At 47.4% G+C, this 115,343-nt stretch carries 92 protein-coding genes (2 of these 92 cut by a window edge); 29 read left to right on the top strand and 63 right to left on the bottom strand.

The features are described 5' to 3' along the window. A protein-coding gene (locus ACXAH1_RS04140) for a M23 family metallopeptidase (RefSeq protein WP_475194066.1) crosses the window boundary here: on the bottom strand, positions 1-819 show its 5' portion. 198 nt of this gene lie to the left of the window's left edge; only the first 819 of its 1,017 coding nucleotides appear in the window; its start codon is at positions 817-819; its stop codon lies off the left edge, out of view. Between the two features lie 171 nt (positions 820-990). On the opposite strand from ACXAH1_RS04140, the gene ACXAH1_RS04135 reads away from it, so the two are divergent. After that, the gene (locus ACXAH1_RS04135; RefSeq protein WP_253045382.1) at positions 991-1,761 is read left to right on the top strand and encodes a helix-turn-helix domain-containing protein; all 771 of its coding nucleotides are present in this window, start codon (positions 991-993) and stop codon (positions 1,759-1,761) included. An 11-nt stretch (positions 1,762-1,772) separates the two neighbouring features. On the opposite strand, the gene astB is transcribed toward ACXAH1_RS04135, so the two are convergent. The 3 genes from astB to ACXAH1_RS04120 all read right to left on the bottom strand — a co-directional run bounded on the left by astB (position 1,773) and on the right by ACXAH1_RS04120 (position 5,481). Next, positions 1,773-3,110: an N-succinylarginine dihydrolase gene (gene astB / locus ACXAH1_RS04130; RefSeq protein ID WP_475194064.1), complete on the bottom strand. Its 1,338-nt coding sequence runs from the start codon at positions 3,108-3,110 to the stop codon at positions 1,773-1,775. Between the two features lie 337 nt (positions 3,111-3,447). Beyond that, a complete protein-coding gene (locus ACXAH1_RS04125; protein WP_475194062.1) occupies positions 3,448-4,413 on the bottom strand; it encodes a calcium/sodium antiporter in 966 nt (321 codons plus the stop codon). Positions 4,414-4,494: 81 nt separating this feature from the next. Next, complete coding sequence (locus tag ACXAH1_RS04120; RefSeq protein WP_475194061.1) at positions 4,495-5,481, bottom strand: zinc-dependent alcohol dehydrogenase family protein; 987 nt, start codon at positions 5,479-5,481, stop codon at positions 4,495-4,497. Positions 5,482-5,579: 98 nt separating this feature from the next. Here ACXAH1_RS04120 and ACXAH1_RS04115 point away from each other — a divergent pair, with 98 nt between their 5' ends. The 3 genes from ACXAH1_RS04115 to ACXAH1_RS04105 all read left to right on the top strand — a co-directional run bounded on the left by ACXAH1_RS04115 (position 5,580) and on the right by ACXAH1_RS04105 (position 7,405). Continuing rightward, positions 5,580-6,473 carry a LysR family transcriptional regulator gene (locus tag ACXAH1_RS04115; protein WP_475194058.1) on the top strand — a complete coding sequence of 298 codons (894 nt, stop codon included), beginning with the start codon at positions 5,580-5,582 and terminating at the stop codon, positions 6,471-6,473. A gap of 63 nt (positions 6,474-6,536) precedes the next feature. Beyond that, on the top strand, positions 6,537-7,046 hold the full coding sequence (locus ACXAH1_RS04110; RefSeq protein ID WP_475194056.1) for an RNA polymerase sigma factor: 510 nt from the start codon (positions 6,537-6,539) through the stop codon (positions 7,044-7,046). Positions 7,047-7,051: 5 nt separating this feature from the next. Next, the gene (locus ACXAH1_RS04105; protein WP_475194054.1) at positions 7,052-7,405 is read left to right on the top strand and encodes a DUF6768 family protein; all 354 of its coding nucleotides are present in this window, start codon (positions 7,052-7,054) and stop codon (positions 7,403-7,405) included. A gap of 15 nt (positions 7,406-7,420) precedes the next feature. Here ACXAH1_RS04105 and ACXAH1_RS04100 read toward each other — a convergent pair whose 3' ends face one another. The 6 genes from ACXAH1_RS04100 to ACXAH1_RS04075 form a co-directional block, all read right to left on the bottom strand. Beyond that, a complete protein-coding gene (locus ACXAH1_RS04100; RefSeq protein WP_475194052.1) occupies positions 7,421-7,789 on the bottom strand; it encodes a hypothetical protein in 369 nt (122 codons plus the stop codon). Positions 7,790-7,818: 29 nt separating this feature from the next. Beyond that, positions 7,819-8,469: a flavin reductase family protein gene (locus ACXAH1_RS04095; RefSeq protein WP_475194050.1), complete on the bottom strand. Its 651-nt coding sequence runs from the start codon at positions 8,467-8,469 to the stop codon at positions 7,819-7,821. Positions 8,470-8,532: 63 nt separating this feature from the next. Further along, positions 8,533-10,095, bottom strand: coding sequence for a cryptochrome/photolyase family protein (locus ACXAH1_RS04090; RefSeq protein WP_475194048.1), 1,563 nt, complete (start codon positions 10,093-10,095; stop codon positions 8,533-8,535). Continuing rightward, a complete protein-coding gene (locus ACXAH1_RS04085; protein ID WP_475194046.1) occupies positions 10,088-10,240 on the bottom strand; it encodes a DUF2256 domain-containing protein in 153 nt (50 codons plus the stop codon). The genes ACXAH1_RS04090 and ACXAH1_RS04085 overlap by 8 nt, the downstream gene beginning before the upstream one ends. Before the next feature lie 15 nt (positions 10,241-10,255). Further along, positions 10,256-11,707: a cryptochrome/deoxyribodipyrimidine photo-lyase family protein gene (locus ACXAH1_RS04080; protein WP_475194044.1), complete on the bottom strand. Its 1,452-nt coding sequence runs from the start codon at positions 11,705-11,707 to the stop codon at positions 10,256-10,258. Beyond that, positions 11,704-13,068: a DASH family cryptochrome gene (locus tag ACXAH1_RS04075; protein WP_475194042.1), complete on the bottom strand. Its 1,365-nt coding sequence runs from the start codon at positions 13,066-13,068 to the stop codon at positions 11,704-11,706. Before ACXAH1_RS04075 ends, ACXAH1_RS04080 begins: the two co-directional genes overlap by 4 nt. 161 nt (positions 13,069-13,229) lie before the next feature. On the opposite strand from ACXAH1_RS04075, the gene ACXAH1_RS04070 reads away from it, so the two are divergent. Next, entirely contained in the window at positions 13,230-14,069 is an 840-nt protein-coding gene (locus ACXAH1_RS04070; RefSeq protein WP_475194039.1) for an alpha/beta fold hydrolase, read from the top strand. A gap of 78 nt (positions 14,070-14,147) precedes the next feature. On the opposite strand, the gene ACXAH1_RS04065 is transcribed toward ACXAH1_RS04070, so the two are convergent. Beyond that, the gene (locus ACXAH1_RS04065; RefSeq protein WP_475194038.1) at positions 14,148-14,588 is read right to left on the bottom strand and encodes a hypothetical protein; all 441 of its coding nucleotides are present in this window, start codon (positions 14,586-14,588) and stop codon (positions 14,148-14,150) included. Between the two features lie 117 nt (positions 14,589-14,705). Between ACXAH1_RS04065 and ACXAH1_RS04060 the strand changes: the two genes are divergently transcribed. Next, complete coding sequence (locus ACXAH1_RS04060; RefSeq protein ID WP_475194037.1) at positions 14,706-15,920, top strand: endonuclease/exonuclease/phosphatase family protein; 1,215 nt, start codon at positions 14,706-14,708, stop codon at positions 15,918-15,920. 104 nt (positions 15,921-16,024) lie between these two features. Here ACXAH1_RS04060 and ACXAH1_RS04055 read toward each other — a convergent pair whose 3' ends face one another. Continuing rightward, positions 16,025-16,510 carry a hypothetical protein gene (locus ACXAH1_RS04055; RefSeq protein WP_475194034.1) on the bottom strand — a complete coding sequence of 162 codons (486 nt, stop codon included), beginning with the start codon at positions 16,508-16,510 and terminating at the stop codon, positions 16,025-16,027. A gap of 1,012 nt (positions 16,511-17,522) precedes the next feature. Here ACXAH1_RS04055 and ACXAH1_RS04050 point away from each other — a divergent pair. From ACXAH1_RS04050 to ACXAH1_RS04030, 5 genes are all read left to right on the top strand, one after another. Next, positions 17,523-17,654 carry a hypothetical protein gene (locus tag ACXAH1_RS04050; protein ID WP_268795156.1) on the top strand — a complete coding sequence of 44 codons (132 nt, stop codon included), beginning with the start codon at positions 17,523-17,525 and terminating at the stop codon, positions 17,652-17,654. 13 nt (positions 17,655-17,667) lie between these two features. Further along, the gene (locus ACXAH1_RS04045) at positions 17,668-17,814 is read left to right on the top strand and encodes a hypothetical protein (protein ID WP_475194031.1); all 147 of its coding nucleotides are present in this window, start codon (positions 17,668-17,670) and stop codon (positions 17,812-17,814) included. A 15-nt stretch (positions 17,815-17,829) separates the two neighbouring features. Then, the gene (locus tag ACXAH1_RS04040) at positions 17,830-17,964 is read left to right on the top strand and encodes a hypothetical protein (protein WP_475194030.1); all 135 of its coding nucleotides are present in this window, start codon (positions 17,830-17,832) and stop codon (positions 17,962-17,964) included. 425 nt (positions 17,965-18,389) lie between these two features. Beyond that, on the top strand, positions 18,390-19,160 hold the full coding sequence (locus ACXAH1_RS04035; RefSeq protein ID WP_475194028.1) for a HEAT repeat domain-containing protein: 771 nt from the start codon (positions 18,390-18,392) through the stop codon (positions 19,158-19,160). A gap of 4 nt (positions 19,161-19,164) precedes the next feature. Continuing rightward, positions 19,165-19,842 (top strand): hypothetical protein, encoded by a 678-nt coding sequence (locus tag ACXAH1_RS04030; protein ID WP_475194026.1) that lies wholly within the window; start codon positions 19,165-19,167, stop codon positions 19,840-19,842. Positions 19,843-19,972: 130 nt separating this feature from the next. On the opposite strand, the gene ACXAH1_RS04025 is transcribed toward ACXAH1_RS04030, so the two are convergent. From ACXAH1_RS04025 to ACXAH1_RS03995, 7 genes are all read right to left on the bottom strand, one after another. After that, positions 19,973-20,815, bottom strand: coding sequence for a S1 family peptidase (locus ACXAH1_RS04025; protein WP_475194025.1), 843 nt, complete (start codon positions 20,813-20,815; stop codon positions 19,973-19,975). 118 nt (positions 20,816-20,933) lie between these two features. Continuing rightward, the gene (locus ACXAH1_RS04020; protein ID WP_475194022.1) at positions 20,934-21,548 is read right to left on the bottom strand and encodes a DsbA family protein; all 615 of its coding nucleotides are present in this window, start codon (positions 21,546-21,548) and stop codon (positions 20,934-20,936) included. 145 nt (positions 21,549-21,693) lie between these two features. After that, the gene (locus tag ACXAH1_RS04015) at positions 21,694-22,215 is read right to left on the bottom strand and encodes a hypothetical protein (RefSeq protein WP_475194021.1); all 522 of its coding nucleotides are present in this window, start codon (positions 22,213-22,215) and stop codon (positions 21,694-21,696) included. 201 nt (positions 22,216-22,416) lie between these two features. Further along, the gene (locus ACXAH1_RS04010) at positions 22,417-23,415 is read right to left on the bottom strand and encodes a hypothetical protein (RefSeq protein WP_475194020.1); all 999 of its coding nucleotides are present in this window, start codon (positions 23,413-23,415) and stop codon (positions 22,417-22,419) included. Between the two features lie 85 nt (positions 23,416-23,500). Then, entirely contained in the window at positions 23,501-24,391 is an 891-nt protein-coding gene (locus ACXAH1_RS04005) for an NAD-dependent epimerase/dehydratase family protein (protein WP_475194018.1), read from the bottom strand. A gap of 11 nt (positions 24,392-24,402) precedes the next feature. After that, positions 24,403-24,954, bottom strand: a complete 552-nt coding sequence (locus tag ACXAH1_RS04000; protein WP_475194017.1) for a nucleoside/nucleotide kinase family protein — start codon at positions 24,952-24,954, stop codon at positions 24,403-24,405. Positions 24,955-25,067: 113 nt separating this feature from the next. Then, complete coding sequence (locus ACXAH1_RS03995) at positions 25,068-26,264, bottom strand: serine hydrolase domain-containing protein (protein ID WP_475194015.1); 1,197 nt, start codon at positions 26,262-26,264, stop codon at positions 25,068-25,070. 398 nt (positions 26,265-26,662) lie between these two features. On the opposite strand from ACXAH1_RS03995, the gene ACXAH1_RS03990 reads away from it, so the two are divergent. Beyond that, positions 26,663-27,343 carry a substrate-binding periplasmic protein gene (locus tag ACXAH1_RS03990; protein WP_475194014.1) on the top strand — a complete coding sequence of 227 codons (681 nt, stop codon included), beginning with the start codon at positions 26,663-26,665 and terminating at the stop codon, positions 27,341-27,343. Between the two features lie 75 nt (positions 27,344-27,418). Here the strand turns inward: ACXAH1_RS03990 and ACXAH1_RS03985 are convergent, their stop codons facing one another. The 3 genes from ACXAH1_RS03985 to ACXAH1_RS03975 all read right to left on the bottom strand — a co-directional run bounded on the left by ACXAH1_RS03985 (position 27,419) and on the right by ACXAH1_RS03975 (position 32,259). Then, positions 27,419-28,264: a hypothetical protein gene (locus tag ACXAH1_RS03985; protein WP_475194012.1), complete on the bottom strand. Its 846-nt coding sequence runs from the start codon at positions 28,262-28,264 to the stop codon at positions 27,419-27,421. Positions 28,265-28,496: 232 nt separating this feature from the next. Next, the gene (locus tag ACXAH1_RS03980) at positions 28,497-30,893 is read right to left on the bottom strand and encodes a TonB-dependent receptor domain-containing protein (RefSeq protein ID WP_475194010.1); all 2,397 of its coding nucleotides are present in this window, start codon (positions 30,891-30,893) and stop codon (positions 28,497-28,499) included. Between the two features lie 166 nt (positions 30,894-31,059). After that, entirely contained in the window at positions 31,060-32,259 is a 1,200-nt protein-coding gene (locus tag ACXAH1_RS03975; RefSeq protein WP_475194009.1) for an MFS transporter, read from the bottom strand. A gap of 161 nt (positions 32,260-32,420) precedes the next feature. Between ACXAH1_RS03975 and gtfA the strand changes: the two genes are divergently transcribed. Beyond that, entirely contained in the window at positions 32,421-33,887 is a 1,467-nt protein-coding gene (gtfA, locus tag ACXAH1_RS03970; RefSeq protein WP_475194006.1) for a sucrose phosphorylase, read from the top strand. Between the two features lie 27 nt (positions 33,888-33,914). On the opposite strand, the gene ACXAH1_RS03965 is transcribed toward gtfA, so the two are convergent. Next, positions 33,915-34,958, bottom strand: coding sequence for a LacI family DNA-binding transcriptional regulator (locus ACXAH1_RS03965; RefSeq protein ID WP_475194004.1), 1,044 nt, complete (start codon positions 34,956-34,958; stop codon positions 33,915-33,917). A 293-nt stretch (positions 34,959-35,251) separates the two neighbouring features. Continuing rightward, positions 35,252-36,118, bottom strand: a complete 867-nt coding sequence (locus ACXAH1_RS03960; protein WP_475194003.1) for a LysR family transcriptional regulator — start codon at positions 36,116-36,118, stop codon at positions 35,252-35,254. A gap of 125 nt (positions 36,119-36,243) precedes the next feature. On the opposite strand from ACXAH1_RS03960, the gene ACXAH1_RS03955 reads away from it, so the two are divergent. Then, on the top strand, positions 36,244-36,618 hold the full coding sequence (locus tag ACXAH1_RS03955; RefSeq protein WP_475194001.1) for a nuclear transport factor 2 family protein: 375 nt from the start codon (positions 36,244-36,246) through the stop codon (positions 36,616-36,618). Positions 36,619-36,641: 23 nt separating this feature from the next. Here the strand turns inward: ACXAH1_RS03955 and ACXAH1_RS03950 are convergent, their stop codons facing one another. The 6 genes from ACXAH1_RS03950 to ACXAH1_RS03925 all read right to left on the bottom strand — a co-directional run bounded on the left by ACXAH1_RS03950 (position 36,642) and on the right by ACXAH1_RS03925 (position 47,802). Beyond that, positions 36,642-37,025, bottom strand: a complete 384-nt coding sequence (locus ACXAH1_RS03950; protein WP_475194448.1) for a DUF805 domain-containing protein — start codon at positions 37,023-37,025, stop codon at positions 36,642-36,644. Between the two features lie 424 nt (positions 37,026-37,449). Further along, entirely contained in the window at positions 37,450-39,843 is a 2,394-nt protein-coding gene (locus ACXAH1_RS03945; protein ID WP_475194000.1) for a glycoside hydrolase family 15 protein, read from the bottom strand. Positions 39,844-39,862: 19 nt separating this feature from the next. Continuing rightward, on the bottom strand, positions 39,863-41,353 hold the full coding sequence (locus tag ACXAH1_RS03940) for an MFS transporter (protein ID WP_475193999.1): 1,491 nt from the start codon (positions 41,351-41,353) through the stop codon (positions 39,863-39,865). Between the two features lies 1 nt (position 41,354). Continuing rightward, positions 41,355-43,211, bottom strand: coding sequence for an alpha-amylase family protein (locus ACXAH1_RS03935; protein ID WP_475194447.1), 1,857 nt, complete (start codon positions 43,209-43,211; stop codon positions 41,355-41,357). 160 nt (positions 43,212-43,371) lie between these two features. Then, positions 43,372-44,880 carry a tryptophan halogenase family protein gene (locus ACXAH1_RS03930; protein WP_475193996.1) on the bottom strand — a complete coding sequence of 503 codons (1,509 nt, stop codon included), beginning with the start codon at positions 44,878-44,880 and terminating at the stop codon, positions 43,372-43,374. 66 nt (positions 44,881-44,946) lie between these two features. Beyond that, positions 44,947-47,802, bottom strand: coding sequence for a TonB-dependent receptor (locus ACXAH1_RS03925; protein ID WP_475193994.1), 2,856 nt, complete (start codon positions 47,800-47,802; stop codon positions 44,947-44,949). Positions 47,803-48,533: 731 nt separating this feature from the next. On the opposite strand from ACXAH1_RS03925, the gene ACXAH1_RS03920 reads away from it, so the two are divergent. After that, positions 48,534-50,156 (top strand): alpha-glucosidase family protein, encoded by a 1,623-nt coding sequence (locus ACXAH1_RS03920; protein WP_475193993.1) that lies wholly within the window; start codon positions 48,534-48,536, stop codon positions 50,154-50,156. Between the two features lie 57 nt (positions 50,157-50,213). On the opposite strand, the gene ACXAH1_RS03915 is transcribed toward ACXAH1_RS03920, so the two are convergent. The 7 genes from ACXAH1_RS03915 to ACXAH1_RS03885 all read right to left on the bottom strand — a co-directional run bounded on the left by ACXAH1_RS03915 (position 50,214) and on the right by ACXAH1_RS03885 (position 58,918). Beyond that, positions 50,214-51,776 carry an EAL domain-containing protein gene (locus ACXAH1_RS03915; RefSeq protein ID WP_475193991.1) on the bottom strand — a complete coding sequence of 521 codons (1,563 nt, stop codon included), beginning with the start codon at positions 51,774-51,776 and terminating at the stop codon, positions 50,214-50,216. Between the two features lie 188 nt (positions 51,777-51,964). Then, entirely contained in the window at positions 51,965-52,264 is a 300-nt protein-coding gene (gene ihfA, locus ACXAH1_RS03910; RefSeq protein WP_010384797.1) for an integration host factor subunit alpha, read from the bottom strand. A 2-nt stretch (positions 52,265-52,266) separates the two neighbouring features. Beyond that, complete coding sequence (gene pheT / locus ACXAH1_RS03905; protein WP_475193987.1) at positions 52,267-54,654, bottom strand: phenylalanine--tRNA ligase subunit beta; 2,388 nt, start codon at positions 54,652-54,654, stop codon at positions 52,267-52,269. 13 nt (positions 54,655-54,667) lie between these two features. Then, positions 54,668-55,648 carry a phenylalanine--tRNA ligase subunit alpha gene (gene pheS / locus ACXAH1_RS03900; protein ID WP_046004550.1) on the bottom strand — a complete coding sequence of 327 codons (981 nt, stop codon included), beginning with the start codon at positions 55,646-55,648 and terminating at the stop codon, positions 54,668-54,670. A gap of 192 nt (positions 55,649-55,840) precedes the next feature. Next, complete coding sequence (gene hda, locus ACXAH1_RS03895) at positions 55,841-56,545, bottom strand: DnaA inactivator Hda (RefSeq protein WP_475193986.1); 705 nt, start codon at positions 56,543-56,545, stop codon at positions 55,841-55,843. A gap of 1 nt (position 56,546) precedes the next feature. Continuing rightward, entirely contained in the window at positions 56,547-57,602 is a 1,056-nt protein-coding gene (locus ACXAH1_RS03890; RefSeq protein WP_171045670.1) for a DUF2066 domain-containing protein, read from the bottom strand. A gap of 107 nt (positions 57,603-57,709) precedes the next feature. Then, the gene (locus tag ACXAH1_RS03885; RefSeq protein ID WP_475193982.1) at positions 57,710-58,918 is read right to left on the bottom strand and encodes a diguanylate cyclase; all 1,209 of its coding nucleotides are present in this window, start codon (positions 58,916-58,918) and stop codon (positions 57,710-57,712) included. Between the two features lie 212 nt (positions 58,919-59,130). Between ACXAH1_RS03885 and ACXAH1_RS03880 the strand changes: the two genes are divergently transcribed. The 4 genes from ACXAH1_RS03880 (at position 59,131) to ACXAH1_RS03865 (ending at position 63,793) form a co-directional block, all read left to right on the top strand. After that, the gene (locus tag ACXAH1_RS03880) at positions 59,131-60,600 is read left to right on the top strand and encodes an ethylbenzene dehydrogenase-related protein (protein WP_475193979.1); all 1,470 of its coding nucleotides are present in this window, start codon (positions 59,131-59,133) and stop codon (positions 60,598-60,600) included. After that, on the top strand, positions 60,597-61,295 hold the full coding sequence (locus ACXAH1_RS03875; RefSeq protein ID WP_475193978.1) for an Lcl C-terminal domain-containing protein: 699 nt from the start codon (positions 60,597-60,599) through the stop codon (positions 61,293-61,295). The genes ACXAH1_RS03880 and ACXAH1_RS03875 overlap by 4 nt, the downstream gene beginning before the upstream one ends. Positions 61,296-61,298: 3 nt before the next feature. Next, on the top strand, positions 61,299-63,257 hold the full coding sequence (locus ACXAH1_RS03870; RefSeq protein ID WP_475193977.1) for a pre-peptidase C-terminal domain-containing protein: 1,959 nt from the start codon (positions 61,299-61,301) through the stop codon (positions 63,255-63,257). Between the two features lie 95 nt (positions 63,258-63,352). Further along, positions 63,353-63,793, top strand: coding sequence for a VOC family protein (locus tag ACXAH1_RS03865; RefSeq protein ID WP_475193975.1), 441 nt, complete (start codon positions 63,353-63,355; stop codon positions 63,791-63,793). 68 nt (positions 63,794-63,861) lie between these two features. Here the strand turns inward: ACXAH1_RS03865 and ACXAH1_RS03860 are convergent, their stop codons facing one another. From ACXAH1_RS03860 to ACXAH1_RS03850, 3 genes are all read right to left on the bottom strand, one after another. After that, positions 63,862-64,560, bottom strand: a complete 699-nt coding sequence (locus tag ACXAH1_RS03860) for a substrate-binding periplasmic protein (RefSeq protein WP_475193974.1) — start codon at positions 64,558-64,560, stop codon at positions 63,862-63,864. A 170-nt stretch (positions 64,561-64,730) separates the two neighbouring features. After that, positions 64,731-67,508: a collagenase gene (locus tag ACXAH1_RS03855; protein WP_475193973.1), complete on the bottom strand. Its 2,778-nt coding sequence runs from the start codon at positions 67,506-67,508 to the stop codon at positions 64,731-64,733. Positions 67,509-68,149: 641 nt separating this feature from the next. Beyond that, positions 68,150-68,446 (bottom strand): hypothetical protein, encoded by a 297-nt coding sequence (locus tag ACXAH1_RS03850; RefSeq protein WP_475193971.1) that lies wholly within the window; start codon positions 68,444-68,446, stop codon positions 68,150-68,152. A 496-nt stretch (positions 68,447-68,942) separates the two neighbouring features. Here ACXAH1_RS03850 and ACXAH1_RS03845 point away from each other — a divergent pair, with 496 nt between their 5' ends. Further along, entirely contained in the window at positions 68,943-69,224 is a 282-nt protein-coding gene (locus ACXAH1_RS03845; RefSeq protein ID WP_475193970.1) for a DUF7710 domain-containing protein, read from the top strand. 128 nt (positions 69,225-69,352) lie between these two features. Then, on the top strand, positions 69,353-69,673 hold the full coding sequence (locus ACXAH1_RS03840; protein WP_475193966.1) for a hypothetical protein: 321 nt from the start codon (positions 69,353-69,355) through the stop codon (positions 69,671-69,673). A 135-nt stretch (positions 69,674-69,808) separates the two neighbouring features. Here ACXAH1_RS03840 and ACXAH1_RS03835 read toward each other — a convergent pair whose 3' ends face one another. From ACXAH1_RS03835 to dapB, 8 genes are all read right to left on the bottom strand, one after another. Next, complete coding sequence (locus tag ACXAH1_RS03835) at positions 69,809-71,881, bottom strand: ATP-binding protein (RefSeq protein ID WP_475193965.1); 2,073 nt, start codon at positions 71,879-71,881, stop codon at positions 69,809-69,811. Then, complete coding sequence (locus ACXAH1_RS03830; RefSeq protein WP_475193963.1) at positions 71,878-73,356, bottom strand: SIR2 family protein; 1,479 nt, start codon at positions 73,354-73,356, stop codon at positions 71,878-71,880. The genes ACXAH1_RS03835 and ACXAH1_RS03830 overlap by 4 nt, the downstream gene beginning before the upstream one ends. Before the next feature lie 307 nt (positions 73,357-73,663). Further along, the gene (locus ACXAH1_RS03825) at positions 73,664-73,915 is read right to left on the bottom strand and encodes an HP1242/YdcH family protein (protein ID WP_046003101.1); all 252 of its coding nucleotides are present in this window, start codon (positions 73,913-73,915) and stop codon (positions 73,664-73,666) included. Positions 73,916-73,928: 13 nt separating this feature from the next. Then, on the bottom strand, positions 73,929-74,243 hold the full coding sequence (locus ACXAH1_RS03820) for a TraR/DksA family transcriptional regulator (RefSeq protein WP_475193960.1): 315 nt from the start codon (positions 74,241-74,243) through the stop codon (positions 73,929-73,931). Positions 74,244-74,373: 130 nt separating this feature from the next. Beyond that, a complete protein-coding gene (greA, locus tag ACXAH1_RS03815; RefSeq protein ID WP_046003103.1) occupies positions 74,374-74,850 on the bottom strand; it encodes a transcription elongation factor GreA in 477 nt (158 codons plus the stop codon). Between the two features lie 45 nt (positions 74,851-74,895). Further along, positions 74,896-78,114 carry a carbamoyl-phosphate synthase large subunit gene (gene carB, locus ACXAH1_RS03810; RefSeq protein ID WP_475193957.1) on the bottom strand — a complete coding sequence of 1,073 codons (3,219 nt, stop codon included), beginning with the start codon at positions 78,112-78,114 and terminating at the stop codon, positions 74,896-74,898. 17 nt (positions 78,115-78,131) lie between these two features. Then, entirely contained in the window at positions 78,132-79,268 is a 1,137-nt protein-coding gene (gene carA, locus ACXAH1_RS03805) for a glutamine-hydrolyzing carbamoyl-phosphate synthase small subunit (RefSeq protein ID WP_475193956.1), read from the bottom strand. Between the two features lie 206 nt (positions 79,269-79,474). Beyond that, positions 79,475-80,278, bottom strand: coding sequence for a 4-hydroxy-tetrahydrodipicolinate reductase (gene dapB / locus ACXAH1_RS03800; RefSeq protein WP_475193953.1), 804 nt, complete (start codon positions 80,276-80,278; stop codon positions 79,475-79,477). A gap of 444 nt (positions 80,279-80,722) precedes the next feature. Between dapB and ACXAH1_RS03795 the strand changes: the two genes are divergently transcribed. The 6 genes from ACXAH1_RS03795 to ACXAH1_RS03770 all read left to right on the top strand — a co-directional run bounded on the left by ACXAH1_RS03795 (position 80,723) and on the right by ACXAH1_RS03770 (position 85,101). Further along, complete coding sequence (locus tag ACXAH1_RS03795) at positions 80,723-82,036, top strand: Na+/H+ antiporter NhaC family protein (protein WP_475193950.1); 1,314 nt, start codon at positions 80,723-80,725, stop codon at positions 82,034-82,036. Positions 82,037-82,169: 133 nt separating this feature from the next. Then, a complete protein-coding gene (locus ACXAH1_RS03790) occupies positions 82,170-82,955 on the top strand; it encodes a nucleoside-binding protein (RefSeq protein ID WP_475193948.1) in 786 nt (261 codons plus the stop codon). Positions 82,956-83,100: 145 nt separating this feature from the next. Continuing rightward, positions 83,101-83,601, top strand: a complete 501-nt coding sequence (locus ACXAH1_RS03785) for a DUF2867 domain-containing protein (protein WP_475193944.1) — start codon at positions 83,101-83,103, stop codon at positions 83,599-83,601. Beyond that, positions 83,598-84,137, top strand: coding sequence for a TetR/AcrR family transcriptional regulator (locus tag ACXAH1_RS03780; RefSeq protein WP_475193943.1), 540 nt, complete (start codon positions 83,598-83,600; stop codon positions 84,135-84,137). The genes ACXAH1_RS03785 and ACXAH1_RS03780 overlap by 4 nt, the downstream gene beginning before the upstream one ends. After that, entirely contained in the window at positions 84,134-84,526 is a 393-nt protein-coding gene (locus tag ACXAH1_RS03775) for a DUF6463 family protein (RefSeq protein WP_475193941.1), read from the top strand. The genes ACXAH1_RS03780 and ACXAH1_RS03775 overlap by 4 nt, the downstream gene beginning before the upstream one ends. Positions 84,527-84,627: 101 nt before the next feature. Beyond that, positions 84,628-85,101, top strand: coding sequence for a hypothetical protein (locus tag ACXAH1_RS03770; protein WP_475193939.1), 474 nt, complete (start codon positions 84,628-84,630; stop codon positions 85,099-85,101). A 15-nt stretch (positions 85,102-85,116) separates the two neighbouring features. Here the strand turns inward: ACXAH1_RS03770 and ACXAH1_RS03765 are convergent, their stop codons facing one another. From ACXAH1_RS03765 to ACXAH1_RS03755, 3 genes are all read right to left on the bottom strand, one after another. Continuing rightward, positions 85,117-85,527 (bottom strand): MAPEG family protein, encoded by a 411-nt coding sequence (locus ACXAH1_RS03765; protein ID WP_475193937.1) that lies wholly within the window; start codon positions 85,525-85,527, stop codon positions 85,117-85,119. An 83-nt stretch (positions 85,528-85,610) separates the two neighbouring features. After that, positions 85,611-88,415 carry a tetratricopeptide repeat protein gene (locus ACXAH1_RS03760; RefSeq protein ID WP_475193936.1) on the bottom strand — a complete coding sequence of 935 codons (2,805 nt, stop codon included), beginning with the start codon at positions 88,413-88,415 and terminating at the stop codon, positions 85,611-85,613. A gap of 260 nt (positions 88,416-88,675) precedes the next feature. After that, positions 88,676-90,298, bottom strand: coding sequence for a methyl-accepting chemotaxis protein (locus tag ACXAH1_RS03755; RefSeq protein WP_475193932.1), 1,623 nt, complete (start codon positions 90,296-90,298; stop codon positions 88,676-88,678). Between the two features lie 206 nt (positions 90,299-90,504). Here ACXAH1_RS03755 and ACXAH1_RS03750 point away from each other — a divergent pair, with 206 nt between their 5' ends. Both ACXAH1_RS03750 and ACXAH1_RS03745 read left to right on the top strand, forming a co-directional pair. Further along, complete coding sequence (locus tag ACXAH1_RS03750) at positions 90,505-91,578, top strand: porin (RefSeq protein WP_138546130.1); 1,074 nt, start codon at positions 90,505-90,507, stop codon at positions 91,576-91,578. Between the two features lie 10 nt (positions 91,579-91,588). After that, positions 91,589-91,996 (top strand): type 2 periplasmic-binding domain-containing protein, encoded by a 408-nt coding sequence (locus tag ACXAH1_RS03745; RefSeq protein ID WP_138546131.1) that lies wholly within the window; start codon positions 91,589-91,591, stop codon positions 91,994-91,996. Between the two features lie 210 nt (positions 91,997-92,206). Here ACXAH1_RS03745 and ACXAH1_RS03740 read toward each other — a convergent pair whose 3' ends face one another. From ACXAH1_RS03740 to ACXAH1_RS03685, 12 genes are all read right to left on the bottom strand, one after another. Further along, positions 92,207-92,917, bottom strand: a complete 711-nt coding sequence (locus ACXAH1_RS03740) for a hypothetical protein (protein ID WP_475193929.1) — start codon at positions 92,915-92,917, stop codon at positions 92,207-92,209. Between the two features lie 177 nt (positions 92,918-93,094). Then, the gene (locus tag ACXAH1_RS03735) at positions 93,095-95,851 is read right to left on the bottom strand and encodes an Ig-like domain-containing protein (RefSeq protein WP_475193926.1); all 2,757 of its coding nucleotides are present in this window, start codon (positions 95,849-95,851) and stop codon (positions 93,095-93,097) included. Positions 95,852-95,937: 86 nt separating this feature from the next. After that, positions 95,938-98,580 (bottom strand): glycosyl hydrolase family 18 protein, encoded by a 2,643-nt coding sequence (locus tag ACXAH1_RS03730; RefSeq protein WP_475193924.1) that lies wholly within the window; start codon positions 98,578-98,580, stop codon positions 95,938-95,940. A gap of 19 nt (positions 98,581-98,599) precedes the next feature. Next, positions 98,600-100,189, bottom strand: a complete 1,590-nt coding sequence (locus ACXAH1_RS03725; protein ID WP_475193922.1) for a lytic polysaccharide monooxygenase — start codon at positions 100,187-100,189, stop codon at positions 98,600-98,602. A gap of 48 nt (positions 100,190-100,237) precedes the next feature. Beyond that, complete coding sequence (locus ACXAH1_RS03720; RefSeq protein ID WP_475193921.1) at positions 100,238-103,399, bottom strand: glycosyl hydrolase family 18 protein; 3,162 nt, start codon at positions 103,397-103,399, stop codon at positions 100,238-100,240. A 651-nt stretch (positions 103,400-104,050) separates the two neighbouring features. Further along, positions 104,051-105,772 carry a DUF3466 family protein gene (locus ACXAH1_RS03715; RefSeq protein WP_475193917.1) on the bottom strand — a complete coding sequence of 574 codons (1,722 nt, stop codon included), beginning with the start codon at positions 105,770-105,772 and terminating at the stop codon, positions 104,051-104,053. A gap of 11 nt (positions 105,773-105,783) precedes the next feature. After that, on the bottom strand, positions 105,784-107,697 hold the full coding sequence (uup, locus tag ACXAH1_RS03710) for an ATP-binding cassette ATPase Uup (protein WP_253045605.1): 1,914 nt from the start codon (positions 107,695-107,697) through the stop codon (positions 105,784-105,786). A 1-nt stretch (position 107,698) separates the two neighbouring features. Continuing rightward, complete coding sequence (locus ACXAH1_RS03705) at positions 107,699-107,929, bottom strand: glutaredoxin family protein (RefSeq protein WP_475193911.1); 231 nt, start codon at positions 107,927-107,929, stop codon at positions 107,699-107,701. Further along, complete coding sequence (gene rlmKL, locus ACXAH1_RS03700; RefSeq protein ID WP_475193908.1) at positions 107,922-110,033, bottom strand: bifunctional 23S rRNA (guanine(2069)-N(7))-methyltransferase RlmK/23S rRNA (guanine(2445)-N(2))-methyltransferase RlmL; 2,112 nt, start codon at positions 110,031-110,033, stop codon at positions 107,922-107,924. Before rlmKL ends, ACXAH1_RS03705 begins: the two co-directional genes overlap by 8 nt. Before the next feature lie 100 nt (positions 110,034-110,133). After that, a complete protein-coding gene (locus ACXAH1_RS03695) occupies positions 110,134-110,661 on the bottom strand; it encodes a cell division protein ZapC domain-containing protein (RefSeq protein ID WP_253045610.1) in 528 nt (175 codons plus the stop codon). A gap of 246 nt (positions 110,662-110,907) precedes the next feature. After that, positions 110,908-111,918, bottom strand: a complete 1,011-nt coding sequence (pyrD, locus tag ACXAH1_RS03690; RefSeq protein WP_475193906.1) for a quinone-dependent dihydroorotate dehydrogenase — start codon at positions 111,916-111,918, stop codon at positions 110,908-110,910. A 254-nt stretch (positions 111,919-112,172) separates the two neighbouring features. Then, positions 112,173-115,343, bottom strand: partial view of an NAD-glutamate dehydrogenase gene (locus ACXAH1_RS03685; RefSeq protein ID WP_475193902.1) — the 3' portion only. 1,668 nt of this gene lie beyond the right edge of the window; only the last 3,171 of its 4,839 coding nucleotides appear in the window; its start codon lies beyond the right edge, outside the window; it ends in the stop codon at positions 112,173-112,175.

The following is a 115,343-nucleotide window of genomic DNA, read 5'->3' as shown; positions in this document are numbered from 1 at the left end:
CACTCTGTCACCGACTTTCACTGGGACAGACCCTTTGTTCAGATGAGCATAGAAACCGTATTCACCAGGTGCATGTTTAACAACAACATGATTACCGGCAAAATGGCGGCACAGGAAGTCGATCATGCCCAATCCTACCAAAGGCGCCTGAGCCTCCTTGTCGAATACAGCCACTACCTCACCGTCAGCCGCCGCTAAAATAGGCTGATTAAAACAAAAATAATCGCTCACATTCAGGCCCTTGGAGGTATGGCGAGAATAATTGTGATCGACCATCACAAAGTCCAGAGCGAACCTCTGCGAGAGCACTCCCCATGAGTGCGATGTCAAAGGTGTATTACCACCATTGTAAACCAACCAGCGACCTTCAAATGGTAATTGATAACGTACTTTGTTTTGATATCCGGCCATGTCATTTCGCCCTGCCGAGACCCGTCTTGCAACCGACCTCTGGCAAACAACTAGCTTAGCCTGTTGAAAGGCCAGCAAAGGGTTTAGGAATGTCAGCGCCAAGGATGGGAGTGCGGTAAACATCATGCCGTAACGCCCCAGATAACGATGAATACCCGGACGCGGCCAGTTTAAACCTGGGTGAGGTTCATTGCCTGGTTGACTGATAAGATACTTTTTTACTAGGCAGGCACAGATAAAATGCGATGAAAAATAAACAGTCAGCTTTGCAATAACAGGCAGTCTGACTCCCCATATCCATTGGCATATGAGCTGCGACCCGAGCGTTACGCCAACTGCAATAACTAGTGGAAGCAACCAGGTAAATGCAAATTTTTTTTGTGGACTGTGTGCCGTTTCTTTGGGCATGTCTGCTCCGGTTCGTGTTATCAAGTGTGTTTGTCGATGTGCCATCACTGTATACACGTGTCACTAAGGGTACAACTGCCTGATAATGACAAATCACCAAGAACAACATTTTGATACTCTAATATCCATTTTATGATACCTTACGACGAAAATAGTGAATGAGCAGATAAAGTGTCCAACGATCTCAACAAGCAGATAATCAGGCGATGCCTCGATGCGATTAAAGTCCAGTTAAAAGCCAGACAACTTACCTATCAGGATATTGCTGCATTGTTTGACGTGTCTGAAAACACCATCAAGCGAATGCTCAATCAGGATGACATTAGTTTAGACAGGCTGTTAACGCTGGCACAGTTGTGCGGATTAGATACGGCTGAGCTGCTTAGTAAGAGTCAACAACACAGATCAGCGCACACCTATTTTTCTGCGCGTCAAGATCAGGCATTTGCAGAAAACCCGCACCTGTTAAGTTATTTTTCACGGTTGTTTTACCAGCAACATAGCGTGGAGAAAATTGCCTGCGAATGTGGTCTGAGCGACCTTTCCAGCTACCGATATTTACGCGCGCTGGAGGATATTGAGCTGCTGGAATTAAAACCCCAGAACAGGTTCAGGTTTTTGGTGAGCCCACCTTTGGGGTTCGCGCCGGACAGCATGGTAGTCAAACAGTCAGCCTGTAAGCACATGGAACAAACGCTGGAAGCCGTAATGGCCCCACACAAAACACCTCAGCATCATGTTGTGATCAAGCCTTTGAAAATGCCACCCATACTGCATGATAAAATGTGGCAAGAGTTACAACACACCCTAAGCAAATATGCTCAGGTCGCAGAGCTGGCCTTTGCCGAATACAGTGAGCAGCCCACTATTCAGGTCACACTGGTAACACATCCACTCAACACGGACGTATTCAATGAGGCGCCGATCATTTCGCTTGATTAACGCCTCACGACTTACGCCTGTTGAAATGAGTAAACTGACCGCAAATTCAGGATAGTCGTTAACTCATCCAGTGCCGTCTGACACTCTGTCATTAAACTTGGGTCTGCAAGATCGGCTTCGCTCAACCTGTCGCGGTAGTGTGTGTTTATCCAGTCACGCAATTGATCATATAAGCGCTGGTTGAGTAAACACGACTGATTCACAGCACTGAGTTCTTGCTCAGACAAGGTTACTCTCAGGCGTAAGCATGCCGGCCCGCCGCCATTTTGCATGCTTTGTTTAAGATCCATATAAATCACTTCGCTTACCGGGTTGCTGGCCTGACACAACGCAGATAAATACTGCTCCACTTTGCCTACCATCTGACATTCTCCCGGCGCAATCACGGCCATACCACCGGACGGCAAGCTGACCAGCTGGCTGTTAAACACGTAACTCTTAACCGCTTCTTCAACACTGATATCGGCATTTTTTACCTCAATCAGGTGAAGCGGTCGGTCGCCCTGATAGCCCGCTTTGATCTGCTCAATCACGCTTTGCTGCTGATAAAACGCCTGCTCATGGAATAAAAAGACATTTTCATTGCCAATGGCAATCACGTCATTGTGAAATACGCCCTGATCTATCACCTCAGGGTTTTGCTGAATAAATAAAGTATGCTGCGGGTCCAGCTGGTGGCTGCGCGCAACCGCCTCGGATGCCTGGCGCGTCTGGCGTGCAGGAAATAATTGCGGCTTAACCTGAGTATGGGCGTCTTCGCCATAAACAAACAACGCAAAACCCTGATGTCCGTAACTGTCTGCCAGACGCGTGTAGTTTGCCGCGCCTTCGTCGCCATACAATGGGTGCTGTGGCAGTGCATCATGATGACTGAAAAAGTCAGGATTACTGAACATGGCTTTGAGGATCTGACTGGTCTGAGGCGCTTCAATGGCCCTGTGTAGCTTGTTATTCAGATTGGCAGGCGTGATGTGTAGTTTTCCGTCTGCCGAATCGCAGCTCGGTGATACCGTCGCCGCGTTTGCTGTCCACATTGAAGAAGCTGAGTAGCATGCCTTAAGCAGTTGAGGCTGAACTTTTGCTGCTTTGCTTATCATCGCACTGTCTGAGCCCGTGAAACCACAAGCTCTGAGCGTGATTAAATCCGGTCGGGCATTAGGTGCAACTACACCCTGATGCAGGCCCAGTTGAACCAGGTGCCACATTTTCTCGAGCCCCTGAAGTGCCGCCTGTTTTGGGTTCGAGATTTTGTTGGCATTTGATTTGGACGCCACATTACCATACGACAGCCCGGCGTAATTGTGCGTTGGGCCGACCAGGCCATCAAAATTTACTTCGTAATAGTTCATATTGCCCCCTTTTGGTGCAAGTTGCGCGGTATGGGATCCTCAAATGCACCAGATTGGTTATTGTTCTTGTCGATGATCTGCCTTACCTTCTCGGAACATTTACCTATATTCAATCATTTCAATAGGTTAGTAATTTCACTGTTAGTAAGACTTAGAAAATTCACCTATCACAGTGTCAAGAGCTGTGCCATACCAACCACTTAATTTAACATCCGGCTTTGAAGTCAGACGATCTTGACACAAATCTGGCAAAAATTTGACTTTCAGGATGCTCAATATGAGTGGCGTTTTGCACGGTCAGTGGCAGAGTTATACCCTTAAATGAGTAATGTATTGACTAACTTCCAAAGACCTTAAAACTGAGGATAAGATAAGCTATATAGCCGCTAAGTAACACGCCGCCTTCCAGTCGACTTAGGCGACGCCCGGTGAACAGGAAAAACAACAAAATAAACGCACTGGCAAGTAGCACCCACAAATCAAACTGCAACACGCGAGGGTGAGCTGGTAGTGGCTGTAGTAAAGCAGAAACCCCGAGGATCCCAAGGATATTAAAGATATTACTGCCCAGCACATTGCCAATGGCAACATCGGCATGGCGACGCATTGCGGCAATCAAAGAGACAGACAGTTCGGGCAAGGAGGTGCCCACCGCCACTAAGGTTAAACCGATCACCGCTTGTGAAACAGCAAAATGCTGAGCCAGGCCCACCGCCCCTTTCAGCAGCACCTGAGAACCCAGTAATAACAGCGCCAAGCCGGCGACCAAAAACAAGATAATGCGCCAGGCAGCATCTGGCACGACTTCAATTTCTTTTGCCTCATCAGCATACATTTCAGAAGCAGGTGAACTGTGGTTTTTTTCGCTCCAGTAAGCAATGCCCAGATAACCGACTAGTGCCCCCAACAGTATAATGCTGTCTGTAGCCGAAAGTCCCTGACCACCTATCAGTACCGCCAGCAACACAGAACTCAGCACCATGATAACCCCATCACGTCGCAGGATCAGTGGCTGTACAGACATGGGGCTTATCAACGCACACAATCCAAGGATCAACAAGATATTACCAATATTACTGCCAACCACATTCCCCATGGCTATATCGGGCTGAGCCTGAGCTGCAGCATCGACAGAGACCACCAACTCAGGCGCTGAAGTGCCAAACCCGACAATCACCAGGCCACTGAGCAAAGGTGAAACGCGCAACCGCCGAGCCGCAGCCACTGCGCCTCGGATCAGCGCCTCACCACCCAGAGTCAGCATGGCAATACCCGCTAAAATGAGGCCCAAATCCAGCATCATAAGTTATTAGTCCCTGTCCATTAAGCACTTATACTTTAGACGCTGTTTCCTATCTTTTACAAAAGATACTAACAAATAGCGCTAAACATCAATCACCACTTTGCCCATCGCCGCACCACTTTGCAGACGTGCATGCGCCTGCCCTGCCTGGGCTAACTCAAAACGCTGTTCATCCAGTACCGGTTTTAGCTCACCAGCTTCGACTATGTTTGTTAACTCGTTCAGAATATGATGATGTGCTTCACGTTTGTGATTATGCAACATAGGGATCAGCATAAAGACCACATGCAAAGATAGCCCTTTAAAGTGCGCCAGCGACAGATCAAGGTCCACCATAGCGACCGTTGAGGCAACATGACCATTGAGTGCAACCGCCTCAAACGAGTTGGCCATATTAGCTCCCCCGACCGAGTCAAAGATCAGATCAAACCCTTTGCCATCGGTGTGCTTAGCAACATAGTCGGCAACCGACTCGGTTTTATAGTTGATTGGTTCGGCGCCCAGACGCTGAATTAAGTCCAGCTGGGCTTCACCGCCGCCGGTAGAATAAACACGGGCGCCAAAATGCTTAGCTAACTGCAATGCCACATGACCGACCCCACCAGAGCCGCCATGCACTAGTACCTGTTGGCCTGCGCTAATATCCCCACGTTGTAACCCTTCATAGGCGGTGATCCCAACCAGGGGTAACGCCGCTGCTTCTCGCATACTCAGATTACGCGGTTTACGTGCAATCAATCGTGCATCGGCCAGCATATATTCCGCCAGTGCACCTTGTAAGTCGGCCAGCCCACCAGCACAGCCATAAACTTCGTCGCCTGGTGCAAAGCCGGTTACGCCTTCGCCTACCTCAACCACTGTACCGGCAAAGTCCATCCCCAAAATGGCAGGTAAAGCTGGTGACAAGGGCAGCGCCTCACCCATGGTACGGATCATGGTATCCACGGTGTTAACACTGCTGGCTGCAACTTGCACCAGCACATGACCGGTGCTCACGCTGGGTTTAGCAACCTCAGTTGCGCTAAATTCGGCGTCATCACCATATTGATTCAAAACCATTGCTTTCATAATTGAGCTCTCCTGTGTTGATGACGAAAACTATACTTGCCTTTCAGTATTTTGATAATAGACTTGGTTTTATAATCACTTTATGTATTTTGTTGATAATGAACATTGAACATCTGAAGCTGTTTATCCGCATTGCCTCCACCCACAACATCAGTCAGGCAGGTCAGGACCTGGGGCTGTCAGCCGCGGTCGCGAGCAGTCATATTCATAAGCTTGAAACCGACTTGGGCGTAAGACTACTGCACCGCACCACCCGCAAGGTCGCTTTAACCGAAGAAGGACAGGCGTTTTTGCCCCATGCCGAGGATGTATTAAACGGCATTGAAGCCGCCCGCGCCGCCATCGGCGCAGGCACCACCAAACCCAGTGGCAAACTGAGGCTGACCATGCCCGCCTCCTTTGGCCGCATGCACGTTCTGCCGGCTTTACCCGGCTTTTTTGCGCTTTATCCAGACATTAAGCTTGACCTGAAACTCTCCGACACCATTGCGGACTTGGTTGAAGGCGGGTTTGATCTTGCCATCCGAAATAGTGCGCTGAAAGACTCAACTCTGGTGGCCAAGAGGTTAGCAACAGATACTCGCCTGCTCACTGCAGCTCCCGATTATCTGGCCCTTAAAGGAGAGCCACAAAGTCCTGAGGATTTGCGCTCTCATGCCTGCATTACGCTCTCTGGGCTGGAACACTGGTCTTTTCATACCCAAGATGGCGTCCAGACCATTAAAGTTCAGGGTCAGCTGCGCGCCGACAATGGCGATGCCATCAGAGAAGCCTGTCAACTTGGCCTTGGGATCACCATTAACTCGCGCTGGAGTGCCTATCAGGCATTACGCTCTGGAGAGTTAGTTGAGGTGCTCGCGGACTACCCTTTGAAGTCTGATACCGCCATCTGGCTGGTTTACCCCAGCTCCCGATTACTCGCGCCTAAAGTACGGGTTTTTATTGATTACCTGACCCGCTATTTCGGCGACATCCCTTACTGGGAAAAATAATCTGATGCTCGTGAACCTTTTTATGTGCTGCGCCGTCTTGTAGAAAAAGCCACAAGGAATAGCATGGAACCATCAAAGGCCGCATTACTGGTATTGTCTGCCCAACTGGGTAACCGGCGTGCGTTCGAAACCTTATGCGAAGCGTTTTATCAGCCAAGCTGGCGGTTTGCAATGAAACTCAGTGGCCAGCGCGCCTGTGCAGATGATATCTGTCAGGATGTCTGGACCAGTGTGGCGAAAAAGCTCGGGCAGCTGAAAGAGCCCAGTGCTTTTCGCGCCTGGGTGTTCAGGGCCATCTATCGACGCTTTATCAGTCAAAAGCAAGGCGAAAGTCGGTTCGAAGACAGTCAGCCTGAACACGCCTACGAGACACCGGATCTGGATACCTCGCTGAGCATTCTGGCACTGATAAATCAGCTTGCAGACGACGAGCGCTACTGCGTGTATTTATTTTACTTAGAGCAGATGTCTCTCAGAGACATCGCCAACATACTGGATGTCCCCCAGGGCACCGTTAAATCGAGATTAAACCGCGCACGATCCCAATTGCGTGCCATGGTTAACGAGGAGTAAGCATCATGAATTTAGACAAAGAGATCAGTAAAGCATTACAGCAAGAGCAAGCAGAGATGGCCCCGATCCTCGCTGAGGAAAAAGGCCTGTTCACTATGTTGGGCAATGTATATCAGGGCAATACCCGCTTTTGGGTGATTTTGGCGTCTATCAGCGCCCTGTTGATCACCTTAGGTTTTGTATACAGCGGTTATCGTTTTTATATTGCCACATCGGTGATGGATCAGGTCTTTTGGGCGGTGTGGTTTATCGCCGGTTTACTGGTGCAAATAGCCACTAAGCTATGGATCTTTATGGAAATGAATCGCCAGAGTGTCCTTCGGGAGATCAATGCTCTGGCAATGCGATTGACTAAATAAGCGCAGGGCCCGCTTTTAGCGAGATGCTGAAGGCGGGGCTTGTTCACAGATCACTTTTCCGAACACGCTGGCATCTACCTCAAGGCATTGCAAGTCATTGTGGACTAACTTCACAGCGTCGCTGCAGCGTTTCTCCCGCACCACCGGATGACCTTTAGGCTCAACGCGATAGGCGGTACCCGCACACAACTCTTTTGCTGCGCCCAGCCACAATGTAAGCAGCTCAGTCGCTGGCTCGTCGGGATCAGACACGGATACGATATAAACCCCATTTACCCCTGAGTCTGTTACCTCTATTTTTGACGCTGCTAAAACTGCGCTACAGGCCAATAACAGCATTGCTGCAATGGTTGAGTACCATATTTTATAAAAAGCGGTTGTCACCTTGCGCTTAATGCTCCTTTTTGCGATAGCTATTCGCCGTCCAGACTCAGCGCTCTGGGCGGTTGTTCAGGCTTTGCATAGCTCAATCGGCCCAGCCTTTGGGTTTTATGATAACTGTCGAGTCCGGAAATAGCGACTGTATTGAGAGACTCGATGTCGATATAACCATCGGCTTTAATGCTCTGTTGCGGCAGATGGATGTCCATCACCTCACCAATCACCATAATGGTGCCATTGATCTCCAGCTTTTGCACCTCACGCAACGCCAGCGCAAACTTAAGCTGGCTTTGCGCTACATAAGGCGCAGCAATGCCCGCTACTTGCTGAACCTCCAGCCCGACCTGCGCAAATTCAGAAACGCCGGGCGCATAACGCGCTGAAGTCTGGTGCGCTTGTTGCCAGATTTCCGCATTCACATGATTCAGTGTATAAAAACCTGTGGCTTTAAGATTACTCAAGGTATCTCTTGGTACCGTATCTGGGCGAATGATCATGCCTATCAGCGGCGGATTGGCACCGATATGAAACACCGAGCTGACAATGGCCAGGTTTGGGTTGCCCTGTGTATCTTGTGTGCCGACCAGGTTGGCACTTTTAAACCCGGACAAGCTATTTACGAACCGTGCCCTTTCCCGCTCTTGCATATTTGCCAGATCTTCCCGACTAAGCTGTTTGATCATCTCTATACCTTCCTCATTTATCACTGTTTCTAATGCACTGATACGCCTCCCGGGACGCCAGCGTTAAAGCCGTTCAATATTGTCGAGTATCTGCCTGGCGCGCTCGAGCACGGCTTGTTTGTCTTCGTCTGACTTTTTCAGCCAGTTGCTGTATACCATTTTGGTGCGCGGGTTACTGGCAAACTGTGCATGGTGGTGCTGCATAAAGTGCCAGTACAAGGCATTGAGCGGACAGGCAGAGTCAGTGACGGTTTCTGTCACCTTGTAGGCGCAATCGCCGCAATAGTCGCTCATTTTTTTAATGTAGTTGCCACTGGCCGCATAGGCCTTAGAGCCAACAATGCCGCCATCAGCAAACTGGCTCATGCCCCGGGTGTTTGGCATTTCAACCCATTCGATGGCGTCGATATAAATGCCCAGATACCAGTCATCGACCTCATCCGGGTCAATGCCAGCCACCAGGCAGAAGTTACCTGTGACCATCAGGCGCTGGATATGATGCGCATAGGCATAGGTCAGCGATTGGGTGATAGCATGACTGAGACAGCGCATTTTGGTCTCACCGTTCCAGAACCAGGATGGCAGAGCACGCTTGGCCTGCAAATGATTGAGCTGTGCATACTGAGGCATATTGGCCCAATAAATCCCCCGCACAAACTCACGCCAGCCAATGATCTGGCGGACAAAGCCTTCGATTTGAGCCAGGCTGATGGTCCCCTGAGACTGCTCGAAGGCCGCAATGGCCGCATCGACCACCATTTTTGGGCTGAGTATTTTGGCATTAATCGCAAAAGACAGGCGGGAGTGATACAAGCTCCAGCCCCGGTCTTCACCCAACTCTATCAGCTTGCCCGTCATGGCATCCTGAAATCGTCCGAAAGACGGCAAACAATGTTGGCAAAAAAACGTCAGCAAGTCTTTTGCCTGAACCCGGTTAACCGGCCACAATAACTGCTTATCTGCCTGCCCTATGGTTTTGATCTGGTGACGTTCCAGTCGCGCTAAAATGTCAGTGACATCGTTAGCGAACACCAGTGGCTCGGGGATATCGGCAAGATCCGCCGCTTTGAGTTTGTTGCGGTTATCGCTGTCGAAGTTCCACTGGCCACCCTGCGGTTCACCATCGATCATCAACACGTTAAATTCGCTGCGCATCTTGCGATAAAAGTGCTCAAGGCGATGACGCTTGTCGCGCTTGAAGTAACGACTTAGCTGTTCGTCGGCGAGATAAAAATGCTCAGTGTCATACACACTTGATGTGACTGAAAGCGACTCACAAAACTGTGCCAGTTGCGTGCGCAGCCGATATTCGTCAGGGAGCTGATAGGCAAAATGACTGATGTTGTGCTCGCTAAACAGATGCGTCAGTAGTTCAGGGAGAGAGGCAAAATCCTGAGTATCATCCAGCGTCAGGTGAAGTACCCGGTGCCCGGCCGATTCGAGTGCCTGCGCAAAGGCTTGCATTGCAGCGAAAAACGCACACACCTTTTGAACATGATGGCGTGTGTAACTGGCTTCCTGATGTAGCTCGGCCACCACATACAGTACATCGTGGGATTTTTCTTTGTACCAGGTGTGACCAGCATTAAGCTGATCGCCCAGGATTAATCTCAGTTGCTTACTCATGAGGTTCTCTCTGCGTTGACTTGCTGCCTGCACAGCGTTTGGAGCAATACTTAACATTGGGCCAGTCCCGTTGCCATTTCTTGCGCCAGTAAAAAGGACGCAGGCAGACCGGGCAAGTTTTTTGCGGTAACTGTGATTTCTTCATTCTCTCATCCAGCTTTTAACTTGGCCGTACGTGTCGTTTTAAGATCCGCTGCGCCTCTTTTTTTACCTGAGGTTTCTTGCGCCACTGCCACAGCAATTCCTGGGCTGCTTTATAGCTTAGCTTTAAATCAACAATCGGCTCGGGGTAGTCTTTGCCAAGTTCAATGCCGTACATCAACTGCTCCATTGGAGAAAGCGTCCACGGCTGATGGACCAGCGGCGATGGAATGTCTCTGAGCGCAGGCAGCCAGGTTTTCACAAATTCGCCATCGGGGTCTTTTTCTTCCCCCTGCTTAACAGGGTTGTAAATACGAATGATGTTAATGCCCGTCACGCCTGCCTGCATTTGAAACTGGCTGTAATGAATGCCAGGCTCAAAATCCAGAAACAGGCGAGCAAGGTGCGCAACCCCGGCGCGCCAGTCAAGCTCAAGATGGTGACATAAAAAGCTCACCAGCATGGCGCGCATACGAAAGTTAATATAGCCAGTTTCAATCAGGCACTTCATGCAGGCATCTACCATAGGGATCCCGGTGTTGCCCGTTTCCCAGGCGTGCAACCTGCGCTGCGCCTCATCGCCGGTGCAGCGCGGCAGCTGTTCATAGCCCCGGTTAATGTGCCTGAACTGCATCTCGCATTCGCTTTCAAACTTCTGAATAAAGTGACAATGCCAGTGCAGCCTGGAAGAAAAGGCCACCAGAGTGCGGCGCCAGCCAACCATTTTCCAGTGGGCCAGCACACTCTGGTACACCTGACGCAAACTGATGTTACCCCATGCCAGATAAGCAGACATACGCGAGCAGGCCTGCTGACTCAATAAGGGACTTGAAAGACTATATGAATAGCCTTTGCCCCGCCCCTGATAAAACTCTTCCAGAACACGATGTGCCTGAGACTCTCCACCAGGCTGAAAAGTGCCAGGAGGGACACTAAACCTCTGCTGGATTTCATCAAGTCTTCCTTCGCTCGCTTGCAACTTAAACCAATTTATTTGAGACAAGTCAGGCGTCGCGCATATGGAACGCATGGTTTTCTGCCATTGCTTGTCCCAACTCTGTCGTTGCCTCAGCCCGCGTTGCACTACACCACTGCGGGACTCTGACCAGTGTATCCCCTGTGTTGTACACCATGCTGACACCGCCTTATCTCGCTCGAACGTGTTGGCCAGTCCAATCTCCTGATGAGAATACAAACCCGATATCTGCCACGTGTTGTGGATGTGCTCCAGCGTATCCAGCGCAGGTTTGTCTGAGACCCATAACGCGCCGTCCGGAATACGTTGTCTTATATCCTGTAAAGACTGTAATACAAACTGCCAGTGACGCGGCGAATAATGCGGATCTTCCAGCAACATAGGCTCGAAACAGTACAGCAGAAGTACAGGTGCGCCACCGGTTATCGCCTGACACAAAGGTTCGTGGTCAGACAATCTGAGATCGCGTTTAAGCCAGACAACCGCAACACTCATGCATCGACCTCTGCTGGTATCGGCCAGTCCGCAGCATCTGCACTATCTAGTGCCGTGACGCCTTGCTCACCACGCCACTTTTGTACAAACAAACCATGCTCGTCATACTGGTGTGCCTGCTTTTCAATGTTAAAGTGACGACCACCCCGAGGGTCAACACCGACGCCCGCGATGTACTGCCAGTTTCCCCAGTTTGAGGCGACATCATGATCGAGCAGCTGTTGCTGAAAATAAGCTGCGCCATAGCGCCAGTCCAACCCCAGTTCGTGCACAAAATAACTGGCGACAATTTGCCTGCCCCGATTTGACATATATCCCGTTTCGTTCAGCTGGTTCATTAGTGCGTTAACCAAAGCAGAGGGGGTGCAACCTTCACACCAGCGTTGAAAACGCTCGCTCATAAAAGTAGTTAAGGGCTTTGTCTGAGCCAGCCCCTGAAAACGGTAAAGCTTTGCCCCAAGCTTGAGGCTAAGCCATTGAAAATATTCACGCCACAACAGCTCAAACTTGATCCAGTAGGTCGACTCATTGGCCTCCACTTGCTTCTCAAACGCTTCGGTTGCCCACCAAACCTGGCGGGGTGACAAATTGCCCAGCGCCAGGTAAGGACTCATTTTTGTTGAGTTCAGCCAGCCATCCAGTTCATTGCGGGTCTGTTTATACCTGCTTGCCACGCCGCTCTCAAAATAATCTTTAAGATGCGCCTGAGCTGCTTCTTCGCCCGCTGGAAAATCCAGCGGTACTCTGGTTTCTGACAGGTTTGATTGGAGCTGTGCTTGCCACTGCTCCAACTGTATGAAAGCCAGGGAGTGATCCTCAATGACCAGTGGTGCCGGTAAGTTGCTGGGGTCAAAACGGCAGGACGTCACCACTGACAAAGGTGCCTTTTCAACCCGCTTACGAAACTGAGTAAAACTGCCTAAATCGCTGTTTAATGTCTGGATTTGAGCTTGGTCAAACAAAGTATGTTGCCAGAAGCTGTGTACTGGGACAGGTCCCAGTGCCCGGCGCGTATGCTGCAGTATTGTACGCTCATAAAAGCCAATCGGTTCCGCACAGATCACCTGATTTATCTGGCACTTTGATACCGTTTCCGGCAACAAGAGGTTGGGCTCACCTTCAAGCACAAAAAGCTTGTGCCCGCAGGCTTTTAATTGGCTGTCTAACGTCATAAGGGAGTCAGCGATGAACGCTGCCTGTCTGTCGCCAAGTAATTTACAGCGATGATTGGTCTGGGTGCGATACCTTGGGTTAATCACATACACAAACATCAGCGCATCACTATTTTGAGCAGCAAAATCCAGTGCGAGGTTATCATCAAGCCTCAGATCTTGTGTAAACCAGTAAAGTGTTTTTTTCACGCGCAGCCCTGTTAGATTTGGTTATATGCCATCTTTTACGAAACCGGAAAAGAAAAAGTTCAGCGATGAACTTTCAATATTTATTGAAAGTTCAATAATATTTGCGATAAGCTATCTGTGGTAAATCAAATAATAAACAATTCACAACAGGAACTTGTACTATGAACAAACTCGCCGTCGTCGTGCTGTTAGGCGCCACATTTGCAGGCCAGGCTGGCCAATCTCAGGATACCCATAACTATCAATACACAGAAATCGGAGGAAAAACGCTGGCCTATGCCTGTCAGGGGCAAGGTAAAGTCACGGCATTACTGGTCTCTGGTATGGGGCTTGACGCGCATACTACCTATAAAAACACCTTGCATAATGCCAACCCAGAGGGTTATCGGTTGTGTTTTTATGACCGGGCTGGTTATGGCAAAAGCCAGTACGAGAACCCCAAGGTCAGAACTATGGTTGAACTGCGCGACGAATTGGCTGGGCTGGTTGAACACCTGAAAGTCGAGTCTCTGGTGCTGGTACCGCATTCTTTTGGCGGTTTTGTCGCCCGTGCCTACGCCAGCAAATACCCTGACAAAGTAAAAGGAATGGTGCTGATAGACACAGCCCATGAATCCTGGTTCGACGCCTTGAAAGCAAATATGTCAAAACCCGGTTGGGACACGATGGAGATGATCATCAACTGGGAGCGTGAACATAACTCGTTTGAGGACTTTGCCGAGGCCTCCAGCCATTCTGCGCTTTATAAAATTAAAGATGATCTGCCTGTTACCGTATTATCGCGCGGCATCCCTCATGTAACCATCAGGCAAACTAAAATGAGTTACGCTGATATTGATGTCTACACACAGACCTGGAACGACTCACAAGAGAAGCTGGCGAAGCTGAACCAAAATACCGAAGCGGTAACAATGAAATACGCCTCGCACCTGTTTGATGAAAGTGACCCCTGGATTGCTATAAAACATATAGAAGCCATGGTGAATAAAGCCAAGCTCTGAGGGTAAGGCCAACCCGCTCAGGTCCCTGGCCCGGATGTCCTGAGCGAATTGCAAAATGCAGGTCGCGGTTGACAGAGCTCAATGCATGGTATATTTTTTGACCGCCCGATAACCAAACAGATAACACAGCCCAACGACCAGCCAGACAATGCCAGCTATTAGTACAGGCTCACTGATTTTTTCCGGATAACGAAAAAACAATTGAATGGGCAACACCCCCCGTACAATACAGACAGCAGATATACTATAAATACCCAGCCGCAAAAAAGGCAATCGTCGAATAAACCGAGCGGCAGATAGCGCATAGCAACCCAGTAAGATAAAAATCGCAGATACAGCCACTGTCAGTAGCGGTGCCATCAGCGTGCCTGCGCGAGCAGACTCCACCACAAATGGCGGTGCCATCTGGGCCGCATAGCACTGCGGACCAAAGTAAATACATGACATATGCGCAACGGCAACTAAGAAAGCGGTAAGGGTTGCGAGCAGTAATAAAACAATGCCATATCGTCGACTCATACCGGTAAGCTCCTTATTAAACCTAGACTTAGAATCAAACACACAACGAAATATTAACACATTTCTTTGCAGAAAAACGGTATAGTGAAATGAGTATTCATCTGTATCAGGCTAACAATGAAACCGATTTTCTTACCTTTAGCACTGGCCGCCACCGTTTTAAATACAGGTTGTCAGAGCACTTCAACCACACTCTCCTCAGACTCACAGCCAACAAGTGAGCAGACTCTGAGAGTGGCCACGTTTAATGTCAGTATGGAGGCGACTAATTATGATATGTCGAATCAACAGTCACTCTCTGGCAATGCGTTAACCTTTGCGTTAAAAAGTGGCGAGTATGAGCAGATAAATAATATCGCACAGATCATTCAACGCACCCGGCCCGACATTATTCTGCTAAACGAGTTCGACTATATAGAAGAATCAGAGCAAGGCATTAACTTGTTTAAACATGATTACCTTGAAGTATCCCAGAATGGCTTTGCGCCCATTGAGTATCCTTATGTGTATCTGGCACCAGTTAATACCGGCGTAACAACGCCATTTACTGGTGATAATGCTCGCCTGACTCATTATGGGTTTGGTAAGTACCCAGGCCAGTATGCCATGGTGTTACTATCTAGATATCCAATCAAACAGGAGCAGATAAGAACGTTTCAGCATTTCCTATGGAAAGATATGCCAGGGAACCTGATGCCCGCGGAGCAAGATGGCAGTAGTTGGTACTCAGCAGAAGAGGTATCCGCCATGCGCTTGTCCTCGAAGTCGCACTGGGATATTCCTGTACAGATATGCAACAAACAGCTCAACGTCTTGGCCAGTCACCCTACACCACCGGTGTTCGATGGTCCGGAAGACAGAAACGGCAAGCGTAATCATGATGAGCTAAGATTGTGGAAAGACTACATTAGCGCTTCAGGTAACGACTACATTTATGACGACAAAGGACGAGCTGGTGGATTTGCAGATGAGTCATTTGTAATCCTGGGCGATTTGAATGCCAGCCCGGTTGATGGTGATGCCTACCCGGGTGCCATTGATCAGTTGCTAACCCACCCGCGCGTTAACGACTACCCTGCACCAACTTCACAAGGTGGGCAACTCAATAAGCCGGACAATCCACATTCAGCTACCCATACCGCACACTGGGGAATGCGAGCAGATTACGTACTGCCCTCTACTGATCTTGCCGTCAGCGGCAGTGGTGTGTTCTGGCCAGCGAGTGGCGAGGCGGGCGCAGAGCTGGTGGCAGACAGAGCGTCATCATCAGATCATCGTCTGGTGTGGGTAGATATTGTATTGCCTGCACTGGAGTGTGAAAGCCACCTATAAAGAACAAGACATCCTTTATAGATACTTTTTGGCATCGCGTGCTTTTATGTGAAACAATTCAGTTTAAAAGTTGTGATGCCAGATTCTGTGCAGGCCTTATCGCTTTATTGATCTTTATCTTGCGCGCCATGACACCGCTCATGGCTTACTCTCAAATTGAACATCTGATCCGGGCGATTAGACGGATCTTTGTCAAAAAAGTTGATTTCAATAACCTGTCCCTGCTCCAACATTTCAATGAAAAGCTCTGCCTGGCACACCTTCTCCAATAAACTGGCTTTGTATATATCTTTGATAGCTTGCCTGTTTGGTCTGCGTGCTCCATTTATTAGCTCAGCGCCATCGGAATAGTCAATGCGCAAATGGAGGCGTTTATCATATTTACTATAATTGACTACCCTGATTTTCGGGTCCCCCTCTGCTAGCTCGGTATTTAGAGTCGTCAACTCGTTTTTAAAAGCACGGTCTTTCGGACTTCCAATAAAAACCTCTAAGATAAAACCGAAAAAAAGTATCCCTAACAGCAAATACATACCATATTTTCTGTAGTCATCATATTGTGAGCTCTCTTCGTTTAGGGGTGAATTCATCTAACTTCCCTCAATTACAGTAATTCATGATCCGATAAAAACTTATATCTTTAAAACCAAAAAATCATCTTAATCAAACCGGGTAGGAAATAAATAACATAGGTTACATCAAAGCTTATTACACATATTTGGGCTTTAGGCAGAGGCTTATCAATTATTTAAAAAAACAGTGATTACAATTTTAGTTTTAAATACATCATCCAGCCTATTGTACCACATAAAATAAAGAGTTCATTGCCAAGCAGTGAAATCACCAGACTATATTACTTAGATGACATCTTTTTAATTTCAGACAACACCCCCTTTCCTTGCGGCAATTTAATCATCCCACACATTATGCATAGCGCTAGCAATTTAAAATCCACCAGGCAAATTTGAAATACACTTTTAAATGCAACCAAGAGTAAATAGACGTGAAGAGCAGCTAAAACTCACCAAGTAATTCTCACTCATCATAAGATGATCATTACTGTAAAAGGTTATCATCAGAAACCTTTCACAATACATTTTTTAAGCATTATTTACGCAAGTAATATTACTGAACAACCTAGTTATTACCTGCGTATAACAAAAAAAGATAGGCCATTGTTTTTATTTGTTATTTTTCAATTTCTGTGTATTTTGCATTTGCCAGGGTTTTCATCCATTCTGTGTGGCGTCGACTAGGTGAGACGCTCAAAAATGTAAAGTCAGCTTAGTTCGTGAACTTGACATAAAAGGTATAAACAACATGAAAACACTTACAAATGATTGTGTACGCACTAACTCTGGTGGTGAGCTTCCGCCTGATATAGTACCTACATTCCCTGAAGACTATAAATAACAAGAACATATAACGAAGCGTTTAGAAAGCCTCGTTTTATGTAAATAATTGGAGTAATACCATGAGCAAAAGCAAAACCTTTACACCACAAGTTATTGACGCATTAGAAGTAAAATCTGCCGTTAACGGCGGCGGCATTTTTGAGCCACCAATTTTCATCGGCCAGCCTTAATAGAGGAAGTAATTACAATGAGCAAATCAAAATCGTTCAACCCAGTAACAATTGATGAATTACAACTTAAAGAAGCCGTAACCGGTGCAGGCATTGACCGCCCAGTATTTATTGGCTACCAAGATCCAATTGATGTTATTAAGTTTTAATTAAGGAAAAACAATGAAAAAAGCAAACCAATTTACACCTAAAACAATCGAAGCACTGCAACTAAAAGACGTTACCGGTGGCGGTATCGGTGACAGGTTCTGGGATGGCCGCCCTGTTTTCATCGGTTACCACGAGCCAGTTGAAAATATTAAGTTTTAATTTAGGAAAAAAACAATGAAAAAAGTAAATCAATTTACACCTAAAACAATCGAAGAACTACAACTAAAAAACGTTACCGGTGGCGGTATCGGGATTGACCGTCCAATTTTCATCGGCTACCACGAGCCAATCGAAAACATTAAGTTTTAACTGAGGATATAACAATGAAAAATTCAAAAACATTTGCACCAAAAACAATCGAAGCGCTAAACCTTAAAGAGATCTCTGGCGGATATGGTATTGAATTACCACCTGAATTCATCGGTATCCATTAATTAGCGAAATGTAGCTGGCATCGTTGGTCCAAGTTTCTTCGGCTACCACGAGCCAATCCACACTAATAAATTTTAATTGAGGATATGAGAATGAACAATCCAAAAACATTTACACCAAAAACGATTGAAGCACTTAATCTGAAAGAAATCGCAGGCGGCTATGGCACTTCACTTCCACCTGAGTTTATCGGTATCAAGTAAGTAGATAGCGCTATAGATAGGTCGAAGTAGCAGTGGTATCGCTACTTCACCTCTTTTCACGAAACAATTTCGTATTATGGCAGTATAAAAGGACGGCATATGATGACTGATAACTTTATAAGTATGTTATCGACAAGCAGCTCAGTTGAAGGTCTCGAAAACACATTCTTTGACTATGTGGAAAAACAGCAATTCAAAACACAAATTGAGCACATGGTTGCGTGCAAAGATAGCACTTCTTTGGGTAAAATCGGCCGCAGGGGTATTACACTATATGAAGATGATACCTGGCTAATGCTTATTACTTTGGATGCTTTTGCAACTCAAAGTGGTGTAGCAAACACGTTTGCATCCGAGTCTTTATACTGTGTTATTTCAGATCATCATTATGCAGTGAGCGTCTATCCGGAGCTCAATGGTGTACTCGCATTACCCGATGAAAATAACCTTACTAAGACTAAAAACCTGAAAATACAGGCAAAAGATTACGCTTACGTATTTCATGGACAACAAGAAAAAGTCGTCGTTGCCCTGCACAATAAATCAGTCACGCGAGACGTATGCCCGCAATATGAAATTGCAACGGGCAATAAAATCGCAAGTTACTCTGGTACTCAAAATCTGGAAAGATATAAGGTCCTTGTCGGGTTTTTACCTCAATTTGGTGCAACAGGCGCCCCGTACCTGAGTGCACTCACCAAACACAGAATAAATGCCATTCGTTGGCAAGCTCTGGTGGAACTGTTCAAGGTGGACCATCAGCTGGCAAAAAGTACATTAATTGAGCTCTTAGAAGACCCCTGCCAAATCATCAGAGCGCAAGCCAAAGCTACCCTGGCTCAGTTAACAGAATTTGAAGAGGCGTGTTAGTCATATGGAATTTTACTCACCAAAAACCGTTGCCCCTAATTCCATTGCAGGATTGATGGCGTTTATTAAAAACAATATGAAAGAAGGTCAGAGACTGTGTGACACGCCAGGCCTGGTAGACCAGTTAATGGGGCTGAGAGCGAATATTCCCGATGTATTGGATCATATTATGCAATCACTTCAGCACCCCGAAGCCAATTCATACGGTAAGAACTCATTTGTACTATATAAAGATGATACCTTGATGCTACGTGCCGTTGTGTGGGAGCCAAGAACAGACAGCGACTACACTAAAGATGATGAAAACCTGTTCGCATACGGCTTATGTCATGACCACAATTTCGAGTTATTGACGCTGGGACTAAGTGGCAGTGGCTATACAACACACATGTATGAGTATCAACATAAAGGCAGCGCCTATGAAGAAGGCGAAGAGATTGATATTCATTTCAATGGCGACTTTGTATTAGAAGAAGGGTGTGTGCTTTATATGGATAAGTCTCAGGACTTACATTCACAAAGCCCGCCTAAAGAGCTGTCAATGTCACTAAACATCATTGTGGATAGCGGTAAAAAAGAACAGCCTGTTTTTGTCGATACACACTCGAAGCGTGTTATCTCATTTGGCAATGTAATTGATGGCGATCGTTATATGCAGCAACTCCGGCAAGCCCTCAGCTGATAAAACTGGATTGACCTTCTCTGAACCCTGCTCAATGCAACTATGGTCAGCGAAGGTCATTTAATACTGAGTTCCCTATAAAAAACTGAGACGATTAAAAAATGGCTTACTTTTTTAGCTAACTCACTTTTCATAAGGACAGTGAGCTGCACAATGCATCCATCCTTTTCTCTTCCATGTTTTCGTGCAAAAAGGGATCCACGCTGGCTAATTGACGTCTGGCAGTATCGCTTTTCGCGCCAATCACTTGCTCAATCCAGCTCTGATAAGACGAAACTCGGGTATAAAGCTCAGTAACGCCATATTCACCGACATCGTAAAACCAGGAATCTGTTCGTGAACTCACACCGAGTAATACTAAGCGCCCGTCTTGTTTGATATAGGCAGGTCCCCCGCTGTCACCATTACCAGAGACCCCTTCCAACGCCTCTCCTTTGCTCCCTTCATCAAATTTAAAGACAATATCGGCGTCTGTTACTTTGACTATTTTATTTTGCGCTTTTCTTAACTTCCCTTTATTGTCCTTATAATTGACTGTTTCTCCCTGATCACCGGTACCGAAACCACCAGCTCCAATAAACCACACCACTTGACCTTGTTCGTCCTGCATATTGTAAACCTCAGCCGGTTTCACACTCGTCACTGGCTGAGATAGCCTGAGCAAAGCAATGTCGTGTTGCTTGCCTAATCGATATTCGGGGTAACTGAAACGCTGTGATACTTTAACCAGCTCATTGCCCACTTTTATTGATTGCCCCGGGTTCATACAAAACACGGTATGGGCTGCTGTCAGTACCCAGTCGGGCGCTATCAAAGTGCCATGGACACCGATGTTATAAAGGGTTGCCAATGGCGGAAAGTCAGAAAGGGAAGCGTCATAGTGTTGCTCAGGTACATCGTGTCGAATAACGATGGCGTTGGCCAACGAGGTAAACAGACCGATTGTAAGAAGGATAGAACTGCTAATTTTCACTGTATTAATCCTTATTTATAACAGTTGTCAGATATGCAGAGACTTGCGGATCAATGTAGCAAATAACAGCTTATGTGTTGTTTATTGGCCGTTTCATTTTGTAAGAATAGATTACAGTTCATTCTGTTGGCAGTTGCCCAAAGCGCTGCTCAAGTTCTGTTGCGCTGCAAAACCCCAATGTCAGAGGATAAGCGTTGTCCTGTTCATTGACATAAAACAACGCAGGAAAGCCAGAAACCCTTAAACGACGTGTTAACTCCAGATGCTGGTTGAGTTGTGTTTGTGTCTGAGCACTGCCCAGTACTTCCTGAAATTTTGGCTTATCGAGCCCGATGGAGTCTGCGCACGCTATCAGTGTGTCATCCAAAGAAGGGTTTTGTGCGAGCTGATAGTAGGCTCGCTGAATGGCTTTTGCCATGTCCATAGCACTGTTTTCCCGTATACTTTGTGCGGCAATCACGGCTCGACAAGCCTGATAAGTCGCACGCACGGGGGTGTTGAGCTGCCAAAAGTCATGATTAAACACCACCTGGGTTTTGCGCTCTATTTGCCGCCAATAAGAAGCGATGGTGTCTCTGAGCGCCGGATCCATCGGCTCGGTTGTGTCAGGTGCCAGGCCTCCCATAACCCAACTAATCTCGGCCCCGGGACGGTTGGACAAAAACAACTCTAACTCTGGCTGAAAGCCGTAGCACCAGCCACACATAGGATCCATTACATATATAAACTGCATTATTTGCTCACTTTAGAACGCTTGACCGGTACAATATCGCATTATACTGCTACGCTCTTGCCCTGTTCATATTTATATTCTGGAACTCTAAAATTACATTCATAAACAAACCATAGCGAGCCTGCCTGACTCGCTATGGAGCTGCCTATATACCAACCCTATTGGGCTTTTCAGCGCCTGGCAAAACATAAGGCTTGTTCAGAAACTGATATAGCTCAGCAACAGTTTCTCTGGTAAATGTAAATGAACCATTCATGAAGTTTTTCAGAGACAGTTCATCGACGCCATGAAAGACGATAACTGAACCTGCCTTGCCAAGGTCAACTCTGCTAAATGGCTCATCATCGTCTGTTGGCTCCAAGAAATTTGCTAATATCTCCTTGAAGGCATCCAAGTAGTCCGGCTCAATAACCCAGAATGGAGTGTGTTGGTAGTCACCCTGTATATAGCTTGACGACTTCAAGCTTAATGCATACAGCCCACCTTTGCGATCATATTTACCGACTTCCACATTGGATAGCCTTATTTCACCCTCTTGAATCTGGGTGTCTGACGTAGTTTGCTCTATAACGTTACTTATTGATATACGATTTTCAGGGTGGAGGGTTGTCTGGCACGCAGAGAGCACACCGACCATAAGCAACGCAGTTAAAGTTTTAAATTTCACTATAATACACCTAACAAATACCATAGCGCACACTAGCTAACTCTGGAGGGAGCTATCAGCGTACAGCAGTAAAGATCTTGATAGTAAATGACAGCGTGGTTACATATTAAATAACCCAGCGCCGATACAATCAGATGCAATTGTACCTTAAACGAGCGCGAACCATAGCTGTTAATTGCCAAGCATACGTAAATTTAGATCTTAAACCACATAATCAACCTGCTGAACAAGGCCTGGCTTTCCGTTCTCATCAAGATAAAAACCCGATTTTCGAATTGCGCCCTGTAACTGCCCGTCTGCTCTGATGTTCATAGGTGTGTCTGCATTTTGCAGAGCAATGGCACCTATGTTGGCATCATTGAGTGACACTAATTCATCCTGTTCTTTGTTTTTGACCCAAACCTTTAGGCTGTCAAAGATACTGTCATTTTCATCAATAAAGCCGTTTCCGTCGTCGTCATACTTGGCCAGGTCGGCAAACCCATTGCCACTGAGCGCACCAAACAGCTCCTTACCATCGTCGATTTGATTGTTTTGATTGAGATCCAATGCCAGATAACCGTACCCCTTTTTCAGTTGCGCAAAGGTATCTGCGTCACCATCAGCATCTATATCAAAATCCATACGCTCGCTGTCCAACTCTACGGCACGATTGGTGAAACTGATGATCAGGGGATCTTTCATATTCACGTTTTCAATGGTGCGTTCATAACTGGTATGTGACTGCTCGAAGACAGACTTAAACGCGAAACTGATCTGCTCCCCGCTTTCAAGCCGAATTTGCCCATCGGCTTTGAAGACGTTTGACTGGCTCTCGTGTGCCAACCGCTCGACGATAACCTGTGTAGGCTCAGTTGGGCTGGCATTTTCCTGCTCTCCCGCCGACATAATCTCGGACATTTCAGCATGTGAAATATCTTTTCCCACCACAGCGTCATACCACTGAACGTCACTGCCTGAGAGTTTTTCAACCAGCAATTTCAGGATGTACATTCTGGCGCTGGTCTGCATATCCAGCTCTGTCGACGTACTGTCTACGTCCGACACCTCCCCCTGCAGGGTCTGGCCCCCATTACCAGACTGGGTAGGGTTAACGTTCTCAGACGTTGGTGGATCCGAAATTTCAGTCCGCTTTTCATAAACATGGGCCTGACCCTCATGCTTATTACTCATATTAACTTGTGCATTTTCAATTTTCATAGCTCCTCCGCTCCATCCATGTAGTTTGGTATCGGCCAGGCCGAACAAACTTTAAGCGAATTCTGCGGGTTTTTGCACAATTTGTTTATGGCAGAGAGCGACCACGTATACAGGGTAATACCTCAGCAGTTTCGGTATCCAGCATCTCCAATACTCGATTAAAATCATGTGTTGGTTGCCATTGCAGTTGCTGCCGTGCGGCCGAAGAGTCATATACCCGGTCAAGAGACTTAGGCAAAGACCAGTTACGTTGCTTAAATACCGACATCAGGTCAGGGCATTTTTCAGCGATGACAGCCGGTGCATCCTGGTATAAACGCTCACAGTCTGTGCGGCTAAAAGGTGTGGAGCCTGAGATGATAAAACGCCTAAAGCCCGTCAACCTTTTTTGTATGGCACATAAATGTGCCGTCGCCACATCTCTGGCGTCAATACCACGTGTCAGCCTGTAGATTGACATGAGATCAGCAGGCTCAGGAAAACAGCGCGACATTTGTAACACCGTTACCGGCAAACTATGCTCTGTCGAGATAGTTTGTAATGCTTGCTCTGCCAATATTTTACTTCGGTGATAAACCGACTTTGGCTGAGGTACGGTTTGCTCGGTGATCCAACCTGCGCGCCCTGAGGGTGTAGAAGCATGACCGTACAAGGCAGTCGTGCTGGTAAAAACAAAGTGCTTTATCCCAGCCCGAACTCCAGTCAGAGCAAGTTGTTTTGTCGCGTCTAGATTGATGGACTGAAACATATCTTCATCAACCAGCCCTACATGAGGGGCATGCAGAGCTGCTGTATGGACAACTACATCAATGCCCTCAACGGCCTCGTTTAACAAATCGATATCACGAATGTCCCCAACCAAATCAGCCGTTGAACAAGGGGTTTTATCTAAACCAACCACCTCGTATTCACGCATCAGTTTGATATAAATTGCCCGCCCAACTCTACCTGCCGAACCCGTTACCAATACCTTCACTGTTTTTTACCTTATACTCGCAACGACTGTAGCCAGTCCGCCACTTTGTCAGCGCAGGCCTCAACCGGCAGATCCTGTGTAATGCTCATATCGCAGTTGCACCGGGCCATACTGACCGTGTCTGCATAAATTTCTTTTAAATGATCCTGATATTTTATCAGATAGTCTTGAAGGGCATTGGGTGAATCCGACTGCCTGAGGACAAAATGTCTGTTGATCACACGTGATAAACACAGCGCCAATGGCAGATCAAGCAGCACCACATAATCTATCAACGACGCGATGCTGGCACGTGCTTTGCCAAATGGCTCTTCAACAAACACATATTCGGGTCTGCCTGCAAAACCTAATTCTAGTGCCTTATTCATAGCTGGCGTTTTAATTTTGGATACATCCGCCCCATCTGCGTGCCATTGCCGCAAATTCCGTGGATAGCTCCGAGTATCGACATAGTCATCAAAGAATATGCCGGGACATCCGAAACGCGCAGAAAGCACTTTTACCAGAGACGTTTTTCCACTTCCTGAAGCGCCGCTAATGGCAACAACAACCGTTTTACGCATTTCAATTTCTTTGTGAGATGAATGTATAACGATCCTATGCCAATACTCGTAGAATACCAATTAATTGTTTTACAAAGGAGAATAGCCCTTTGACAGTTATTCTCCATTTACTGCTACATAAAGGCAGGCAACACCCGTTCTGCCATTAATTGCAGTGTGCTGTTTTCCCTTCGATTGGCAGTCACCACAACAACTAAGCCAAGTTCTTCGACCAAAATAATATACTGACCACCGCCCCCCTGAGCAGACACACTATAGAAACGTTTCTCTCCTGATTGAAGCTCAGCGTTCCACCAGTAATAACCATAGCCCTGTTTAGAAACATCTTTACCGCCCCCAAACATGTCTTCATCCCCAGTATAGAGTTGAGGGCTGATTGCTTTTGTGATGTAACCTTGCGGGATCAACTGTTCACCCTGCCACTTGCCTTTGTTGCTGGCTAAAGTGCCCCACTTGAGCATATCACGGGATGTCATGTCGACTCGCCAGCCTGCTTCAGGAAGGCCGTTATCAGCGGTTTGCCAACGATATTGCTCGATCCCCAGCTTATCAAGTAGCTCTTGCTTGATAAACGCTTCCGCGGATCCGGGCACTACGGCATCAATCACATGCATGATCAGCATCGGGTCATCCTGATATTTAAATGCCTGCGTTTGTGCACTAATGGGAGCACTGCGCTCCAGCAACGCCTGAGCATGTTGCTGACCTTTAAGCTGTTCAGATATTTGTTCCAATCCTTTCTTTTGCTCGTCACTCAGTCGAATACCTGAGCGCATGGTCAGGGCCAGATTGAGCGTGATTTTATCACTGCCTGTTGTCAGCTTGCTGCTATCCAGACCCTTTAAGAAACTCACCAAAGGTTTGTCCAGATCTGCCATGCTCAGATAACCCAACTGTATGGCCCTGCCAAGCGCCAGACTCGTGTATACCTTAGTTGCTGACGCCTGATAATGAGGCAGGTTGATACGACCACGAGAGTAATAAGACTCAAACACCAACTTGCCCTTATGGGCGATGAGTAAACTGTCGAACTGCCCATGCATGTTGTTTTCTATTTCTTGTGCCAATTTAATTATTAGCGCTTTGTTGCCCCCATCAATACCAACCGCACCTACAGCCAAACCATCATTTCGTCGCTTTGGTGCGGTATCAATAAAGGCGCTTTTAAGCTCTGTAACATCCCGGTACCCTCCCTCTAATTCAGCCTGCGTGGCCTCTATGGGCTGAGCACACTTTGCCATTGTTAACTGACTAAAACTGCCCATAAGCAGGGTTACCATTAAGCTCGTCACTATCTTTTGTTTGATCATGTTACCTCTCCTGTTTGTATAAGCGATAACCTAGCGAAAGCAGCTCCGCTCTACCTGACTTCCGGATGATTTCTGGATGACTTTAAGATAGTAAGAAAATATATTAATTAAATTCAGGATATTATGGAAACAAAGGGCGCTTTACGATAACCGCACAATACTCTGCTGACTTTGTATTAGTTTCACAAGCAGCTTTAGCAATATCAAAACAGAGACTGGCAATCTAGGCGCTCTTCAATACGTTGCCGGACTAACGTTTTTTGACTAGACTCCCTGTATCATCATTCATTTACCGCAATATGCTACGTATCACACTTTTTTGTCTGTTCTTGTTTCCGCTAGCGGTGTTATCAAACAGCGACAGGTTGGTCCTTATTGCTGGAGACAACTGGTGCCCGGTGAACTGCGGAGAAAATGATAAAGACAAAGGGTTTATGATTGATGTCGCCACCGAAGCACTGGCAATCTCCGGGTATGAAGTGCGGTACATTGAAATGCCTTGGCTCAGAGCCATTCATCAGGCTCGCGAAGGAAAAATACATGCGATCGTGGGCGCGTTCAAAGATGACGCGCCGGATTTTTATTTTCCAAAAATCCCAATTCTCAAACTCAGCCCAAATACATTATTCACACTCGCAGAGAACACCTGGGCATTCAACAATCAACACTCCCTCAACAAAGTGCGCCTTGGTGTTGTCCAAGGCTACGACTACGGTCACTTGCTAAATGCCTATATAAAATCTCACCGCACGTCTCCCAACAGCTACATTACGCAAATTTCCGGAGACAATGTTGTAAAACGCAGCCTGCTACTGCTAACAAGTAAGCGCATTGATGTCTATGTGGATGCCGGTCCGGTAGTCTGGTTTCAGGCTAAGAGAATGGGGATCATTGACAAAATCAAATCCGTTGGATCCGTCAGCCCCCGGGAGAGCGCTTACATCGCCTTTTCTCCCAAACTGACGAGTAGCGAAAAACTCTCACTGGCGCTTGATCTGGGTGTGCTCAGGTTACAGCTGGATGGCCGCCTTGCAGTGATAGCCAAAAAGTATGGACTGCAGGAAATGCATTATCGATAAACCCGGAATACGTTCACTGTCCTGTTTTATCGCACCAGAGATAAATACCGTGATATTCCTGCTCTTTAATCTTTTTTAAACATTCTCCGGGCAGGCCGGTTGTTCAGCAATAGCCTGTGCCGCATGTTGAGCCAGCTCTCCTTGCAGTTCGGGCGACACCCCGGCCACAATACTGGTAGCTCCTGTATCTACGGATTGTCCGGTGATGATTTGCGTGAATACCAGAGAGCTTAACAGGATACCCAAGGAGTCAGCATGATTGCCGTCTGCAGCATGTAGTGCTAATTCAGGTCTACTGGCCAGAGCGCCGTACCAGGCCTTTGCTATGGGTGCCAGACAACTTGGCTCTGCGGCAGCTATAGACTTGTGAATACCATGAACATAGCCACCTTCTACACTATTCCCTCTTTGTGGATGTTCAGGAAACAAAATAGGTGTAGCGCCATGTGTTTTGGCCATTGCGACCCACTGTCTGGTTGCTTCTGTCGAATAAGACTTCGACATAGACTGAGAATATTTCTGACCCTGAATTATCAAATGTGTCCAGGGTGTATCAGGTTGCGTAAAGCGCTTAACTACTTCATAGTCGCTAATCAAATTGTCAGTGAAGCCAAACCCTAACACTTCAACATTGACGGTTTTATCGGGCGCCATAGTTTCAATCGTGTGCTTAAGAGTTGGGGCAAGGCCACTGGAGTGACTATTACCCACCATAGCAATTTGGTAGTGTTCAACATCGGAGTTAACTGCCAAAGGGGCTGGTTTGATGTAGTTTTTGACTAAATCAGTTGCACTTTCTCGTGCCTGATCCTGCGCAGAGTTGTTTTGATTATCACCATTCGACGCACCACTGCCTCCACAAGCGCTCAGCAGTAGAGTGGGCAATAACGAAAGACAAAGCAATCCAGTATACTTATTCATTGTTATGCACTTTCCTTTGAATTAATGTCCTCATAATGCCCACATCCTCTGTACCTCGTCAACGCAATATTAATCTTTAGTCATCATTTCATTAATGTTGATATCAGCTAGCTATGTCATTAATCGGGCTCCTGGCCGCAAAGACGAAAAAGGCAGTGTCTGTCGACACTGCCATCATTGCGGGTACCAGTCGATTCGGATACGCCTGGTAATTGTCACGCTTTGAAACACGCTAGAATTGGTAATTAACGGTAAAGGAGGTTGTCCGCCCATTAATAGCCCGAGCTCTGATGATACCAGTTTCAGGAATACTGCCTTCCTCCGCTTCGGTGATCCCGACCGCATTAAACAGGTTGTTCACGTTCAAAGATAATGACAAGTCATCCGTCAGATCATAGCTGGCAAATGCATTAACTTGTGTGTACCCGTCAAATTTGAGATCATTATTATCCTGTGCATAGGCATCGCCGGACCCTATCAGACTCAGACCAACGGCTCCCTGAGTCAGGTTGTAACGCGCCATTAAAGAGTAAATAAAATCAGCCTGTCGCCGTGGCGTGTTGCCCACCACTTCAGGCGCCAGAGCATCTTTCGCTATTTCTGCATCCGTCCAGGTCAGACTGCCTCTGAAGTCGAACGAACCAATAAAGTAGACCCCTTCGAGTTCAATACCATACGCCTCGTATTCTCTGTCAAAGAAGCGTTGACTGGTTGCTTCAAAATTTTGCTCTTCGGTCTGAGCATAAAACGCAGTTGCAAACACACTGCCGTTTTCCAATCGTTGCTTGAGGCCAAACTCCAGTTGAGTTACTTCATCTATTGCATCCTCTTTTGCCACGCTTCCGTCCGGGTTAACTTTACCGAATAATAGCCTGTCAGCATTAGCTCGGGCACCTTCACTAAAACGTCCAAACATTGCCAGAGTCGGGCTCAGTAGGTAATTGGCGCCGACTGAATAACTCGTATAGTGCCAGTCATAGTCCACCAGCGAAGAGTTAGCCAGATCAATACCTGCAACCGCCTCTTCTGGCTTAGAGATAACTCCATCAAAGTTGATATCACGCTGCGACACAACAGCTCCGGCATACGTCCCTGTCGCTTCCCCTGAGTCATAACGTACGCTGGCATCCAGCGTCAGGTCGCCAAGCACAGAAGAGAGCGCCAGATAAGGTGCACGCGTCGAGTATTCAGTGTCATAGTTTCGCTGACAGCAGTTGCCCCAGGCAGGTGTGCCGTAGGCGTATAATCCCTGCTCGGAAAAGGCGGTCCCCTCTGCTGAATACACATCCACCAGTGCCGCGTTATTGCCCTTTATTTCCATCAGATAGGAGTTCCAAAGCCATGACATTTCAATGCTTTGCTCTGATGCAAAATAGCCCAGGGTCACTGATGTATCACCCAATTGTTTCGTGAGCTTGATGTCATTCACCAGTGAGCCAAAGTCTTGCATCTCAACATCAAATGTATGAATTCGCATCAGGTTGTCGTCTTCAAACACACTCCCCGCATGCGCACCGTTGGCATACTTTAAAGTCGAACCTTCACCTGCAATGCTCTGAGCAATGGATTGCGCATTCCCCACTTCAGCAGGAAATGGAGAATTAAAGGTGCCTTTAACCTGAGCTATGCGAAAACGATTCTCGATTTTCCAGTCATTGTCGAGATCAAAGCTGGCCTCAACGCCAACACTGTCGACCTGCGGATGCATGCCATCACGCATATCGCCACGACGAATATCATTATCGGCACCCAACCCCTGAGTTTGTATAAACAAAGCAGAATGTGGTGTATCTGACAGGGCATCAAACCCGGCGATTGAATCTCCATTGGCATACATTGGCATGGGCAGGTAAGCAGTACTGCGGTCATCCAGGTGTTTCAAATAGACTCGGATATAACCGGACTCAAACTCTTTAGTCAGATTAGCTTTTATTTGACCACCTTTGTTTCCTGTATATCCGGTATCTCTCGGCCCCTCTCCCTGACGTACAAAGCCACCGACATGAAACCGTACGCTGTCTGACAAGTAAGTGCCAAATTCAAAATCAGTTCTGAACTCGTCATAATCCAGACCAAAGGTGGTCGCTATGCTGCCCGATTCACTTTCGCCCGTTTTAGAAATGAAATTGATAATTCCACCTGGTGCGTTACTGGCTGCGGTAGATGCAGAGCCACCACGGATGGACTCTATAGATTGCACAGTATTGTCGAGGCGCATAAAGATATCGGCATTACCAAACGCGATATCGCCAAATTGTAGTACAGGCAAACCATCTTCCTGCAATTGCAGGAATTTTGCGCCTCCGGCAGCGACTGGTAGCCCACGTACCGCAATATTTGCATTCCCCTCGCCCCCTGTTGACTCAGACCTTACGCCTGGTAATAAGCGAAACGCCTCCGCCGTGGTTCTGGGCGTTGCAACGCTTACCTGCTCAGCAGAGATACTGCTTACCGACACACTCGATGCCATCACGGTACGTCTTTGCGGTACGCCAGTCACAATGATTTTTTCCAGCTCATTTTGCGCCTGTGTATTTGCTTGTGTCTTTTTCTCTTCAGCCAACGCCGTGGTGCTGAGAGCCAGAGTCAGTGCACTGAGTGCAAACCAACTGGGGGTGTATGTTGTCATAATGTGCCTCTTTGTTGTCAATTATAGATGCTGGCACCACATTCAGTGGATCCATTTACTTAATCGATTAAGTAAATTAGCAAATATCGGTCTCTTTGCAATCATAAATTGCCGTTATTTGATTTTTATTTAATTAACCTATTGATCTAAAATATGAAATAGTTAGCTAGCATGCTGTCATAAGCCGGGCTTGCGCCGGGTCTTTCCAGAAATTGTAAGCCATAGCCAGCATCAGCAAGGCTGCAAAACCCATTGCTAACGCAAAACCATAACGGATGTGACCGAAATAATCGCTGACCATACCCATCAAAAGTGGTGCAAGCGCCGCTGAGAGCGCAGTAAAAAATAAAATCACACCAGCGACTGAACCATGTTGGTGTTTGTCAAAGCAGGAGATCCCTTTCGAATTTAAGGTTGGGTAAATCATCGACATAAACAGTCCACTGAGCGGTAATGCAACTATCGCGGCATTGACGCCAAACACAAAAGTCACCAGGTAGCACAGAAAAATGGCGGTGCTCAGCGCAAACATCACGCTCTGCCAGCTAAACAGGTTTAACAACCAGACTGCCATAAAGCGCCCCACCGCCCGCAAAATAAAAAAGATGGTGAGTGCGTAGGTTGCCAGCAGGCTCCAGCTCCCTTCGTAGGTTTTGAGCAAAGTCGGCATCCATACATAAATGGCCACTTCTGTTGCGACATACAGCGCAATGGCGCCCGAAAAACCCAGTGCATGTTTTTCTTTGAGCATCAGCAGAGTCTGCCTGAATCCACTGTCTTGGTTAACCTGCTTAGCGGGCCGTTCAGGAAACTTCACAACGAACGTGATTAAACACAAAACGCTGCATAACCCTCCTGCCAGAATATAGAGGTAAACCCAGCTGACACCCGACGCCAGCATGTAACTTACCGCTGCCGGGCCCACGATGGCGCCAACGGCAAAGAAGCCTTCAACCATGTTCATGGTCCGGGTGTGCGCCTGACTGGTTGGCGTCAGTGAGCCTAACAAAGCCAGTGCAGCGGTTTTAAACAGGCCGATTGCCAGGCCAATCACACTCAGTAAGCACACAAAGGTGATAAACGTTTTGCCCATTGCAAAGCCAAAACAGGCGCCGGCAAAAAGTACAAAGCCAATGATGATGGTCGGCTTGTGACCTATTTTATCGGCCATAAAGCCCAGCAACAGGCCACTGGCGGCAATCCAAATCATTGGCGCGTAATGAAACGCGCTCGCCTGCGTCATGGTTAATTGATAATCCCGGATCAGCTCAGGAATGATCACGCCCACGGCATCCGATGTCATGGCAAACATAAAGAACATCATGTATGTCAGCCAGCGCAATGCGCCTAAGTTGCTGCTTGTCATAGTTATTACCTCTTAGGTATTGCGGCAAAGCCCGGTTAAGTTTAAAACTCAATCGCACCCTTGTGCCAATTTTCCTGTAAATAGTGCTTGAATATCTTGTCGTACTGATTAAAGATATAACTTAATCGATTAAGTTTCAACAATGAGAATTGAACTGAACCATGAAAAACCAAGTGCAACTGATAACCTACGCCGATCGCTTAAGCGGTGCAGGCCTGACTGAACTCACTCAGCTGTTGGACGGTCCGTTAGCGGGATTGTTCGGCGGTGTCCATATCCTGCCGTTTTATTACCCGATTGACGGTAGTGATGCCGGGTTCGATCCGATAGACCACAGTGAGGTTGATGAAAGACTGGGCAACTGGGCAAGTGTGAAGGCACTTGGGGAGCGCTTTGAGGTGATGGCCGATTTAATCGTCAATCACGCTTCGGCTCAATCGCCAGAATTTCAGGATGTACTCAAACACGGCGAACAGTCGCCCTACTGGCCTTTGTTTTTAAAGGAACGCGATATTTTTCCCGATGGAATAAATCACGAGCAAGCCAAGACAATATTCAGACCTCGACCAACCAGCTGTTTTACCACCAAAAAGCTCGATAATGGTGGCACGGTCAATTTCTGGACCACCTTCACTGATAACCAAGTTGATATCAATGTAGAAACACCTCAGGGCAAAGCGTATCTGGACAAAATTCTCACTTTGTTTGCGCAAAACAATGTAAAGATTATTCGCCTTGACGCGGCCGGGTATGCCATAAAACGCGCAGGAACAAGTTGTTTTATGACCCCTGAATCATTCGAGTTTATCAACCAACTGTCGCGTCAGGCCAATGCGCTCGGTATGGAAACCATTGCGGAGATCCACAGCCATTATCAGACTCAAATTGACGTGGCATCGAAAGTAGATCGCGTATACGACTTTGCTTTGCCTCCGTTAATCTTGCACACTTTGTTCAGCAATAATGCCGATGCCCTGCTGTGTTGGTTGCAACAATCGCCTCGCAATTGCCTGACAGTACTCGATACTCATGACGGTATCGGCATTGTGGACGCGGGCCCGGACGGAAACAAACCCGGTCTGCTCAATGCACAGCAAATCGACACTCTGGTAGAAACCATTCATATAAATAGCCAAGGTGAGAGCAAGCAGGCAACCGGTGCCGCCGCAAGCAACGTTGATTTGTACCAGGTCAATTGTACCTACTATGATGCGCTTGGGCGCACTGATCTTGACTACCTGATAGCCCGGGCCATTCAGTTCTTTTCTCCCGGCGTTCCGCAAGTTTATTATGGTGGCCTGCTAGCGCTTCACAATGATATGGATCTGCTTGAAAGTACAAACGTTGGTAGAGATATCAATCGTAGCTATCTTAATGAGCAACAAGTTAAAGATGCGTTATCCAAACCCGTAGTCAACGGGCTGTGTAAGCTGATTGAATTACGAAATCAAAGCAGTGCATTCGACGGAGAATTTGTTTTGTCAGGAGCACAAGATACGTTCTCTTTGCAGTGGCACAATCAGCAAGTCAGTGCCAAATTAGAGGTCAACCTGACAACAAGAGCAGCGTCCATAACGCTCGAAGAGCCTGGGCAAATAAAGCGCGTCAACCTGGCTGAGTTACTGTAGGAGCTGAATTAGCTGATGTCGGGGCCGTCAGATTGACTGCCCTGCTCTGAGTTCAAAAGGCAGGCATACTTGCTGTTTCTCTTTGCCAATAAACAAACTAGCAGCTTGTTCACCTTTATTCTCACTGTTTTGATGTATCGTCGTAATAGCAGGTTGAAACAACTGGGCCTCGTCAATTCCGTCAAACCCAACTATTTTAAGCTCTTGCGGGACTCGGATCCCCTGAGAGAATGCCTCACGCGCTGCAGCCAGTGCAATTAAATCACTCATACATAGTAATACATTGGGCCTTGGCTGAACGGCAAGGGCCTCTTTGGCGGCAATTCGAGCATAGCGCTCGCTACTTTCCGGAATATTCCAGATCCTGTCGTCAGGCAGTCCAACCTGATGGTCTTGCAGCGCCTGCCGGTAACCTGCCAATCTTTGGTGTGCAATTGAGGTGTTTAGCTGAGGCAAATGACGATCATACACCCGACATATCAACTCGGTATCAAGTAACCTCAGTCCGAGGATGGCGATATCAGCTTGTTTTGATGGTGCCTCGAACCGGGTCAGGGCTGCTTCAGCCACATCATAGGCTGCCTGGCGATTATTGATATTCACACTGGCCTGTCCCTCAAGTTCAAAATCTACGGTAACGACCTGTTTGGTCACCGTTGCTAATTGTTCTATCAACTTTGGGTTACGTGGCCGTCCATAACAAATAAAGCCATCGACAAAATCCAGGACATTGTTAACACTGTCAGTGTTGCCCGAAAATAGCAGTAGATTAATTCCCTGTGGCTCCAGTACTTTAGCCACACCTCGCATAAAGCTACTGGCTACGGGATCGGACACCATGTATTCCACACTATCCGGTAAAACCAGTGCAACAATGTTAAACGTGCCCTTTCTCAAAGATCGGGCGGCTTTATTTGGACCGAAATAACCCAATGCCTTGCAAGCAGCCAGGATCTCCTCGCGCTTTTTAGCGGACAGTTGATCGGGGCGGTTAAAGGCATTGGATACCGTTGCATTCGACACACCAAGATGCGCTGCAATGCTTTTAAGTGTCCATTTTTTTTCTGTCATGGTTCGATTTAGTATCTAATTAGTAGGTTACGCACCAGGCTTTTCTGCGTCGCATGCTACGGTCATTTGAACGGCGGACGATTTGACCCTGTGGCTATTGAGCAGCCTCATCAACCCAGCCACAAGCATAATAAAAGAAATGACTCCGAGAGGAATTACCAACACATTAAATTGATACACCTTAACACAGTGAAAGCAGCTCAATTGCACACGATCAAGCGTAAAAACCGCCACTGCACACAAGACCCCTATCACTATAAGTAGCTTAGTCAGCTTCATTCTGCCTCCAGATATCATTTTACCTTGTCATGCTCAGACAACCTATCCCGAATACCCGCACTCAGCGCATCCATGCATACCTGGACAGCCATAGGTGTATGCTTTGAAAAGGGAGTGAGCAAGTAAACCGAATTTTCGGGCATGCTTGCGTGTGGCATGAGCATAGTTACATCCCTCAAAAAGCGCTTTAAGTAAAAGTCCGGAACTAAGCCTATTCCTGCCCCGGCCCGGATTAGTGAAACGGTACTATGAAATGCATTTGTGATGCAACTAACCTTAGGAGTTAGCGTCCTTTTTTCACCATTTTCCGTGATAAATTGATGCGTTATCTGCGCGCCTTCCCAGGCATTTGCAATATAAGGAGCCTGTGTCAGTTTCTCTTTCGAAAAACGTGCATGGCCGCATAGTACATCGCGAAAGCGACCCAGCCTTTTTTGTCTGAGTGTGCTGTCTTTAGACGTACCAATACGGACTGCAATATCTATGTTATGCGCCATCATATCGAGGTGCTGATCATCACAAGTTAGCTTGACTAGCACACCTGGGTACTTTTGCATCAGTTCACAAATAATCGGAGTGAGCAGGCTTTCTATCAGTGCATTCGGCGCTGTAATATGTACGCTTCCCTCAGGTTCAACCTGTTGGGCCTGAATATCTTCCCAGGCCGCTTCGGCTATCTGATTGAGTGCTTTACACGCCTCATAAAAGCGCTTGCCTGGCTCAGTCAGAAACTGTCGACGAGTTGTGCGTTTGATCAACACCACCCCCAACTCCTGCTCAAGCACTTTTAAATGCTGACTGATCACTGATTTTGACAAACCTAGTTTTTCTGCTGCGCCGGACAGGGAACCGGCTTCGACGACGTGGGCAAACAACGACATTTTTCCAAGTTGGCGCATATTGATTGTGTGGAATAACTAAACAGTGTTTTTTATTATCTTTGTTTTTCAGAACAATTAAAACCACTATTCTAATCTCACTGAAACAAAACAAACGGAGTCTCTCGATGACAGACCAACAAGAACTGGCTTTATGTCAGGCTGGTATTCAAGCCTGGCAGGATGCATTTAACCGACAAAATGCCGCTGGCTGCGCTGCACAATATGCATCAACTTGTACTATGCAGGCGCGCCCAGTAGGCATGTTTACAGGAACTGATGATATAAGAGCATTTTGGCAGGACATTATCGACCAGGGGTTCAGTGATGTAGTCTATTTCGACGTCGTATGGGAAAAACACCCAAAAACAGGTTACTTACTCAGTGCAAACTGGACGATGAACAAAGCCTTTGGCAAGATCCACGCTGAACATTGGGTGGTTGAGCAAGACGGCAGAGCTCGTCTGCAAAGTGATGATTTTGAGATCCTGGGCGAGCGTTAAGCCACCCAGGAAACTGTCCAAAGCTAAGCAAGCTCAGCTTGTGGTGCTTCTTTTGGGTTAGGACCGTATTCGTTTTCACCCGGATTACTGTCCATCACATTAAACACAAGCAGTACCAAAGGGCCGACTAAAGGCACAAATGTTAACAGCAGCCACCAACCACTGCGGCCAATGTCGTGCAAACGGCGTACACCAACTGCAATACTTGGAATAATTACGGCAAGCGCATAAAAGCCACTTACGAGACCGACACCCGCTTCCTCAGAGTACATTCCCAGCATCATATCAACCAAACCCAGCACAATCATGACGATGAGATTACATAGCATAAACAGCCAATACTCTTTACGTCTTGCTCGACCCTTGAATTCCGTATAGTTTTTTAAAACAGATAAATAACTGTCGATCATTCTTACTTCTCCTTATTTTTCCTATTTAACTTGCTGCAATCTGAAGATTGCGGCAAACAAAGCGTAAATGGCATTAAATACTTTCTTACCAAAGGCCATTCTATTGGCTGTTTACTACAGCACGGCGTCAGCGACTTAACTAATAGAGAACCGAGGGTGCCCAAAGCACACTCATTACATTGGCTAATCCAATCTTTACAGTATTATATTACTGCTCAGACTTGAGCTCCCTATTAGTTGCCATAAAGTATAGAGAAAAACGGTTAAAAATCTTCCCGATATTGCAAACGGTTAAGTTTGAGACGCAGGCAAACCCATAATGAGTTCATACCACAGCGATAAGATAAGGCAAAGGTATTACACAAAGCAAAAAACGCGGTACATTCAGGGTGTACCGCGTTTTGTTGTCGAGAGAAACCGACTATTTAAGCGCCTGCTCAACAATCGGGTAATGATCCCAGACTTGCTTATCGGCAAGTGATCGAACCAGTTTTACATACTCGGCATGCGTCCAGGCCAGTGGTGTTGCAGAGTTGGTGCCCTCGCCCAGTGTATAACCAAACGGATTCACACCCACGCCATCCCAAACCTGTTCAGGCAACATCAGGCCTTCATTTGCAAACTGCTCCATGCCTTTGATGTAAGTGTATTTGATACGCTTAACCGCATTGTCATCCAATCCATTAGCCTGGCTGGCCGCTGCGATTTCGTAATGGCCACGCTCACCGGTGAAGAAAGGCCATACCCGACCACGCTGACCGGCTGTGTTCTGACCCTGCTCAGCATAGTTGGTCCCGCGTACTTCGTCTTCTCCGTAGCCGTCGTTGCCATAGCGGCGGTAACCCGGATAACTATTAGGATCCCCGGCAAAGTTAAAGCTGTATTTAACTCGCAGGTTCTCCGGCAGGTTTTCATCTTCGTACTCTGGCAAGGTATTGGTAATGCTGCTGGCATCTGCGGCTCTGACGCCATAGCGCACAAGCTCGAGGAAGCCACCATCAATGATCTGCTTCTTATCCATACCCGCACGGCCATTGTTGTCGCTTAGCTTAGTATCGGTATTCGGGTTAGCGTCTTTGCCAATGCGGAAAAAATATTGACCATCGCTTTGCTTAGAAGGCAGGTTACCCTCAGTGGTAAACATGGTCGATTCCACTTCGCTGTCGTAGCGTTTGGCGGTTGACATGTAACGCTCACTACCGGCTTTATCTCCGGCCAGTTTCGCAATGTCGCTGGCAGCAACCAGACCGGCAATAATCGCAGCCGTTGTCGATGGTGAATAGCCGTCCTGCTCTTCCCAACGCTCCTGTTGTGTTGCCGGTGGTGTGATCTGCGTGTCATTCCAGAGGATTTTTGCCAATCCGCCGTCGACCAGGAATTCAGCCGCTGGCTGGAGCATACGCTTGTACCAGTAGGCAAGCTTCTCATCGCTCAGTACGCCGGCCTGCCAGAGTTTCCACGCCAGCATAATCGGCATAGCAGTCTGATCCAGCTGCACGCCTACCCACTCCAGCTCACCGTCAACATGGGTTTTTTGTAAGAACCAGCCGGTATCGCCATGGTTGCCAGGCGTCTTGTCTGTGACCTGTACTTTTTCCAGATATTCGAATGCGGTCAGTGCGGTTTGCGGATCGCCCATGGCCAAAAATGCCATCGCAACCTGATAGAAGTCGCGCACCCAGACCGCTTTATAACCTGTGTGGCCTTGCTCAGCCGCCACCGTATCACCCCAGGGGTTAGACAAAGAGGCAATCAAGGCACCTGCGTGGGTTTTATCTTCTTGTGCCTTTAACACCAAAGCACTGGTGTAAAGTAGTTTACCCTGATCGGCCGTGTAACCGCTGAGCTTTTTCATAGGTTCAAGACTGTTCAGGTAGTCGCGCCAGCCAATGGCTTCTCCTTCACCATTGTAGTGGGCCAGCACCTGCTGATAACCACGTGCCAGTGACTGTGCGCCTTCCTCGAAACTCGCGCTTTGCGAGTGGCCAAAACTCAGTGCCAGGTCGAATGTCGCCTGCTGGTCCACGTCACCCAGCTCCGCCAGCCAATTCACGTTGCCGCTTTGTGCGCCTGTGCTGGTGTAACGCTGTGCTATTGACTGGCTTGCCTTAAGCTGTGCCAGACCATCGCTCTGACCGGTAAAGCCCACGCTTGCCTGCTTAAAGCCAGTGCTGCTTTGCAGTGTCAGGTAATTGTCTCCTTCCCAGGCAACCAGGCCCTGATCAGTGACTTTCGCAAAATCGTTCAGGCCGTTGTTATTCACATACGGGTTCACGTTAACGAACAGCTTCACACCATCAAGCTCTGTGTGTACCTTCGCCCGGACGAACAGCGTTTGCCCGTCAGGATCAGTGAATATATGCTTCTCAAGCGTAAAACGGCCTTGCTTATCTTTGCTTGTCACTTTGTATGCCAAAGACAGCGGACGACCCTGGGCATCTTTGTCCAGGTAATCGATACTGACGTCCAGCGCATCTTGTTCCGTTACCGTAAAATCCGGGCCGGTAACAATAAACTGCATGTCTTTAATCTGCGCCTGATGAATAAGACCAAACATAGTTTCTGTGATCATGCCCTTGGCGATGGAAAACCACACTTTTGATACTGCTTGCGTACTTGCTTGATCAGAATACTGGCCCTGCTTGTAAGCTTCGTAGGAAGTACCAATACCGGTTTTACCTGAATACGCCCAGTATGGCTTGTCACCCGGTGCGCCTGGTGCTGTAGTCTGCTGTTTATCGGCGTAATTTGCAGTGCCACAGCCCACAAGTCCGGCAGCAACCAGTGCCAGAGTTAAACTAGATAGTTTTTTCATAAAGTCTCCTTGGGTGGTGTTATTGTTGTTCGATTTTCACCCGCATCACAGCAACTGCTGCGAGCAGGAACGACACACCACCAACCACTAATGCAAAAATCGGTTGATTATCAAATAGGTTTCTCAGGATCAGGCCAAGTACACTGGCGGCCATCAGTTGCGGGATCACGATGAAGAAGTTAAAGATCCCCATAAAGACGCCCATTTTATGGGCTGGCAACGAATTACTCAGCATGGCGTAAGGCAGCGACAAAATAGACGCCCAGGCAAAACCAATGCCAATCATCGGCAGCCAAAGCAGGCTAGGATCGGCTATCATTTTAAAGCTCAATAATGCGCCTGCGCCCAGCAGTAAGTTAATGCAGTGTGCGCCGCGCATGCCCAGGCGATTCACCATCACAGGGATACACACAGCAGCCAGTGCGGCAAAACCGTTGTAGGCGGCAAACAGCACACCCACCCAGTCAGCACCATCGTTATAGGCTTTGCTGGTTACCTCGGTTGTGCCGTAGTGAAAGCTGGTAACCGCAGAGGTGGTATAGATCCACATAGCAAACAAGGCAAACCAGCTGAAGAATTGCACCACGGCAAGCTGGCGCATGGTGCCGGGCATAGTAAAGACATCGTAGATAACGTTATAAAATCCACCTGAGGTACTACCGCGCTGCTGAAAGTAGCCAGCAATTAACAGGACCAACGTAAAAGATAAGAACAACCCACTCAGCAGATACAGCTCTTTTTCCAGTTGCAGTCCAATCACCGCAGCCAGGATCCCCCCACCAATCACGCCAGAAATCAGTGCCGCGCGTGCATAGTTGATCACCTGATAGCTTTGACTGGATTGCGTTTCAACCGCTTCACCGGCAAACTCCGCCAGCTGTTGTGGGGTGTACTCTTTGGTTTTTAGGATGGTCCAGCCCACCGCCGAAAACAGCACCACACCACCGAAATAGAAGGCATACTTGACAGACTCTGGGATCTGACCTGCCTCAGCGGTATTGCTGATCCCAAACCAGTTGGTCATCATCCAGGGCAAAGCCGATGCCACCACGGCACCCACGCCAATAAAGAAACTTTGCATCGCATAGCCATTGGCGCGCTGCTTTTCGTTGAGGTTGTCACCTACCAGTGCGCGAAATGGCTCCATAGTGACGTTGATTGAGGCATCCATGATCCACAGCATGCCCGCCGCTATCCAGAGCGTGGGAGAATTAGGCATAAAGAATAACGATAAGGTGGTCAAAATGGCGCCATACAGGAAGAAGGGTCGTCTGCGGCCCAGCTTGCCCCAGGTGCGGTCACTCCAGTAGCCGATAATTGGCTGTACGATCAGACCAGTAAGTGGTGCGGCAACCCAGAGAATGGGAATATCATCGACTTTGGCACCCAGCGTCTGAAAGATCCGGCTGACATTACCGTTTTGCAGTGCGAAGCCAAACTGGATCCCCAGAAAGCCAAAGCACATGTTCCAGATCTGCCAGAAACTGAGTTGTGGTTTTTGTTTTTGCATATTAATTCTCTAGTTCAAAGACCGCACTGGCCAGCGGTGCCAGGGTGACTGTCAGCTGATTGTTGTTAAGCGCAACCTGCCCATGTTGCTCCAGTCTGTCAATTGCTTTACCCTGCCAGCCATCTGGCAAAGTGACAGAAACAGCTTGAGGGGCGTCTGCATCAAAGTTACTGATGACAACCAGACGTTGTGACTCACTCTGACGGGCAAACCCAATCACTTTGGTTGCAGGCTGACCGCCGCGTGTTGTGACGGGTGTTGAGACTAGCTCACCCTGTGCTATCGCATTGAATGAGGCCATGTTCATCAGTTTTTGGTAATAAGCGCGCAACGCCTTTTGCTCTTCACTCAGCAAGGCACCATCAAACTTACCCTGGTTCATCCAGGCTTGATGGGCTGGTACACCTATGTAATCGAAGATGCTGGTGCGGCTGGGCTTGCCGAACCCGGCCATTTCTGAGCCGTCTTCACCCACGCTCTGAGCAAAATACAATAAGGTTGGTGACTGACTGAGCAAATGACTCACCACCATGGCGGGTTTGCCTTTATTGGCATCACCCGCAAACTCGGGACTGGCAATACGTTGCTCATCGTGGTTCTCTAAGAAGTGCAGCATGTGCGGTGCAATATCCTGAACGCTGGCATGCACATCCAGCACTTGCTGCGCCGTGCCTTTCCCCTGCATCAAGGCTTTGAGTGAGTCGTACAAGCCCACTTTGTCGTACAGGTAGTCCATCTTGCCCTGTTCAATATAAGCGCGGTAAAGCGTTGGGTTATACACCTCGGCAAGCAAGAAGGCGTCGGGGTTTTTCATCTTGATAGACGCATTGAGAAAGCTCCAGAACTCAACGGGCACCATCTCGGCCATATCATAACGGAAGCCATCTACGCCCTTGTCCAGCCAGTAATAGGTGATATCGCGGAACTTATACCAGCTGTCGGGCAGTTTTTTATCCTGCCAGAATGCATAGTGGGCACGGTAATCAAGCTGGGCATACTGCGCCGGCAAGGTAGCAAAATCGTAGCTGCCATCGGGCTTAACACCATAGTTAACCTTTACCGTTTCATACCAGTCATGAATATGGGGCTGCGCGGCGCGTGCGCCGTTACCGGTCCATTTGGCCGGGCTTTCAGTGAACTGGCCATCGGCAAGCGGGTGTGGCTCACCGCCAAGTACCTGATAGTCTTGCGAGCTTGGCACGCTAAAATCTTCGCCGGTCACATAGTAAAAGTTATTATCACGGGCATAGGTCACTGAGATATCGTCGTTTGCGCCGAAGTCGCTGACACCTTGTGGTGCGCTGAGCGATTGATAATTACGAGCGACATGATTGGGGACTATGTCAATCACCACTTTCATACCCGCTTCGTGGGTACGGGCGATCAGGGCTTCGAATTCTGCCAGTCTGTTGGCAGGGTCAACGGCCAGATCCGGATTAACGTTGTAATAGTCTTTAACCGCATAAGGGGAACCTGCACGACCTTTGACTACATCCGGGTCATCCAGCGCTACCCTGTACTCGGTGTAATCCCCAACCAAGGCATGATGTAAAACCCCGGTATACCAGACGTGGCTCACGCCCATGGCTTTGATTTCAGACAGGGCTTTAGGGGTGAAATCAGCGAACTGGCCTACGCCATTTTGTTCTTTTGTACCCCAGGGAATATTGTTGCTATTGGTGTTACCGAACAGGCGGGTAAAAACCTGATAAACAACTGGCTTTGCGTCGTCGGGCTGCGCTGCCAGACTCTGAGTGTCGGTGATTGTTGTCTTGTTGTCGTTAGTACTGTTGCAGGCGCTCAGTACCACAGAGCCGGTGATCAGCCCAAGAGCAATCACCAGCGGTTTTATTGTCATCATAATATTGTCATTTTTAGTATTTTTAATGAGTCTACTGACTTGATAATCACGGGTGAACCGCCTGCATACGTATTCAGAGCGGCTATTCATCCTCGCGTCATGTTCAATATTCTTAGTGCTCAGATGTAAACGCCGCTCAAAGGCAAAGTTCGTCGATTTATCGCTTTTGGGCTAATCGCTCAAGTTGCACACGATGGTCATCAAAATTTAGTCCACACCGGGCAATGTAGTCCCGGATCTGTGATAAGTCGTACTTGTTCGCCTCCTCATTGCCTGCGATCAATTGAGACTGCTCCGGATAAATGCCGTAACCGGCAAGCAAACAGTGCCAGCTAACGGATGGATAATATTTATCGATATCCTGACGATGCAATTCATCCGATAAGTTTTTGCCCGACACCCAGGTTTGCAAAACGTCATACAAAGAACGTGAGAGCTGATTGTTGTTCGCGTTATCGCGCCAGAATTGGGTATCGGTTCTGCTGTTTACTCGATAATGCGCCACAATGTAATCGCGAATGGCCTGATAGCGCCCATCGAGTGACTGGTTGTGTCTGGTTTTGAATTTATCGGTGAACTCACCGTCCTGATAGCATTCAATAAAGCTTTGAACAGTTTCCTGTACAATATGAAGTGCAGTCGCCTCCAGCGGTTCAATAAATCCTTGCGACAGTCCAATGGCAAGACAATTTTTATGCCAGTGCTTTTTGACCTGCCCTACTTTCATGGTCAAATGACGCGCTTCAATCTCACTGTCCAGTAATCCCAGCGCGGCGCGTAATTCGGTCTCAGCTTTATCCGGATCGCAATAGCGTCGGCTGTAAACATAGCCATTACCAATGCGGTTGGTCAGCGGGATATGCCAGCTCCAGCCGAATTTTCGGGCTATTGACTGAGTTTCAGATGAGATCACATCGCCCTGCTCGGTTGGCAACACCACAGCGGCATCGTTAAACAAGTTATTGGCAAAAGAGTCGAAACCCACTTCTAAATGCTGCTGCATCAATAAACTGCGAAAACCGGAGCAGTCAATAAAGACATCTCCGGTGACTTCCATACCGGCTTCACAGATCAAGGCAGCTATATCGCCATCGGGGTGTTTACGCACATCGCTGACATTGGCCTGAATATGCTCTACACCCAAATCGCGGGCTGTTTGAGCTAAGAAGAGCCCAAGTTTACCGGCATCGAAATGATAGCCATAGTTAATTTCAAACGGAAAATGATGCGCAGCGATTGGCGCTTTAGCCTGCTCTGCCAGATAAGTGGTAAGGAAAAATGGGTCCGGGTGGCCTGCTACATCAATCGCTTTTCTTCGTACAAAGCTGTTGTGAAAAAAGGCTGGTGCTGAGTAATCGTCTGGCTGTGAAGGAAAAGGATGAAAGTAGCTGCTAAAGCCGGGGCGTGTTGACCAGTCAATAAAGCGAATACCATTTTTATAGGTTGCATTGCACGCTGGCATCCACTGCGCTTCACTGATCCCCATAAAGTCCATAAAGCCCTTAAACTGGGGAGTAGAGCCCTCGCCTACACCAATAATGCCAATATCCGGTGATTCAACCAAAACAACTTCAATCGGCTGGCCCTGCCAGCTTTTGGCCATCAGGTTAGCCGCCATCCAGCCTGCAGTGCCACCGCCTAAAATCACGATTCTCTTTTTATTCATCATTTTCACCTCATAAAACAAAGCCACCAGAAGACTGGTGGCTTTATATCAGATCACGCTCGGTGCTTAGAAGCTATAGTTAAACCCTAAGAAGTACTGGCGACCGAACTCTTTGTACTCGCCCGTACTCAGTGCCGTACCATAGTGCGTGGTATTAGGCTCATTGGTCAGGTTATTGATTTGTAGCACAGCTTGCAGGCCATTGTCGAAATCATAAGTCCCCTGCCAGTCAACCACAATATACTCATCAGCCATTGCAAATGCAGCGCCACCGGGAGTTGCACCTTCATAGACGTACTCATCACGATAACGGACATTCAGATGTGTTGTGAACGCATCGATATTCCAAAAAATCGTGGCACTCCAGACATTTTTAGATAAGCCAGGCAACGCCAAGGCCAAATTATCAAAATTAGCACCGCCATCAACACTCGCTTCACTCTCAGTGTAAGAGTAATTGGTATTGAAGCCTAAACCGGAGAAAATACCTGGCAGCTTATCAAACATAGTGGTGTACGCCAGCTCGACGCCACGAATATAACCACCGTTGCTGTTATTTCTGGTAGTCTGATATTGACCTGCTACAAAGCCTTCAGGTACCTCAAGACCAATTGAAGCCCAGTCAATATCACCTTCGTTATATGTTACACTTTCAATTAGCGAGTCAATATCTTTCCAAAAGATTGCAGCCACAAACGCACCGCCATCTTCAAAATAACGCTCGTAAGAAAGGTCAAACTGTGTAGCACGGAACGGGTCAAGGTTTGGATTACCTTTTGACCAAACGTTATAACGAGGACTTTCACCGTCATTCGCCGTATCAGCCCAAGAACCTGCACCACCACGTAATTGATAAACAGGTGGACGACCGATCACTTTTGCTGCGGCGAAGCGCACCTGATCTGTATCACTTACCCTGAAGTTAAGGTTCAGTGACGGCAGTGTATCTGTGTACTCAGGACCATACTCTACATGTCGATAATCATTGCGTTCCACGCCGTTGTCATCAACAATCTTGTCCCCTACTTCATCACCTTGGATCTGCTGAATACCAATAGACTTAGTATCAGTTCTGACTACTCGTACGCCAAAATTACCTGTAACCGGAATATCGCCTAGTTCGGTATCTATGTTAGCCATTACATAACCAGCTAACACTTCTTCCTTAACCGCACCACTTTCGATCAGTGTCCAGTTATGCTCCCAGGTTTGCTGCGCGTCATAGTTACCCGGACCAAATACCGCGTCAGCGATACCCACCAGATCCAGCTCGAGGTAGTCGAAACCACGCGTGTGCTCAACAGTCACAAATCCGTCTAAAGAGTGAGGTACACAAGCATGGTTTTGGTGATTAAATTCACATCCTTTATTGGTAACTATTGTCCCATCTGGCAGTTTGTAACCATTCTGACCTTCTCGGGCGCCCCAGCGGAACGTTGAACGCTGATCTGTAAACTCACGGTCAGACCAGCGTGCGCCCACTTCGATAGACGAGATAAAACCAACTTCTATATGATATTTGAAGTCTATTTTAAAACTATCTAGTGTATCGGTATACTTATGCGGGAACTGCTCCCAATCACCCAGACGCATGTTAGACAAGTCTGTATAGCTATTTCCCAAAGTCAATAACGGTGAATTTTTTTCTTGCTGAACAAAAGAAAAGCTCTGGTTGCGCATTTCCTGCCAGGTTTCAACCAAAGTGCCATCAACAACAGCATTTCCAAACTCGTAGGCGTGCATGGATGCAATCATATCACGGCGCGTTTTTTCACCTTCACTGTGCGCAAAGTCCAGCCTAAGCTCCCACTTATCCGTAACATATTCCAAATCCAGTCCAAAGCTATCCGTGGTAGAGTCGGTAGATTGGTCTTCAGAACGCATTTCAACCCAAGGACCGTTGGGTTCAGTGATCACAACATCACCGGCAACTAAGAAGCCATCTTTTACTACTGCGTTGTTAAGTGTATATAACGAGCCTAAATCCTTATCAAATCCCTCAATGTTCAAACCACTTTTACGGTCTTCAGATTCAAACTCGGAACGGAAATAATCAAACTGAACTTTTAAGGCATCAGTAGGCTGATAAACCAACGTACTCATAAGGCCCAGTCGCTCGTCGGCTCCTTTCGCAGAGCGAATCTGATAACCATTAATAGAACGCTCTGTTGTACCATCACCATCGAAGTCTTGTGAACGCTTCGGCGCATGTGCTGATACATCAATGGCATTATTGGGCTGGTTTAAGAACGCTGCGCCAATACCAAAACCCAAAGTTTCATCAAGGAATTTGCCCTGATAAGAGAAACTGATGCGCTCACCGCTTGAATCAGCACCAACATCTGATGCTGCATCATTATATGAATAACGAATTGATGAATTGAAGTTGTGCTGCTCTTTTGCCTCAAGCGGGTTTGCTGTTTTGAGCTCAACCGTTGCAGCAACCCCACCTTCAACCAAAGAGGCTTTTGGTGACTTATAGACCGCAGCCTGATTAATAAGCTCTGACGGGTACTGGTCAAATGAAATCCAACGGCTACCTGCGGTGTAACCACTGGTACTGGCCTGCTCGCGGCCATTCAGGGTAGTCTGAATAAAGTCACCGTTCATACCACGAATATTCAGCTGTGATGACTGTCCACTGGCACGAACCGCGGTTACACCGGGCAAACGGCTCAAGGAATCTGCAATGGATACATCGGGCAGAGATGCCAGGTCGCCGGCATCAACAACTTCAGCTACTGTGTCGCTGTAGCGCTTTTTATCGATAGAAGCGATGATACTGCGCGAAATACCGCGTACCTCAATAACTTCAACGTCTTCTTTCTTTACTGCTTTCTCTTCTTCTGCAACGACCGAAAAGTGGCTAACGCCAGCGGCCATAAGCGCAACTGTTAGCATACTTGGTTTGAACATAGACATAGTGTTTTATCCCAATTAACCATTTTTATGACGCCTAGTTGTTTGTTAATTCGTCACACGGTGACCCGTGGAGCGCTACAACGATTTATAAAGGCGGTAATTTTGTTGTCAGCGGCAATAGTAGCGCTGCGTTCAACACGCAAACAACTTTATGCATACGTATTCAACGCAACTTGCAGCGAAAGCTGTTCACAGATTGTTCACCATCAAACAAGCTAACTTACTGTAAAATTTATAAATGTTAGCGCAACAATCTTTCCCGAAAAACTGGTCATACATGCTTCTTCAGGTTCACTAAGTTTTAACGAAATTAAAATATCTGCCAGCTAATCGTCGATAAAACTTGCCACTTTTTTCCTTCACACCCTACCAATGGAAATTGGTATTACCAATTAATCTTACTGTAACACAGGTAAAACAGGGAGGCCTGAGATTGATGGCAACATTGGTAAAGTGCACCGACAAGTCTGTATTTATTCTCATATTCTATTTCAAGCGTAACTAATTACGCTGCATACGTATGCAGGCTTTTTACTCATATCAAAGCATGCCGTATGCTCTTCGCCATTGTTAATATTCCGTGTTGGCGTAACCCGCTTACTCAAAAACCTGATCTCAACCCGACTGCATTGACTACAGTTATTATGCTACTCAATACACAGAGTTAAGAGATGGCCCCCAGAGGTAAACTTGTATACGACAACCCGACTGCACGGCGCAGGAGAAAGTGCATGGCTCAAAATGAATGGTGGAAAGGCGCGGTTATTTACCAGGTATATCCTCGTAGCTTTTGTGATACCAATAATGATGGAATTGGCGATCTTCAGGGGATCATAAGCAAGCTCGACTATATTAAATCGCTCGGCGTAGATGCCATCTGGATCTCGCCATTTTTTAAGTCACCAATGAAGGACTTTGGTTACGATATCAGTGACTATCGCGACATCGATCCTATGTTTGGCAGCCTTGAAGACTTTGACGAGCTGATTGATAAAGCACATCAACGCAATATTAAGATCATTATTGACCAGGTACTTAGCCATACCTCAGATGAGCACCCCTGGTTTAGCGAAAGCCGTGCCAGTCAGACTAACCCCAAAGCTGACTGGTATGTCTGGGCGGATGCTAAGCCTGACGGCAGTCCACCAAACAACTGGCTGTCAATATTTGGTGGCGTGGCCTGGCAGTGGGATTCGCGCCGCTGTCAGTACTACCTACACAATTTCCTGACCGAGCAACCTGACTTAAACTTCCACAACCCAGAGGTACGTCAGGCTGTACTGGATAACGTGGAATTTTGGTTAAAAAAAGGCGTAGATGGATTCCGTCTCGATGCCATTAACTTCTGCTTCCATGATCAGCAATTGCGAGATAACCCGGCTAAACCTAAAGAGTTACGTCAGGGCCGAGGGTTTAGCGAAGACAACCCCTATGCGTTCCAGTACCATTATTACAATAACACTCAGCCAGAAAACCTTGCCTTCATGGCCGAGATCCGCGCCCTGCTCGATCGCTACCCGGGCACCGTAAGTCTGGGTGAGATTTCGTCAGAGGACTCACTTCAGACCATGGCTGAATACACCTCAGGTGGCGATAAGCTGCACATGGGCTATAGCTTTGAATTGCTGACGAAAGACTACAGTGCAGGTTACATCCGTGAAACGGTATCTCGCCTTGAAGCAGCCATGACTGAAGGCTGGCCGTGTTGGGCATTCAGCAACCATGATGTTGAGCGTGTCGCAAGCCGCTGGTCAAAAGACGGAGAAACGGTCGATGCGCGACAAGCAAGTATGCTTACAGCCCTGCTTGGCTCGCTGCGCGGCAGTGTATGTATGTATCAAGGAGAAGAGCTGGGCCTGGGCGAAGCAGATGTTGCGTTTGAGGATTTACAGGACCCCTATGGCATTACCTTCTGGCCAAACTTTAAGGGTCGTGACGGATGTCGCACCCCTATGCCCTGGGACGAGCAAAGTGAACATGCGGGCTTCACCGAAGGAAAACCCTGGTTACCCGTATCACCGGCACATCAGTCACAAGCAGTTTCTCAGCAGACTGACTCAGCTGATTCTGTTTTAGCCCGCTATCAGGCGTTTATGGCCTGGCGTAATACTGTGCCTGAGCTACAGGTCGGTGATATCGAATTTATTGATACACCGGAACCTGTGCTGGCATTTTATCGACGTCATCAGGGTAAAACGGTGCTATGTGTGTTCAACCTCGGTGAGCAGCCAACGCAACTTGCAATGGACATTAAAGACCATGCACCACACCTGGAAATTGTTCATCACAATGGTCACTATGAACACAACCAACTATCCCTGCCCGGATTTGGTTGCTACTTTGCTTCATTGTAACCCCTTGAACAAAAGCCCCGACAGCGGGGCTTTTTTTATACAGTTATCTGATGCAACTTAGCAAATTTGCTTCAGTTCGTGCACTGGCATCGCTTTGTAATAATACCACCCCTGATGTACTGACACTCCCTGCCGGGACAGGTATTCCGCCTGGTGCGCCGTTTCTACTCCTTCCGCAATCAGCTTTTTATCAAGCTTTGCCGCCATCTCTATCACTGCATTTAGTACAGGGGATTGCAGGTTCTCCATACCAATAGAAGCAACAAAGGTTTGATCTATTTTGAGTAGATCAATCGGAAAGCTCTGCAGGTAATGTAAGCCACTGTAGCCTGTACCAAAGTCGTCTATTGCTATCTCAACGCCCTGCTCTACCAGTGACTGCAAAACCGAGTGTATCTGCGCCTGAGATAATACATCTCGCTCGGTCAACTCTATGGTCAGCTGAGGGATAACCAGATTCGCTTTATGCAAAACCTCAAGGTAGTCTTTGCAGGTTAACAAGTATCCATTGACGTTAAACGACACCTTAAAGTCAGGGTGATTTTGAACAATCTCGCTCAATTCCGTCAGCGCCTTCTCAATCTGATAAATCGACAGGTCAAGAATACTGCCATCTCGTTCTGCTTCGGGGATAAAGTAGGCTGGGCTAAGCTCGCCCTCTACCGGGTGCTGCCAGCGGATCAACACCTCAACACCAACAACCTCACGAGTCGTAGCATCCACCAGTGGCTGATAAACGTTAAAAAGTTCCTGTCTGCTGATGGCTCCAAGTAAAAGTGCGCGGCTACTCAGTACGCGACGGTCATAGTAGTTTAACAGCATAGTGAGTCCAATCAGGCTGCCACAGTATAAAAGCAACAGGGTTAGCAACCATACAGGTTGAATCGTAGAAAGTTGCTTAGCATCACTGGCAACCATAATGGTCAGTTGTGGTAAGGCTGCAAGCGGGCGAGAAAAAATATACTTTTGTGTTCCATCATCGAAGCGCCCTTCAAACTCCACCACATCATGCATCGGAAAAAGCGCCTCACCCAGTGGTAACGTGTATTTTCCACGCAAAAAAATGGGGACTCCTGAGTCACCATCAAGCAAAGCAATAAACGCCAGATTTCTATGCCGGGTAATATCCAATGTGTCGCTCAGCCAGCTGGTTGGCAGTAATGCATTGACCTCAAACCCATCGCTGCGTGTCCGTGCCAGTACAAATGCGGGTACTTGTAAAAAGTCAGTGATGATCGGACCGTGGTATCTTAATCCGGATTGTTTGACAGGCTCAGTGGTTTGTACGGGTGGTGTCAGACGTCCAAATGAGTTACACAGTAAGCGCCCCTGTTGATCGACAATGCCAATTTCACTCAGTGCAGGATTTACAAAAACCTGCTCTCTCATTAGAGCAATGGTGTCTGCATCACAGTGTGTATTTAGTTGCTCTGCCAGCTTAAGGAAAACATCTATATTGTGAAGCTGCGAATCCAGCTCCAGTCGGATCAATTCGGAAGCGGCCTGAACGGATTGCTTTGCGGCGTCTTTTTGCTGAACGTAGACAAAGATCGCAAGCAGCCCAAACAAAAAAGAGCTAATTAACCAGGCGACGATGATATTTTTGATACGATCAGTCAAGGAGTGATTACCCTGGGTCAACTTCGCACTCCAAACTCAAATACAAAGGCCAGATGGTAAAACAGCTAAATGAAGTTTTTATGACAAAAAACCCCAGCTTGCGCCAGGGTTTCTTAATTATCAGACAGATAGCCTATGAGCACCACAGGAAAAGCTTCCTGTGATTAACTACTTAGCCCACTGCGTGATCACAGGTTTTTACTGGTACCCACTTCTACGCGTGTTTTTAACTTCTGACCAGGTCTGAAAGTTACAACACGACGTGCCGAGATGGGAATGTCTTCACCAGTTTTAGGATTACGACCTGGGCGTTCTTTCTTATCGCGCAGATCGAAATTACCAAAACCGGACAGCTTTACCTGCTCTCCACTTTCCAGCGCTGAGCGGATTTCTTCAAAAAACGCTTCAACTAAGTCTTTGGCATCCTTTTTATTTATCCCCAATTTCTCAAATAGGTGTTCAGCTATGTCGGCTTTAGTAAGCGCCATATCTAGTCCCTCAACGATGCATTAAATTGTTTGGCCAATTCGGCCACCACGATTTCTACAGTGTCGTTGATGTCTTTCTCTTCGAGCGTTCTATCAACGGCTTGCAGTGTTAGAGCAATGGCTAAACTCTTATAACCAGGCTCAATACCTTTGCCCTTATACACATCGAATAAGTTTAGGTCAACTAATTGATTTCCGCCAACTTTCTCAATGCTTTCTAAAATATCGCCTATTTTTACATCATCTGCAACTAAAATAGCAATATCACGGCGATTTGACGGGAATTTCGAGATACTGACGGCTTCTGGAAGCTGTCGCTGTGCAATTGCCGCTGTTTCAACTTCAAAAACATACGCCGTTTCATTCAGATCCAGTGATTTTTGCAGTTGTGGATGAACCGCACCAATGAAGCCGACTTGCTCGCCGTTAGCGTAAATTGCTGCTGATTGACCAGGGTGTAGTCCATCACATGCCTGTGCTTTAAAGCTGAAACGCGCTTTATCGTTACACAAGGCCAGTAATGCTTCAACGTCCCCTTTTACATCAAAGAAGTCGGTTTTACGGCTTGCAATACCCCAATGTTCATTGTGCGTATTACCATAAACTACGCCGCCAATGACCGGAGTTTGACGAACGCCGTTTTCAGCAGCTTCATCTTTAATGAATTTCAGGCCGTGTTCGAACAAGCGAATACGTGACTGTTGACGATTCTGGTTGTACGCCACCGCATTAAGCAGTCCAGGCATCAGGCTCACACGCATCGCCGACATTTCAACAGAAATTGGGTGCGGCAATACCAGTGCATCGCTGTCAGGGTGTAACAGCTGTTGTTTCTTCGGATCGACAAAGCTGTAGGTAATCGCTTCCTGATAACCACGTGCAACCAGTTCATTGCGCAGGCGAGAAACCGGTAAACGCGCTTCCTGATGGTCGGTCATCTTTAACGCCGCTGTTGGGGCAACGTTTGGAATGTTGTTGTAACCAAATACACGTGCAACTTCTTCAATCAGATCTTCTTCAATGCTGATGTCAAAGCGGTAGCTTGGTACCGTGGCTGTCCAGCTGTCGTTGGCAAAAGTCACATCCAGACCCAAACGCGTCAGAATGTCTGTCACTTTGCTGTCTTCAATATGGTAGCCGATAACACGGTCAAGACGTGCGCGACGAAGCGTTACTGATTTTGCTTCTGGCAAATCAGACTCTGACACAGCTTCTACCACCGGGCCTGCCTGTCCGCCCGCAATCTCAAGTAGCAACGCCGTTGCACGCTCCATGGCATCACGCTGTAGTTGATAATCAACACCACGCTCGTAGCGGTGTGATGCATCGGTATGCAGGCCATAGCTACGTGCCTGACCGGCAATCGCTAAAGGACTGAAGAATGCACTTTCAAGCAAAATGTCTGTAGTGCCTTCTTTAACACCTGAGTTTTCGCCACCGAAGATACCGGCCATGGCCAGTGCTTTGTTATGGTCTGCAATAACCAGCGTGCTTGGCTTCAGCTTGGCCGTATTGCCATCGAGCAATACCAGCTCTTCGTTTTCTGCTGCGCTGCGTACTTTGATCCCGCCTTCAATGGCATTCAAATCGAAAGCATGCATTGGGTGGCCCAGCTCAAGCAGCACATAGTTGGTAATATCAACAACCGGATCGATTGAACGAATGCCGGAGCGACGCAGTTTTTCAACCATCCACAGAGGTGTAACCGCATCCAGGTTGATGCCCTTCACCACACGGCCAAGGTAACGAGGACAGGCCTGGCTGTTCACCAGTTCAATCTCAATTTTGTCATCAATAGTAGGTTCAACGGCCGGAATAGCCAGCTCATTGACATCAATACCATTTAAAACGCCCACTTCGCGCGCCAGGCCTTTAATGCCCAGACAATCACTGCGGTTTGCAGTCAGGTCAACGTCGATGGTGACATCGTCAAGGTTAAAGTATTCGCGGATGCTCTGGCCAATTTGTGCATCAGCTGGTAGCTCTAAAATACCATCTGAACTTTCAGCCATGCCCAGCTCTTCAAACGCACACAGCATGCCGTGTGAAGGCTGACCACGTAATTTTGCTTTTTTGATCTTAAAGCCGCCAGGCAAAACGGCACCGACTTTCGCCACAGCTACTTTCAGGCCCGCACGGCAGTTTGCCGCACCACAGACGATGTCCAGCAGCTCGTCTTCACCGACGTTGACTTTGGTGACACGCAGTTTGTCTGCATCCGGGTGCTGACCACACTCAACAACTTCACCAATAACTACGCCGTCAAACTCACCCGCAACCGGATCGACACCATCGACTTCCAGGCCGGCCATTGATAACTGTTCAGATAGAGCCTCGGTATCAATCGCAGGATTAACCCATTCTCTTAACCACTTTTCACTAAATTTCATTGTTGTATCGCTCTTATCTGAATTGGTTTAGGAATTTTAAATCGTTTTCGAAGAAAGCACGTAAGTCATTGACGCCATAACGCAGCATAGTCAGACGCTCTACACCCATACCAAAGGCAAAGCCGGTGTATTTTTCAGGATCAATGCCAACTGAGCGCAGTACGTTCGGGTGTACCATGCCACAGCCTAAGACTTCTAACCACTTTCCATTTTTGCCTTTCACATCTACCTCTGCTGAAGGCTCAGTGAACGGGAAGTAAGATGGACGGAAACGGATCTCCATGTCTTCTTCGAAAAAGTTACGCAAGAAATCGTGCAAAATACCTTTCAATTCAGTAAAGCTCACGTCGGTGTCGACCATCAGGCCTTCAACCTGGTGGAACATTGGCGTGTGTGTCTGGTCGTAATCGTTACGATATACCCGGCCCGGAGAAATGATACGCAGTGGCGGCTGTTCAGCTTCCATCGTGCGGATCTGAACGCCACTTGTCTGGGTTCTCAAAACCAGCTTAGGGTTAAAGTAAAACGTATCGTGATCGGCACGTGCCGGGTGGTGCTCTGGAATATTCAGTGCATCAAAGTTATGGAAGTCATCTTCAACTTCCGGACCGGATTTAACCGCAAAGCCCAGCTCACCAAAGAACTGTTCGATTCGCTCAATAGTCCGTGTTACCGGATGCAAACCACCCTGTGGCATAGTACGTCCAGGCAGAGTCACATCGATAGTTTCTGCTGCCAGCTTCTGAGCCAGTGCGGCCTGCTCCAGCGCTTCACGCTTGTCATTGATCGCGGTCTGAACCTGATTTTTTGCCTGGTTGATCACCTGACCCGCTTCTTTACGTTCTTCTGGTGCCAGTTTACCCAGGGTTTTTAGTAGTCCAGTGATCTCACCTTTTTTACCAAGGTAGTTAACTCTGACTTCCTCAAGTTGCGCAACTTCGCTTGCGTTTGCAACAGCGTCCAGCGCTTGCGCTAAAATATTCTCTAAGTTCATTTTATACCTGATCTTGTTGAGGTAATTTGCCTTTGATTGAATCGGTTATAATAACTGAAACAACGGGGCAGATTCTAGCCCAAATTAGGGGCTTTTCATGGACAATTTAAAGGTTGTCAGTTGATTTTGGGCTGGTTTGAGGTTTTTAGTGGAATTTGTGATACCGGCGTTCAAAAATTCCACAGCAAGGAGTTATAAGTTCAGGGTGGTTTTAATAAAGGGGATAGTCAACTTTCGCTGTGCCGCCATGGAGGCATGATCCAGTTTATCCAATACATCCAACAGGGCACGCATATCCCGACTAAGTCGGGTCAGCAAGAATCGGGCACATTCATCACTGAGTTCCAGTCCACGCATTTTGGCCCGTTTAACCAGTGCTTCGGCCTTATCATCATCACTCATCGAGCGGATCTGAAACGTAGTGCCCCAGGTAAAACGCGATTCCAAATCAGGCAGGCTTAGATTGAGCATATTCGGCAATAGATCAGCGGTGACCACCAAACACTTACCTGGCTCATTAAACCGATTAAAAAAGTTAAACAGTGCTTTTTCCCAGGGCTCATTGCCCGCGACCAAATGCACATCATCAATGCACACGACATCCAGCGCTTCCAGTCCATCTAACACCGCAGGCCCGAAGTTAATCAGCTCTCTGAGCGACAACAGAATTGTAGACAGGCCTTGTTCCTGAGCATGAATACAGGTGGCATAAAGCAGGTGTGACTTACCGGAGTCACCCAGACCACAAAGATAAGTAAACTGAAAATCCTGATGAATTGCTTCAAGTGCGTTTTTCAGATGTGTTACCTCCAGCGAGCCCTCCCCCCCAAAATAAGCGCTGAAGGTTTCATCGTCGGGCAGGGTTACTGGCAAAGCCATTTGCATAGGCTGCATCATACTACTGCCCCACCCAGCTGTATCTGAGGTTATTGGCACTGGCCACCTGATAAAATGCACGCGGGTCAACATACACACTAAAAGCGCGTTCTAATTTAAGTGATTTTTGCAAATCAACCACTGACGAACCATGCTCCACTTCAAACTTCACCAAATCGCCCTGACGATAAATCACATCGACATCCTGTACCGTGCTGATGCTCAGTAACTGTCTTCTGGCCAGCTCGATTTTGCTGAATGAAGTCAATTTATCGACCGTTAAAACGGTGCTGTTAGTGGCATAAGAGCGGTTGGGGTCAATCACATATTCAGCAGCCAGAGCCGTTGACATATCATTGATCATGGCGATAAGCAGCTGCTGTTTATCACCCACTTGTTGCGTTGATTCAAATTGATCGGTATCCGTATAACGCCAGTCTAGTTGCCAACTACTGCTGTTGGGTTGTTTAAACAACCGTCCGGTGATCACCCGTTCTGCGTTATAACGCATAGAAGCCGCTTCAACTGGCTGGGAAAAGTTCCCCCATACCTCAGCAATGCCCACCTGCGCCCGGTCGGTCAGGTCCATCAGCGGCACCACCACAGGGATCCCCCACTCGGCCGCGGTGTCGTAAATGAGTCTCTCCAGCTGAGGGTAACTTTCCTGCGTTACAAACTCACGTCGCAGGTTGTCCTCAATCACTAACCAAATTGCAATCATGGGCCGACGGTTGCCCCACAAAGGCAAATTACTGTCTCTGACCAGCTGCTCTACTTTATCTGCTTCAAACTTCACCCGTATTTTGATATCGCCATCCGCAGACTCGATATACTCATATTTGAGCATATAGTCAGAAATGCGTTTTTTACTTTGGCGGATCAGTGGATGGTTTAAGTGCTCAGTGCGGCCTGTCAACTTTTGGATTACGCGGTCCAGCGCCTGTTGGCTTGCAACAACACGTTTTGCGCGTGTCTTGTTATCTACCTGCAACGTAGCTTCGTACAGATCTGTTACCTCAACCGCGCTTGCAGCCATACACCAGCCAAACAAACTCAGTAAAAATAATCTTAGTGCCATAACAACCAAAAAGTTAAGGAGAAAACCCGATCCTAATGCAATCGCAGTTGCAAAGCAAAAACCAACGTAGATAGATTTTCAACATTTAAGATGGATTGAGGATTTTATCACCGAATCTCAGACTCATCGTAAAAATATGCCTGATTCTTACCCAGCTCTTTTGAAGAGTACAAAGCACTGTCAGCGCACTTCAACAAAGCCTCTGCACTGAATACACCTGTGTTATTGGCGATACCTATGCTACAACCGCATTTCACCTGCTGCCCGCCTTCCAGCTGAATAGGACTCGCAATACAGGTTATCAGACGTGAACAGATCTGCATTAATACCTGCTTTTCAAGCGGATCGGAGAGTACCACAACAAATTCGTCTCCTCCGAGGCGACATAACACGTCATAGCTGCGCAGTTCTCTTTTAATTCTCTGCGCCACTTCCTGTAATACGATATCCCCACTGTGATGACCAAAATTATCGTTAATGGGTTTAAAATCGTCTAAGTCGAGATACAAAATATGCACGCTCACCGGGCCACGTTTTGAACGCTCGGCCAGATTATTCAGCTCCCGGAATAAGAACTTGCGATTCGTCAATCCGGTCAGCGTATCGTGCAAAGCTTCGTGTTCCAGCCGCTGTTGAAGCGCTTCGCGGATCCCTATCTCTTTTTTCAGTTCAACCAAGCTGGACTCCAGCTCCTCAGTGCGCTCCGCAACTTTAATTTCCAATTCACTTTGGTAATTTTGCAAAACTTTGTTTGCCTCAACCAATGCCTGCTGGTTATTAAAGGCATCCAGTGCTGACGAGATAACATGGCTAATGGTGTATAACACATCGACGATCACGCCTGAATATTCATCCTCACGGCGATAGGACTGAATGATAAACGCGCCCATAAAGTTATTGCGATTCACTAACGGAAAACACAGCCATTGCTTGGGGACAGTACCAATAATATTTAACTCACCCTGTGCCACCAACTCCTTGAGCTGCTCAGTTGTGTAGTTGCATACAGACTGAGATTGTAATGCATACGCAGTCAGCGAATGGGCGATTTCTTCCAGTGACAGGGCTTCGAGATCTTCAGGGTTAATATCATCCTTCACATCATGAAAATAGGGAAATGTCAGACTACGATCTTCGCGATATAAAACAACGTAAAAGTTGTCCGCATAGGTCACCTTTTGCAAGATACAGTGTATATCCAGCAAAAACCGCTGGATAGAATCACTGGTATTTAAGCAGGCAACTATGTCCGTCATGCTGTCAATCACTTCACCGCTATTCAGGGAATCCATCGTCTCTAACACAAGATCACTCATCCTTTACTCACTCTGTTGCATCCTACATTTGGCACTTTAGTTAGTTTAGTCGAGGTTTTGTGGGAATGTACAAAGAAAAACAGGGAGAACCGCACCTGAGCCAACACACAAGTTAGGGCTTGACATAAAACCGCAACCCTTTAAGTTTACACTATTTAAACACAAAAATAACACCCAATAACATGCGTAAGGCTACTTTTGTTTTTCTTCATATGTTGACCATCGTATTGGTGATCTGCAGTTTGTTTACCGGCCTGAGGTTTTCTTTGCTTACTCGGGACTGGTTAAAATTCCTCAGTGCTCTGTTACCTCAGGGGGACCTGTACTTCTGGCACATCGGCAGTGCCAGTTTATTATCTGCGCTGGCTGCAGGATACCTGTTACTTTCTTTGTGGCGTCCATATCGCAGCAGCCCGAGTCACTATCACCTGTGGGTGAACCGGTTTGGTTACCTAATCATACTGGTATTACTGAGCTCCGGATGGCTGCTCTGGCTGGGGCGATTTATTGCAATCGCACAACCTCTGCACTTTTACAGTCTCTGGTTATTGCTCATATACCTGCTCATGCATGGATGGGCCTACTTCATTCAATATGGCAAATACGTTATATCCGCTTTACTGCCAAAACAACCAGACAAACACAGTATCACGGCTGTTATCAGCGTCACTGCCGGAGGCTTACTCTTATACAGCGCCGCCCAACACTCCGGTGAAACCTTAAATGTTGCATCACTCGCGCCCGAGGAGTTTATCGAGATCGACGGTCTTGGTGATGAGTCACACTGGCAGAGGGCGCCAGTTTACACAATTGAGACACACGGGGGGATCAACTTTGATGATGGCCGCAGCACCATCCAGGTTCAAGCTCTGGCAAACAGCCAGGAAAGCTATTTTCTCGTACGCTGGACAGACTCAAGTATGAGCACCAATCACCTTCCTTTGTTAAAAACGCAGGCAGGCTGGAAAATTCAGCAAAATGGGTTTTATGAGTTCGATGAGCGTACATTTTATGAAGACAAACTAGCCGTTATGCTGTCGCACTCTTGCGAAGTCGGAGCCGATAATACTGCTCAGCTGGGCAACCGCCCGCTTGATGGTAAACCGCCAAACTGGCATGGCAAGGGGTTCCACGCCAGTATGGATGGAAAAATTCGCGACCTGTGGCACTGGAAAGCGGTTCGTACCAACGACATGTACTTAGCGGACGACAACTTTTTCGGCCCCCCTGCCAAAGAGCAAAAGGGCCAACGCAGATATACGGCAGGCTACCAGCCAGACGGCAAAGAGAGCGGCGCCTATGTGATGAACTGGCAATGGTATAAGCCGGGTTTGGTTACCCCGAAACGATTGCCCGACCAAAGCAACGCACACCTGAGCGTCTTGCCCTGGTTTGGCAGCACCCCCTATACCGCCGAAAATGATGATTTTGCACCAGGCAGTACACTGTCCTCGATTCTCTATCGCTCCAATCGTTTTGAAGGTGATCGTGCCGATGTCAGGGCACGGGGAACCTGGGACAACGGCGTATGGACGCTGGAGTTAGTGCGCAAGCACGATACAGGCTCTGAGCACGATGTACCACTCACAAACGGCACCTGTATGTGGTTTTCTGCCTTTGATCATGCACAGGTTGGACATACCCGCCATATGCGCCCTGCAATTTTGAGGTACCCACTATGATCGCCCGAATACTCATGTCGCTGGCCGCTGTTTTAATTGTGGCTTCTGTGCTTTGGCTGGACCCGGCAACTCCGGTGGCGCAACCGCATCCCAGGTATGTCAAACTGGATGAACATGGCAGTCCTCTGTCTCCATGGCAAGGGCCCTGGTCCTGCGTGCTGGATACGTCACAGCAGCTGGTGTGGGAAGTTAAAACCGACAGCGAAAACATCCATGATGGCTACTGGACATATTCCTGGTACCTGTCAGGCGACCCCCGCTCTTCAGACCGGGCAAGAGGCGAAGCCAACCTTGGCGATTGCTATTTTGAAGCGAATCGTTGCGATACCCAGGACCTGATCAACAGGACCAGACAAGCTGCCTTGTGTGGCCTGACTCAATGGCGACTCCCCAGCGCACAAGAGCTTAGCAGCTTAGTGCAGCCCCCCGCCCGCCCGGGTCATGCCCATATTGCTCAGGACTTTTTCCCCCATATGAAGCACGGAGACTACTGGAGTGGCGATCACTCTCAACCTCTGTCTGGCCATTATCGGCGCTTTAAACAAGGCGCTCTGGCCGTTAATTTTCATACCGGTAAACAGTACTCGTTGCCCTATCGCAATGCCGCATTCGTGCTATTGGTGGCCGATCTGCCATCAGAGCATCACTCTTCACGCACCTCAGGCGTGACTCATCAACCAACAACAGGAAACTAGGATATGAGAGTGCTTTTAGCAGGCCTCACTACCGTAAGCTTATTTACCTCAGCTGCATACAGTGCCAGTGACTATCACCGCTTAATCTGGGATACCGATCCCAGTCATCAGGCCACGGTGGGTTTTACACCCACAAGTGGAAGTGGTCATTTTGTCAAATATGGTACCACCACGAATGAACAAAACTGGCAGGTAAAGCAGCCCACCGCAACCGCCGTTTTTGATGGTAGTCTCAACAGCCAGTTCGTCACCCTGACAGGGCTCAGTGCCAACACAGCCATCTATTATCGGGTGTGCGACAACGCCGGCTGTGGTCAGCGGATGTGGTTTAAAACGGCGCCAGACACCACCACAGGGTTTGTTGCAGTAGCGGGCGGAGACACTCGAACAGGCTGGACAACACGACGTGAAGGCAATGCACTGATAGCCAAGATCCGCCCTCTGTTTATTATGCATGGGGGCGATTATACCAATGCCAATTCAGCCCAGGAAATGCGTGAGTACCTCAAAGACTGGCAGCTGACCTTTTCTGATGACGTTATCGATGGGCAAAGCTACAAACGCATCTACCCGTTTGTTGCCACCTTTGGTAACCATGAAGACGACAACTTTAAAACCCTGTGTCAGGTTTTTGGGGTTGACTATGACCAAGACGGTGCCTGTACCAATAAAGATAGTTACGGCGCCTTTAACATCGCTAACCTGCTGCGCGTCTACACCTTAAACAGCCAATACAAAGACAGTGGCTGGTCCAGCCATGCGACCGCCATGAACAACTGGCTTAAACAAGACCTGCAAAGCAATGGTGCCGGTGCCAAATGGCGTATTGCTCAGTATCACAAGCCTATGTACCCACATTACTCAGGGAAATCGGACAATACTATTTTGCATACCTGGTGGGCAGACTTGTTCTATCAGCATGGAATGAACCTGGTCGTTGAATCTGATACGCACATCAATAAGCTGACCGAAGCGTTGCAACCTTCGGGTTCAGGGTTTACCAAAACGACCACCGGCGGCACCGTGTACGTGGGTGAAGGTAGCTGGGGTGCTCCCGCTCGTTCAGCCAACGACCCGAAAAGCTGGACCATTGATTTAGCCAGTATTCAGCAGTTTAAAGTGTTAAGTGTGACTGCGGACAGCATGAAAGTGCAAACGGCTCAGTTTACTGCCGGTGCTGATACACTCACACGTGAACAACGCGCTGCCGACGTCCTTGCTCTGCCTGCCAATATCAGTTGGTGGTATGCCAGTGAGCTTGGAGAAACCATGACGCTTAAGCGTGCCACCAATTCGCTTTCAATCATTGACAGAGACAGTGGTCCGGTTGACCCGGGCAATGAGCTACAAAATGGCCAGCCAGTCGGTAACCTCGCAGGTAGTGCCGACAGTGAAAAGGTGTTCACTATGGTTGTACCAGAGGGCGCAACCAATCTGCGCTTTACTATGAGTGGCGGTAGTGGCGATGCCGATCTGTATGTGCGTTTTGCACAAAAACCAACGACCTCAACATATGATTGCCGCCCATATAAAGATGGTAATAATGAAACCTGTACCATCAGCAACGTACAGGCGGGTACCTATTATATTGTTGTCCGCGGTTACAAAGCCTTCTCTGGCGTATCATTAGTCGGCCAGTATGATCTGGGTACACCACCGGGCGATGGCAATAAGCAAGTATGGAGCGGGTTAAGTGCAACCGCAGGAAGCTGGATCCACAAAACCTTCGACGTGCCTGCCAGTGCCACTAAGCTCACCGTGAGCACCTCTGGCGGCACTGGTGATGCCGATCTTTATGTACGTTTCGGCGCGCAGCCAACCTCTTCACGTTATGATTGTCGCCCTTATGAAGATGGCAATGTGGAAACCTGCACACAAACGCAGCCTCAAACCGGCACCTGGCATATTTCTGTCAAAGCCTATAAAGACTTCAGCGGCGTGACATTAACCGCAGAGTATTGATAGTCTGACGCAACAAGGAGAGTAATCACCCTACTCTCCTTGATTTTTACTCATCTGCCCTTATCTTTGACACCTGAATAAACAGGGGCAATTTTATGAAATATCTGCACACTATGGTTCGGGTTGAAAACCTGGATGCATCTTTAAACTTTTACTGTAACCTGCTGGGATTAGTAGAAGTTAAACGTAAAGACAGTGAAGCCGGGCGCTTTACTCTGGTTTATCTGGCAGCACCCACCCAGCTGGATGAAGCGAAAACCAGCTTTTCACCGACCATTGAACTGACCTACAACTGGGATACAGAGCAGTACAGTGGCGGGCGCAATTTTGGTCACCTGGCCTTTGCTGTTGAAGACATCTACGCACTGTGTGAAAAACTCCAGGCTGCGGGCGTCACCATTAACCGGCCACCAAGATGTGGGCATATGGCCTTCATTAAATCTCCCGACGGTATCTCGATTGAACTATTACAACAGGGCGAGCCGTTACCTCCTCGGGAGCCGTGGCTGAGCATGGAAAACACCGGCAGCTGGTAACTTAAAACGCTTCGATTAAGGTATACAGGTAGCGAAGTGCCGCAGCCAGTCAAAACGCTGGCACCTCGCTACTTCGCTGTGCCGGGGCCGGCATCAATCTGGTAACGACTCAATAGCTGAGTCAGTTTACTGCGAAAGCTCGCCTCATTTAATGTGGTAGCTAAACGTTCAAACTGTGATTGCAGCTGTGGAGGTGCCAGCATGGCTCTGTAATAAGACTCATGCGGCTGTTTAGACAAATGGAAATGCTCCTGCCAGCGGTTCTTTTTAATAAAGTAGTTGAGTGTGGAACGACTCACAATGGCAAAGTCCACACGCTCGCGCAGCGCCAGCTCCAGCAAGCCTTCTTCACTGTTGGCATCGACCCGCTCCAACACCCCGGTGCTGACCGGTTTTACTGTACGAAAGTAGTGATAACCCAAAATGCCACCAAATTTTTTATTACTCATTGAGGCCACCCCATCATATTCAAAGGGGTTTTCGGCACAGGACACAAACTCATCGGTATCGTACATCAGTGGCTCACTCCACAAGTAGCGAGTCTTATCCGGGTCTTTAAACCAGACGGGGTGCACACCCAGTACCGCACCATTTAAGGTCTGCTCATTGAGATCCCGCTCGATGCGTCTGCGAGGCAAATAAATCAATTTATAGCGTGTGTGAGACTGCGAAGCGTTAAGCAGTGTCACAAAGTCGAAGTACAAGCCTTGTTGCTCTGCCAGATTCACTATGTAAGGGGGCTTGTTGTGATAGACAAATATATTCATTCGTTCAGCTGCATATACGGGTAATAGCATACTGAAGAGGGTTAAGGTGAAGCTGACTATCAACAGGTTTATTTTCACAAATGACTGCCATAAAAAGGCTGGGAAGACTCTCTAAATCTAGAGCCTTTCTCCCCAACCTTCAAGCACATTGGTTAAATACGCTTAACGATTTAGTTGCACCATCCATCGTTATAGGTCACTTGCACAGTCGCACCGACAGGCGCGCCACTGACCTTAAGGTATCCCCAATACTGGCTTTGAGCACTCAGGTTAATACACTCACTGTTACCTGCCCGGTAAGATCCGGCCTCAACATTATTGTCGTTCGGCCACCCCTGGTTACTGTACTCCAGTGTCAGATCACCGTTACCATGGGCTGTTTCGATTCGAATGCTCTGCTGGCCACTGACGTTTTCCAGACTAAACCACATTGGATCCTGACTGCCCATACACACAGCAACGCCCTCTGACAGCCGCCCACCAGACACGCTCCCCTGAGTCACACAGGTATCAGGTAAAGCCGCTACCGGCGCGGTATAGCTGGCAATCAGGTTAACGTCGGCATATGCATTGTAGCCTCTGAGCATAATGTAATATTCACCAGCTTTTGGTGTCGCAACGTCACAACGCTCTGCATTGCCGCCAATATAAGGCCGACAGTCGTAGGTGTCCAGCGTAGGTTGCTCCGCATGACGCAGATATAAGTCAACATCTCCGCTGCCATCACTGGTACTGACGGTCAGGTTCGTTGCACCTGCTGGAAGCTGAATTTTAAAGTACTTCAGTTCATCCTGGGCGCCAGCAACACGCACTGCCTGACCATTTTGCAGCTCAGTGATCCCCTGAGCTGCTTCAATCACGGCCTGAGTGGTCACTTGATGTGCTAGGCCCTCACTGTCGGTTACTTTTAATGTCACCGTGTAATTTCCAGCATCCCCGTAAGTATGTGTAGGGCTGGCCTGGGTGCTCTGCGCGCCATCGCCAAATTGCCACAGATAACTCAGGCTTTGACCTTCCGGATCTGAGCTGCCCTGGCTGCTAAAGCGCACAGATGCGCCGGCTGTGCCCTGATATGGACCATTTATAACCGCTGTCGGCGCCTGGTTTGTATCGCCAGCCAGTTGTTGCGTCCACTGGGTAAACTCGTTGCCATATTGCGCAGCCCAGTTATTCATGCGCGCCTTGTAAGCACTCCAGTTACCGACCCGGGTTTCTCCCAGCATGGCATTCACTTCATCTTTGTGTGTTTCAACCATAAAGCGCACAGCAAGATAACCCCAGCGATAGATACGATCCTGGTCAAAACCATCATAAGTTGTTTCAAATACTTCGCCTAACTGATAGGTACTTCCGTCTTTGATCGTATCTATGGCGCGCTGATTGTCGTTCAGGTTGGCCACATATTCTGCCACCCCTTCGCTCCACCAGACAATGGCCTCCGTTGGGGCATTAAAGTCGCCGTACAGATCAAATCGTCCGTCGAGGTAATGCACATACTCGTGCTCCAGATTCCACACATAGTGATCAGCCTTCGCGTAGCTGGCTTCATAAGCGATGAAGTTTGCCTGGTTACCGACAACACTCGGATCTCCTTCGAGATACATTCCGCCGTTGTCGGTGTTTATACCAAATATCGGGCCCGCATATTTCTTGTAATCTGCGCTGCTGTTAAAGATATTAACCTGCAGCATGGTGTTATTATCATCAGCGACGGGCGTTTGATTGGTTTCGAGCATGGAATGAAAGCGCGTCTCTTCTGCTGCCATGGTGTCACAGGCAGACAAATGCTGCGCCTGTGTCATCTCCTGAGAGCGAATACGGATAGTGCTGCTACACTGATAGCTCTGCGACAACGCTTTACCAATCAGCTCCTCTTTAAACCCACAGATCCCGAAATCATTACAATCCGCGTAATAGGTCGCAACATCAGCGGCACCAAGCCAGATCCCATCACCATAGCCATAGCTCTGGTAGGTAGAGAACAGAGATTTCAGGGCTGTATCGACGGCTGGCTGGATTGATGTTCCTGTATAATTCTTGAGCCTGGCAAGCTCTCTGCCGGCATTAATGATCATGAATTCAGCATCCGACCCCAGCATCCAGCTTTGTTTGGTAAAGTTAGCCAGTAAACTCACCAGCTCTGCATCTTTACCGACAAGCGCAACGAAATCGCTGTTCCACTGCCCGCGGAATAAAATGGTAAATATGCCATTCACCGCACCACGCATATGCCAGCTGGTCGCATAGCTTTCGCTCCAGCGAGACAACCAGGCTTTCACGACTGGCAGATAAACATGCTGAAGTTCGGAAGAATCCATAGTGGTGATCACTTCGCTAAGTACTTCGCCATGCGCATCGTTGTTGTCATAGAAATGGCTATTGGCCACAAACGCATCCAGCGCGCCCTTAACCGCAGTTTGCACACTGCCGTCGAAGGTCACTGAGTCATTATAAAACTCGACGTAAAAACCGGCCCGAATAAACAAGAAAAACGCTTCCAGATCGGCACTGCCAGTCCCTGAATAATTCACAGACAAGGTCTTTGCCTGCGCAGCGACGGCCAGCATTTTTGCGGTTGTAAAGGTGGCAACCTGAGTATCAGAAGGTGCACTGAACAGATCATTGACACAACTTGCACCTTGCTCTGTGATTTGTGCCACGATAGTCGATGCACTTGCGTTGGCGAACCCGCTCAGGTTACACCCGCTTGCCAGCTCAACCTGTGATGAAGCCAAATGCATTTCTACCGGCAAATGCGAATGCATTACAGAGTCACGGGCTGCTGTTGGTGCATTGTCTTGTGCAGTGTGGTTATGACCTTCGTCACCATGAGCCAGCTGTAAATCAGCAGCGTTCAGTGGTTTAAATTGTCTTTCAACTTGTTGCTGCGTCGCCTGCACACTAGTGCATAGCAAGGGAAGCGCAGCGAGTATTGCTTTTATTTTCATAATGTAACCTTATTAGAATGTGTATCCAAACCCCATAAGAGGTGACATATTATTAACACCGATTTCATTATGTATACAATATAATTTATATAATTTTATTGAATATGCCTCCTTACTTTTCCTTTTAAGCATTATTTATTCATTTAAGTCAGAAAGTTAGCGGTTATGTGACAGAAAAAAGAGTGCGCTTGCCCTGTTTGTTGTTCGAAAAACAGCCCAGCAAACCAAAAATATATAGCAAAAACATCAACAAACCGGCTGTACAGTTTTGCAGTTATCAGCAACCTGTTAACCAAGCAGTATGACAATGCGGTGAGAGGCAAAAGTAAAAAGCGCTGGACTAAAGGCAGGCATACCCATGATCCATGGTTAACGTGTAGCACCGCCATTAAGCGTGAAAGATAGAATGTTCATTGCCATACAGATCTGTATAGGGGAAAGTAACGATGAAGTCTGTGACAGTATCCAGTTTGTAAGATTAGCTAAGTGCAGACAGTGCCTGAATTGATGCACTTTTGTCAGTCAGGCGCTGCCACTGAGCCCACTCAAGACCCTGGCAACTATTTATCACCTGAGTGTCGCGCTAAAACAGCACATAATGCGGCTGAGGAAAGTGTTAGCCGCCTATCGCTCAGCGCAGGTTAATTATTTTGTAATTCAGTGATAGACACTATGCCATAATGCTCAATCGTGACTATAAGGGTCTTATGCTCTAGTCTCAGCGGATACTGACCATCGGGGAGCCGCCTTGCCGTCAGGTTATTCAGGCCAACAATCAGTCCGTCCAGGTCACTGCCCTGCCGCTGTCCCTCAACGCCACGCCCTCGCATATACTCCATACCTTGCTGCAGGCACTTTTCAACAACAGCATCAGCCACCTTTCGGCCCGCCTGGTGTTTCAGCGACTTAAACAGTAACCCTTTGATTAAAGAAAACATAATACTTCCTATATGCGATAACTATAATGCAGGAAGTGTAGCAAAGCTGGGTCCAGAGGAGTATGACAAATCGTTTCAAAGTATGTAGGTGTGCGCTTGGGTGGGCGAACATTCGATTGAATGTCGGTTTCTCTATTGGGAGACCGGTAACAAGAATGAAGGATGTAAAAGACTCCAAGCACCACACTCGAATAGTCTGCGGGGCCTCGAGGGCGCATTTTGCAAGCATGAGTAGAAAAGGTGATTTCATGAACGTTCCATTTGGTAAGGTTGATACTGGATGTATAGACAGCATTTTGACTGTTGTCCAATAACATTATTACGTGCCGTTTTGTCCAGTTTTCACACACCTGTGTTTTTGCAGGTTGCAACCGATTGTTTACTTTGAGTTTGTTCCGTGGGACCATAAGGGTATGTAATACAACCCGTTTTGTCGGTTTATGTTCCGACATTTTGGGGTAGAATAAATTGTTATAAGCCCTTTGGAGTTTTGTGAATGAAGTCGGTATGGGTGTTCAATAAAAACAATGCAGACTTTTCTGGCGGTGTTTTCAGTGAGCTCGAATTAGCTGAAAGTTGGATAAAAGAAAACTCACTAACTGGAATTCTAACTAAATATCCACTTGATCAAGGTGTATTTGACTGGGCTGTAGAAAATGGCATGCATAATATTAAGCCAGAAAAACTAGCTGAAAAAAGTAAACAGCCCAATTTTATTGGTGGCTTTACTGCAGCTAGCCAAGAACATTATCATTACGAAAATGGTGCTCGTTCATAGGGCTTATAACAAAGCAAATTAAAAGTGCGGACAAAAACCAGTTGGCTTTACTCGTACCTCACAAATTGTAGCCAACTAATTTTTGCCGTTTATTTGCGGCGTTAGCTATACCGTAAGGTGATTGAGTAATGGAAGAACTGTTAAGCAGTTTAGATAAGTTAGTAGTTGAACATAAGCTTGAGTCGCTAGCTTTTGAAGGTGCTAAGGCATGGGCTGCATCAGAAGACTTTGATTTAGACACTTCTATAACGTCTCAATTTAAGTACGATTTTCATGCTCATAAACTTTGTTTTAAACATGAGTTTCGACCAACACCATACATAGAGACTTACCTAAATATCGAGCTCGATGACTTGGAAGTGGGTTATTACTGTTGGGTTTCTGATTTAAATGGTGAGGTAATTGACGATATGTTAGTTATAACTGATAACGAGTTAAAGAATAGCTAACAAATAAGGATAGGTGTCGCGAAGCCGACACCTACGTGGACCATAGGCACCCACCCCAAACTGGTACGTGGACCATAGACATATATGGACGCTCCAGCTATGTCTATTCAACCATTCAACCTCTCCTGTGGATTGTTAGCTCTGCTGCCATTCCTTAACAACTTCATCCCAATCAGCATCTCGTTCAACCGCGTTCCCATCTTCATCTTTTCTTGTCCACACGCACCAGAAATCAGGGTCGTCTGAATGTGGCTGTTGCTCTTTTGTTAGGTTCTTCATTTTAACTAAAACAGGAAGCTCTGATGCCCACCCCATAAGTATTGCATGTTGCGATGGTAAAGACGGCAGCTCGCGTAGTAGTCCACGCAAGTTATCTGGCACCATTTTGTGCACTTGCTCTTGGTCTCTGTCGTTACTAATACGATGCAGAAGAAAAGTATTACATTGAGATAAAACCGTAGGTGATAACTCAGAAGGCCGTTGTGAAGAAATCATCATTCCTAGACCAAACTTTCTTCCTTCGCGTGCTATTTTTTCAAATACTTGGCAGCAAACAGCAGCAACATCCTGACTTTCGGAGTCATCACGATAGCGCTTAATAAATGTATGAGCTTCTTCGGCAACAAGCACGGTTGGTAAGGATTCGTTATTTATCCGTCTATAGCGTTGCAATGACTCAAAGATAATCCTTGAAATGACAGCAGTCACAAGATGGGTGATTTCATTTGGCACTAAAGACAGATCAATAATTGAGACGCAGCTTTCATCCTCACCTTCCCCATCCTTACCTATATAATTTTCTAACCACTTAGCTAAATCAACTCTTTGCTCTGCATCATTAGTGATAGGCTTCATTCTTGTATCAGAGAGCATGGTGCGTATTCGTGCTACCAAATATTCAACATATTGCTCACTACCATTTTCTTGAGCTAATGCTTCTAAATACGAAACTAAATTACCACCATCAAAAGGGACTGGAATATCCTCGCTTTTAGGGAAAAGCTCATCTTCATTACCACCGAAATTCTGAAATGATAATAGTATCCCATTAATTAGATTATCAACCGCGCTAACTTTTGCATTGTAGTCAGGATATCTTCCGCTTCTTTGCACACAAAAATCTTGAATATCAAGAATTAATTGATCCAAAGGCGGATGTGAGGAAGTTAATTTCGACTGGTATTCTTCAAGACTTTGCCGCCAAGCGTCTATTTTAGCCAAAAGGTTTTTGGCACCTGGAAAATCATTAAGTGATGCAGAACCTTTTGACTTATCCGCTCGTAAAGAGACAAGTATTGTTCCAAGGTACTTTTTAACCTCTAAATCCAAATTCGTATGTAATTCAAATTCTTCATTTCTCATGGCCCTCAACGAACGCTTTAGTAATGGCAACTGTGCCTTCGGGCTTGCTTGTGTAAAGGATGCCCATTCAGCACTGTTCCAGAACCAAGAAGGTACTTGTAGTTGGTTTTCACCTTGCCCAGCTTCAACTTTAAATACTCGGCCTTTAAATTTTGTATCCGGGCCTAAAGCTCGGGTATATTCACCATTTGGATCAAGCACAATAAACCGAGCATTTGGTTTCGATTCTGATACCATAGCGGCTTCTAACGACCATTGAATAAGACCGGCAACTGAACAAGATTTGCCACTACCAGTATTTCCTAGTACAGCAATATGACGGCCAAATAAGCGGTCAGGATCGACAGCAACGTTAGCGTTATTCGCAAGCGGGCTTTGTCCTATGATAACTCTACGATTATTACCTGATTCAACAATAGATCTAAGCTGTATATCTGTTGGTAGTAAGATAGCAGAACCAATGGATGGAAATGATTCTGAACCTCTCTGAAACTTGAAAGTATCAATACCTTGCTTTGAAACTCGTTTTAAAGTTCCTACAGGATTTAGACTGACTTTTTTTTGTGGGAAAGGTAGATTCACTAAACCAAAATCTTGGATATCCCTTTGTTTAGGATAAGGCGAGCGTTCAACGGCGAGCCACTCAATTTGTCCAACCAGATAACCATTATCACAAGATACTAAAACATAACTATTAACTCTTGGGAAGTTTCTTGGTGTTCCAGCATTTAAGGCAACAGAATCTGGTGAATCAATATCAAGGACAGCTCTGATTTCATTTGGTGATACAAAATCTACAGTGCCAACTCTTAATTGTTCTCCTTGCTCAACTGGTAGGGAGCTCATTCTTCACCACCAATTGTGTTTTGAATTGCAGCTGGATATAAGCCTCTTGATTTCAAAAGTTCAGCCATTCTAATTGAAGTGCGATCAATTGCGGCTTTAGGCAGGTAGTAATCAACTAATGTTTTTAAGTCTCCAAAATGACTGCCTAATAATAAAGATATTTGAGCCTGACGCCCGCTATCTTTTATGAAACTCATTATTCTTCCGAGTGGATCGCCATAGGCAATAATCACAATATGCGTGGAGGGTATTGTTAGCATATCTGTTAGAACTCGATTTATATGTTCGTCACCCAAGCTATAGCCATAGGTGACAAGGGTACTATTTGGGCGGCATGTTGCTGATGCCAAATCTCTAAACAATTCTACATAGGGGTATTCTGATGTTTCACGATCTTTGACAGAATTGGGATAAATCATCAATTGTTGGTAGTTAGCAGTACCAGAGCCCTCAACTTGTAAAAATGGCTCGACAGACGCCGCTCCAAAAGGTAGCCCAAAACGCCTTATAGCCCCTTCGTTTTCATACCAGTCTAATGAACCGTGAAGTTTAGTAAAACGAGCTACACCTTCTAAATATCTTGGTTCGCCACGTATACCAGGTGGATTGTAATGATAATCAACCTCTAAGCGAGATGATCTGAAAATTGGAGCAATACTACCGACAAATCGATCGACCAATCTAAGGCCGGCTATTTCGGCCCCTGTTTCTAAAATTCGATCATAGTTTGTAGTAAATATATGTAACCTATCACGTGTCGAAGTCCTACTTGAAAAGCTCATCAAAAAATTGACTAAATAATTAAATGTCTCCGTTTTTAACTTCGGTTCAGCGTCGCGGATTGCTTTTTCACCATTACTAACTGATTGAGCAAACAACTGTAAACATCGTGAGAGTTCTTCCCTTAACTGCTCCAACTCAGTCGGTAAATATCTATAAGGTGGGTTTGGTGGTGGCGGGGGAACTATAGGGGCTGGATTTAACGCGACAAGTATTTCTAAGCCCTTAATTAATTCATTAATAGAACGAATTTGGTCTTCAATATTTCCCTTATCCCTGCCAGCAGCTATAGCTGTTTTTTCTACATAAGCATCTAGTTCTGACTTACAAACTTTTAGATCTTCTATCCATCCCATACCTTGTGGGTTCTGACCTGTTGCAGACTGCTGAACCGCAGTGCTAAGGCCTGCACCAACAAGTAAATTAAGGTGTTCAGATTGAAAAAGTGCAGTTAACCAAGGCTCGATTCTTGAGCGTAAAGAGTCTGGAGTAATTTCATCTTCAGTTTTTGCCCAAGTGCAGCCCCCGATAACTTTAAAAGAACCATTGTCACCGTAAGGAGTCAACTCTACTGGCAATTGGTCATCGCCTAACTTTAAGTATTGAGACAATTTATATACATCCTTATTTATTGGTGACACCTGAATAGGAGCAAACAACTCAAGTCTGTCCCACTTTGATAGTTCATAACACACCAAAGCGGCTCATATTACATACCTTCATAATTCCACTAATAACTTCCAATGTAAACAAAAAGATAACATTGCGTTAAACCCCACTTTGTCACCTTACCCCAAACCGGCGAGTAATAATGTTATAGGACGAAATCAGGCACTTTGTAAAAATGTCCGTTCTTCGCTCAAAGCCACCATCAGCGCATTTACGTCACTCACAATGAGCCAAAAACAAGCGATCACTAAACCCCCGCCCTTAACACACACAAAACCGTCAGATTAAGCTCTATCAGCCAAACCTGACAGTTAAAGTTAAGACTTATTCGTCTCAAGCAACAGTCTGCGCTTTCTTAATAATAGAAAACAGCTGGTCTTTTAGGTGCAGGCGCTGTTTTTTCAGTGATTCAAGGTAGTCGTCAGAGGTGTTCTCTGCGCCGGTTTCAATGCGATGTACTTCGTGATCGCACTCGTGGTACTCCTTGAACAGGCGTGCAAAATGCGCGTCGTTCATTTTCAGGTGGTGGATCTCGTCTTTATACTCAGGAAACTCGTGGTGCAGATCATGTTTTTCAATTGTCATAATACGGTCCTTTCTATTTTGCGCATTTAATACAAGTCGTTGTGTAAGGCAGAGCGTTTAAACGCTCCGGATTGATTTGTTCTTCACAATGCTGACACAGGCCATAATTGCCCTGCTCTATTCGCAGTATCGCGTGATTGACCATGACCAGCTCTTGCTTGGCTTCCTGATGAATTTCATCCAGTACATCGTCGTTTTCACGCTCGGTGTTTTGCTCTGCAAAGTTGGCCGACCGGCCCTTTCTGAAATCGGCTTCAATGGCAGCTATCCGTTGACTCAGTTCATTTTGTTTGGATTTGAGAAAACTCGTTAATTGGTCAGCAGTCATGATGTTCTCCTTTGTTAAACTCATCATAACGCGCTGCTTTTGCGGCTCTTTGATCTGGCACAAGGTTAAGGAGTGGGCAATAAAAAACCCGACACTGGGTCGGGTTTTTGGTGCTATAGGTTAGACAAATCTAGACATATTCAACTTCGATGATGTCGTATTCAACGCTACCGTTTGGAGTTTGAATGGTCACTGAATCATCCAGTTCTTTTCCGATCAGACCACGTGCAATGGGCGAGTTAACCGAGATCAGATTGTTTTTAATGTCTGCCTCGTCGTCACCTACGATCTTGTAGGTCACTTCCTCGTCTGTATCAACATTGACTATGGTCACCGTGCTGCCAAAGATCACTTTGCCATTGTTTGCCATTTTAGTGACGTCAATAACCTGTGATGTAGACAGTTTGGCTTCAATTTCCTGGATGCGGCCTTCGCAGAATCCCTGCTGCTCACGTGCAGCGTGGTACTCGGCGTTTTCTTTCAAATCGCCGTGCTCACGCGCTTCCGCGATGTCGGCAACGATCTTAGGACGGACGACTTTCTTTAAATGGTTCAGTTCTTCACGAAGCATTTCTTCGCCTCGTACTGTCATCGGAATTGATTGCATAGTATCTCACTCATTGCCAGGGCTTGCGCCCTGGCCTTGTTCTTCTTAGTTCAAACGCTGGTGTAGCTCCTGAACAGAGTTTACAGAACTTCTGTCGTCAGCCTCATTGGCTGTACAGTTTGCAAACGCTGCGTTGAGCGTAGTGGTGTAGTTAGTCTTATGCTGAAGTGCACCACGACGTAACACCTTCGAATCTTCGATGGCCTGACGGCCTTCTGTGGTATTTACAATGTAGCTGTACTCACCGTTCTTGATGCGGTCAAGAATGTGTGGACGACCTTCAAATACCTTGTTTACGCGACGTACTTCGATGCCGGCGTCTTCCAGAGCTTGTGCTGTACCTTTGGTTGCATCCAGCTCAAAGCCAATGGCTTTCATGGTCTTAGCCAGCTCTACAACACGTGCCTTGTCACCATTGCGAACAGATAGTAGCGCGCGACCACCACGTGGTAAAGCGTTTGATGCACCTAATTGCGCTTTTGCGAAGGCTTCGGCGAAGTTTTCACCAACACCCATTACCTCACCGGTAGAGCGCATCTCAGGACCACGCATTGGGTCAACACCCTGGAACTTAGCAAATGGCAGTACCACTTCTTTTACGCTGTAGTACGGCGGGATAACTTCTTTCGTCACGCCCTGGCTTTCCAGTGACTGGCCAACCATACAACGCGCCGCCACTTTTGCCAGCGCAACACCGGTTGCTTTAGAAACAAACGGAACGGTACGCGCAGCACGCGGGTTCACTTCAATCAGGTAAACCTGACCGTCTTTGACTGCAAACTGGGTGTTCATCAGACCAACCACGCCCAGCTCAAGTGCCATGTCACGCACTTGCTTGCGCATTACGTCCTGGATTTCCTGAGACAGAGAGTGTGCTGGCAAAGAACAGGCTGAGTCACCAGAGTGAACACCGGCTTGCTCAATGTGCTCCATGATACCGCCAATGATGACGTTCTCACCGTCACAGATCGCATCAACGTCGACTTCGATGGCATCATCCAGGAAACGGTCCAGCAATACTGGTGCTTCGTTAGACACAGATACTGCTTCGGTCATATAGCGACGCAGGTCATCTTCGTCGTACACGATTTCCATCGCACGACCACCCAGTACATAAGAAGGACGTACAACCAGTGGGAAGCCGATTTCCTGAGATTTAGCAATCGCTTCTTCCAGTGACGTAACCGTCGCGTTTTCAGGCTGAAGCAGGTCAAGACGCTCAACCAGCTGTTGGAAGCGCTCACGGTCTTCCGCGCGGTCGATTGCGTCAGGAGAAGTGCCAATTACAGGCACGCCATTCGCTTCAAGGTCACGGGCCAGTTTCAGTGGTGTTTGACCACCGTACTGAACGATTACCCCTTTTGGCTTTTCAACGCGCACGATTTCAAGCACATCTTCCAATGTGATTGGCTCGAAGAACAGACGATCTGAAGTATCGTAGTCAGTTGAAACCGTTTCCGGGTTACAGTTCACCATGATGGTCTCGTAGCCGTCTTCACGCATTGCCAGCGCAGCGTGTACACAACAGTAATCGAACTCGATGCCCTGACCGATACGGTTAGGACCACCACCGATCACCATGATTTTGTCTTTGTCAGACGGTGCCGCTTCACACTCTTCATCGTAAGATGAGTACATGTAAGCGGTGTCTGAGCTGAATTCTGCTGCACACGTATCTACGCGCTTATAAACCGGCAGGATACCCAGCTGGTGACGCTTCTTGCGAATTTCTTTTTCAGATACACCGGCAATCTCAGCGATACGCGGATCTGAGAAGCCTTTACGTTTCAGGCGACGCAGGAAGTCTTTGTTCAGACCAGCCATGCCCACTTCAGCGATGGTGGCTTCGTCTTTCAGAATGTCTTCAATCTGAACCAGGTACCAGCGGTCTACTTTGGTCAGCTCGAACACTTCTTCTACGCTCATACCGTGACGCATTGCATCGGCAATGTACCAGATACGCTCTGCGCCTGGCTCACGTAGTTCACGAATGATGGTTTCTTTCGCTTTCGGGTCGTCCAGTGCCACAATTGGGTTCAGACCCGTTGCACCTACTTCCAGACCACGCAGTGCTTTTTGCAGTGATTCTTGCTGGTTACGACCAATGGCCATCACCTCACCTACTGACTTCATCTGTGTAGTCAGACGGTCGTTAGCGCCGGCAAACTTCTCAAAGTTAAAGCGTGGGATCTTAGTTACAACGTAATCGATTGACGGCTCGAATGACGCAGGGGTTGCACCGCCTGTGATGTCATTTTGTAGCTCGTCCAGGGTATAACCCACTGCCAGCTTAGCCGCAATCTTAGCAATCGGGAAACCGGTTGCTTTTGAGGCCAGTGCAGATGAGCGCGATACACGCGGGTTCATTTCAATGATAACCACACGGCCATCATCCGGGTTAACACCGAACTGAACGTTTGAACCACCGGTTTCTACGCCAATCTCACGCAATACCGCCATCGAGGCGTTACGCATGAGCTGATATTCTTTGTCAGTCAGGGTTTGTGCCGGTGCTACTGTGATTGAGTCGCCCGTGTGTACACCCATAGGGTCGAAGTTTTCGATAGAACACACAATGATGCAGTTGTCGTTTTTGTCACGCACCACTTCCATTTCGTATTCTTTCCAGCCCAGTAAGCTTTCGTCGATCAGTAGCTCGTTGGTTGGAGATAGATCAAGACCACGGGTACAAATTTCGTCGAACTCTTCCATGTTATAGGCAACACCACCACCGGTACCACCCATAGTGAAAGAAGGACGAATGATACACGGGAAGCCGATGCGCGACAGCACGTCGTGCGCTTCATCCATTGAGTGAGCAATCTCTGCGCGAGGACACTCAAGGCCGATATTCTTCATTGCCGCGTCGAAGCGTTCACGGTTTTCAGCTTTGTCGATGGCATCTGCGGTTGCACCGATCAGCTCAACACCGTGCTTAGCCAGTACGCCATGCTTGTCCAGGTCAAGCGCACAGTTTAGGGCAGTCTGACCACCCATAGTCGGTAGTACTGCATCTGGCTTTTCTTTTTCAATGATTTTTTCAACCACTTCCCAGTGAATTGGCTCGATGTATGTCGCATCGGCCATTTCCGGGTCGGTCATGATGGTTGCCGGGTTTGAGTTCACCAGAATAACCCGGTAGCCCTCTTCTCTTAGCGCTTTACACGCCTGAGCACCAGAATAGTCAAACTCACAGGCTTGGCCGATGACGATTGGGCCTGCGCCCAGGATCAGTATGCTGTTTAAGTCGGTACGTTTTGGCATTGTTACTCCGGTTCTAATTAGGCTTTACGTGCTTGCATTAATTCAATGAAGTGGTCGAACAGCGGTGCTGCATCGTGCGGACCCGGGCTCGCTTCTGGGTGACCCTGGAAGCTAAAGGCCGGCTTGTCGGTACGATGAATGCCCTGCAGGGTTCCGTCGAACAACGACTTATGCGTTGCACGCAGGTTATCTGGCAAAGTAGCCTCGTCCGCTGCGAAACCATGGTTCTGTGCAGTGATCATTACCACGTCACGGTCCAGGTCTTTCACCGGGTGGTTACCACCGTGGTGACCGAATTTCATCTTCACCGTTTGTGCACCGGATGCCAGCGCCAGTAACTGATGGCCCAAACAAATGCCAAAGATAGGCGTATCAGTTTCTAAGAAAGCTTTAATCGCATCGATTGCGTAGGTACAAGGCGCTGGGTCGCCAGGGCCATTAGACAGGAAAATACCGTCTGGATTCATCGCCAGTACTTCTGCAGCGGAGGTTTCTGCTGGTACTACGGTTAGTTTACAGCCACGGTCTACTAACATGCGAAGAATGTTCTTTTTCACACCAAAATCATACGCAACAACATGGAATTGCTCATTTTCAGCACTCAGAGTCTGAAAGCCCTGACCTAAAGTCCAGCTCCCTTCACGCCACTCGTAAGTCTGTTCTGTTGTTACGACTTTCGCTAAATCCATCCCTTTAAGGCCTGGGAACGCTTTTGCCGCTTCCAGTGCCTGCTGCTCATCAATTTCATCGCCCGCGATGATGCAGCCATTTTGAGCGCCCTTATCACGCAGGATACGCGTCAGCTTACGCGTATCTATATCGGCAATCCCAAGGATATTGCGTTCTTTTAAGTAGTCGCTTAACGATTGCTCGTTACGGAAATTACTTGCAAGCAATGGCAAATCCCGAATTACCAGACCCTTAGCCCAGATTTTATCGGCTTCTTCATCCTCACTATTAGTACCGGTATTCCCGATGTGTGGGTAAGTCAGCGTCACAATCTGTTCTGCATAAGAAGGATCCGTCAAAATTTCTTGATATCCCGTCATAGACGTATTGAATACTACCTCACCAACGGACAGGCCGTCAGCGCCAATGGCAGTACCGCGAAACACAGTGCCGTCTTCAAGGACTAAGAGAGCGGATTTAGTCAAGTTAACCTCCTAGATAGTAAAAAACGGGAGCAAGCCAACGCTTGTTTTCCCGTTTACAAAGCGCTTGGTAACACGCAGTTATTAAAATTTTGGCAAATTCGTTATAGTCTACAGCACTTTCTTAGATTCGTCTAATAATTCACGTAAAAAATAAAAAAATAAGGTTTTTAGCGACTTTTACTAACGAACACGCTAAAATAGTAAGCTTACCTCTTCAATCCAAGCACATCTTGCATGGAATAAAGTCCGTTCGGCTTATCTTTCAACCACTGCGCAGCCCTTACAGCACCTGATGCGAAGGTTAATCTTGATGTTGCTTTATGTGTTAATTCCAGTCTTTCTCCCATGGTGGCAAAATAAGCCGTGTGTTCACCAACTATATCGCCAGCTCTGAGCACTGAATAGCCAATTTCTTGTTGACTTTTAGCCTCATGTACCTGAGTTCTGTCATAGCGTGCAACCTGGTCATGATCCCAGCCTTTTGCCTCGGCAATGGCTTCACCAATCGCCAGTGCGGTCCCCGACGGTGCGTCGACTTTGTTACGGTGATGGGCTTCAAAGATTTCAATGTCCATTTCATCGGCCAGCTTTGCCGCGGCAGTTTGCACCAGGTCCAGCATCAGCGTCACGCCCACACTAAAATTACGTGCAAAAACAATCGGAATAGACTCAGAGGCGGTTTCTAATGCCTGCATTTGCTCTGCACTCAGGCCCGTTGTGCCAATCACCATAGGCGTTTTATTCGCCACAGCCTGTTGCAAATGGCCAAGCATGCCCTCTGGTAGCGTAAAGTCGATCAGTACATCCAGTTCAGGATCCAATTGCTGTTCAGAACTGAAGGTCGACCCGGCGGGTGCTTGCGGCTGTAGTGTGGCAATAGGCTGATTAAGGTGTGGCGAGGAAGCTCTGACGAACGCGCTGCCAAGCTGGCAATGCTGAGACTGTTGGACTGCTTCAATCAGCGCCAGGCCCATACGGCCATTGGCGCCAAAAATACCGATTTGTGTCATTTTACGGTTTTCCTTTGTGTTAGATATGCCACCTGTTTGGTGGTACGGAAACGTATTTTCCCGATTTTCAGCGCAAGAGAGATAAGCTCGATCACCCCGCTTTTATGCCAGGTGATTAATTTTGTGCTCTAGAGTTTACCCTATCTCTGTGTCATAGTCAGTTGACAATAATACGAATCTATCCTGTTTTGCAGGCTCGTCATTGACGTGCAACCAGCAAGGCCGAGCACACTTTAAAGTCGTGTTGTGAGCTATCAAAAGCTCTGCTCACGCTCAAAGCTAAATGCTCAGACAGGTAGAAAAATATAATAACGAAACACAATGGACTTTAGACGTCTAACCATATAAACTTCCGCCCTCGCCGATTTCAATTATTGCGGGCGATGTAGTTTAAATGCAGCTAATAATGGACTCGTTGGCTGTGGTTAGTTTTTGGGGAGTGCTATGCAGCCACACTTAAATCACACACAAGCAAAACTTTCTTTGCTACCTCTTTTAACCTTTGTTGGCCTGTTCCTGGGCGCAGGTCTGTACCTGCAATCACAGGGCGTCGACTATGCTTTTTATCAGCTACCGGCACCGGTCGCCATATTACCCGCCATAGTGATCGCGTTCTGGATCAACAAAGGCACCATCAACCAGAGCGTTGAAACCTTTATCAAAGGCGCCGGACACAGCAATATCATCACCATGTGTTTAATTTACTTGCTCGCCGGTGCGTTCTCATCGGTGGCCAGCGCCACGGGCGGCGTTGATGCCGTCGTCAATGCTGGTTTATCGCTGATCCCGCCAAGCCTGTTGTTACCCGGGCTGTTTTTAATTGCCGCTGTGGTCTCGACTGCCATGGGTACGTCAATGGGTACTATCGGTGCGATTGGCCCAATTGCTTATGCTGTATCTGTTAAAACCGGTATCGATCCCGCTCTGATGGCAGGTACCATTGTCTCCGGTGCGATGTTTGGTGATAACCTGTCTATCATTTCGGATACCACCATAGCAGCAACCCGTACTCAGGGTTGTGAAATGAAAGACAAATTTAAAGAAAACCTGAAAATTGCCCTGCCCGCTGCCGTGCTTACCGTAGCGCTGCTGGTATTCCTAACCCCAGAGCCACAGGCGGTTGAAACCAAGCCTTTTGACTGGCTACTGGTATTGCCCTATGCCTTTATTTTGGTACTGGCAGTGATCGGCATCAACGTCTTTGTGGTGCTCTTTAGCGGTATTATTTTCGCTGCACTGATGGGGTTCACTGGCGATTATCAAGGTGCCGCTTTCGTTAAAGACGTGTACAAAGGCTTCAGTGATATGCAGGAAATTTTCCTGTTATCTATGTTCATCGGTGGCTTGTCTGAATTTATCCGCGTCAATGGCGGGCTGGATTATCTGGCTCACAAGATCCAGGCAATCACGGCCATCATTGCCAAATGGCACAGAAAAGTGGCCGATCAGCTGGGTATTGCCGCGCTGGTACTGACTAGTAACCTGTGTATCGCCAACAACACCGTGAGTATTATTGTTGCTGGTCCGGTTGCTAAAAAGCTGGCCGATGATGGTGAGATCTCTGGTAAGCGTTCAGCCAGCCTGCTGGATATTTTTGCCTGTGTCATGCAGGGCTCGCTGCCTTATGGCGCACAAGCTTTGTTGCTGGGCGCGACTTTTAAGATCAGCCCCTGGGAAGTTTCTACTTCGTCCTTTTACTGCTTTATTCTGGCGTTTACGGCCATTACCGTTATATGTTTGCGCCGCCATAAAGACTAATCACCAAACAGAAATGGCATCCTCAGGGTGCCATTATTTGTCCTAAACCAAGAAAATGCGTGTTTTTATTCCACTTGTTTGTTGATTTGCGTTTATAATTCAGCTGTTTATAACCCCATACACACGAGAAACAATGAAAACACCACTTTTTTCTGCGCTCACTCTGAGTCTTATGCTTAGTGCTGGTACGGCTGCGGCGGCTGACTGGAGTAACACTCAGCTACACCTTAATCACGGTGAATTTAAAAATCCATTTAGTCAGCAAAAGGCCAATCAGACGATTTATTCTCTGCAACATGCCTCCGGTTACCGTTATGGCGATAACTTCTTCTTTATCGATTACAGCACAGACGATCTGGACGATGGCTATCAGGATGGCGACTTTTACGGAGAATGGTACTCTACATTTAGTCTGGGGAAGCTGGCAGATCTGAAGTTTAATGACTCTGCGCTTCAGGACGTTGGGATTGTGATGGGCTTTAACGCCGCAGGCGATGCCAAGGTGATGAAATATCTGCCAGGCGTAAAACTCTCCTGGAATATCGACGGGTTTAATTTCTTTTCTACCACCCTGACCGGCTATATCGACGACAGTCGCGGCGTTAATGCTGGCGGCGCGCCGAAAGAGACCAACAGTTATATGCTGGATGTGGCCTGGGGCTACCCGTTTACCATTGGCGGACAAAAATTTGAGTTTACAGGTCATGTGGAATACATCACCGGCCGCGATAACGAAGTGGGCGGTGATGTGAAAGGCTGGCTACTGGCGCAACCTATTCTGCGCTGGGATCTGGGTCACGCACTGGAGATGCCCGAAAACCAGCTGATGCTGGGTATCGAATGGCAGTACTGGCGCAATAAACTGGGCACCGACACCAATGAATCGGTTCCTCAGGTGCACCTGGCCTGGACATTCTAAGCCACGCTTTTTTGCCGGGTTATTGTCACTGACCCGGCTTATGTCCCCCCTTGCTATTACTTCCGAATAAAAAACACGCAAAACCATTGCACAGAAAAATACCATACAGTATGGTATGTTCAGTTATCATCAAACGGAGTTGTTTATGTTTAGTCAGATTATGAGTCTTACCTCAGTGCCAGATCGCCTTCAGGCAAAAGCATGCGCGCACCATTTTCGTGACGCGCTACAAGTCACACTCGACACACCATCCCTAACACCCAGCCAGCTGCAATACCGGATTTTTAATACTATGCCCGGCGGGGTAACACAGTTGATGCGACTCAGAAATAAGTTAGTCGCTCTATTTGGTTTTTCAGTCGGGCAAAACACTATGGTGCCCGCCGGTGATGAGCTGGATGTAGGCGATCAGGCAGGCTTTCTGAACGTTTGCGAAAAGTACCCTGAGGAGATTATCAGCAGCGCTGAAGACCGCCATATGGCCTTTTACCTGAGCGTCAAAAAACAGCAAAACACGGTGATTGTATCCACTTTGGTAAATCCAAAAACCTTAACGGGTCGCATTTACCTCACTGCCATTTTGCCCTTTCATTATGTCATCGCTCGCAGTGTTATTCACAATGCCAAGAAGGCTGGCAGATTATGAGCGACGCAAAACAAAGCTGGCTTGCATTTGCACTAAAAACGCTGATCCGCAGTGGACCTGATGCTCTGACTATAGACCGCCTGTGCAGCCGTAAAAAAGTAACTAAGGGCTCTTTTTATCATCACTTTAAAAATCGCCAGGCTTTTATCGATGCACTGATGACTTACTGGTATGAGCAAGCCACTGCACGCCTGATTGCCATTGCCGATACACAGCCCTGTCCCAAGACCAGGCTGGAACGCCTCGATGAAGCCATTGCAGCGACGGACATTGAAGCTGAAATGCATATTCGGGCCTGGGCGCTGAAAGATACCAGCATCCAGCATCACTTGTGCACCATAGACACTCAGCGTCAGCATTACCTTAAAACCTGTTACCTTGAATTAGGTTTAGACTCAACACAGGCAGAGCAACTAGCAACCACCAGCTATGCCAGCTTTCTGGGGCTACAGCAGCTCTACCCTCGCCTGTCCGTTCAGGAGTGTCTGACACTGAGTTCCCGACAGGCGAAAACGCAACTGGAGGCATTATTATGAATCGCGCCGCTTTTATAGGAAATGGCTTGATTGTCACAGGCCTGCTTCACAACCTGGTCGGCATTTTGATGGGCTGGGAGGTACTCACCGCAATGCATCGGGAAGGCTGGTTCGCCACGACCGTCGTCAACGGCAGTATGCTATTTGACCGCGAAGCCATCGTGTGGTTTCTAAGCAGTGGGGTGTTGTTTTTACTCCTTGGCTCTGTGTTACGCCAACTCAGCACATATCAGATACCCGTGCCAGGGCTATTTGCCCCCTCACTCACCTTATTTGGTGTGATACTGGCGATCATAATGCCTCTCTCTGGCGCTTATTTATTGATTTTGCTTGGCGCCCTCCCGATATTAAAAGACAAATTCTGGCGCAGGCCGTCGCACTTGTCGTGACTTTTGTCCTAAAGATGTCCAATTAAATGTCGATATAAATTAAGATAAAAGTATTAATCGATACTTTGTATGTTTAGCCAAGCGTGATCAGGGAAAGTGCTATGACATTTATAATTCACCAGACATCCAGAGACATTACCGCTTTTCAGAGTAAACCTGCAGCCACCGCGACAGATGAAGTGGCTGCAACCAAAGAACAACAGACGACGCCGTCTGCAACAGACACCGCAGAAGAAGCTCAGGGCATAACTTTATCTGATGAAGACAAGCATGTACTATCCGGGGAAAAAGCCAAAGAAGACGCTGAGGAATTTGAAGATGTCCCTGCCTATATCCAGCGTATGCTGGAACGTCTGGAAAAGCTCAAAGAAGAAATGACCTTACTCAAAGAAGAGTTAATGGCATTGCAAACCGAGCGAGAGCCCGATGAGGCAACTCAGCAACTGACAGAAATGAAAAGCCAGTACCTGATGCAGTTGCAGGAGCAGTATTTTGACATGATCAAAAACATTCAGGAGGCGCTGAAAAAAGAAGGGATCACAGATCCCGGTATTATTATTCGCGCCATAACCTGAATACACATGCCTGGATTAACTTAACCAGGCGGTCATGCCACTAATAAAAATACCCAACAGGCTGAGATAGCAGACGCCGAAAGAGATACTTCGCAATAGTTTCTGGTCTAAGTAGTAACACACCATATGCCCGACTCTGGACAGCAGATATGTGACAGCTAATCCGTTTAGCCAACCCGGATGTGTACCCGAGAAAACCGCAAAAAGCACCACCAGTATCAAGATCCCCACTGTTTCGTTGCTGTTGGCAAATACTCGGTTACTACGAAACAACAGCGTTTGAGGGTCCTGCGTGACCGCCACGCCAGGCGGATGCTGTTGCTTAATTGCGATAATATCGACAATCGCCAGTTGAATTAAAAACAAGCCACCCGTTAACCCGAGCACCAGAATAGTCAGTTGATATGGAACCAGTAACTCTGTCACGCAGAGCTCCTTTTTGTATTTATTTTGGGTGCATATACATTGACCTAAAGAATTGATTAATTCAACTAAGTCACTGCAAAAATCTATAGTCTTTTTGACGGAAAAACCAGCTCAAATGTACAGCCCTGTGGCACATTGGGTTTGCACTGAATGTTGCCATTTAGTACATAGGTCACCAAGTTAAACACCATATATAAGCCCAGGCCTACACTCCCTTTATGGCGCGCAGTAGTATGAAACGGCTCAAAAATCTGCGTAAGCTCAGCCTTGTCGATCCCTTTCCCATTATCTGAAAACAGTATGGTTATCATTTCTTCTTGTTGTCTGACTTGAATCAAAATACGCCCCTCAGCAGCATCGAAGCCATGATCTATCGCGTTCGCAAGCAAGTCTTCGAGTATTTTTTCAAGTGCCTGACCATTACTGAAGATATTGACTGGATCGTGACAATCAAGCTCTACCTTTACTTTGCTTTCCTTTGTTCTGTAGGCCAAAAACGTCTTGATAAAGGATTTCAGTTCTATTGGGTCGTCACTGCTGACATACTCGTGTGCAGATGCCTGCTTAAAGCGCTTAACCAACTGAGCAGCACGGGCTGTATTGCTATCCATTAATTGCGCACTAGACTCTGAAAGGTCAATAAAGGCCTGAGTGTCGCTCAATGTCAGCTTGCCACTGTCCAGTTTATCCTTAAAGCTTCGCAAAGACTGAGTTAATACTGAGTTTGCTGTTATTGCTGTGCCCAGTGGTGTGTTGAGCTCATGAGCAACACCGCTCACCAGACGTCCTAGAGACGCCATTTTTTGTGCTTCTACCAGCGTAGATTGCGTTGCGGTGAGTTCTTCCAGGGTATGTGCCAGCTCATCTCTGGATTGTTGCAAACGCTCGGTCCGCTCTTCAACTCGCTTTTCAAGGGATTTATTCAGCTCTGCCAGCGCCAGCTCTGTGGCCTTAAGTTCTGAAATATCCTTGATTGTGCCACACGCTCTGATGGCTTCGTCACCCTCGTTGCGTGCCGTTACTTTGCCTCTGTCCAACACCCATAACCAGTTACCCTGCTTGTCTTTAACCCGGTAACTCACCTCATAATAATCACTTTCTCCTTTCAGATGCCTGTTAAACGCCTCCTGCAACTTTGGATAGTCTTGTGGATGAACGGACGCTTTGAGTGTGCCAAGATCAGAGCCAATGTGCGCGTCAGGTAAATGCAAGTTACCCAGTCGGTTATCTCGCGTGATCACACCTGCGGCCAAATCCCAGTCCCATAGTTCATCCCCACTGCCCCATAAAGCCAATCGCAGGCGCTCTTTTGCATCACTCACTTGTTGCAACGCGCGTTGCTCTACCTTAAGTTGTTTGTTTTTGCTGTACCAAAAATACAAAAAGAAGACGGTGCCAAATGCCAGCACCAACGCAATCAGAACAACGCCTTTTTGGAATGCCTGTTTTTCTATTTCTAAATCTTTAATTCGGTTTTCCTGAACCAGAGCAGCAATTTCACGTTCCTTTTCTTCTACGTCAAACTCCACACTCAACGCACTAAGCCGATACTGGTTATTCCTGTCTTCCCACTCGGTTTGACGCCGTAAATATGCGTTCAGATACTTGAGCGCTTCCCGCGCCTGACCAACACGCTCATAAACCTGTGCAAGCTCACGATGATATTGCAGCACCAGGGTGTCTCTTTGATGCCGATGGGCAATTTCAATGGCTCTGAGATAGTGCTCAATCGCCTGGTCTGCTTCTCCTCGCTGCAACGACAATTGCGCGAATGCCTGATAGATCTCAGCTATACGATCTTCCCACGGTGACCCCAGATACAATGGCAAACTTTTGTTTAGATAGTCTTTTGCTTTTTTCAGTTCTCCAGTATCTATGTGCAATCGCCCCAGATCCAGGTACGTGGATATGTTGGTATCAAAGCGATTGATCTCCTGCTTCAAACGCTGTGCCTCCAGAAGGCTATTTTCAGCGTTTCTATAGTCTTTCGCTAAACGATATGCAGAGCCTAGGCGATTGTAGGTGTGGATCATACCCATTTTGTAGTCTAGGGCTCTCCTATATGCCAAAGATTTAAGGTACGACTCTATGGCGCTGTTATAGTCACCAATCTCCTCAAAGTAGGTACCCATGTTGCTGTAATAGACTCCCAGCTTTCTGTCATCTTTGAGCTGTAACGCTATCTGGATAGCCTTGTTCTGATGAAACAACACCTTTTCGTAGAGATTCATTCTTCTGTATAAAGACGCCAGACTTTGATGAATAGAAGATGCTCTGTAGATGTCCTGTAAGTTGCGATATAAATTCAGGCTATAAAGAAAATCGGCTAATGCATCATCAAAACGCATCAACTGTACATTGAGTACACCTGATAACTGATGCGCGCGTGCAAGATACCTGTCATGCCCTATCTGCGTTGCTAATTCGATAGCAGAATCAAGCTCTGTCTGAGCAAATGCTTGATCTCGTTGCCGTGTTGCAACATCCGCAGAAACCAGCTTAGCCAGCACCTGGTGTGACACAATGCCGCTTCTCAGTGCCTGATGATTCGCCTGATCAGCGGAATCTCTTGCTTGCTTAAGATCACGCTTAGATATATACGCACGCGCCATATGACTTAATAGTCTGGCAGACTGATCGGCGTTTGGCTTCTCTTTCAGTAAATCCAGGCCCTGCAATCCATATTCTAATGACTGGCTGGTATGAAAATGAAAGTGTTTTGCAACATACTCGATGATCGCCTCGACTTTTTCATGTCCATTACTGTGCTCAATCTTTTCGGCCATACTCTCAGGTGTAGCAGAGGGATCTGCCAGACACAATGGACTAAATGCAAGACAAAACAATAGACACACGATGAGTTTAAAGCGAAATGTGTATTCAGCCATGATACTACCTGAAACAGTTACTTTTGCTGTTGTCAAAGCCTACATCAACTATGAACATTAATTGAACAAAGACTTGAGTCCAGAGACCTTTTACTCGAGCACAGACTCCACGATGCAAAGCAATATGCTCATTAAAGTACCTGTCAGAGTGTCAACCGATGGAGATCACAAAGCATTGCCAGAGTTTTCCCGACACGGGACTAAATTTAAGAAGCGAACAATGACCCCCACCAAGAGATCACTGCTCGCAGTTGTTTTTGTTACACCTTAAATTTAGATGTTGAACTGAGCAAGTTGTCTGACAGTTTATGTAGATTCTGGGCCACATCACCCACTTGAGACAGAGCAGTCATGGTTTCTTCAAACGAGCTATGCATGTTAGATACATTAGTCACAACCATAGCAGCAACGGAGGTCTGCTCCTCGGTGGCGGTCGCGATTTGCGAGTTCATCCCGTTGATAGCAAGTATCTGCTCTGAGATTAACTGAATAGATGCACCTGTTGCTTGCGCGGCCTCCGCATTATTGGTTGCCATATCCCGCGCACTGTTCATGGCTTTTACCGAATCGGATGCCGCCACGGTCAGCACATTAATGAGCTCACGTATTTCATTGGTTGACTTTGCCGTACGCGAAGCCAACTCTCTTACTTCGTCAGCGACCACCGCAAATCCACGCCCCTGCTCACCTGCCCGTGCAGCTTCTATCGCTGCATTTAGCGCCAACAGGTTCGTTTGCTCGGCGATTGAGGTAATTACATTTAGGATTTGAGTGACATTCTGGGTGTCGTCCGCCAGTTTGTTGATCGTGCTGGCGGCCTTATTGATCTCCGCACTGAGTTCCTGCGACTGAGCAACCGACACATCGATTTGCTTCATACTTTCATCAACCGCACCTTCGGCCAGCTCAGCGGCCTGAAATGCACTCGCAGCCGACTGAGAAATATCTCCCACACTTTGTTTCATTTCTTCCATTGATTGCCTGACAACTTCGGCATCACTGGACTGTCTTTGCGTTGCATGCTCCGCAGACTGCATGCCCTCTACCAGTCGCGTCGAGTTTTTGGTCAAAGGCTCAACTACGGCAACAACGTCCACCACAGTTGCTCTTAGTAGCCCTATAAAAGCGTTAAAGTTTTTTGAAACCTGACCAATTTCGTCTTCTGAATGCACCGTTAGCTGCGAGCTGAGTGACCCCTTTCCTTCGGCGAGCAAGTGCAGGTTGCTGGCCGCTTCTTTGGCCGCTGAGCTTATCCCTTTTGCAATCAGTACGGCGAGAATAATCACGATGATCAAAGACACAATTGCGACCATGAACATCATCCCCAATGCACTATCGGCATTCATTTTGGTGTTGTTCACCAGCTCAAAAAAGCGCGCATCGGCACGTTTCTGATCATCTCTAAGGCGCTGCATCACGCCTTCAAACAGGTCTCTCTTTTGGTTTGCTTTTTGTGGCAGGGTCGAAAAGTCAGCGGTGCCGTCGAGCATACTACTGGCGATATTTCTGGCGATGGTCTCATAGGCTCTGATGTCATCTATGGTAGAGGCAGTCGGAAAGTTTTCATTTAACGCAGGTATCTGACGTAGGCTATCGAGTAACTCAGCACTCATATTTTGAGCTTTTTCAATTAATTCAGCGTCCCCAAAGGTGACTGACTGCGTATACGTTTCGTCAATGACTTGCATTGTGGTGACATTCTTCGACGTTAAAATGAGCAGCTTGTAAGTCTGGTTTTCCAGTTCATCCAAAGAACGTTGATTTTCAAGCAAAGAGGTATAATTGATCATCACCAGAACAACAAAAGCAGCAACGGCGACCACGGTAAGAGCATGTATTTTCTTGGAAATACTTAAGTTTTTTAAGCCAGACAGTATCGACATATCACACCTTGTAAGCTGACGCTAAATTAGCGTAAAAACGATTCTGATGTACAACAGGCCAGCCTGACTCCTTGCGCCTACCACTTTAACATACACCCATCAAGCTAAAGCTTAGCGCTGTTCGTAATTTATTCAATAAAACTTTCTTTTTCGCATATTTAACTATACTTAGCCGTGCCAATAACACGAGTTTAGCGGAGCTATCCATGAAACTAAAATATACTCTCTTGGTCGCAGCTTTATCGTCGACAGCGCTTCATGCCGAGGTCAACATATCCGGGTTTGCCAGTATCACAGGAGGTCAGGTCCTAAGTGGTTCGGGCGTGCCTCAGTTTGGCCTGGAGCCCACTTTTTTAGCCGATTACCCCATAGTCAGTGCCTATAAAGAAGACTTTTCACTCTCGCCGGAATCCTTAATCGGATTACAGGTCAGCGGCGATCTTGGTGAAGGGTTAAGCGTCACGGGACAGATCGTTGCCCGCGGTGCCAATGACTATGATGCCGAATTTGAATGGGCCTATGTCTCATACGACATTAACGACAGCTGGACACTGCAGGCCGGTAAAAAGCGTCTTCCTTTATTTTACTATTCTGACTTTTACGACGTGGGTTACGCCTATGTATGGATGCGGGCCCCTGCCGACAACTACACCTGGCAAATCTTTAACTATGAGGGTGTCAACCTGTTATATAGCGGGTCAATCGGTGACTGGGGGGTGACTGCTAACGTCTATACCGGACGTGAGGATGACACCGAAAATAAACTCCTTTCTGAGTTTTTCTTCCAGACGCCAACCCGCGAGATCTGGGAAGACATTTTAGGTGGAGTAGTACAACTCAGTTACGACTGGCTAGAGCTGCGCTTTACACATATGCGCTACACCAACAAACGCTTCCGTAACGGTGAACCTGAAATGTGGAATGGTTCGGATTCGCGAGATGGTAAGTTTTATGGCCTGGCCGCTAACGCTGACTTTGGTAATGTCTTTATTCTATCTGAATTTAACCGCCTTGATCTGGATGGTGACCTGGATACCTATATGATCAGCGCTGGTTATCGCTTTGACAGCATCACTCCCTATATTATGTACTCCAACTTTGAGCAAAAAGATGGTGACGACCCGGAAAAACACGACACCCGTGCCGTAGGGGTCAGATGGGATTTTCATCCATCAGCCGCCTTTAAGGTACAGTACGACAAAGTCGAGGACGACTCCACAGCACTGGCAGTGGCAGGCGACAGCGAATCACTCACGCTTGGTATTGATTTAGTTTTTTAGGGGAAATGACATGAAAAAATTAATAGGTGTAGTGTTATTGTCGTCGGCGCTGAATGCCTTTGCCGGCGTATCCGTTGTGGTTCACCCCAGCAATGACAGTAGTTTCGATACCTCAACGATTAAGCGTATATTTACAGGTAAAGAGAAGTCATTCTCCAACGGAAACAAAGCTATTCCGGTTTCACAAGAAGCCGGAAATGCTGTCACCGATGAGTTTAATAACAAAGCGCTCAGTAAGTCGTCTGCGCAGCTCAAAGCTTATTGGTCAAAACTTATTTTTACCGGTAAAGGGACTCCACCCAAAGAAGTATCAAATGATGCAGAAGTGCTCAAGATGGTCTCAGCAAACCCAGATACCATTGGTTTTGTATCATCCGACGCGGTAACGGATGCCGTTAAAGTAGTACAACAATACTAGCTTTCCCGGATAGAGTAGCCTTGATGTAAAAGCCAGATTATTTGCTCCGGCTTTTACATCAAAACGTATTTAGTAAACGGGCCCTTATCTGCATTATGTCTACTTGCATGGCATATTATTGATGAGCATATATTTTGGATCTTTAGTTGCACTCAGGAACGCTGAAAACAATCTATTGGTACAACCCCACACCTATAACTCATCTAGGCTTTACATATCAACACGTTTAAGGGCCACTTCTTGTGTTTCAAGGGAGAAGATTTTGCCATTGTCCAACTCAATCTCGATATAAAAAGTCATATTCACAGGGTAGTCTGGCCCGCTATTCAACACCAGATTGCGTGTAAACCCGGCATTTAGCCCGCCATTAGCCCGACCATATTGCACATACTCCTCAACCGTAAAAAAGGTTTTCGTCTCGTTTTTGTAGGAGTAGTACTTATTCAGTGCATCAGCGTAAGTTACCGAGAATAGTGCATTAAGATTGCTACCGGACGGATATGCCTGGCTAAAATCGAACGCTGAAGTAATGTCAATTGAGACGATGTTCTCTTCTGTTTGAGGCGGTACAGGCGACAAAGCATAGGCTTTTTTGATCAATGAAAACGAATGAGGTATATCAAGCCAGGATGCCGTTGTGACCGACATCGTTTGAGTGTCCAGCCCAAAAACAATGTCCTGATAGGCCACTTCCTCAGCTACCTGATACGGTGTGTCTCGATTATATTCTGGGTTTTGTGTGTCCTGTTCCGCCATTCGATTGAATATGTGAACCTCAAACCCTTGGGTGACCGTTTTTGAATTTTTCTCGGTGGGCTTGGGTGGTATCCCCTGCCCGAGAGTCGTTCCGTCACTGCCTGAACCGCAGCCTGTTAACATGCTAGCCAGCGCCAATGCACCCAGTGTTTTTATCCTCATCATGTGTTGTCCTTAAACTGCAAGTACGCCATATTGTATCTGGATATGTATGGGTAACAATGGCTTGTGTGTTATTAAATGTTACCCTTTGCGCAATAAAACACCGTGCTCTGGTTGTGATTGTGCAGACCATTTTATAAGAGGGCCTGAGGTCATTGACAGATCAGGCCCTATATTAGTTTAGTTACATGCCCCCATTACTTTCCACACTGCCCAGCGGCTGGAGTTGTCGGCCGGATTCTGATTGCGTGTCCACCACTTGGCCTCGAACAATCGACCGTTGTAACTCACCTGATCGCCAGCGGTATAAACCGTGTTGGCGGACCAGGCACCAACCCGACATTGCGGTGTCTTAGTTTTGATGCTTATCTTATGCGTGGCTGAACGAGTTTGCAGCCCCCCCTTATCGCTCGCCACGGCATACACCTCATAGGCACCCGCTTCGCTCAGAGTCACCGAGGCAGAGTAAGGTTTTGTGTGACTACTGGCCAACTGTTTGCCATTAACAAAATAGCGGATCTGAGCCAGGTCGCCATCCTTATCAGAGGCGCTGACCTGCAGTGCGATTGGCTGGTCCGGAGCAAACTCACTGCCATTTTTGGGGCTGTTCAAAGTTACTTCTGGTGCATGAGCCTCACTTTTTGCTACATTCACTTTGATTGTGCGTGTTGCCACCGCGGAGCGGGCATCCTTGTTATCTATGGCAACCGCACTGAGGGTATACTCTCCAGCCTGTTTTGCGTCAAAGTTAAATGCATAAGGTGCCTGAGTAAGCTCAGTCAGCAACTGCCCATTGACACTAACGAGTACCTGTTTAATTGTGCCATCTCTGTCGGTTGCATTTAATGCCACCGCCACCTTACTGCCTTCACTCACTTCCAGGTGATTGTCTGGTGATAAGAAGGCCAATTCAGGTATCTGATTTGGCTGCTCCCGAGTGACACCACACTCAACACCGCGCTGCCATACGCCCCAGGAACCCGAGTTATGCTCGGGACTCTGCCCTCGGTTCCACCATTTGGCGATATATTCATAGCCATCAAAGGCGGCTTTATTGCCCTGTACATAGACCTGATTTTCTCTCCACTGAGGAGTCTGGCATTGTGCTGGTTCTATTAAAGTAAAGCGCACGGGTTCTGAGGTGACTGTCAGTCCTTCATTATCTTCTACAACAGCACTGAGTTGATAGATGCCGGTTTCATCGCTTTGCCAGCGCACCTCAAAAGGTTCAGCAGTTAATGTCCGATATTGTTTACCGTTCACCATAAAGGTCACTTTTGCAACCTCACCATAGTCATCTTTTGCATCAGCACTGAAGGTCAACTCTGACTCAATCTTAAAGCGACTGCCCTCACCCGGGTTCGTTATGGTGATTTCTGGTGCTTTATTTTCTGTACAGGCAAACACCCCCACTTGTTTAAACGCCGCGCCAACATCTGTAATGTCGTAACCCAGCTCCTCGGCAGCATCCGTTACACCGCAAGCAAGCGATTCAAAATTACCGTTGTAAACCCAATAGTGTTTGTTGGCATGCAACATCACTTCATAGGCTTTTTTCACGCCCCAATCGGGCGTATTTGCCAGATGATAAAATGCTTTGTTAAACACCCCAGAGCTATAGTGGACATCCAGCCCTATGGTGTAGTCATCCGCATGACCAATGGACTTACCGTCTTTGGTTGGGTCATCCATATAGCGCAGCGCTATACGGTTTTTGAAAATGCTGGCACCTATTAACCAATCCACTTCACAATTGCCATCGGCGTCTTGATTCAGAAAGCACTCCAGCGCCTCCGACGTCATATCTGAAAACGCTTCGTTAACCCCCCCGGACATACTGCTGTATACCAGCTTCGAGTTTTGTGACGTCACACCATGGGCAATTTCATGGGCGACCACGCCTAGTGATGTAAAAGGATACACGCCATAACGAGATAAGTTGCCATCGCCAAACGTCACTTCCTTGCCATTCCAAAATGCATTGAGGTAATTTTCACGGTAGTGAACACGCATCACCAAATCGCCTTCCAATGCGCGACTGCTGTACCAGTCATCAAACATCTCCAGCGTTGCTTTACCATAATACATGGCGTCATTGAGTGGAGAGTAGGCACCGTTAACTGACTTATGCTGGTTCTCATGGCAATCAAACACAAAAGTCTCTGTATTACTGATGTCGTGTTCCATATCGATAACGCGAATATCATCATGCGCCAGGGCACAGCGTCCGTCTTCACGCTCCGTCGCATAAAACTTAGGCTTATCCTCGCCGTAGTAATGGCGGCCGATTTTCTCATTGCCGCCGGGGCCCGTGCCAATTTTTCCATGGGTCAGAGTCTCAACATGACTCAGGATCTCGGCACTGTGTGCATCAATGAAAAACTCCGGCCTGCTGGGGGCGTGCTCTGTCTCAGCAAATAAAGTGATCATATATGCCAATCTAAAGCCGCCCTGGTAAGGATAAACCACCAGTTCAACCTGCTCATCGTGAGTGAGCAATAGATCCGGAATACTGTCCTTTGCGGTACTCAGTGCTTGTGCTTCATCAATTGACGCAACAACTGAATCCAGCTTAGGCGCCGGTACCACTGAACCACTGATCCCAGTGATATCCCCCTCCGGTGAAAACCACACACTAAACAAGTTTTGTGCGTCATGGTGTGTGACAATTTCCCCACCGTGTACGCGGACCCCTTGATAATACTGGCTACGACGAAGGTGTTTGCCATCTTTGCTGCGACTGTGGGTTTTAAATTCAAAGCCAGGCTGAGTGCTTGCCTGACGGGACTGGAAAAAGCGCGTTGACTGCTGCAACTGTTCAATCAGCTGAGATTCCAGCTGTTTGTTACTGTGGACACTGATCGGTGCGGTGTTTGCAGTAGCACCAAATACACTCACTGCAGCGAGAAAAGAAGCTATGGGTGATAACTTATACATGATTTTACTCTTTTTGTTCGTTGTTTTTATTTATCTATAGAAGCGCATCCCTGCGCTCACAGGCGTTATCCGTAACAGCGGTTAATTTAAAGCTTGCGCCACACACCGTTACTGCCAGGCGTCTGACCTCGGGTCCACCAGCGTGCCTGCCAGGTTTCGCCGTCATGTGTTACTTTGTCACCGCCGGTATAAACCAGGTCACTGCGCCAGGCACGCACTTTGCCATCGTCTGGGATGATCTCCTGCCACACACCGCCATTGGAAGGCTGCGCACCTCGTGTCCACCAGCGAGCGCGATATTCCACACCTTTGTAAAACACCTTGTCGCCGCCTACATACACTTTGTTGGCATCCCAGGTGGTGTTGCCGTCACCTGGTGTCGGCTTCGGTGTTTCAGCCAGATTTTTCACGGTGACGTTGAATTGACGTTGCACTTCATGGACGCCATCGCTGACGGTCACAGTGCCGGTCACAGTCTGTGTTTTATCTACTTCGGAGGCCGTCAGGGTGACAGATGCGCCCTGACCGCTGATTGCGTGACCCGGCACATTCCATCGATAACTCAGAACTTTACCTTCCGGATCAGTGGCCCCCACAGTCAGCGTTTTGCTGGACTTTTCATCCAGGCGAATACTCGCTATTTCTCCAACAACTGGTGCTTTGTTTTCAACCTCAGGGGCTTTCACCATTACTCTGACTTGGCGCTGTACCTGGTTCACCCCATCAGAAACCTGCAAGGTGACCGTAAACACCGCGTCCTGAGTGACATTCGGCGCTGTCACGATAACGCTGTCATGCTCGCTTTGCAGATTCAGCTGAGCATCGCCTGACCAGCGATACGTCAGTGCCTTACCTTCCGGATCTCGCGCGTCGGCAGTAAGGATATAGATGTCACCCGCCGCCAACGTCAGGTTAGCCGGCATAGTGACTATGGGTGCTTTGTTTACAGGCACTGGCTCAGTCACTTTCCCAGCCAAACCTTCGTGCATCGCATTGAGAATATCGCCATTATCCGCATCAATTTCCCAGGCAAACAAACCACCCAGATTGTGTTCACGGACATACTGCCCCTTGGCTTTGACCGAACGCGGGCTGTCATAGGTCACCAGCGTCCCTGTATCGCGATTCCACACATAGGCCGCTTCGGCTGTGGTGTCATAACCCACTTCAAAGCCATTAATGCCCTGCTCACCACTGCCAATCATGTGCGCCTTTAGGCCCTTATAGTCAATGACACCTGCTTCCCAAACCCCCTGTGACGTGCTGCCACGCAACTTACCATTGGCTGGTGCCGTCATCGGGTTATCAGCGATTTTGGCATTTTTTGGATAAACACCTTCCCAGCCACGTCCGTACATGGCTGCACCGACGACCAGTTTTTCGCTGGGAACACCTTGCTTAAGTAATAACTGAATTGCATTATCCAGGGTATAAGCAGGACCTTTTCTTGCCTCACCTTGCTCATCAACACCCGTGCCCCGGCATTCATCTGAACTCAGGTGTGAACCACAGTAAATGCCAGTCTGGTGGCCTGTTTCATTGTTCCAGCCACCGTAAAAGTCATAGGTCATGGCAAAGATGTAGTCCATGTACTGCGCCGCATCGCGATAATCGACATCTTCGATTTTGTCCCAGCCGGTACCAATGGCTGAAGTTAATTCGTATTCACGACCGGTTTGAATTTCCAGCTCATCCAACATCTCTCTGAGTTCTTTCATCAGTAACACATAGGTTTCGCCATCCGTGCTGGCGCCCAAATCAGGGTGAGCACCATCACCACCGGGGAATTCCCAGTCAATGTCCACGCCGTCATAGAATTTCCAGGTGGTCAGGAACTCGCGCATTGACTTCACAAAGGTGTCGCGGTTTGCTTTGTCCGTAAAATCAAAAAATGGGTCTGACAAAGTCCACCCCCCCACCGAAGGCAAGATCTTCAGATCCGGGTTGCGTTGTTTCAGCGCCATTAATTGCGCATAGGTGCCACGAATTGGATCTTTACTGCTGATCCCAGGCAGTGCCTTTTGCACCGCAGCCCAGGGGTCGTGGATCACCACTTCATAGTCTTCAGAGCTGCCACAGGCCAGCTTTAAAGCGCGCAGACTATTGCCATTTTCTATCTCAGCCAGCGAATCATTCGGGCCACAAATCGGAATAAAACCATATAAAAGGTGGGTCAGGTTATCTGCCGGGATTTGGGTCACATCAAAGTTTCGGCCATATATTCCCCACTCAACAAAATAGGCACCTACCACAGTATTCGGGTCGGTGTCATACTTTTTGTTATTGGGGTTGACGTTCAGCTTAAGCGGCTCCAGGTGTCCGCCATCGGTATCCGCGATCACGATAGGCTTGCTGGCAGAGGTGGCACAGCCCGACGCATCACACAATGCAATACGCAATTCATGACGCCCTGATTTATGGTAAGGGAAGCGGATCACCCCGCTGGTGGTGCCTTTCGCCAGCTGTCCTTCATTGACCACCTTGTCATCAAAGTATACTTTGTAACTGTCACCCCCTTTGCCCGACCAGGCATTCCATTCAATGGCGATATCGACCACTTCTTTGGCCTGGATCAGTTGTTTGTAGGAACCTCTGCCATAAATGTTCACATCAACGAAGGAGTAGTTTTGCGGTTTCCAGTTAATGCTCGGAGTTGATGGCGCAGCGACTGCTGTCGCTACCGATAATGCTGACGCGACCGCAGCCGCACTTATCAAATAGTTAAACATGTTTTTTCCTCGTTCGTTGTTATAGTTTTTTCCACACGCTGTGTTTGCCAGGTTGCTGGCCTCGGGTCCACCAGCGCGCCTGATAACGCTCGCCCTGATAGCGCACAATTGCGCCGCCGGCATAAGCCACGGAGGCTTGCCATTGGTCTTTTGGTTCAGAAGGTGACACAATACGCTCCCAGGCATGGCTGCTGTCTGGCCGCTGTCCGCGAACCCACCACTTGGCCCGGTATTGACTGCCGTTAAAGCTGACAATGTCTCCACCGGTATAAACCTTATCCGCCTGCCAGGCATCGCTTTCAGGCGGTGTCGGAGCCGTATCCTGATTAGTCACCGCAATGACCACATTGACTGAGGTGCTTAGCTGTCCGTCAGAGACGGTGACTTTGCCACTAAACTGCGTGTCTTTATCAACCTGTGGGGCCGTGACTGTGATGGTTGAGCCGGTGCCGGTGTAACTGATCTGAGCCGGTAGCTGCCAGTCGAAATGCAGTGTGCTTTGCTGATCATCGAAAGCATGCACATGCAAATGAGCGCTTTGCTCTTCCTGTACAGTCAATATTGCCGGGGTATGTACCGTAGGTGGTGTATTCGCAGGTTTAGCCACCACACTGAGGTTGAAGCTATGCGTCTGATCAGTAACAAAAACCTGATTACTCGCCAGGCTAGTTGCATCAAAGTGAATATTGCCATGTTCATCCTGCACGCCAATACGGATCAGCGAAGCAAACGCCTCATTCAGCTGAGTCGCAAAATACGCTGGCCAGTCAGCAAGACGCTGCTCAGAAATGGTGAGCTTTTCCTGAATAAGTTCTTTGCCGTTGCCGTCGAACGCCCGCAGCCAGACCGTGTCGCCAATATTGGCCTGCTGCCCCTGACGCAGATAATACCCGGTGCTATGCCAGCTTTGTGGCGGCTGGGGGTCAGCGTCTCTGATGATAGTAATATCACTGCAGTTGTAAAAACCTTCTCCGACCACATCATCCCGTTGCCAGCGACTGTACAGGACAGCATCGCCCGAAAAACGCTCGGGAATGGCCACTGTCATCTCGTAGTAACGTTTGCCGTCGGGCGCCATAAAAAAGTCAATATTGCCATGACTTTGCACCAGCTCCAGATCAGCCCAGCTAAGTGCTTTGCTTTTAAAATCAACACCCGGCTTGGTCAGATAAAACTGCCAAAAACTGGGATTGTGTGGCGTTGTAGCCCGATAACGGATCTTGATTTGCCCCTGACTGTCGACCGTTACTGGGGTTGTCTGCCAGTCTTTCGAAGGTAAACCCATGCCCGCTTTGTTTTTATCGCCGGCATGGCATAAAGTCCCACCGGGAATATTCGCCTCAACCGCGCTTTGATCGTTAAACTCTGCCGTATTGACGGCAAATTCATGTTTCTGGATAAACTGCACATGGCCGGATTTCAAAAATGCGGCGCGGCAGGCTGCATTGGGGATCTTGGAACCATCTTTTGGCCACCAGAACCCGCCCTGCTCCTGACAAATCGCCTGACGGGCCTTGGGAAAGTCCATATAGCCATGTGCAAGCGCCTGATTGGCAGCAGCCAAGGTCATCCCCACGGCCATAGCCGATAGAGTTTTATTATATTTCATAGGGTTATCTCCTGCGGTGGCAGTTATGCCACCGCTATTTATTGAGGATTACAGCGAGCAAACCTGCTGCCAGGCACCACCATTGGATGGCGTGGCATTGGTCCACCACTTGGCTTTGTAAACGTAACCGTTGTGGATCAGCATATCGCCACCGAGCGCATGGCTTGGTGTACCGGCCCAGTTGGTGCGCGGCCACTGTGGGTAATGATTGATATTTCTCAGCTCAACCCCTTCGCAAAGCGTGCCGGATGGTGGATTACCACCGGATGTGTCGTCCGACTTTTTCGCTACAGGCAACTGAGGGTATTCGCTACTGAAGGCGTATTGCTTGCCGTCTTTTTCGATGACAAAGTTGACAGGTCCCGTGATAGGCATGTAGTACATCACCTGGGCATTTACGGTCTCCCCCGGCTTAAACGACTCCAGCTGACCACCCCACTCGTTTTTCAGGGTGATTGAGAAGCGATGGAATGCGTTGTCAAAACCACCAATGTTGTTACCGCGTGCATTGCTGGCATCGTGCTCTACTTTCATGCCCAGCTTTTTGCGAGCATTCCAGTTGGACTTGAAAATCGCAGAGGTTGAGACTGGTACATTGAAGCTGATGGTTGCGCCGCTCAGGTCCAGCTCTGAGTGGTTAGTGAATGCGAATGTAGGTCTGATCGGGTAGTTCTGATCGCCAACCGGGAAGTCTTTGGCGTTAAAGCGAATATCAACCGCTGACTCAGGCACTACAAACTCGGCATCACCCTGTGCCGTAGCGTACTCTGTGCCACTTTGATTGAAGGTGTTGTAAGCAAGGCTAGTCATGGTAGAGCCCATGAAGTACTCACCTTTGTCCGCATGGTAGTCGAAGTCGCCTGCAAGCTCCCAAAACATCACGCCACCCAGGCCTTTTTCAAGCACATAATTAAGCTTGGTTTGCATGGATTCAGTATCTTCCATCGACAAGAAGACTTTTTTCTGTGCGTTGTACAACCAGGGCGCGACAGCGATGTCATCGTAATGCCGCACATAGTCGCCTCGCATCACATCATCCGGATCTGTAGCAGGCGTCAGGCCATAGTCAGCCAGATAACTTGGATTGATACCATGTTGCAGGTTTTTGGCGTGCCATAAGGGGTTCGAGCCCGCCGCGACTTCCTGACCATTTTCAATGTCATGCCACAGGTTGTCGATGCCAATGGCACCGTTACCACATTTGTTCTTCTCACCGATCCCTGTTCCTTTCGGACAGGCGTTTTGATCAGGCAATGGTGCACGACCCCAAAGACCATTTTCACCACCACGCACATCCTTAAATCCACGGGTGTAATAGGGAATACCTATGTTGATCCGCCCGGCTGGTAATGCACCTCTGAAATAATTCACGGCCCAATCTGTGTTGAGGTAGCCAATACCACCAAACTCTTTGGTACCGTATACATTCCAGGTTTTCAGCTCAGTGTCTTTACCGGTATCATACAAAGGCGCGTTGTGGCCAACATGGTCATTCCAGGCACCGTGCAGGTCGTAACTCATGATGTTCACAAAATCCAGGTACTGTGCAGTCTGAAACGTTTCCATGCCTCTTAACAAGTAACCCGAAGAAGGAGACGCTATGGTCAGCATATAGTGCTTACCATCCTGCTCACCCGCTTTATCCAGCGCTTCGCGCAAAGATTTCATCAGCACCTGATAAGACTGATTCAGTCCAGCACGGCGCTGGTTACTGATCTCAAAATCTTCAGGGTGGCCCGAGTCCTTCATTGATGACGGGTATTCGTAGTCAATGTCCAGTCCATCGAAGCCATACTGACGTAAGAAGGCCACAGAGCTGGCGACAAATGCTTGTATCCCTTCGTGATTAATACTGCCATCGGCGTGGGTGGTCATGGTGTAGAACCCACCGCTGTTGACGCGGTTGCCTGTTTCGTCAAAGTAACCGCCCGTCTCAGCCCAGCCGCCCACAGAGATCATAGTTTTGACGTGTGGATACTGCTTTTTGTAACGATTCAATAAGTTAAAGTGACCGGTATAGGGCAGACTTGGATCCATTTCGGCACCGGCTTCGCCCGGCCAAGTCATATTGGTTGCAGCGTTGCCCTCAGCTTTAGGGTCGCCAATACTTAGCTCATTCTGGCTATTTACATGGGCAAAGGCATAGTTGATGTGAGTGATCTTGTCCCAGGGGATATCATTGACCAGATAGCTTGGCTGGTTATTTTTGCCATGGCGCCAGCTGGTAAAGTAACCAATCACGCGCCGGGGATGGTCAGCCCCCATCTTCTCCCGACCTTCGCTATCGTATACATCACAATAGGCACTGGTTACGCCGGGTGTGCGATATAGACCGGCCGGCAAACAGTCCAGCTGATTTGTTTGATCGTCCTCCGACGCTTTCACAATAAAAGTACGCGTGATGGTTTCTGACACCAGACCATGCTCGTCCGTTGCCTGCAAAGTAAACTCATGGCGCCCAGCTGACGCAGCTGACCATTCATATTGCGCTTCCGTCAGTTCTGTCCGTTTAATCTCTTGACCATTAAGCGTCAGTACCTGAGTTAAACTGTCATTTTCTTTATCGTGACTTCGCAATGTGAGGCGAACCACACTCCCAACTTCCAGTTCACTAGGTAACTCAGCTGTCAGACGTGACACAGGTGCAGTGTTTTTTTCTTCCGGCGGTACGGCCGTCACCTGCACTGAGCGCTTTGCCGATACCGACTTTGCACCATCGTCATCAATCGCAACAGCATTGAAAACATGCTCACCAACACGCGCCTTCCAGTTGAGCACATAAGGAGCCTGGTCCAGTACTTTGACCAAAACATCATTGTGATAGACTGAAACCTGCTTGACGACGCCATCGCTGTCGTGTGCACTGAAAACAAACTGAAGCTTTTCGCCTTCTGTCACCTTCATATCACCATCCGGTTGCTTCAGGTCAATCACAGGTGATTGGTTGGGTTGCTCACCTCCCAGGCACTCTCCCAGCTTGCGCCATTCCTGCCATTGCCCGGAGCGCAGCTTAGGTGATGATCGATTCCACCAATTTGCCTCAAAAGCAATGTTATCTTGTTGCACCTGATGACCAGACGTATACACCTGACTTGCTTGCCACTGCGGTAGTTCACTACAATCCACCGCCGCATTGGCCTGGTGTGCAGCTAATGCCAATGCTATTGCACTGACCTTAACAGTTGGCGTCTTTATGTTAACTAGTTGCATAAATGCATCCTCACTTGTTTTATTTTTTAACCTGACATCAATGGAAATGACATTATTTCCTATCATCGGTGCAGGCGGAGGCAGTGTAGCGATGTAAAAAAACATAACAAGTAACTAGTTAAAAATAATAATCTAGTACATTACTATTTAACCTCTATTGTTGCGAACACACCAGAAATTCACTACCCCCTTGTTTATTATGAAGATTATTTATTTGTTGCACTTTTATGAATAACAATATATTTGGAACGTTCCCGGTTGGAATTTATTGTTTACAAACGGCACTGGTAAGAACAGACGTAAGGATGGCTATAATTTAATTATTTAACACTTTAGTGGCAGTCTTTTTATCCGTTACTTTTTTACGAAGATAGGACTCGCTTACAATGAATAAAAAAGCAGAGTAAAAATAGAACAGCAATGAATACTTTGTCGTGGTCAATTGTCAATTCAGATCAGACGATCATGTCTGAAATTGACAATAACTTGCTAAATTCTGAGCAATTAAAAGTATATAGGAAGGTGTGTAGACCTGGCTGGCAGTTTCCACTCAAAAAACCAGTAAGAAGTTTTAAAACTCTGTGTTTGTATGCTAAATCCGGCAAATAACAAGGGCACAGCCGCGGACGATTGGGCCCTTGCTAACAGGTATTATCTGCGGCGTCTGCGACGTGTCCATGCCAAAGGCAGCGCAAGCATAGATAGCCAGCTCAAAGAAGCAGACTGACGCTCGTACGTTTCCGCTTCCGGCTCAGCACACTGCTCCAACTCTGTGCTACCGGTTTGAGTCAGCACCACAGACACCACAATTGACTCTGATGCATCATTGCCATTCGCGTCTTTATCTGGTTTTCCCAGCGAGTCTAGCTTTCCAACCGTTTTGGTTGCAACTGCATATATAGTATTGTCATCCGTGATGCGGATCGCTTCGGATACGGTATATGGAAAGTCATCGCTTTTACAAGGCAGTAAATCATTGATGTTAGTTAGCTTCTCATCACCGATTTTATACATGAAACCTTCATAGCGAGGACTAGTTACATTTTTCTCAACCTCGCCTTGACCAACCATATATCCAGCATTATTAATGTCTCTGACAAAAGTGTCTGAGCCATTGAAATAGGTAGGGAGCTCTACAAACTTTTTATCATTCATGTCGTAGTAATACCCGGTCACGTCGAATAAAGAGCCCTGGTTCTGCCTGCCTACGTATCCCGCAATCACATTGCTGTCGTTGATATCAACAGCAAACCCTGCCTGATAAATGTCATCATGCTCGCGCAAAGTGAAAAACTGACCATCCTGATAATAGCCTGGCTCTTCAAAGGCCTTGAGGCTATCGTCAATCCTGACTCTGGACTTACCTACGGCAATACCTGCTTTATTGATGGCAAATGCAGAACTATAGAACGGGTTGTTTTCATCATCCTTACGCTCCAGACCAATACCCAGATCTTTTGTATCAATGACATTGAAATCTTTATCCAACGTCCATTGGTAAGCTCGCAGATCATAGACACCTCGTCCCTGACGCCAGATACACACCGCTTCAGGCTCATCTTTATCATCACAGTTGTCAGTAATCGTGGTTTGACTGTTTTCAGGTAGGCCCACAGATGCCTGACCAACGATCAGGTAGTTACCTTCGTCTGTCAGGGTTATATCATTTGCAATGCTGTAGCCGCCATATTCAGTAAACGGGGGCTCAAGAGTAACACGCTTGCCACCTGGAGAGATCACTATCCCACGCGCATGCCAGTCACGAACAAAATAGGTTTTTGCCTCACTCTCTCCGTCAGGGGTAAACGTGATTTTTTTAAAAGGCGCAGACCCCCAGGCTACCACAGTGCCATCTGCCGCGATGGCAGTCATTGCATTACTGACGGAACGTGTCAGTCCCGCATAGTCGGGCGACTCTACATCAAAAATGTCAATCAAATTAGTAGTGGTACCGGTGAATTCAAGCCCAGCAACAGAACTGATTTTCTGAAATTCAGCGCTAGCACTTTGCGTATTAGACGATAAATAGCTCAGCATAAAAGTGTGCGCATCTGCATCTGTTGAAAGCGCGTCACCATTTTCTATATCATCTAAGGTGAATTCGATGGTTTCACCTTTCTTTACTGATTGATCCTTGTAGAGTTCGTAATATTCGGTGAGCGACGTGTCCGAAAAATCAATATAGCTAATGTCGACTGGCAAGTTATACAAACCTGTCACACGGCCAATGGCGTCACCACTTTCGTTAACATCAGAGACATAATGCATTTTGCCAATGTCGCTGGTTGGTAATTCAGTGAGTTTGTACGGTGCGGCAATTGCCTGACCAGATAGGCCGAAAATAATACTGGCGGCCATAAGTGAATATTTCATTTCAATCCTTACTACTGATTCTGTAATGCTTCTAATTCTTCCCAACGCTCAAACGCGGCTTCAAGCTTGGACTCAAGGTCAGCCAAATGGTTCAACGCGGTTTGGGTCGTTTCAGGATCTTGCTTAAAAAACTCCGGTGAATTCACCAGGTTTTGTTGCTCTTCCAGCTCGTTTTCCAGAGCCTCTACTTTACCCGGCAATGCTTCCAGTTCAAGCTTTAATTTGTAGCTTAACTTGCCTGATTTGTTTTTATTGGCGGCTTTTTTGTTATCGCTCGCTTGCTGCTTCTCTTTGTCGAGCTTTTCCAACGCTTTTTGCTGCTCAAGCCGTTGCGCCCGGTACGCCTCAAAATCACTAAAGCCACCGACAATCTCCGTGACTTTGCCCTGGCCTTCAAACGCCCATACACTGTTACAGGTATTATCAATAAATTCCCTGTCGTGACTAACAATCAGGATTGTTCCCTGGTACTGGTTGATGATCTCTTCCAGCAATTCCAGTGTTTCGATATCCAAGTCATTGGTTGGCTCATCCAGTACCAAAACGTTTGAAGGCTTGAGGAATAGCTTGGCCAACAGCAGGCGGTTCTTCTCTCCACCCGACAATGCTTTAACCGGCGTGCGCGCTCTCGCTGGCGGGAACAAGAAGTCTTGCAGATACCCCAGAACATGGCGGCTTCGGCCCCCCATTTGTACTTCCTGCTTACCTTCCGCGACATTGTCCTGAACCGTTTTCTCCTCGTCCAGCTTTTCCCGGTATTGGTCAAAATAAGCAACTTCAAGGTTAACGCCCTGTTTTACTTTACCTTTATCCGGAGCTATATCACCAAAGAGAATTTTGAGTAGCGTCGTTTTACCTACTCCGTTGGGACCAATTAAGCCAACCCGATCGCCGCGCATAACCAGAGTCGAGAATTCATCGACTATGCGTTTATCTTTGAAGGCATGGCCAATATGTTGCGCCTCAAATACCAATTTGCCTGAACGTTCAGCTGATTCAATGTTAAAGTCAGTCTTGCCAACTTGCTCAACCCGTTGCTTACGCTCTACCCGCAGTGCTTTGAGGGCTCTGACACGGCCTTCATTGCGAGTACGACGCGCTTTGATCCCTTGTCGGATCCAAGCCTCTTCCTCGGCTAGTTTTTTGTCAAATAAGGCGTTTTGTGCTTCTTCAACTTTTAGGTCGTGCGCTTTTTGCTCCAGGTACTTAGCATAATCTCCCGGATAAGAGATAAGCTTACCGCGGTCCAGATCAAGAATACGAGTCGCAACACCGCGGATAAATGCCCGGTCGTGAGATATAAAAACAATCCCGCCTTTGAACTCTTTCAAAAACTGTTCAAGCCATTCAACACTGCTCATGTCAAGGTGGTTGGTCGGTTCATCCAGCAATAACAGATCTGGATCGCTCACCAAAGCCTTTGCCAGAGCCACTTTTCGTAACCAGCCACCAGATAACTTTTCTAGTTTCATATTGGCCGTAAGCTGTAATTGAGTTAGAACAAGCTTGATACGACTTTCAAACCGCCAGGCATCTTTCGCTTCAATGTCTGCGGATAAACGCTCAAGTCGACTCAAAAGATTACTCGAATGATCGCTCTGCAAGGCTTCACTGACGTTATGATAGTCAATTAGCAGTTGGGCGATATCAGGCAGGCCACCGGCTACGTAATCGAATACACTGCCCTGTGCACCTTTCGGCGGATCTTGCTCCAACCGTGAAACTTTTAACCCTGATACCCGGTTGATTTCTCCATCATCCAGTTGAACCTGGCCATCCAGCACTTTTAGCAGGGTTGACTTTCCGGCGCCGTTACGGCCAACAATACAGACCCGCTCTCCGGCTTCAATCACCGCGTCGGCTTGGTCTAACAAGGGGTGAGTACCAAAAGCCAGCTGGGCTCTCGCTATTCTGATTAAATCCATCTTACTTTAACAACTCTTTTATATCTTGTTCTGTAAAAGGCCAGAACAGGGTTCTGGCACTCTCTGTTGACTTAAGTACGGGAATTGATGTCTGATATTCAGCCATCAGCTGAGGATCGTCCACTATGTCCTTATGTATGACAACATCACTGGTGACACACCTGAGTACCAGCTCATAAGCCTGCTCACAAAGATGACAACCGTCAGTATAAAATAATGTGAGTTTAGCCATGGGTGATCAACCAGCTGTTGTGGATTTGTTTATTACGCTTGAAATCCGGCGACAAGGTTTTATCTGATACATTCTCTGCTTTGAGGCCTAATCCCATCAGACCGACTTCATCCATTTTAAAGCCTCGCTTGTTATTGGAGAACAGCAAAGTACCACCCGGGCTAAGAATTTTCTTCACCCATTCAAGCAGCTGGATATGGTCGCGCTGAACGTCAAACACCTCTTTCATACGCTTTGAATTCGAAAAGGTCGGCGGATCGAGGAAGATCAAATCATATTGGCCCTGCGCATGTTCAAGCCACTTAAGACAATCTGCCTGCTCAAACCTAAAACGTGGGTTACGCAACTCATTTAACGCGAAGTTCTCTTCTGCCCACTTCAGGTAAGTTTTAGACATATCGACGGTAGTCACGGCTTTTGCGCCACCAAGTGCCGCGTGGACCGACGCACTGCCGGTATATGCAAACAAGTTAAGTACACGTTTGTTCTTGGCATTTTGCTGAATATAGCGTCTGGCCAGTCGGTGATCTAAGAACAATCCGGTGTCCAGGTAATCGAACAAGTTAACTTTGAACTTGGCGCCAAACTCTTCAACTACTTGTACCCGGTTTTGTTTACTGAGCGCGTTATACTGCTCCTGGCCTTTTTGTTTCTTACGTACCTTAACCGCAATATTGCTGGGGTCGATATCTAAGGTCTCAGCAGTCAAAGTAATGATGTCTTGGAGGCGTTTATTTGCAATCTGCTCGTCTATTTCTTTCGGTGCAGCATACTCAAACACCACAGCACTGTCACCATAGACATCCACTGCGACATTATACTCTGGAATATCGGCATCATAGACACGATAAGCCTGGACCTGTTCTTTTTTAAGCCAGCTTTTTAATGATTGCTTGTTCTTTTTAACACGGTTAGCAAATGCCCGGGATTGCTCAAAATGCAACGCCCCCGACTGTTCATTTTGTGCCACCTGACGCTCGTCCATGTCATACAGATACAGTGCAACATCGAGCGGACCGTTTTTAAACTTATAGCGTTTTTTCGACGACAGTTTCAGCGTTTTAAACAGTGCTTCATCTGTGCCAAGTAACGCCAAAGACCAGTCTTTGTAATGCTTTTTAAAGCGCTCGCCCATGCCTCTATATAAGTTAATCAGCTCCGCCATTGACCCTAAACGCTCACCATAAGGTAAGTTACTTAGTAATGTCCCCGGGCGCTTAGCAACACAGGTCAGTTTACTGGCATCCCCTTCGCTAAAACGAATGATGTCCTCCAGTCCGGCTCGCTTCGCATTTCCTCTGGCGGTATCCAAGACCTGGACATCAATATCCTGACCAATGATCCATAAGGGTTTATCCACTTGCGCCTGTTTTAACTCAGTTTTCAGTTCCTTAAATTTAGCGTCACGAAAACCTGGTAAGCGCTTGAAGGCAAAATCTTTGTTCAGATTGGCAGGGATGTTTAGTGCCATACTGGCTGCTTCAATCAGTAAAGTGCCTGAACCACAGCACGGATCAAACAGAGGTTTTGATGTATCGCTCAGCCAACCACTGCGCTGCACCAAAGCGGCAGCCAGATTTTCGCGGATAGGTGCTCTACCCTGTTTGGTGCGATAACCTCTGTCCGACAGACGCGGACCAGAATAATCTATATAAAGCGCAATCTTTTGCTTATTGAGCTTCGCGATAACGCGAACATTGGCATCTTGCTTATCGACTGATGGACGTTGCTCGTACAGGTCCTGAAAATAATCAACAATGGCATCTTTGATCACCAGGCCAGAAAATTGGGTGTTTTTCAGTTCCCGGTTAGTGCCGTTAAATTCAATCGCAAACGTCTGTTTTGGACCAAACCATTCCTGCCAACCCTGAAAGCGAGCAAATTTATACAAGTCATCTTTGTTGTTGATGTTTTCGTGCTCATCAATCAGCATCATCACACGCGTTGCGAAACGCGTGGTCATACAGAATTTTTGAACTGCCAGGCTATCCGCGGTAAAGCGAACTGAACCGACAGTTTGTTTGACGACTTCAAGTCCCTGAGACTGAAGCTCTTCAAGCAACAGGTTTTCAATACCGATAGACGTTAAGGCGATAAACTGCAATGTAAATACTCAGTAATTTCAATTGCAGCGAGTATAACACAGCAAGCGGCGGTGTGTGCAGCCTAGTCATATGACATAAGCCAGAATGATTGGGTTGTTATCAGGCTGATTGAGTAAGCTTATGTGCCTGAATAAGCGGATGTACCCTGTCATTGAGCACTTTTATAGCCTGAAATTGCTCAAGCTCGATGTTCTCATCTAACATAAATCCATGGGTAAGATTGATACACAGGCTGCTCTCCTGATTATGATCCACAATCAAGAATTCACCTGGCTGGCATTTCGAATGTAAAGTGATAACGGCATCCACCAGAGGCTGGCCGCCAGTATAGCTTTTAAAAAACCAGCTTTTGGCTTGCACGGGGAGTAAATGGAATTTAGCCGCGGTGGCATTGAGTGCAATTTGGCAACATTGGGGCTCGGACCAGACTTTAAATCCGAGTAAATAGTCGTACACATTACGGTAGAAGGCGGCCTCATCCACACTCATATCGACGCTGTGCAGTGAGTCTTCCGTGAGTTGTCTTAGACGAAACGGCGTACACAACTGAAGGTCGTCGCCTAAGTCCACAAGCAGTCTGTTTCTGTGGCTACATCTTATCCAACGCCACTCTTTGGATGCTTGCAAAACTGACCTCCTGATATCAATGTGTTACGTATTTAAGACCTGCTCAGAAGTATATCGCGAATTATCACAGTGTAAAAATTTTTGTAATAACAAATTGTTTTAGATCATCGCGTTATATGAATGATCTTTATAAGGAAAAAACGATCATCCTTGCAAAAAAATGATCGTTTAAGTGAAGCATTGCTGTATGCGCCACAATATTACAGATTAATTACACATACATTCAATTACTTATAGAACAGCTGCTTAGATCTCTGTGACGATCTTTCTGATCAACTGAGGCCCTTCATAGATAAAACCTGTGTAAACCTGTACTAAATCCGCACCCGCATTGAGCTTTTCTTTTGCCGCAGCAGCACTGTCGATCCCGCCGACACCAATAATAGGTAGCTTGCCTTCAGTCATTCGTTTTAGTTCACTAACAACCTGGGTGGACTTTTCACGTACCGGACGACCAGATAAACCACCGGCTTCCTCAGCATGTTCCAATCCTTTGACCGCGTCGCGTGATAATGTGGTATTGGTTGCAATCACACCATCGATGCGGTTATTCACTAACGACTCAGCAATTTGCTGCAATTGCACTGCATCCACATCTGGGGCAATTTTGACCAGCATAGGAACCGACTTCTTATGCTTCTCAATCAAATCAACCTGTTCATTTTTCAGACTTTGCAACAAGTCATCTAAGGCCTCGCCGTACTGCAAATCCCTCAATCCCGGCGTATTAGGTGAGGAAATATTGACTGTGATATATGACGCGTGCTCAAAAACTTTACGCATACAATGGATATAGTCGTCTTTGCCCTGCTCATTTGGTGTGTCTTTGTTTTTACCAATATTGATACCCAGGATCCCCTGATAGCGAGCTGCTTTAACATTCGCAACCAGATTATCAACCCCTTTGTTATTAAAGCCCATGCGGTTAATGATGGCATTGGCTTCTGGCAAACGAAATATGCGTGGCTTGTCATTGCCAACCTGGGGTCTGGGTGTAACTGTACCAACTTCAATGAACCCAAAACCCATCTGGCTGAACGCATCAATGCACTCTGCATTTTTGTCTAAGCCTGCCGCGAGCCCTACCGGGTTATCAAACTCGAGACCCAGAAAATTAACCGGTTTCTTTGGAAGTGACTGTGACCAGGTCATACTTAATGGGGTATTCGCGAAGCGGCGTAAATTTCCGAGTGCAAAATCATGAGCCCACTCGGCATCTTTACTGAACATATAGCGACGCGCTAAATCATAAAACATGGAGACTCCTTAAGTTCCTAGTAACGTATGACACCAAGCACATTAATGCGTAACCAATCTGAAGGATAAAATCTGCCGCTGACTAAGTAAAAGATTTTTTTTGTACAACTAAACAGAAAAATCTTTGCCTGGTTATCGTCGAGATTTTCTTGCCTCACAATGGTTAGACAATTAATGAAGCGACTTGGTATCAATTTCAAATCTGGGATAAAAAAATACCCCAGCAAAGCCGGGGTATTTTAACGGGTTATTTTCTATTTGGAAGTGTCACAGTTGTGACTCAACAACATCAGTTCACGCAATGCCACTGAGAACTTCGCAAAGTCATGGCTTTGCGACGTTTTAAACTCAGCCAGCATCTGCTGCCAGCGTAGCAGCAAGGTCGACTGATTTTCCATCCACTGATTGATCAGTGAATCAACATCGTGGTCATCGCCCTCAAAGCTGTTCAATACAACTTCAGACAATGCACGTTGTTGCCAGTCCAGCTCTTCACGGTAAGAGGCACGTGCAAGCGCCTGCCAGTGGTTTGCAACAGGTTGTGCAGTGATCTGATCCAGGAACCAGTGCAGACCCATATTCGCACCCAGTTTGAAGTATGTGTTAGACACCACATCAATCGCGCGACCCGAGTTTGCAGCTACTTCTGCCAGGTCCATGACTGAGAACAAGCTAGACAGAGAAACAATGCGCATAGCGATTTGCTCTGGTACACCTTGTGCGATAAGTGCATCGGCTTTTTCAGCCAAACGTGCACTTTCTTCTTCAACCATGTAGTTGTTCAGGTTGTTGCTTAGATCTGCAAAGGTCGGCGCAAAGAACGCGATGGTTTCTTCAATCGTCATACCTTTGTTACGGTGACGCAAGAACCAACGTGTTGTACGACGTACAGTGCGGCGTAGCTGATACAGCATTTCAGTCTGAACAGCCGAAGGAATATGGTTATCCAGTGCTGCGATTGACTGCCAGGTATCCTTCATTTCAAAAATTTCGCTGGCAATTGAATAGCACAGCGCAATTTCTGCTTCCGTTGCACCGGTTTCTTCGTGCATACGGATCATGAAGTTCAGACCCATATCATTAACGATGTTATTGGCCAGTTTAGTCGCAATAATTTCTTTACGCAGTGGGTGGTTATCCATCGCCGCGTTAAAGCGCTCACGCAGAGGCACCGGGAATGAATTCACTAACAGCTGACGGTAGTATGGATTCTCCGAAATCTCATCAACAACCAGTGATTCTTTCAACACCATCTTAGAGTAAGAAACCAATACAGACAGCTCTGGACGAGTCAGGTCAGAACCTGCCGCAGCACGCTCAGCCAGCTCTTCATCGGTCGGCAGGAACTCGATGGTACGGTCCAGCTTACCCTCTTTTTCCAGCGCATGGATAAAGCGGATCTTCTCTTTCAGTGTTGCCGGGCCTTTCGACTTAGTGATAGACAAGGTATGTGTTTGACGGTAACAGTCAGCCAGTACCAGTTCAGACACTTCGTCCGTCATAGCATACAGTAGTTCATCACGCTGCTTCTTAGTCAGATCACCCTCAGCAACCAGACCGTTCAACAGGATCTTGATGTTTACTTCGTTATCCGAGCACGCCACGCCACCTACGTTATCAATGAAGTCGGTGTTTATGCGTCCGCCTTTCTCGGCAAACTCGATACGACCCAGTTGCGTTGCACCCAGGTTACCACCTTCACCGAAGATCTTAGCACCCAGTTCTGACCCATCGATACGTAGACCGTCGTTCGCACGGTCGCCTACATCTGCATTGGATTCAGACTTAGCTTTAATATATGTTCCGATACCGCCGTTCCATAACAGATCAGCCGGCATTTTAAGTAGGGCCTTTATCAGCTCGTTTGGTGTCATGCTGACTTTTTTGGTGCCCAGCATCTTTTTCATTTCAGCCGTCAGGTTAATTGACTTAGCTGCACGAGAGAAAACACCGCCCCCTTCCGAGATCAGCTCTTTGTTGTAATCTTCCCAGCTTGAGCGAGGCAGATTAAACAAGCGTTCACGCTCTACATAAGAGCTTGCTGCATCCGGGTTCGGGTCGATGAAAATGTGCATGTGGTTAAAGGCTGCCTGCAGGCGAATGTGCTTAGACAGCAACATACCATTACCAAATACGTCACCACCCATGTCACCGATACCAACCGCGGTGAAATCTGTAGTCTGACAGTCGATGTCCATTTCACGGAAGTGACGTTTAACCGACTCCCAGGCACCTTTCGCTGTGATACCCATTTTCTTGTGGTCATAACCAATTGAACCACCAGAGGCAAATGCATCACCCAACCAGAAGTTGTATTCTTCAGCAATGCCATTGGCAATATCAGAGAAAGTAGCTGTGCCTTTGTCTGCGGCAACAACCAGATACGGGTCATCTTCGTCATGACGTACGACGTCTACCGGCGGTACTATCTCACCATGACTGATGTTATCTGTGATATCTAACAGGCCACGGATAAACATCTTGTAGCATTCCTGGCCTTCTTTAAAGAAGCCCTCTCGATCATTAGGCAGTTGTTTACATACAAACCCACCTTTTGAGCCAACAGGTACAATTACCGTGTTTTTAACCTGCTGCGCTTTAACCAGACCCAGAACTTCGGTACGGAAGTCTTCACGACGGTCAGACCAGCGAAGACCACCACGAGCTACCTTGCCACCACGCAGGTGAACACCTTCTACGCGCGGTGAGTAGACGAAGATTTCAAACGCTGGTAACGGCAGTGGCATTTCTGGAATGGCACGAGGATTAATCTTAAATGAAATATATGACTTGTTTGTGCCGTCCGCTTCTTTTTGATAGAAGTTAGTGCGCAGTGTTGCGTTGATCATGTCAACGTACATGCGAATGATACGGTCATCATCCAGGTTCGCAACATTTTCAAGTTCCAGGTAGATTTTCTCAATCAGCTTGTCCAGCGTTTTCTGTGCCGCTTTCTTTGCAGGAGAGAATTTCTTCACAAATAGCTCTACAATTTGCGCTGCGATGTGTGGATAGTGCTCAAAGGTATTTTCGATATAAGATTGCGAGAATGTCACACCGATCTGACGCATATACTTAGCATACGCACGCAAAATAGACGCTTCACGACCGGTCATGCCGCCAAGCAGGACCATACGGTTAAAACCATCGCTTTCCAGACGGTTATTCCACACGTTAGTCAATGCGGCGCGAAAACGTGCTGAAACTTTATCGAAATCAGCAATGCCTTTGGAGTCGATCATCATGGAGAAATCCATGATCCAGTTTACCTGACCATCGCTGCTCTTGATTGCATAAGGTGTTTCACCAATGACGCGCAGGCCAAAGTTTTCCAACATAGGCATAACATCGGAAAGATGGATAGGAACGTCTTTGTGGAACAGGCTCAGGCGTACGATTTCACTGTTAGCTTCTTCCTGAGGACG

It is taken from the genome of Pseudoalteromonas sp. AWH4_217 (assembly GCF_056161105.1).
Note: the sequence above shows the minus strand (reverse complement) of the source record. Positions and strands in the feature narration are given on the sequence as shown.

Excerpts from the sequence above, each read along its gene's own strand:
- astB (WP_475194064.1), bottom strand. The coding sequence starts at position 3,110 with ATGAACTATTACGAAGTAAATTTTGATGGCCTGGTCGGCCCAACGCAC.
- ACXAH1_RS04125 (WP_475194062.1), bottom strand. The coding sequence starts at position 4,413 with ATGATGCTGGATTTGGGCCTCATTTTAGCGGGTATTGCCATGCTGACT.
- ACXAH1_RS04120 (WP_475194061.1), bottom strand. The coding sequence starts at position 5,481 with ATGAAAGCAATGGTTTTGAATCAATATGGTGATGACGCCGAATTTAGC.
- ACXAH1_RS04115 (WP_475194058.1), top strand. The coding sequence starts at position 5,580 with ATGAACATTGAACATCTGAAGCTGTTTATCCGCATTGCCTCCACCCAC.
- ACXAH1_RS04110 (WP_475194056.1), top strand. The coding sequence starts at position 6,537 with ATGGAACCATCAAAGGCCGCATTACTGGTATTGTCTGCCCAACTGGGT.
- ACXAH1_RS04105 (WP_475194054.1), top strand. The coding sequence starts at position 7,052 with ATGAATTTAGACAAAGAGATCAGTAAAGCATTACAGCAAGAGCAAGCA.
- ACXAH1_RS04095 (WP_475194050.1), bottom strand. The coding sequence starts at position 8,469 with ATGATCAAACAGCTTAGTCGGGAAGATCTGGCAAATATGCAAGAGCGG.
- ACXAH1_RS04090 (WP_475194048.1), bottom strand. The coding sequence starts at position 10,095 with ATGAGTAAGCAACTGAGATTAATCCTGGGCGATCAGCTTAATGCTGGT.
- ACXAH1_RS04085 (WP_475194046.1), bottom strand. The coding sequence starts at position 10,240 with ATGAAGAAATCACAGTTACCGCAAAAAACTTGCCCGGTCTGCCTGCGT.
- ACXAH1_RS04080 (WP_475194044.1), bottom strand. The coding sequence starts at position 11,707 with ATGAGTGTTGCGGTTGTCTGGCTTAAACGCGATCTCAGATTGTCTGAC.
- ACXAH1_RS04070 (WP_475194039.1), top strand. The coding sequence starts at position 13,230 with ATGAACAAACTCGCCGTCGTCGTGCTGTTAGGCGCCACATTTGCAGGC.
- ACXAH1_RS04065 (WP_475194038.1), bottom strand. The coding sequence starts at position 14,588 with ATGAGTCGACGATATGGCATTGTTTTATTACTGCTCGCAACCCTTACC.
- ACXAH1_RS04060 (WP_475194037.1), top strand. The coding sequence starts at position 14,706 with ATGAAACCGATTTTCTTACCTTTAGCACTGGCCGCCACCGTTTTAAAT.
- ACXAH1_RS04055 (WP_475194034.1), bottom strand. The coding sequence starts at position 16,510 with ATGAATTCACCCCTAAACGAAGAGAGCTCACAATATGATGACTACAGA.
- ACXAH1_RS04050 (WP_268795156.1), top strand. The coding sequence starts at position 17,523 with ATGAGCAAATCAAAATCGTTCAACCCAGTAACAATTGATGAATTACAA.
- ACXAH1_RS04045 (WP_475194031.1), top strand. The coding sequence starts at position 17,668 with ATGAAAAAAGCAAACCAATTTACACCTAAAACAATCGAAGCACTGCAA.
- ACXAH1_RS04040 (WP_475194030.1), top strand. The coding sequence starts at position 17,830 with ATGAAAAAAGTAAATCAATTTACACCTAAAACAATCGAAGAACTACAA.
- ACXAH1_RS04035 (WP_475194028.1), top strand. The coding sequence starts at position 18,390 with ATGATGACTGATAACTTTATAAGTATGTTATCGACAAGCAGCTCAGTT.
- ACXAH1_RS04030 (WP_475194026.1), top strand. The coding sequence starts at position 19,165 with ATGGAATTTTACTCACCAAAAACCGTTGCCCCTAATTCCATTGCAGGA.
- ACXAH1_RS04020 (WP_475194022.1), bottom strand. The coding sequence starts at position 21,548 with ATGCAGTTTATATATGTAATGGATCCTATGTGTGGCTGGTGCTACGGC.
- ACXAH1_RS04010 (WP_475194020.1), bottom strand. The coding sequence starts at position 23,415 with ATGAAAATTGAAAATGCACAAGTTAATATGAGTAATAAGCATGAGGGT.
- ACXAH1_RS04000 (WP_475194017.1), bottom strand. The coding sequence starts at position 24,954 with ATGCGTAAAACGGTTGTTGTTGCCATTAGCGGCGCTTCAGGAAGTGGA.
- ACXAH1_RS03995 (WP_475194015.1), bottom strand. The coding sequence starts at position 26,264 with ATGATCAAACAAAAGATAGTGACGAGCTTAATGGTAACCCTGCTTATG.
- ACXAH1_RS03985 (WP_475194012.1), bottom strand. The coding sequence starts at position 28,264 with ATGAATAAGTATACTGGATTGCTTTGTCTTTCGTTATTGCCCACTCTA.
- ACXAH1_RS03980 (WP_475194010.1), bottom strand. The coding sequence starts at position 30,893 with ATGACAACATACACCCCCAGTTGGTTTGCACTCAGTGCACTGACTCTG.
- ACXAH1_RS03975 (WP_475194009.1), bottom strand. The coding sequence starts at position 32,259 with ATGACAAGCAGCAACTTAGGCGCATTGCGCTGGCTGACATACATGATG.
- gtfA (WP_475194006.1), top strand. The coding sequence starts at position 32,421 with ATGAAAAACCAAGTGCAACTGATAACCTACGCCGATCGCTTAAGCGGT.
- ACXAH1_RS03965 (WP_475194004.1), bottom strand. The coding sequence starts at position 34,958 with ATGACAGAAAAAAAATGGACACTTAAAAGCATTGCAGCGCATCTTGGT.
- ACXAH1_RS03960 (WP_475194003.1), bottom strand. The coding sequence starts at position 36,118 with ATGTCGTTGTTTGCCCACGTCGTCGAAGCCGGTTCCCTGTCCGGCGCA.
- ACXAH1_RS03955 (WP_475194001.1), top strand. The coding sequence starts at position 36,244 with ATGACAGACCAACAAGAACTGGCTTTATGTCAGGCTGGTATTCAAGCC.
- ACXAH1_RS03945 (WP_475194000.1), bottom strand. The coding sequence starts at position 39,843 with ATGAAAAAACTATCTAGTTTAACTCTGGCACTGGTTGCTGCCGGACTT.
- ACXAH1_RS03940 (WP_475193999.1), bottom strand. The coding sequence starts at position 41,353 with ATGCAAAAACAAAAACCACAACTCAGTTTCTGGCAGATCTGGAACATG.
- ACXAH1_RS03935 (WP_475194447.1), bottom strand. The coding sequence starts at position 43,211 with ATGACAATAAAACCGCTGGTGATTGCTCTTGGGCTGATCACCGGCTCT.
- ACXAH1_RS03930 (WP_475193996.1), bottom strand. The coding sequence starts at position 44,880 with ATGAATAAAAAGAGAATCGTGATTTTAGGCGGTGGCACTGCAGGCTGG.
- ACXAH1_RS03925 (WP_475193994.1), bottom strand. The coding sequence starts at position 47,802 with ATGTCTATGTTCAAACCAAGTATGCTAACAGTTGCGCTTATGGCCGCT.
- ACXAH1_RS03920 (WP_475193993.1), top strand. The coding sequence starts at position 48,534 with ATGGCTCAAAATGAATGGTGGAAAGGCGCGGTTATTTACCAGGTATAT.
- ihfA (WP_010384797.1), bottom strand. The coding sequence starts at position 52,264 with ATGGCGCTTACTAAAGCCGACATAGCTGAACACCTATTTGAGAAATTG.
- pheT (WP_475193987.1), bottom strand. The coding sequence starts at position 54,654 with ATGAAATTTAGTGAAAAGTGGTTAAGAGAATGGGTTAATCCTGCGATT.
- pheS (WP_046004550.1), bottom strand. The coding sequence starts at position 55,648 with ATGAACTTAGAGAATATTTTAGCGCAAGCGCTGGACGCTGTTGCAAAC.
- hda (WP_475193986.1), bottom strand. The coding sequence starts at position 56,545 with ATGATGCAGCCTATGCAAATGGCTTTGCCAGTAACCCTGCCCGACGAT.
- ACXAH1_RS03890 (WP_171045670.1), bottom strand. The coding sequence starts at position 57,602 with ATGGCACTAAGATTATTTTTACTGAGTTTGTTTGGCTGGTGTATGGCT.
- ACXAH1_RS03885 (WP_475193982.1), bottom strand. The coding sequence starts at position 58,918 with ATGAGTGATCTTGTGTTAGAGACGATGGATTCCCTGAATAGCGGTGAA.
- ACXAH1_RS03880 (WP_475193979.1), top strand. The coding sequence starts at position 59,131 with ATGTTGACCATCGTATTGGTGATCTGCAGTTTGTTTACCGGCCTGAGG.
- ACXAH1_RS03875 (WP_475193978.1), top strand. The coding sequence starts at position 60,597 with ATGATCGCCCGAATACTCATGTCGCTGGCCGCTGTTTTAATTGTGGCT.
- ACXAH1_RS03870 (WP_475193977.1), top strand. The coding sequence starts at position 61,299 with ATGAGAGTGCTTTTAGCAGGCCTCACTACCGTAAGCTTATTTACCTCA.
- ACXAH1_RS03865 (WP_475193975.1), top strand. The coding sequence starts at position 63,353 with ATGAAATATCTGCACACTATGGTTCGGGTTGAAAACCTGGATGCATCT.
- ACXAH1_RS03860 (WP_475193974.1), bottom strand. The coding sequence starts at position 64,560 with ATGAATATATTTGTCTATCACAACAAGCCCCCTTACATAGTGAATCTG.
- ACXAH1_RS03855 (WP_475193973.1), bottom strand. The coding sequence starts at position 67,508 with ATGAAAATAAAAGCAATACTCGCTGCGCTTCCCTTGCTATGCACTAGT.
- ACXAH1_RS03850 (WP_475193971.1), bottom strand. The coding sequence starts at position 68,446 with ATGTTTTCTTTAATCAAAGGGTTACTGTTTAAGTCGCTGAAACACCAG.
- ACXAH1_RS03845 (WP_475193970.1), top strand. The coding sequence starts at position 68,943 with ATGAAGTCGGTATGGGTGTTCAATAAAAACAATGCAGACTTTTCTGGC.
- ACXAH1_RS03840 (WP_475193966.1), top strand. The coding sequence starts at position 69,353 with ATGGAAGAACTGTTAAGCAGTTTAGATAAGTTAGTAGTTGAACATAAG.
- ACXAH1_RS03835 (WP_475193965.1), bottom strand. The coding sequence starts at position 71,881 with ATGAGCTCCCTACCAGTTGAGCAAGGAGAACAATTAAGAGTTGGCACT.
- ACXAH1_RS03825 (WP_046003101.1), bottom strand. The coding sequence starts at position 73,915 with ATGACAATTGAAAAACATGATCTGCACCACGAGTTTCCTGAGTATAAA.
- ACXAH1_RS03820 (WP_475193960.1), bottom strand. The coding sequence starts at position 74,243 with ATGACTGCTGACCAATTAACGAGTTTTCTCAAATCCAAACAAAATGAA.
- greA (WP_046003103.1), bottom strand. The coding sequence starts at position 74,850 with ATGCAATCAATTCCGATGACAGTACGAGGCGAAGAAATGCTTCGTGAA.
- carB (WP_475193957.1), bottom strand. The coding sequence starts at position 78,114 with ATGCCAAAACGTACCGACTTAAACAGCATACTGATCCTGGGCGCAGGC.
- dapB (WP_475193953.1), bottom strand. The coding sequence starts at position 80,278 with ATGACACAAATCGGTATTTTTGGCGCCAATGGCCGTATGGGCCTGGCG.
- ACXAH1_RS03795 (WP_475193950.1), top strand. The coding sequence starts at position 80,723 with ATGCAGCCACACTTAAATCACACACAAGCAAAACTTTCTTTGCTACCT.
- ACXAH1_RS03790 (WP_475193948.1), top strand. The coding sequence starts at position 82,170 with ATGAAAACACCACTTTTTTCTGCGCTCACTCTGAGTCTTATGCTTAGT.
- ACXAH1_RS03785 (WP_475193944.1), top strand. The coding sequence starts at position 83,101 with ATGTTTAGTCAGATTATGAGTCTTACCTCAGTGCCAGATCGCCTTCAG.
- ACXAH1_RS03780 (WP_475193943.1), top strand. The coding sequence starts at position 83,598 with ATGAGCGACGCAAAACAAAGCTGGCTTGCATTTGCACTAAAAACGCTG.
- ACXAH1_RS03775 (WP_475193941.1), top strand. The coding sequence starts at position 84,134 with ATGAATCGCGCCGCTTTTATAGGAAATGGCTTGATTGTCACAGGCCTG.
- ACXAH1_RS03770 (WP_475193939.1), top strand. The coding sequence starts at position 84,628 with ATGACATTTATAATTCACCAGACATCCAGAGACATTACCGCTTTTCAG.
- ACXAH1_RS03760 (WP_475193936.1), bottom strand. The coding sequence starts at position 88,415 with ATGGCTGAATACACATTTCGCTTTAAACTCATCGTGTGTCTATTGTTT.
- ACXAH1_RS03755 (WP_475193932.1), bottom strand. The coding sequence starts at position 90,298 with ATGTCGATACTGTCTGGCTTAAAAAACTTAAGTATTTCCAAGAAAATA.
- ACXAH1_RS03750 (WP_138546130.1), top strand. The coding sequence starts at position 90,505 with ATGAAACTAAAATATACTCTCTTGGTCGCAGCTTTATCGTCGACAGCG.
- ACXAH1_RS03745 (WP_138546131.1), top strand. The coding sequence starts at position 91,589 with ATGAAAAAATTAATAGGTGTAGTGTTATTGTCGTCGGCGCTGAATGCC.
- ACXAH1_RS03740 (WP_475193929.1), bottom strand. The coding sequence starts at position 92,917 with ATGATGAGGATAAAAACACTGGGTGCATTGGCGCTGGCTAGCATGTTA.
- ACXAH1_RS03735 (WP_475193926.1), bottom strand. The coding sequence starts at position 95,851 with ATGTATAAGTTATCACCCATAGCTTCTTTTCTCGCTGCAGTGAGTGTA.
- ACXAH1_RS03730 (WP_475193924.1), bottom strand. The coding sequence starts at position 98,580 with ATGTTTAACTATTTGATAAGTGCGGCTGCGGTCGCGTCAGCATTATCG.
- ACXAH1_RS03725 (WP_475193922.1), bottom strand. The coding sequence starts at position 100,189 with ATGAAATATAATAAAACTCTATCGGCTATGGCCGTGGGGATGACCTTG.
- ACXAH1_RS03720 (WP_475193921.1), bottom strand. The coding sequence starts at position 103,399 with ATGCAACTAGTTAACATAAAGACGCCAACTGTTAAGGTCAGTGCAATA.
- ACXAH1_RS03715 (WP_475193917.1), bottom strand. The coding sequence starts at position 105,772 with ATGAAATATTCACTTATGGCCGCCAGTATTATTTTCGGCCTATCTGGT.
- uup (WP_253045605.1), bottom strand. The coding sequence starts at position 107,697 with ATGGATTTAATCAGAATAGCGAGAGCCCAGCTGGCTTTTGGTACTCAC.
- ACXAH1_RS03705 (WP_475193911.1), bottom strand. The coding sequence starts at position 107,929 with ATGGCTAAACTCACATTATTTTATACTGACGGTTGTCATCTTTGTGAG.
- pyrD (WP_475193906.1), bottom strand. The coding sequence starts at position 111,918 with ATGTTTTATGATTTAGCGCGTCGCTATATGTTCAGTAAAGATGCCGAG.